98 protein-coding genes and 1 riboswitch (1 of these 99 running past the window's edge) are annotated in these 115,343 nt (G+C 75.0%); of the genes, 68 read left to right on the forward strand and 30 right to left on the reverse strand.

All coding sequences use genetic code 11. The annotated features are described in order from the left end of the window. Positions 1-15: 15 nt before the first annotated feature. On the reverse strand, positions 16-5,103 hold the full coding sequence (locus Cph01nite_RS01345) for an Lhr family ATP-dependent helicase (RefSeq protein WP_203670544.1): 5,088 nt from the start codon (positions 5,101-5,103) through the stop codon (positions 16-18). Positions 5,104-5,168: 65 nt separating this feature from the next. On the opposite strand from Cph01nite_RS01345, the gene Cph01nite_RS01350 reads away from it, so the two are divergent. The 6 genes from Cph01nite_RS01350 (at position 5,169) to rny (ending at position 11,904) form a co-directional block, all read left to right on the forward strand. Next, positions 5,169-5,411: a DUF3046 domain-containing protein gene (locus Cph01nite_RS01350; protein WP_203670545.1), complete on the forward strand. Its 243-nt coding sequence runs from the start codon at positions 5,169-5,171 to the stop codon at positions 5,409-5,411. Between the two features lies 1 nt (position 5,412). Next, positions 5,413-7,614: an alkaline phosphatase family protein gene (locus Cph01nite_RS01355; protein WP_203670546.1), complete on the forward strand. Its 2,202-nt coding sequence runs from the start codon at positions 5,413-5,415 to the stop codon at positions 7,612-7,614. Then, positions 7,611-8,411: an MBL fold metallo-hydrolase gene (locus Cph01nite_RS01360; protein ID WP_203670547.1), complete on the forward strand. Its 801-nt coding sequence runs from the start codon at positions 7,611-7,613 to the stop codon at positions 8,409-8,411. Before Cph01nite_RS01355 ends, Cph01nite_RS01360 begins: the two co-directional genes overlap by 4 nt. A gap of 216 nt (positions 8,412-8,627) precedes the next feature. Beyond that, the gene (recA, locus tag Cph01nite_RS01365) at positions 8,628-9,665 is read left to right on the forward strand and encodes a recombinase RecA (RefSeq protein ID WP_203670548.1); all 1,038 of its coding nucleotides are present in this window, start codon (positions 8,628-8,630) and stop codon (positions 9,663-9,665) included. A gap of 5 nt (positions 9,666-9,670) precedes the next feature. Beyond that, on the forward strand, positions 9,671-10,273 hold the full coding sequence (locus Cph01nite_RS01370; RefSeq protein ID WP_203670549.1) for a regulatory protein RecX: 603 nt from the start codon (positions 9,671-9,673) through the stop codon (positions 10,271-10,273). Positions 10,274-10,371: 98 nt separating this feature from the next. Then, positions 10,372-11,904 (forward strand): ribonuclease Y, encoded by a 1,533-nt coding sequence (gene rny, locus Cph01nite_RS01375; protein ID WP_203670550.1) that lies wholly within the window; start codon positions 10,372-10,374, stop codon positions 11,902-11,904. Positions 11,905-11,966: 62 nt separating this feature from the next. On the opposite strand, the gene Cph01nite_RS01380 is transcribed toward rny, so the two are convergent. From Cph01nite_RS01380 to Cph01nite_RS01395, 4 genes are all read right to left on the reverse strand, one after another. Then, positions 11,967-12,842: an amino acid ABC transporter permease gene (locus Cph01nite_RS01380; RefSeq protein ID WP_203670551.1), complete on the reverse strand. Its 876-nt coding sequence runs from the start codon at positions 12,840-12,842 to the stop codon at positions 11,967-11,969. Beyond that, complete coding sequence (locus tag Cph01nite_RS01385) at positions 12,839-13,486, reverse strand: amino acid ABC transporter permease (RefSeq protein ID WP_203670664.1); 648 nt, start codon at positions 13,484-13,486, stop codon at positions 12,839-12,841. Before Cph01nite_RS01385 ends, Cph01nite_RS01380 begins: the two co-directional genes overlap by 4 nt. An 89-nt stretch (positions 13,487-13,575) precedes the next feature. Further along, entirely contained in the window at positions 13,576-14,460 is an 885-nt protein-coding gene (locus Cph01nite_RS01390) for a glutamate ABC transporter substrate-binding protein (protein ID WP_203670552.1), read from the reverse strand. Positions 14,461-14,556: 96 nt separating this feature from the next. Next, the gene (locus tag Cph01nite_RS01395; RefSeq protein WP_275407376.1) at positions 14,557-15,351 is read right to left on the reverse strand and encodes an amino acid ABC transporter ATP-binding protein; all 795 of its coding nucleotides are present in this window, start codon (positions 15,349-15,351) and stop codon (positions 14,557-14,559) included. Positions 15,352-15,484: 133 nt separating this feature from the next. On the opposite strand from Cph01nite_RS01395, the gene miaB reads away from it, so the two are divergent. Together miaB and Cph01nite_RS01405 are read left to right on the forward strand one after the other, a co-directional pair. Continuing rightward, positions 15,485-17,095: a tRNA (N6-isopentenyl adenosine(37)-C2)-methylthiotransferase MiaB gene (gene miaB / locus Cph01nite_RS01400; protein WP_203670553.1), complete on the forward strand. Its 1,611-nt coding sequence runs from the start codon at positions 15,485-15,487 to the stop codon at positions 17,093-17,095. A 134-nt stretch (positions 17,096-17,229) separates the two neighbouring features. Next, a complete protein-coding gene (locus tag Cph01nite_RS01405) occupies positions 17,230-18,819 on the forward strand; it encodes an aspartate:alanine exchanger family transporter (protein WP_203670554.1) in 1,590 nt (529 codons plus the stop codon). A 4-nt stretch (positions 18,820-18,823) separates the two neighbouring features. On the opposite strand, the gene Cph01nite_RS01410 is transcribed toward Cph01nite_RS01405, so the two are convergent. Further along, positions 18,824-19,345 (reverse strand): type III secretion system chaperone family protein, encoded by a 522-nt coding sequence (locus Cph01nite_RS01410; protein ID WP_203670555.1) that lies wholly within the window; start codon positions 19,343-19,345, stop codon positions 18,824-18,826. Continuing rightward, the gene (locus tag Cph01nite_RS01415; protein ID WP_203670556.1) at positions 19,342-19,926 is read right to left on the reverse strand and encodes a type III secretion system chaperone family protein; all 585 of its coding nucleotides are present in this window, start codon (positions 19,924-19,926) and stop codon (positions 19,342-19,344) included. Before Cph01nite_RS01415 ends, Cph01nite_RS01410 begins: the two co-directional genes overlap by 4 nt. 89 nt (positions 19,927-20,015) lie before the next feature. Here Cph01nite_RS01415 and Cph01nite_RS01420 point away from each other — a divergent pair, with 89 nt between their 5' ends. The 4 genes from Cph01nite_RS01420 to Cph01nite_RS01435 are packed head-to-tail and all read left to right on the forward strand — an operon-like array spanning position 20,016 to position 23,039. Then, positions 20,016-20,783, forward strand: a complete 768-nt coding sequence (locus Cph01nite_RS01420) for a class III extradiol ring-cleavage dioxygenase family protein (RefSeq protein ID WP_203670557.1) — start codon at positions 20,016-20,018, stop codon at positions 20,781-20,783. Continuing rightward, entirely contained in the window at positions 20,780-21,736 is a 957-nt protein-coding gene (gene miaA / locus Cph01nite_RS01425) for a tRNA (adenosine(37)-N6)-dimethylallyltransferase MiaA (RefSeq protein ID WP_203670558.1), read from the forward strand. Before Cph01nite_RS01420 ends, miaA begins: the two co-directional genes overlap by 4 nt. After that, positions 21,733-22,710: a diaminopimelate epimerase gene (dapF, locus tag Cph01nite_RS01430; protein ID WP_203670559.1), complete on the forward strand. Its 978-nt coding sequence runs from the start codon at positions 21,733-21,735 to the stop codon at positions 22,708-22,710. Before miaA ends, dapF begins: the two co-directional genes overlap by 4 nt. Further along, positions 22,707-23,039, forward strand: a complete 333-nt coding sequence (locus Cph01nite_RS01435; protein ID WP_203670560.1) for a TlpA family protein disulfide reductase — start codon at positions 22,707-22,709, stop codon at positions 23,037-23,039. The genes dapF and Cph01nite_RS01435 overlap by 4 nt, the downstream gene beginning before the upstream one ends. On the opposite strand, the gene Cph01nite_RS01440 is transcribed toward Cph01nite_RS01435, so the two are convergent. Both Cph01nite_RS01440 and Cph01nite_RS01445 read right to left on the reverse strand, forming a co-directional pair. After that, on the reverse strand, positions 22,985-24,409 hold the full coding sequence (locus tag Cph01nite_RS01440) for an MFS transporter (RefSeq protein ID WP_203670666.1): 1,425 nt from the start codon (positions 24,407-24,409) through the stop codon (positions 22,985-22,987). The two genes, Cph01nite_RS01435 and Cph01nite_RS01440, sit on opposite strands and share 55 nt — an antisense overlap. A 35-nt stretch (positions 24,410-24,444) precedes the next feature. Then, positions 24,445-25,062 (reverse strand): class I SAM-dependent methyltransferase, encoded by a 618-nt coding sequence (locus Cph01nite_RS01445; protein WP_203670561.1) that lies wholly within the window; start codon positions 25,060-25,062, stop codon positions 24,445-24,447. 111 nt (positions 25,063-25,173) lie between these two features. On the opposite strand from Cph01nite_RS01445, the gene hflX reads away from it, so the two are divergent. From hflX to Cph01nite_RS01465, 4 genes are all read left to right on the forward strand, one after another. Next, positions 25,174-26,694 (forward strand): GTPase HflX, encoded by a 1,521-nt coding sequence (gene hflX / locus Cph01nite_RS01450; RefSeq protein ID WP_203670562.1) that lies wholly within the window; start codon positions 25,174-25,176, stop codon positions 26,692-26,694. 9 nt (positions 26,695-26,703) lie between these two features. Beyond that, a complete protein-coding gene (locus tag Cph01nite_RS01455; protein ID WP_203670563.1) occupies positions 26,704-28,740 on the forward strand; it encodes a S9 family peptidase in 2,037 nt (678 codons plus the stop codon). A 57-nt stretch (positions 28,741-28,797) separates the two neighbouring features. Continuing rightward, positions 28,798-30,972: an ATP-dependent DNA helicase gene (locus Cph01nite_RS01460; protein ID WP_203670564.1), complete on the forward strand. Its 2,175-nt coding sequence runs from the start codon at positions 28,798-28,800 to the stop codon at positions 30,970-30,972. 75 nt (positions 30,973-31,047) lie between these two features. Then, on the forward strand, positions 31,048-32,052 hold the full coding sequence (locus Cph01nite_RS01465; RefSeq protein ID WP_203670667.1) for an L-lactate dehydrogenase: 1,005 nt from the start codon (positions 31,048-31,050) through the stop codon (positions 32,050-32,052). Between the two features lie 99 nt (positions 32,053-32,151). Here Cph01nite_RS01465 and lexA read toward each other — a convergent pair whose 3' ends face one another. Continuing rightward, positions 32,152-32,904, reverse strand: a complete 753-nt coding sequence (gene lexA, locus Cph01nite_RS01470) for a transcriptional repressor LexA (protein ID WP_203670565.1) — start codon at positions 32,902-32,904, stop codon at positions 32,152-32,154. 414 nt (positions 32,905-33,318) lie between these two features. On the opposite strand from lexA, the gene Cph01nite_RS01475 reads away from it, so the two are divergent. From Cph01nite_RS01475 to Cph01nite_RS01485, 3 genes are all read left to right on the forward strand, one after another. Beyond that, positions 33,319-33,711: a LysM peptidoglycan-binding domain-containing protein gene (locus Cph01nite_RS01475; RefSeq protein WP_239068956.1), complete on the forward strand. Its 393-nt coding sequence runs from the start codon at positions 33,319-33,321 to the stop codon at positions 33,709-33,711. 120 nt (positions 33,712-33,831) lie between these two features. Beyond that, positions 33,832-34,332 carry a transcriptional regulator NrdR gene (gene nrdR / locus Cph01nite_RS01480; protein ID WP_203670566.1) on the forward strand — a complete coding sequence of 167 codons (501 nt, stop codon included), beginning with the start codon at positions 33,832-33,834 and terminating at the stop codon, positions 34,330-34,332. Between the two features lie 99 nt (positions 34,333-34,431). Next, the gene (locus Cph01nite_RS01485) at positions 34,432-34,620 is read left to right on the forward strand and encodes a DUF5302 domain-containing protein (protein WP_203670567.1); all 189 of its coding nucleotides are present in this window, start codon (positions 34,432-34,434) and stop codon (positions 34,618-34,620) included. 65 nt (positions 34,621-34,685) lie between these two features. On the opposite strand, the gene serA is transcribed toward Cph01nite_RS01485, so the two are convergent. The 5 genes from serA to Cph01nite_RS01510 form a co-directional block, all read right to left on the reverse strand. Further along, positions 34,686-35,885 carry a phosphoglycerate dehydrogenase gene (gene serA / locus Cph01nite_RS01490; RefSeq protein ID WP_203670568.1) on the reverse strand — a complete coding sequence of 400 codons (1,200 nt, stop codon included), beginning with the start codon at positions 35,883-35,885 and terminating at the stop codon, positions 34,686-34,688. Positions 35,886-35,994: 109 nt separating this feature from the next. Continuing rightward, positions 35,995-38,064 carry a CotH kinase family protein gene (locus Cph01nite_RS01495; RefSeq protein WP_203670569.1) on the reverse strand — a complete coding sequence of 690 codons (2,070 nt, stop codon included), beginning with the start codon at positions 38,062-38,064 and terminating at the stop codon, positions 35,995-35,997. Between the two features lie 27 nt (positions 38,065-38,091). Further along, a complete protein-coding gene (locus Cph01nite_RS01500) occupies positions 38,092-38,895 on the reverse strand; it encodes a polyphosphate polymerase domain-containing protein (protein ID WP_239068957.1) in 804 nt (267 codons plus the stop codon). Then, on the reverse strand, positions 38,892-39,506 hold the full coding sequence (locus Cph01nite_RS01505) for a DUF4956 domain-containing protein (RefSeq protein WP_203670570.1): 615 nt from the start codon (positions 39,504-39,506) through the stop codon (positions 38,892-38,894). The genes Cph01nite_RS01500 and Cph01nite_RS01505 overlap by 4 nt, the downstream gene beginning before the upstream one ends. 185 nt (positions 39,507-39,691) lie before the next feature. Beyond that, positions 39,692-41,944: a HelD family protein gene (locus Cph01nite_RS01510; RefSeq protein WP_239068958.1), complete on the reverse strand. Its 2,253-nt coding sequence runs from the start codon at positions 41,942-41,944 to the stop codon at positions 39,692-39,694. A 210-nt stretch (positions 41,945-42,154) separates the two neighbouring features. On the opposite strand from Cph01nite_RS01510, the gene Cph01nite_RS01515 reads away from it, so the two are divergent. From Cph01nite_RS01515 to Cph01nite_RS01535, 5 genes are all read left to right on the forward strand, one after another. Then, entirely contained in the window at positions 42,155-43,372 is a 1,218-nt protein-coding gene (locus tag Cph01nite_RS01515) for a PP2C family protein-serine/threonine phosphatase (RefSeq protein ID WP_203670572.1), read from the forward strand. 14 nt (positions 43,373-43,386) lie between these two features. Then, positions 43,387-45,024, forward strand: a complete 1,638-nt coding sequence (locus Cph01nite_RS01520; protein WP_203670573.1) for a sensor histidine kinase — start codon at positions 43,387-43,389, stop codon at positions 45,022-45,024. 1 nt (position 45,025) lies between these two features. After that, positions 45,026-45,463: a response regulator gene (locus Cph01nite_RS01525; protein ID WP_203670574.1), complete on the forward strand. Its 438-nt coding sequence runs from the start codon at positions 45,026-45,028 to the stop codon at positions 45,461-45,463. A gap of 71 nt (positions 45,464-45,534) precedes the next feature. Further along, positions 45,535-46,479, forward strand: coding sequence for a proteasome assembly chaperone family protein (locus Cph01nite_RS01530; RefSeq protein ID WP_203670670.1), 945 nt, complete (start codon positions 45,535-45,537; stop codon positions 46,477-46,479). Between the two features lie 292 nt (positions 46,480-46,771). Then, positions 46,772-46,975, forward strand: a complete 204-nt coding sequence (locus Cph01nite_RS01535) for a cold-shock protein (protein ID WP_013116812.1) — start codon at positions 46,772-46,774, stop codon at positions 46,973-46,975. An 81-nt stretch (positions 46,976-47,056) separates the two neighbouring features. Here Cph01nite_RS01535 and Cph01nite_RS01540 read toward each other — a convergent pair whose 3' ends face one another. Next, a complete protein-coding gene (locus tag Cph01nite_RS01540; RefSeq protein ID WP_203670575.1) occupies positions 47,057-47,950 on the reverse strand; it encodes a spermidine synthase in 894 nt (297 codons plus the stop codon). A 121-nt stretch (positions 47,951-48,071) separates the two neighbouring features. On the opposite strand from Cph01nite_RS01540, the gene Cph01nite_RS01545 reads away from it, so the two are divergent. Further along, positions 48,072-48,512, forward strand: coding sequence for an SAV_6107 family HEPN domain-containing protein (locus Cph01nite_RS01545; RefSeq protein ID WP_203670576.1), 441 nt, complete (start codon positions 48,072-48,074; stop codon positions 48,510-48,512). Between the two features lie 150 nt (positions 48,513-48,662). Continuing rightward, the gene (locus Cph01nite_RS01550; RefSeq protein ID WP_203670577.1) at positions 48,663-49,058 is read left to right on the forward strand and encodes an SCO2097 family morphological protein; all 396 of its coding nucleotides are present in this window, start codon (positions 48,663-48,665) and stop codon (positions 49,056-49,058) included. 194 nt (positions 49,059-49,252) lie between these two features. Here the strand turns inward: Cph01nite_RS01550 and Cph01nite_RS01555 are convergent, their stop codons facing one another. The 3 genes from Cph01nite_RS01555 to Cph01nite_RS01565 are packed head-to-tail and all read right to left on the reverse strand — an operon-like array spanning position 49,253 to position 53,843. Further along, complete coding sequence (locus Cph01nite_RS01555; RefSeq protein ID WP_203670578.1) at positions 49,253-51,583, reverse strand: transglutaminase TgpA family protein; 2,331 nt, start codon at positions 51,581-51,583, stop codon at positions 49,253-49,255. Continuing rightward, positions 51,580-52,845 carry a DUF58 domain-containing protein gene (locus Cph01nite_RS01560; protein WP_203670579.1) on the reverse strand — a complete coding sequence of 422 codons (1,266 nt, stop codon included), beginning with the start codon at positions 52,843-52,845 and terminating at the stop codon, positions 51,580-51,582. The genes Cph01nite_RS01555 and Cph01nite_RS01560 overlap by 4 nt, the downstream gene beginning before the upstream one ends. Before the next feature lie 2 nt (positions 52,846-52,847). Continuing rightward, positions 52,848-53,843, reverse strand: a complete 996-nt coding sequence (locus tag Cph01nite_RS01565) for an AAA family ATPase (RefSeq protein WP_203670580.1) — start codon at positions 53,841-53,843, stop codon at positions 52,848-52,850. Between the two features lie 504 nt (positions 53,844-54,347). Between Cph01nite_RS01565 and mraZ the strand changes: the two genes are divergently transcribed. The 20 genes from mraZ to dnaE all read left to right on the forward strand — a co-directional run bounded on the left by mraZ (position 54,348) and on the right by dnaE (position 79,196). Further along, the gene (gene mraZ / locus Cph01nite_RS01570) at positions 54,348-54,821 is read left to right on the forward strand and encodes a division/cell wall cluster transcriptional repressor MraZ (protein ID WP_203670581.1); all 474 of its coding nucleotides are present in this window, start codon (positions 54,348-54,350) and stop codon (positions 54,819-54,821) included. A 303-nt stretch (positions 54,822-55,124) separates the two neighbouring features. Next, positions 55,125-56,129 (forward strand): 16S rRNA (cytosine(1402)-N(4))-methyltransferase RsmH, encoded by a 1,005-nt coding sequence (rsmH, locus tag Cph01nite_RS01575; protein WP_203670582.1) that lies wholly within the window; start codon positions 55,125-55,127, stop codon positions 56,127-56,129. Next, positions 56,126-56,545 (forward strand): cell division protein FtsL, encoded by a 420-nt coding sequence (ftsL, locus tag Cph01nite_RS01580; protein WP_203670583.1) that lies wholly within the window; start codon positions 56,126-56,128, stop codon positions 56,543-56,545. Before rsmH ends, ftsL begins: the two co-directional genes overlap by 4 nt. Positions 56,546-56,685: 140 nt before the next feature. Next, a complete protein-coding gene (locus Cph01nite_RS01585) occupies positions 56,686-58,554 on the forward strand; it encodes a peptidoglycan D,D-transpeptidase FtsI family protein (RefSeq protein ID WP_239068959.1) in 1,869 nt (622 codons plus the stop codon). 23 nt (positions 58,555-58,577) lie between these two features. Beyond that, positions 58,578-60,140 carry a UDP-N-acetylmuramoyl-L-alanyl-D-glutamate--2,6-diaminopimelate ligase gene (locus Cph01nite_RS01590; protein ID WP_203670585.1) on the forward strand — a complete coding sequence of 521 codons (1,563 nt, stop codon included), beginning with the start codon at positions 58,578-58,580 and terminating at the stop codon, positions 60,138-60,140. Next, the gene (locus Cph01nite_RS01595) at positions 60,137-61,567 is read left to right on the forward strand and encodes a UDP-N-acetylmuramoyl-tripeptide--D-alanyl-D-alanine ligase (protein ID WP_203670586.1); all 1,431 of its coding nucleotides are present in this window, start codon (positions 60,137-60,139) and stop codon (positions 61,565-61,567) included. Before Cph01nite_RS01590 ends, Cph01nite_RS01595 begins: the two co-directional genes overlap by 4 nt. Further along, positions 61,564-62,646 (forward strand): phospho-N-acetylmuramoyl-pentapeptide-transferase, encoded by a 1,083-nt coding sequence (gene mraY / locus Cph01nite_RS01600; RefSeq protein ID WP_203670587.1) that lies wholly within the window; start codon positions 61,564-61,566, stop codon positions 62,644-62,646. Before Cph01nite_RS01595 ends, mraY begins: the two co-directional genes overlap by 4 nt. Next, complete coding sequence (gene murD / locus Cph01nite_RS01605; RefSeq protein ID WP_203670588.1) at positions 62,647-64,116, forward strand: UDP-N-acetylmuramoyl-L-alanine--D-glutamate ligase; 1,470 nt, start codon at positions 62,647-62,649, stop codon at positions 64,114-64,116. Continuing rightward, the gene (gene ftsW, locus Cph01nite_RS01610; protein ID WP_373307530.1) at positions 64,113-65,381 is read left to right on the forward strand and encodes a putative lipid II flippase FtsW; all 1,269 of its coding nucleotides are present in this window, start codon (positions 64,113-64,115) and stop codon (positions 65,379-65,381) included. The genes murD and ftsW overlap by 4 nt, the downstream gene beginning before the upstream one ends. Continuing rightward, a complete protein-coding gene (murC, locus tag Cph01nite_RS19295) occupies positions 65,374-68,070 on the forward strand; it encodes a UDP-N-acetylmuramate--L-alanine ligase (protein ID WP_203670589.1) in 2,697 nt (898 codons plus the stop codon). The genes ftsW and murC overlap by 8 nt, the downstream gene beginning before the upstream one ends. A 377-nt stretch (positions 68,071-68,447) precedes the next feature. After that, a complete protein-coding gene (locus tag Cph01nite_RS01620) occupies positions 68,448-69,191 on the forward strand; it encodes a cell division protein FtsQ/DivIB (RefSeq protein WP_239068960.1) in 744 nt (247 codons plus the stop codon). 244 nt (positions 69,192-69,435) lie between these two features. After that, positions 69,436-70,710, forward strand: a complete 1,275-nt coding sequence (ftsZ, locus tag Cph01nite_RS01625; RefSeq protein ID WP_203670591.1) for a cell division protein FtsZ — start codon at positions 69,436-69,438, stop codon at positions 70,708-70,710. A 5-nt stretch (positions 70,711-70,715) separates the two neighbouring features. Next, positions 70,716-71,501 (forward strand): peptidoglycan editing factor PgeF, encoded by a 786-nt coding sequence (gene pgeF / locus Cph01nite_RS01630; protein ID WP_239068961.1) that lies wholly within the window; start codon positions 70,716-70,718, stop codon positions 71,499-71,501. A 189-nt stretch (positions 71,502-71,690) separates the two neighbouring features. Continuing rightward, positions 71,691-72,170, forward strand: a complete 480-nt coding sequence (locus Cph01nite_RS01635) for a cell division protein SepF (protein WP_203670673.1) — start codon at positions 71,691-71,693, stop codon at positions 72,168-72,170. Positions 72,171-72,173: 3 nt separating this feature from the next. Continuing rightward, positions 72,174-72,458 carry a YggT family protein gene (locus Cph01nite_RS01640; protein ID WP_203670592.1) on the forward strand — a complete coding sequence of 95 codons (285 nt, stop codon included), beginning with the start codon at positions 72,174-72,176 and terminating at the stop codon, positions 72,456-72,458. 169 nt (positions 72,459-72,627) lie between these two features. Next, a complete protein-coding gene (locus Cph01nite_RS01645) occupies positions 72,628-73,314 on the forward strand; it encodes a DivIVA domain-containing protein (protein ID WP_203670593.1) in 687 nt (228 codons plus the stop codon). 241 nt (positions 73,315-73,555) lie between these two features. After that, on the forward strand, positions 73,556-74,008 hold the full coding sequence (locus tag Cph01nite_RS01650) for a TraR/DksA family transcriptional regulator (protein WP_203670594.1): 453 nt from the start codon (positions 73,556-73,558) through the stop codon (positions 74,006-74,008). Positions 74,009-74,028: 20 nt separating this feature from the next. After that, entirely contained in the window at positions 74,029-74,670 is a 642-nt protein-coding gene (lspA, locus tag Cph01nite_RS01655; RefSeq protein ID WP_203670595.1) for a signal peptidase II, read from the forward strand. Then, on the forward strand, positions 74,667-75,602 hold the full coding sequence (locus Cph01nite_RS01660) for an RluA family pseudouridine synthase (protein WP_203670596.1): 936 nt from the start codon (positions 74,667-74,669) through the stop codon (positions 75,600-75,602). The genes lspA and Cph01nite_RS01660 overlap by 4 nt, the downstream gene beginning before the upstream one ends. A 30-nt stretch (positions 75,603-75,632) precedes the next feature. Next, the gene (dnaE, locus tag Cph01nite_RS01665) at positions 75,633-79,196 is read left to right on the forward strand and encodes a DNA polymerase III subunit alpha (RefSeq protein ID WP_203670597.1); all 3,564 of its coding nucleotides are present in this window, start codon (positions 75,633-75,635) and stop codon (positions 79,194-79,196) included. 8 nt (positions 79,197-79,204) lie between these two features. On the opposite strand, the gene Cph01nite_RS01670 is transcribed toward dnaE, so the two are convergent. Continuing rightward, positions 79,205-79,417, reverse strand: coding sequence for an RNA-binding S4 domain-containing protein (locus Cph01nite_RS01670; RefSeq protein WP_203670598.1), 213 nt, complete (start codon positions 79,415-79,417; stop codon positions 79,205-79,207). A 125-nt stretch (positions 79,418-79,542) separates the two neighbouring features. Here Cph01nite_RS01670 and hisD point away from each other — a divergent pair, with 125 nt between their 5' ends. Next, positions 79,543-80,865 carry a histidinol dehydrogenase gene (gene hisD / locus Cph01nite_RS01675; protein ID WP_203670599.1) on the forward strand — a complete coding sequence of 441 codons (1,323 nt, stop codon included), beginning with the start codon at positions 79,543-79,545 and terminating at the stop codon, positions 80,863-80,865. A 7-nt stretch (positions 80,866-80,872) separates the two neighbouring features. Here the strand turns inward: hisD and Cph01nite_RS01680 are convergent, their stop codons facing one another. Further along, positions 80,873-83,032, reverse strand: coding sequence for a RecQ family ATP-dependent DNA helicase (locus Cph01nite_RS01680; RefSeq protein WP_203670600.1), 2,160 nt, complete (start codon positions 83,030-83,032; stop codon positions 80,873-80,875). A gap of 88 nt (positions 83,033-83,120) precedes the next feature. On the opposite strand from Cph01nite_RS01680, the gene Cph01nite_RS01685 reads away from it, so the two are divergent. From Cph01nite_RS01685 to Cph01nite_RS01710, 6 genes are all read left to right on the forward strand, one after another. Then, positions 83,121-84,242, forward strand: coding sequence for a histidinol-phosphate transaminase (locus Cph01nite_RS01685; RefSeq protein WP_203670601.1), 1,122 nt, complete (start codon positions 83,121-83,123; stop codon positions 84,240-84,242). Then, positions 84,239-84,862 carry an imidazoleglycerol-phosphate dehydratase HisB gene (gene hisB, locus Cph01nite_RS01690; protein ID WP_203670602.1) on the forward strand — a complete coding sequence of 208 codons (624 nt, stop codon included), beginning with the start codon at positions 84,239-84,241 and terminating at the stop codon, positions 84,860-84,862. The genes Cph01nite_RS01685 and hisB overlap by 4 nt, the downstream gene beginning before the upstream one ends. Then, a complete protein-coding gene (locus Cph01nite_RS01695; RefSeq protein WP_203670603.1) occupies positions 84,859-85,335 on the forward strand; it encodes a hypothetical protein in 477 nt (158 codons plus the stop codon). The genes hisB and Cph01nite_RS01695 overlap by 4 nt, the downstream gene beginning before the upstream one ends. Positions 85,336-85,413: 78 nt before the next feature. Next, positions 85,414-86,061: an imidazole glycerol phosphate synthase subunit HisH gene (gene hisH / locus Cph01nite_RS01700; protein ID WP_203670604.1), complete on the forward strand. Its 648-nt coding sequence runs from the start codon at positions 85,414-85,416 to the stop codon at positions 86,059-86,061. 57 nt (positions 86,062-86,118) lie between these two features. Further along, positions 86,119-86,871, forward strand: a complete 753-nt coding sequence (priA, locus tag Cph01nite_RS01705) for a bifunctional 1-(5-phosphoribosyl)-5-((5-phosphoribosylamino)methylideneamino)imidazole-4-carboxamide isomerase/phosphoribosylanthranilate isomerase PriA (protein WP_203670605.1) — start codon at positions 86,119-86,121, stop codon at positions 86,869-86,871. Then, positions 86,868-87,596 carry an SseB family protein gene (locus Cph01nite_RS01710; RefSeq protein WP_203670606.1) on the forward strand — a complete coding sequence of 243 codons (729 nt, stop codon included), beginning with the start codon at positions 86,868-86,870 and terminating at the stop codon, positions 87,594-87,596. Before priA ends, Cph01nite_RS01710 begins: the two co-directional genes overlap by 4 nt. 71 nt (positions 87,597-87,667) lie before the next feature. Here the strand turns inward: Cph01nite_RS01710 and Cph01nite_RS01715 are convergent, their stop codons facing one another. From Cph01nite_RS01715 to Cph01nite_RS01740, 6 genes are all read right to left on the reverse strand, one after another. Then, a complete protein-coding gene (locus Cph01nite_RS01715) occupies positions 87,668-88,417 on the reverse strand; it encodes a S1C family serine protease (protein ID WP_203670607.1) in 750 nt (249 codons plus the stop codon). Then, positions 88,414-89,088: a hypothetical protein gene (locus Cph01nite_RS01720; protein ID WP_203670608.1), complete on the reverse strand. Its 675-nt coding sequence runs from the start codon at positions 89,086-89,088 to the stop codon at positions 88,414-88,416. The genes Cph01nite_RS01715 and Cph01nite_RS01720 overlap by 4 nt, the downstream gene beginning before the upstream one ends. An 86-nt stretch (positions 89,089-89,174) precedes the next feature. Continuing rightward, positions 89,175-89,678, reverse strand: a complete 504-nt coding sequence (locus Cph01nite_RS01725) for an FBP domain-containing protein (protein ID WP_203670609.1) — start codon at positions 89,676-89,678, stop codon at positions 89,175-89,177. A 338-nt stretch (positions 89,679-90,016) separates the two neighbouring features. Beyond that, positions 90,017-90,394 carry a DUF1844 domain-containing protein gene (locus tag Cph01nite_RS01730; protein WP_203670610.1) on the reverse strand — a complete coding sequence of 126 codons (378 nt, stop codon included), beginning with the start codon at positions 90,392-90,394 and terminating at the stop codon, positions 90,017-90,019. A gap of 108 nt (positions 90,395-90,502) precedes the next feature. Then, the gene (locus Cph01nite_RS01735; protein WP_203670611.1) at positions 90,503-92,005 is read right to left on the reverse strand and encodes a catalase; all 1,503 of its coding nucleotides are present in this window, start codon (positions 92,003-92,005) and stop codon (positions 90,503-90,505) included. A 76-nt stretch (positions 92,006-92,081) separates the two neighbouring features. Next, positions 92,082-92,495, reverse strand: coding sequence for a Fur family transcriptional regulator (locus Cph01nite_RS01740; RefSeq protein ID WP_203670612.1), 414 nt, complete (start codon positions 92,493-92,495; stop codon positions 92,082-92,084). Positions 92,496-92,940: 445 nt separating this feature from the next. Between Cph01nite_RS01740 and infC the strand changes: the two genes are divergently transcribed. From infC to Cph01nite_RS01780, 8 genes are all read left to right on the forward strand, one after another. After that, the gene (gene infC / locus Cph01nite_RS01745; protein ID WP_239068977.1) at positions 92,941-93,978 is read left to right on the forward strand and encodes a translation initiation factor IF-3; all 1,038 of its coding nucleotides are present in this window, start codon (positions 92,941-92,943) and stop codon (positions 93,976-93,978) included. Between the two features lie 89 nt (positions 93,979-94,067). After that, positions 94,068-94,262: a 50S ribosomal protein L35 gene (gene rpmI, locus Cph01nite_RS01750; protein ID WP_046528208.1), complete on the forward strand. Its 195-nt coding sequence runs from the start codon at positions 94,068-94,070 to the stop codon at positions 94,260-94,262. Positions 94,263-94,325: 63 nt separating this feature from the next. Then, the gene (gene rplT, locus Cph01nite_RS01755) at positions 94,326-94,709 is read left to right on the forward strand and encodes a 50S ribosomal protein L20 (RefSeq protein ID WP_203670613.1); all 384 of its coding nucleotides are present in this window, start codon (positions 94,326-94,328) and stop codon (positions 94,707-94,709) included. A 97-nt stretch (positions 94,710-94,806) separates the two neighbouring features. Further along, positions 94,807-95,637 carry a TrmH family RNA methyltransferase gene (locus Cph01nite_RS01760; RefSeq protein WP_239068962.1) on the forward strand — a complete coding sequence of 277 codons (831 nt, stop codon included), beginning with the start codon at positions 94,807-94,809 and terminating at the stop codon, positions 95,635-95,637. A 28-nt stretch (positions 95,638-95,665) separates the two neighbouring features. Further along, on the forward strand, positions 95,666-96,322 hold the full coding sequence (gene thpR, locus Cph01nite_RS01765) for an RNA 2',3'-cyclic phosphodiesterase (protein WP_203670614.1): 657 nt from the start codon (positions 95,666-95,668) through the stop codon (positions 96,320-96,322). 256 nt (positions 96,323-96,578) lie between these two features. After that, positions 96,579-97,649, forward strand: coding sequence for a phenylalanine--tRNA ligase subunit alpha (gene pheS / locus Cph01nite_RS01770; RefSeq protein WP_203670615.1), 1,071 nt, complete (start codon positions 96,579-96,581; stop codon positions 97,647-97,649). 1 nt (position 97,650) lies between these two features. Then, positions 97,651-100,230 (forward strand): phenylalanine--tRNA ligase subunit beta, encoded by a 2,580-nt coding sequence (gene pheT, locus Cph01nite_RS01775; protein WP_203670616.1) that lies wholly within the window; start codon positions 97,651-97,653, stop codon positions 100,228-100,230. A 236-nt stretch (positions 100,231-100,466) separates the two neighbouring features. Beyond that, a complete protein-coding gene (locus Cph01nite_RS01780; RefSeq protein ID WP_203670676.1) occupies positions 100,467-105,443 on the forward strand; it encodes an ExeM/NucH family extracellular endonuclease in 4,977 nt (1,658 codons plus the stop codon). Positions 105,444-105,508: 65 nt separating this feature from the next. Here Cph01nite_RS01780 and Cph01nite_RS01785 read toward each other — a convergent pair whose 3' ends face one another. Next, positions 105,509-106,819: a TrpB-like pyridoxal phosphate-dependent enzyme gene (locus Cph01nite_RS01785; RefSeq protein ID WP_203670617.1), complete on the reverse strand. Its 1,311-nt coding sequence runs from the start codon at positions 106,817-106,819 to the stop codon at positions 105,509-105,511. A gap of 154 nt (positions 106,820-106,973) precedes the next feature. Further along, positions 106,974-107,072, forward strand: a riboswitch (TPP riboswitch). Here Cph01nite_RS01785 and thiM point away from each other — a divergent pair. From thiM to Cph01nite_RS01805, 4 genes are all read left to right on the forward strand, one after another. Beyond that, positions 107,064-107,900, forward strand: coding sequence for a hydroxyethylthiazole kinase (gene thiM, locus Cph01nite_RS01790; protein WP_203670618.1), 837 nt, complete (start codon positions 107,064-107,066; stop codon positions 107,898-107,900). Its footprint overlaps the riboswitch before it by 9 nt. Next, positions 107,897-108,574 (forward strand): thiamine phosphate synthase, encoded by a 678-nt coding sequence (locus tag Cph01nite_RS01795; protein ID WP_203670619.1) that lies wholly within the window; start codon positions 107,897-107,899, stop codon positions 108,572-108,574. The genes thiM and Cph01nite_RS01795 overlap by 4 nt, the downstream gene beginning before the upstream one ends. Further along, entirely contained in the window at positions 108,571-110,064 is a 1,494-nt protein-coding gene (locus Cph01nite_RS01800) for a bifunctional hydroxymethylpyrimidine kinase/phosphomethylpyrimidine kinase (protein WP_239068963.1), read from the forward strand. Before Cph01nite_RS01795 ends, Cph01nite_RS01800 begins: the two co-directional genes overlap by 4 nt. Positions 110,065-110,119: 55 nt before the next feature. Then, positions 110,120-110,794 (forward strand): HAD family hydrolase, encoded by a 675-nt coding sequence (locus Cph01nite_RS01805; RefSeq protein ID WP_203670620.1) that lies wholly within the window; start codon positions 110,120-110,122, stop codon positions 110,792-110,794. Between the two features lie 22 nt (positions 110,795-110,816). Here the strand turns inward: Cph01nite_RS01805 and Cph01nite_RS01810 are convergent, their stop codons facing one another. Continuing rightward, on the reverse strand, positions 110,817-111,569 hold the full coding sequence (locus Cph01nite_RS01810; protein WP_203670621.1) for a DsbA family oxidoreductase: 753 nt from the start codon (positions 111,567-111,569) through the stop codon (positions 110,817-110,819). Then, positions 111,566-112,549: a quinone oxidoreductase family protein gene (locus Cph01nite_RS01815; RefSeq protein WP_203670622.1), complete on the reverse strand. Its 984-nt coding sequence runs from the start codon at positions 112,547-112,549 to the stop codon at positions 111,566-111,568. The genes Cph01nite_RS01810 and Cph01nite_RS01815 overlap by 4 nt, the downstream gene beginning before the upstream one ends. An 83-nt stretch (positions 112,550-112,632) precedes the next feature. Between Cph01nite_RS01815 and argC the strand changes: the two genes are divergently transcribed. The 3 genes in view from argC to argB are tightly spaced (each overlapping or abutting the next) and all read left to right on the forward strand, a layout consistent with a single transcriptional unit that may run on beyond the window. Beyond that, positions 112,633-113,697 carry an N-acetyl-gamma-glutamyl-phosphate reductase gene (gene argC / locus Cph01nite_RS01820; protein WP_203670623.1) on the forward strand — a complete coding sequence of 355 codons (1,065 nt, stop codon included), beginning with the start codon at positions 112,633-112,635 and terminating at the stop codon, positions 113,695-113,697. Then, a complete protein-coding gene (argJ, locus tag Cph01nite_RS01825) occupies positions 113,694-114,920 on the forward strand; it encodes a bifunctional glutamate N-acetyltransferase/amino-acid acetyltransferase ArgJ (RefSeq protein WP_203670624.1) in 1,227 nt (408 codons plus the stop codon). The genes argC and argJ overlap by 4 nt, the downstream gene beginning before the upstream one ends. After that, positions 114,917-115,343, forward strand: the 5' end (the start) of a protein-coding gene (gene argB, locus Cph01nite_RS01830) for an acetylglutamate kinase (RefSeq protein WP_203670625.1). Its footprint extends 605 nt past the window's final position; the window shows 427 of its 1,032 coding nt (coding positions 1-427); its start codon is at positions 114,917-114,919; its stop codon lies beyond the right edge, outside the window. Before argJ ends, argB begins: the two co-directional genes overlap by 4 nt.

The following is a 115,343-nucleotide window of genomic DNA, read 5'->3' on the forward strand; positions in this document are numbered from 1 at the left end:
GGGCTCCGGACGTCGTCACGAGGCCTGCAGCCGCAGGCCGCGCGGGGTGGTGAGGAACCCGGCCCCGGCCAGCGCCGTCGCGGCGGCCGCGGCGAGCACCTCGGACGACAGGACCGGGACGCCGTCGATCCGCTCGACCGTCAGCCGGCCCACCCGCCGGTCGCGAGCCGTGGACGCGAGCGCGTCGGCCGCGGCGGCGAGGGGTGCGGGGTCGTCGGTGAACGTCAGCAGCGTGCGGCCGCCGCGTTCCAGGTACATCACCAGGGCCCCGTCGACGAGCGTGACCAGGGCACCGGCCTTGCGGCCGGGGCGGTGGCGGGCGCCGTCGCGCCCCTCGGGCGGGTCGGGCCAGGCCAGCGCCGCTCCGAAGGGGTTGGCCGGGTCGGTCGCGGCCAGCACGATGGCCCACGGCGTGTCCCGCGCCGTGGTCGCCTCGCTCGGGCCGCCCCACGCCGCGGGCCCGGACGGGGCCCCCCACGCCGGTCGGGGGACGTCCTGCCAGGGCAGCGTCGGTCCGGCCGGCGCCGCGTCACGCCGGTCGGCCGCGCGCTCGCGGGCCTGCTCGACGACCTCCGCGTCGGTCCGCAGGCGGTCGACCGCACCGGGGAGCGCGAACTGCGACCCGCCCAGCCGCTCCACGAAGTAGCCGCGCCGCACCTGACCCTGCTGCTCGAGCGCGGCGAGCACGCGGTACACGGCGGCGAACCGCCCACCGATGCCCTCGGCGGGTGCCACCGCTCGGGTCAGCACGCCGTGGCGGTCGAGCAGCTGGGCGGCGAGCGCGTGCGCGCGCACCGTGACGTCGGGCTCCCGAGGGGGCAGCAACGACCAGCGGCCCGCGCCCGGTCCCGTGCCCGATCCCGTGGACCGGGGGGACGTCCCGTCGCGCGGCGTCGGTGGCAGCCCGAGCCGCCCGCCGGCCCGCAGCCCCAGCCGCGGTCGCATCGGGCGGCCGCGGGCCGGCGCGGCGCGCGTGCGGTGCGCGGTCGGGCCGCCCGCGAGCCACGCACGTAGGGGTCCGAGCCCGTCGTTGGTCACCCGGCCCGCCCAGACCAGGTCCCACAGCGCCGCGAGGACCGCCGGTGCGTCGGGCGGCGCGTCCTCGTCGAGCCAGACGGCGCCCACCCGGTCGACGAGCGCACCGAGGAACCACGCGCCCCCACCCTCGAGGGCCGTGAGGACGGCGCGGTGCGTGCGCGTGGTGGCGGGGGCCTCAGGTTCCTCGAGGTCCGGGACGGGTGCCAGCGTCAGGTCCGCGACCGCCGCGGGGTGCAGGGACACCAGGCCGTCGTGACCTGCGAGCGGCGCGTGCCCCGCCCACAGCACCTCGCCGGCGGACGTCAGCTCGTCGAGCATCGCCGGGACGTAGTCGGGGACCCGCGCGGGCAGGACGTGGGACTCGAGCGCCGAGGCCGGCACGGCGAACCCGGCGAGCTGCTCCACCGCGCGGGCCACCGCGTCGACCCCCCGCAGGCCGCTCGGGCGGCGCCCCGCGACCTGGACCCCCTGCCACTGGGGCAGGAACACGCCCAGCGCCTGCGGGTCCACGGGCTCGACCTGGGCCCGCAGCGCGGCGAGCGAGCGCTGCCGCAGCCGACGCAGCACGTCCGCGTCGCAGAACTCGTCACCGGTGCCGCCGAGCACGTCGGGTCGCAGCCGCCCCTGGACGAGCACGCGCGACGCCTCGAGCCGGCGCAGCACCTCGGTGACGACAGCGACACCGAGACCGAACCGTGCGGCGACCTGCGCGGCGGGGAACGGCCCCCGGGTGCGGGCGTGCCGGCGCAGCAGGTCCGCGAGCGGGTCCGGCAGCACCTCCGTGAACACCTCGGGCACCCCCACGGGCAGCGCGACCCCCAGCGCGTCGCGCAGGCGTCCGGCGTCCTCCACCGCGGCCCACTGCTCGGTGCGGTCGGCCGGCACGCCGCCGAGGCGGACGCGGATGGCCCGGCGCGCGGACGCGAGCTCGTCGAGCCACCCGGGCACGTCGTCGCGCACGTCCGGGCGGGTGCGGGCGGCGACCTCCGCGGCCGTCAACGGCCCGTGCCGCCGCAGCACGTCCGCGACCTGCTCGAGGGTCCCGGCCTGCCGGTCGGGGGCGGTGCCGGCGAGCTCCGCCTCGGTGCGCTCGACGGCCTCGGGGTCGAGCAGGTCCGCGAGCTGCGACTCCCCACCCGTCCCCAGCAGCTCGGCGAGGAGCGTCGGGTCGAGCGTGAGGGCGGCCGCGCGGCGCTCCGCGAGCGGGGCGTCGCCCTCGTAGAGGAACTGCGCCGTGTAGCCGAAGAGCAGGGACTGGGCGAAGGGCGAGGGGTGGGCGGTGGTCACCTCGACGACGCGGACCCGACCTGCGGCGACGTCCCGCATGAGGCCGATGAGCGCCTCGGTGTCGAAGTCGTCCTGCAGGCACTCCCGCACGGCCTCCAGGAGGATCGGGAAGTCGGGGTACCGGGCGGCCACCTCCAGCAGCTGGGCGGCGCGCTGGCGCTGCTGCCACAGCGGCTGGCGGCGGTCCGGGCGTCGCCGGGGGAGCAGGAGCGCACGGCCCGCGGCCTCCCGGAAGCGGGCGGCGAACATCGCGGACGCGCCGAGCTCGTCCCGGACGGACGCCAGCACCTCGTCCGGGTCGAGGAGCAGGTCCTCCAGCGTCAGCCGCGGACCGGCGTCCGCCTCGGTGGCGTCGTCCCCCCACGCCGCGTCCGCGGCGCCGTCGAGCACGTCGGGCAGGCGCAGGACGATCCCGTCGTCCGCGTGCATGGCGGCGGCGTCGACCCCGTACCGCTCGCGCAGCCGGGCCGCGAGGACCAGCGCCCAGGGTGCGTGGACCCGCGCGCCGTAGGGGGAGTGCACCACGATGCGCCAGTCGCCCAGCTCGTCGCGGAACCGCTCGACCACGACGACCGTGTCGCTCGGCAGCTGTCCGGTCGCGGCCTGCTGGTCGCGCAGGTACGCGAGCAGGTTGTCCGCCGCCCACGGATCGAGGCCGGCGCCCTCGACGCGCGCCCGCGCGCCCGCGTCCGGCAGTGCCGCCACCTCGCGGACCCAGGCGCCGACGGCCCGGCCGAGCTCGGCCGGGCGCCCCGGGGCGTCGCCCTTCCAGAACGGGAGCCGGCCCGGGACGCCGGGGGCCGGTGAGACGAGCACACGGTCCGGCGTGATGTCCTCGATGCGCCACGTGCTGGAGCCCAGCGTGAACGTGTCGCCGACGCGCGACTCGTAGACCATCTCCTCGTCGAGCTCGCCCACCCGCTTGCCGCCGCGGACCCGACCGCCGGACCGCTCGGCGTCGGCGGGCACGTCGGCGGTCTCGCCGCCACCCGCGAGGAACACCCCGAACAGGCCGCGGTCGGGGATCGTGCCGCCGCTCGTCACGGCCAGGCGCAGCGCCCCCGGGCGGCCCGAGAGCACGTCCGCGACCCGGTCCCACACCACGCGGGGGCGCAGCTCGGCGAAGTCCTCGGACGGGTACCGCCCCGCCAGCATGTCGAGGACCGCGTGCAGCGTGCCGTCGCCCAGGCCCGCGAACGGCGCGGCGCGGCGCACGACGCGTGCCAGGTCCTCCACCGACCAGTCGTCGACGGCCACCATCGCGACGACCTGCTGGGCGAGCACGTCCAGCGGGTTGGCCGGGACGGTCAGCGCCTCGAGCTCGCCGGTGCGCATGCGCTGGGCGGTCACTGCGGCCGGCACCAGCTCGCCGCGGTACGTCGGGAAGACCACGCCGCGGGAGACCGCACCGACCTGGTGGCCCGCACGCCCCACCCGCTGCAGCCCGCTGGCGACCGACGGCGGGGCCCCGACCTGCACCACCAGGTCGAGCGCGCCCATGTCGATGCCCAGCTCGAGCGAGCTGGTCGCCACGACGGCGGGCAGCCGTCCCGCCTTGAGCTCGGTCTCCGTGCGGGTCCGCTCGGCCCGGCTCATCGAGCCGTGGTGCGCGCGCGCCACGATCGTCGAGGCGTCGCGCGTGTCGACGCCCGCCGCGGTACCCGACTGGCCGGGCACCGCGGCCGCGCGCACGGCCCCCGGGTCCGGCACGTCCTCACCCCGGCGCTCGGCCCAGACCTCGTTGATGCGAGCCGTGAGCCGCTCGGCTCCCCGCCGGGAGTTCGTGAACACCAGCGTCGACCGGTGGCTGGCGACGAGGTCGACGACGCGCTCCTCGACGTGCGGCCAGATCGACGCGCGCGGCTGCTGCCCGGCGTCGGGCTCGACCGGCGCCGCCCCGGGGGCGGGGGCACCGAAGCCTGCCAGGTCGGGGTCGATCCCGGGGCCGCCGTAGCGGTCGACGACGCCGGCGACGGACCCGCCCGCGCGGGGGCGTGCCGCGGCCGCGAGGTCGCCCAGGTCGGGGACCGGGACGACCACCTCGACCTCGATGACCTTCTGCGACGGAGGCTGCACGACGACCACGGGCCGGCCGCCGTCGGCCGGGGCCCGCGCCCCGCCCAGGAACGCCGCGACCGCGTCGACGGGTCGCACGGTCGCCGAGAGCCCGACCCGCTGCGCCGGGCCCGGGCCGCCGTCGGTCTCGAGCAGCGCGTCGAGACGCTCGAGGCTCACCGCGAGGTGGGCGCCGCGCTTGGTGCCCGCCACCGCGTGGATCTCGTCGACGATGACCGTGCGCACCCCGGCCAGCCCGCGGCGTGCCCCCGACGTCAGCACCAGGTACAGGGACTCGGGCGTCGTGATGAGGACGTCCGGCGGTGTCGTGGCGAAGGCGCGCCGCTCGGCGGGCGGCGTGTCACCCGTGCGGATCCCGACCGCGACCTCCGGCAGGGACCTGCCGAGCCGCGTCGCCGCCTGCCGGATCCCGACGAGTGGCGAGCGCAGGTTGCGCTCGACGTCGGTGGCCAGCGCCTTCAGGGGGGAGACGTAGACGACCCGGCAGCGCTGCGCCGGCTCCGCCGGCACGTCGCCGGTCAGGAGCCCGTCCAGGGCCCACAGGAACGCCGCGAGCGTCTTGCCCGAGCCGGTCGGCGCGACGACCAGGGCGTGGTCGCCGCCCGAGACCGCCTCCCACGCGCCCACCTGCGCCGCCGTGGGCGCGTCGAACGCCCCCGTGAACCAGCTGCGGGTCGGGGCGGAGAAGCGGTCGAGCACCACCGGGACATTGTGTCGGCAGGGACCGACACGCGCGCGCCACCGGCTGCCGGTGGCAGGCTGGTGGGGTGAGGAACCGCGAGCTTGCCGAGCTGGTCGCCGACGTGCTGGGTCCCGTCGAGGGACGTCTGCTGATGGAGGAGCTCGTGCTCGGCGACCTCGGGGGTCGCACGGGTGCGGCGGCGCTGGCCGAGGGCGTCGAGCCGCGGGTGGTGTGGCACGCGCTGTGCGACGCGGTCGGCGTGCCCGAGTCCGCACGCTGGGGCACCGACCACCGTCGGCAGGCGCCGCCGCGGCACGCCGGGCGCTGACGTGGGCCGCGCGGGGGCGCCGGGCGACGACGCGGACGGTCCGGCCGGTGGTGCGCCCCCGGTCGCCCGCCCGCCGCGCGCGCGGTGGCTGCCGCGGGCGTCCGACGCGGCGGACGCCGCGCTCTCGCTGGTCGTGACCGCGCTCGGGCTGGGCGCCGCCGTCGCCGTCGTGGACGGCGTCGGCGCGAGCGCACCGTGGGGGGTGCTGCTGGCGGCGCTCGCGGTCGCCGTCGGCGACCTCGTGCTGCGGGCGCCGCTGCGGCTGCTGGCGGCGGTCGGGGGCGCGGCCGGCGCGCTCGTCGCGGGCCTGACCGCGCAGCTGCTCGTCGCCTGGGGCGCCCTGCTCGTGGCACCGGGCCTCGAGGTGACGTCGGGCTGGGCCGTCCTGTGGGTGCTGCTGCTCACCGGGGTGGTGATGGCGACCGGACGGTGGCTGTGGGGCGCGAGCGACAACGCCTACGTCGTCGACGACGTCGTGCGGCGCGCGCGACGGCGGGCCCGCGCGGCGGGCGCCACGGGCGCGGCGGCGCGGCCGCCCGGTCTGCTCGTGGTCCAGCTCGACGGGGTCAGCGCACCGGTGCTCGACCAGGCCGTCGACGCCGGGCTCGTGCCGACGGTGCAGCGCTGGGTCGAGGCGGGCACCCACCGCCTCGAGGCGTGGTGGGCAGGTGTGCCGTGCACCACGCCGGCGGCCCACGCCGGCCTCCTGCACGGCGCGGCCGACCGGATCCCCGCCTTCCGGTGGTGGGACCGCGACCTCGGCCGGCTCGTGGTGACGAACCACCCGGACGACGCGGCGCTCGTGGAGGCGCGGCTGAGCGACGGCACCGGCCTGCTGGCGCACGGCGGCACCGCGGTCGCGACCATGTTCTCGGGGGACGCGCGCGCCACCTACCTGGTGATGAGCCGCGGACGTCGGCACGGGCTGGGCCCCGGCCCCGGCTACGTGCGGGTGTTCGCCCGGCCGTTCGTCCTGGCGCGTGCCGTGACGCTGACGGTCGGGGAGGTGGTCAAGGAGCTCTACCAGGCGCGCCGGCAGGCCGTGCACGACGTGCGCCCCCGCGTGCCGCGCGGCGGGTGGTACGTGCTGCTGCGCGCCGTGAGCAACGTGCTGCTGCGCGACCTGGCGACGTCGCTCGTGGCCGACGCGCTCGTGCGCGGCGACCCGACGGTGTTCGTCGACCTCGTCGACTACGACGAGGTCGCGCACCACGCAGGACCGACCCGACCCGAGTCGCTGCGGTCGCTCGAGGGGCTGGACCAGGTGCTGCGGGTGCTCGAGGGCGTCGTCCGCGTGGCGCCGCGCGCGTACGACCTGGTGGTGCTGTCCGACCACGGCCAGACGCTCGGCGCGACCTTCGAGCAGGTCGAGGGCCGCACGCTGCTGGACACGGTGCGCGCCCTCATGGCCGACCCGGGTGCACGCGGGTTGCAGAGCGCGGACGGCGAGGACTGGGGGCCGCTGAACGCCCTGCTCACCGGTGTGCTGGGCAGGCCGGGGGACCGTGTCGTGCTCGGCCCGGACGCCGGACCCGACCGGCGTCGGGGGCACGCCGGGCGGGACGACGGCGCGCCGCGCGTCCGCGAGCACGGCCGCGCGCGGGCGGCGCAGCCCGGCGAGGTCCCGGACGTCGTGGTCGTCGGGTCGGGCAACCTCGGCCTCGTGTGGTTCCCCGACGGGCCGCGCCGGCTGCGGCTGGAGGACGTGCAGGAGCGGTGGCCCGGTCTCGTCGCCGGCCTGGCGGGCAGGCCCGCCGTCGGCGTGGTCGTCGTGGACTCGCGGACCCGCGGGCTCGTCGCCGTCGGCGCGCGGGGGCTGCGGCTCCTCGAGGCCGAGGGCGAGGTGGTGCAGGGCGAGGACCCGCTCGCGCCGTACCCGGGCCGGGCGCGGGCCGACCTCGTGCGCGCCGCGCGCCTGCCGGACACGGGCGACCTCCTCGTGGTGTCCGCCGTGGGTCCACGCGGCCAGGTGCACGCGTTCGAGGGGCAGGTCGGCTCGCACGGCGGCCTCGGTGGTGCGCAGAACCTCGCGTTCCTGCTCCACCCGGTCGGCCTCGTCGTCGACGACGCGCGCCGCGAGGACGTCGACGGGCGTCGGATGCTCGTCGGGCCGGACGCGGTCCACGCCCAGCTCGTCACGTGGCAGGTGGAGCGCGGGCTGCGGCCTGCACCCGTGACGGCGCCGGGGCGGGCGGCCCCGTGAGCGTGCAGGTGCGCTGGCTGGGGCACGCGACGGTCGTGCTCGACGTCGGCGGCGTCCGGATCGTGACGGACCCGTTGCTGCAGCGCCACGCGGGCGTGCTGCGGCGCCGGGGCGGGCGCGCGCCCCGGGCCTCCGACTGGGCGGGGGCGGACGCGGCGGTGGTCTCGCACCTGCACCACGACCACGCCGAGCTCGGGTCGCTGCGCATGCTCGGCCCCGTCCCGGTCCTCGCGGCACCGTCGAGCGCGCACTGGCTCGCGTCGCACGGGGTGCGCGGCGTGGGCGTCGCACCCGGGCGGTGGTGCACGCTGACGGGGCGCGTCGGCGGCAGCGCCCGGGTGCGGACGGTGCCGGCCGAGCACGGCCACCGTCCGATGCCGCACCGTCCCAACGCCGCGACCGGCTTCGTCATGCGCGGTGGCGGTCTGACCGTGTGGTTCGCGGGTGACACCGGGCCGTTCCCCGGCCTCGCGCACGTCCCGGACCTGGCCGGCGCGCCGGTCGATCTCGCGCTGGTACCGGTCGGCGGGTGGGGACCGAGGTTGTCGGGGGGTCACCTGGACCCGCTCGAGGCCGCGCGGGTGTGCGCGCTGGTGGGTGCCCGGGTCGCGGTGCCCGTGCACTGGGGGACGCTGCACGCACCGGCCTCGCGGCGGCTGCCGCCGGGCTGGATGGACCGGGCGGGCCGGGCGTTCGAGGCGGCCGTGCACCGCGTCGCCCCCGACGTGCGGCCGTGCGTGCTGCAGCCCGGGGACACCACCACGGTGGAGCGGGCGCCGGGCGTGGCCGGGGGGTGACGACACGCGCGTGTCGCCGCACCGCGTCGAACAGGTGTTCGGGTACGGTGGTCCTCGGTGACACGGTCGAACCGACCACAACCCCGCCCGGCCGCGTGCCGGTCCACGGGTCGACGGTCGGTCCGGACGGGATGTCGGTGGTCGGGCATAGCGTCACCGCGACACGACCAGCCCCCGCAGGAGCAGCAGACGCTGCACGAGACGACGAGGTGGACCATGCCCGCTCCGGACCGCGCGAAGGCCCTCGAGGCCGCACTCAGCCAGATCGACCGCCAGTTCGGCAAGGGGTCGGTCATGCGCCTCGGGGACGAGGGCCGTGCCCCCGTCGAGGTGATCCCCACGGGCTCCATCGCCCTCGACGTCGCGCTCGGCATCGGCGGCCTGCCGCGCGGGCGCGTCGTGGAGGTGTACGGCCCGGAGTCCTCCGGCAAGACGACGGTCGCGCTGCACGCGGTGGCCAACGCCCAGAAGCTGGGCGGGATCGCGGCGTTCATCGACGCCGAGCACGCGCTCGACCCCGAGTACGCCAAGAAGCTGGGTGTCGACACCGACGCGCTGCTCGTCTCGCAGCCCGACAACGGCGAGCAGGCGCTCGAGATCATGGACACGCTGATCCGCTCGGGCGCGATCGACATCATCGTCATCGACTCCGTCGCCGCGCTCGTGCCCAAGGCGGAGATCGAGGGGGAGATGGGCGACTCCCACGTCGGTCTGCAGGCGCGGCTCATGTCGCAGGCGCTGCGCAAGATCACCGGTGCGCTCAACGCCTCCGGGACGACCGCCATCTTCATCAACCAGCTGCGCGAGAAGATCGGGGTGTTCTTCGGCAGCCCGGAGACCACCACCGGCGGCAAGGCGCTCAAGTTCTACGCGTCGGTGCGCATGGACATCCGCCGCATCGAGACCCTCAAGGAGGGGACCGAGGCCGTGGGCAACCGCACCCGCGTCAAGGTCGTGAAGAACAAGATGGCCCCGCCGTTCAAGCAGGCGGAGTTCGACATCCTCTACGGCGTCGGCATCTCCCGCGAGGGCTCGCTCATCGACATGGGCGTGGAGCACGGCTTCGTGCGCAAGTCGGGTGCGTGGTTCACCTACGAGGGGGACCAGCTCGGTCAGGGCAAGGAGAACGCCCGCAAGTTCCTGCGCGACAACCCCGACCTGGCCAACGAGCTGGACAAGAAGATCCTCGAGAAGCTCGGCATCGGGGCCAAGGTCGACGCCCCTGCCGACGCCCCGGTCGCGGTCGACTTCTGACCGGCGTGGGGGATCTCACCGGCCGGTCCGCGGCGCGACGCCGCGGCCGGCCGGCCGTCGAGCCGCCCGACGCGGGCAGCGCGGCGCACGACCCGGAGCCGGACCCGGAGTCAGTGGCGCGCGCCATCGTCCTGCGCCGCCTGACCGGGGCGGCGCAGTCGCGTGGCCAGCTCGAGGACGCGCTCGCTCGACGCGACGTGCCCGCGGACGTCGCGGCACGGGTCCTCGACCGCTTCACCGAGGTCGGCCTCATCGACGACCAGGAGTACGCGCGGATGTTCGTCCGGTCGCGTCACAGCGAGCGAGGGCTCTCGCGCCGGGCGCTGGCGATGGAGCTGCGACGCAAGGGGATCGACGACGAGACCGCCGCCGTGGCCCTCGAGGACGTCGACGACGCCGACGAGGAGCACGCGGCACGCGAGCTCGTGCGGCGACGGCTCCGCACCACCGCCGGGCTCGAGACACCCGTGCGGGTCCGGCGCATCTGCGCCGCGCTGGGGCGCAAGGGCTACCCGCCCGGGCTCGTAGGGCGCCTCGTCCGCGAGGAGCTCGCTGCCGAGGGGGTCGAGGACGCCGCCGTCGAGGACGGTCTCGCGGCGGGTGACTGAGCGGCCGCGGCCGGGCGCGGCGACGCGATCCCGCCCGGGTCACCGGTGACAATGGGGGGTCAGGCGCCCGGCCACGGGCGCCACGTCAGGAGGTCCTCGTGGAGCCGGGTGCGATCGCCACCATCGTGGGGCTGCTCGGTGCATGCCTCGTCGCGCTCATCCTCGTGCTCACCGCCCGCCGCGAGGCGGACCAGCAGCGGCGGCGCGCCACCGAGGACGTGGCGCAGATCCGCGACGACGCCCGCGCGATGCTTGCCGACGCCGAGCGGCGCGAGCGACGGGTCGCCGACCGTGAGCGGGCGCTCGCGAGCGAGCGCACCGAGCTCTCCGACCTGGAGCGCAGGACACGCGCCGAGGCCGAGGCGCTCGCCGAGGCCCGCCGCGCCGGCGCGCGTGAGCTCGACAAGGCCGAACGTGCCGCCGCCCGCACCCTGGCCGACGCCGACCGCGCCGCCAACGAACGGCTCGCGGACGCGCGCACGCAGGCGCGCGCCGAGCTCGAGTCCGTCAGCGGCCTGACGCATGACGAGGCGCTGGCCGAGCTGACCCGACGCATCACCGACGAGGCGACCGACGCCGCCGCCGCGCAGGTCCGTCGGATCGAGGCGCAGGCACGCCGGACCGCGGACGCGCGGGCCCGGCGCATCGTCACGACGGCGGTGCAGCGCGTGGCCGTGCCGACGAGCGCGCAGCCCGTCGTGACGATCCTCCCGCTGCCGTCCGACGAGATGAAGGGCCGGATCATCGGCAAGGAGGGCCGCAACATCCGGCACTTCGAGGCCCTCACCGGCGTCAACGTCCTCGTCGACGAGACCCCGGACACCGTGGTGCTGTCGTGCTTCGACGCCGAGCGCCGCGAGGTCGCCCAGGTCGCGCTCGAGGCGCTCATGGCCGACGGGCGGATCCACCCGCAACGCATCGAGGCGGCCTACGCGGAGGCTCTCGCCGGAGCCGACGACCGGCACGACGCGGCAGGGCACGACGCCGCGGAGCGCGCGGGGATCGACCGCCTGCACACCGACCTCGTCCGGACGATGGGCCGCCTGCGGCTGCGGTCCTCGTACGGGCAGAACGTGCTCGAGCACCTCGTCGAGAGCGCCCAGATCGCCGCCGCCATCGCCGCCGAGGTCGGGGCGGACGTCGCCGTGGCCCGGCGCGGAGCCTTCCTGCACGACGTGGGCAAGGCGCTGACCGGCGAGGTGCCGGGGACGCACGCGACGGTGGGGGCGGACCTCGCGCGGCGCTGCGGGGAGTCCGAGGCGGTGGTCAACGCGATCGCCGCGCACCACGACGAGGTGCCGGCCACCACCGTCGAGGCGGTCCTCGTGCAGGCGGCCGACGCGATCTCCGCGTCGAGGCCGGGTGCGCGACGTCAGGAGATCGACCAGTACGTCGAGCGCATGGGGGCGCTCGAGGCGCTGGTCGCGGCGCACGACGGCGTGCGCCGGGTGCTGGCCATGGCCGCCGGGCGCGAGGTGCGCGTCGTCGTCGAGCCGGACGAGGTGGACGACCACGCGCTGCCGCAGCTCGCGTCCGCGATCGCCAAGCACATCGAGGCCGACCTGACGTACCCCGGCGAGATCAGGGTCACGGTGGTCCGCGAGCTGCGGGCGAGCGCGACCGCCGGCTGAGCCGCGACCGCGGACGATCTCGTCGTCACCCCCGCGGCGGGGTCGCCGGCACGCGTCGGGCGTCAGGCGGCCGTGCCGCCCGTCGGGGTGACCGCGGCCGTGAGGTCCACGGCGGGTGCGGCGGTGCGCCGTGCTCGGCCCCGCAGGCGCAGCGCCAGGCGCGAGAGCGTGATGTTGACGACGAGGTAGATGCCCGCGCCCACGGCGAACAGCGCCACCAGGTAGGTGTTGCCGAAGAACTGGCCGTTGTTCGTGATGGCCTTGAGCAGCTCGGGGTACCCGACGATGAAGCCCAGCGAGGAGTCCTTCAGCAGCACGACGAGCTGCGCGACGAGGCTCGGGGCCATCGTCCGCAGCGCCTGCGGGAGCAGGACCAGCCGCAGCGTCTGGCCGCGCGACAACCCCACGGCGTACGCGGCCTCAGACTGGCCCTTGGGCAGCGAGGCGAGGCCGGCGCGCACGATCTCCGCGATGATCGCCATGTTGTAGACCGTCAGACCGAACAGGACCGCCGCGAACGCGCTCCAGCCGAAGCCGAGCAGCGCGAAGAACATCATGAGCAGCACGGGCAGGCCGCGGAAGAGCTCGATGACGACCGTCGCGCCGATGCGCACGGGAGCGAGACGGGCGGTGCGGCACACCGCGAGCACCAGGCCGAGGACGAAGGCGAGGGGCGCGGCGACGACGGCGGCCTTCAGGGTGGCCCCCAGGCCGACGACCAGCAGCGAGCGCCACACGTCGGCGGCGGTCTGGCCCCGCGGCGGGTCCCACAGCACGTCCCACCGCTCGAGGGCGAACACGTCGCGGCCGGCGGCGTACCAGACGGCCAGGCCGAGCAGGGCGAGCACCACGAGTGCGGCGACCGTGGAACCGATGCGCTCGCGCCGCCGGGCGAGCGGCCCGGGTGCGTCGTACAGGATCGAGATGGGGGAGCTCATCGCGCGAACGCCACCTTCCGCTCGAGCAGGTTCGCGAGCTGGCCCGCGGGGATCGTGAACAGCAGGTAGAACACCGCGACGCCGACGAGCAGGAGCATGACGTCACCGGGGTTCTGCTGCGCCAGGCGACGGCCGGTCGCGACGAGCTCGACCACCGCGAACCCGGCGGCGACCGACGTGTTCTTGGCGAGCGCGATGATGACGTTGATGAGGGGCGGGATCACCGAGCGGACCGCCTGCGGCAGGATCACGCTGGTCAGGGACTGGCCGAAGGTCAGGCCGATCGCCCGGGCCGCCTCGGCCTGGCCGATCCCGACGGCGTTGATGCCCGAGCGCACCGCCTCGGCGACGAAGGCCGACGTGTAGGCGGTCAGGCAGATGATGGCGGTCCAGTACCCGAAGGGCAGGACGACGCCGAACTGCGGCAGGACCAGGACGGCGAAGAAGAAGATGAGCGTGAGCGGCATGTTGCGCAGGAGCTCGGTGTACACGGCGCCGAACGCCCGCAACGAGCCCAGCGGGGACACGCGCATGGCCGCGACGGCCAGGCCGATGACCAGCGCGCCCGCCCCGGACACGAGGGTCAGCTGTGCGGTCAGGCGGAAGCCCGCCAGGTAGGCCGGCATGTTGTCGGCGATGACCATGAGGTCCACGCGTGTCCTCCGGGACGTGCGGCAGTCGGTCGGCACGGCACCGGGCCGCCCCTCGCGGGGGCGGCCCGGTGCCGGTGAGGTCAGTAGCGGTCGACCGTCGGGGGCTCCGGGGTCGGCAGCACGGTGCCGGCGGTGGACTCCCACGCCTCGGTCCAGGTGCCGTCCTCGAACGCCTCCTCGAGCACGTCGTTGATCCACATCCGGAAGTCGGTGTCGTCGAGCGCCAGGCCGATGCCGTACGGCTCCTCGGTGAACGGGTCGCCGCGCACCTCCAGGTCGTCGTACTGGTCGGCGAAGCCCGCGAGGATGACGTTGTCGGTGCTGATCGCGTCGACCTGCCCGTTGCGCAGCGGCTCGATGCAGTCCGAGTACGCCCCGAGCGCCTGGACGTTCGCCTCGGGGTAGTTCTCGAGGAGGTTCGCCTCGGGCGTGGAGCCCGACGCGGTGCAGACGTTCTTCCCCGCGAGGTCCTCCGGGCCCTGGATGTCGGTGTTCGACGCCAGCGTGAGGATCGACTGACCCGCCAGGTAGTACGGCCCGGCGAACGAGATGACCTCCTTGCGCGTGTCGTTGATCGTGTACGTGGCCACGACCATGTCGACCTGGCCGTTCTGGATGAACGCCTCGCGGTTCGAGGAGATCGTCTCGACCCACTCGATGTCCTCGGCCGCGATGCCGAGCTTCTCGGCGATGAGCGTGCCGATCTCGACGTCGAAGCCCACGGGCACGCCGTTGGGCCCCACGAGACCGAACAGGGGCTGGTCGAACTTGGTGCCGATCGTGATCGACCCGGCCTCGGCCAGGCGCGCCATCGTCGAGCCCTCGGGGAACTCGGCCGTCTCCTCGACCATGCCGTCGTCGGTCGGCGCGGCGGTCTCCGCCGGGTCGGCGTCGCCGGCACAGGCGGCGAGCGCGAGCACGGTGGCGGACATCAGGGCGATGAGCCCGGTACGGACGGGTCGCATGGTGCGTCTCCTTCGATGGCGTCGGCGCGGGTGGCGCCTGGGTGAGGCTCGGAGGTTCGGGAGCGGTCGGGTCGTGCGGTCGGGGTGGACTGCCGGTCAGTGGGTGAGGATCTTCGACAGGAAGTCCTGGGCGCGCTCGCTGCGCGGCGCGGTGAAGAACGTCTCGGGATCGGCCTCCTCGACGACCTGTCCCGCGTCCATGAAGACCACGCGGTGCGCGGCGCGGCGCGCGAAGCCCATCTCGTGGGTGACGACGACCATCGTCATGCCGTCACGGGCCAGGCCGACCATGACGTCGAGGACCTCGTTGATCATCTCGGGGTCGAGCGCGGACGTGGGCTCGTCGAAGAGCATCGCCTTGGGGCGCATCGCCAGTGCCCGCGCGATGGCGACGCGCTGCTGCTGCCCGCCCGAGAGCTGCGCGGGCAGCTTGTCCGCCTGGTTGGCCACACCGACCCGCTCGAGGATCTCCATCGCGGTGGTGCGCGCCTCGGACGGCTTGACCCGCTTGGCCTTGATCTGGCCGAGCGTGACGTTCTCCAGCACGGTCTTGTGCGCGAACAGGTTGAACGACTGGAAGACCATGCCGACGTCGGCACGCAGGCGAGCGAGCTCGCGGCCCTCGGCCGGCAGCGGCTTGCCGTCCAGCGTGATGGTCCCCGAGTCGATCGTCTCGAGCCGGTTGATCGTGCGGCACAGCGTCGACTTCCCGGAGCCCGACGGCCCGATCACGACGACGACCTCGCCCCGGTGGACCGTGAGGTTGACGTCCTGGAGGACGTGCAGCGCACCGAAGTGCTTGTCGACGTGGTCGAGGACGATCAGGGGCTCTCCGGTCGGACGTCCGTCCACGACGACGGGGGCGGGATCCACCGCGGTGCTGTCGGCCATGTGCCGAACCTACGGGTGAGATGTTGCGAATGCCACGGATGCGCGTCACGGACCGGTAACAGCCGGTTCACACGCAAAGGGCCCTGCCGGTGGCGTCCGGGCCGGTGACAGGCCCGTCGTACCCTGGGAGGCGATGTCCACGACCCTGCCCGTCCCCGTCGCCGTCCCCGTCGCTGCGCCCGCGCCCCCGCCGGCCGACGGGCGTGCCCGCACGTACCTCGTGCGCACGCTCGGCTGCCAGATGAACGTGCACGACTCCGAGCACATGGCCGGGATGCTCGAGCAGGCGGGGTACGTCCCGGCCGCGCCGGCGGACGCGGCGGCGGAGGACGTCGACGTCCTGGTCATCAACACGTGCGCCGTCCGTGAGAACGCGGCGGACAAGCTCTACGGCAACCTGGGCAGGCTCGCCGGCACCAAGCGATCCCGGCCGGGTGGCATGCAGATCGCGGTCGGCGGCTGCCTCGCGCAGAAGGACCGCGCCGGCATCGTCGAGCGGGCGCCCTGGGTCGACGTCGTCTTCGGCACGCACAACCTCGACGTGCTGCCGGCGCTCCTCGAGCGGTCGCGGCACAACGCGCAGGCGCAGGTCGAGATCGCCGAGTCGCTGCAGGTCTTCCCCAGCACGCTGCCCACCCGCCGGGAGTCCGTGTACGCGGGGTGGGTGTCGATCAGCGTCGGCTGCAACAACACGTGCACGTTCTGCATCGTCCCGCACCTGCGCGGCAAGGAGCGCGACCGGCGGCCCGGGGAGATCCTCGCGGAGGTCGAGGCGCTGGTGGCCACCGGTGCGATCGAGGTCACGCTGCTGGGGCAGAACGTCAACTCCTACGGCGTCGGCTTCGGTGACCGGCACGCGTTCGGCAAGCTGCTGCGCGCGGTCGGGGCCGTCCCCGGTCTCGAGCGCGTGCGCTTCACCTCGCCCCACCCGGCGGCCTTCACCGACGACGTGATCGACGCGATGGCGAGCACCCCGACCGTGATGCCTCAGCTCCACATGCCGCTGCAGTCCGGGTCGGACCGCGTGCTGCGCGCGATGCGGCGGTCGTACCGGGCGGAGCGGTTCCTCGGCATCCTCGACCGCGTGCGTGCCGCGATCCCCGACGCGGCGATCACCAGCGACGTCATCGTCGGGTTCCCCGGGGAGACGGACGAGGACTTCGAGGACACCCTGCGCGTCGTCGAGGCGGCCCGGTTCTGCTCGGCCTTCACCTTCCAGTACTCGCAGCGGCCCGGGACGCCCGCGGCGGACCTGCCCGACCAGCTGCCCAAGGCCGTCGTGCAGGAGCGGTACGAGCGGCTCGTCGCGCTGCAGGAGCGGATCTCGGCCGAGGACAACGCGGCACAGGTGGGACGGACGGTCGACGTGCTGGTGGCGCAGGGGGAGGGGCGCAAGGACGGCGCGACCGCCCGCATCTCCGGCCGCGCCCGCGACAACCGCCTCGTGCACCTCGCGCTGCCCGCCGGTCTCGACCCCGCCGACGCGCCACGCCCCGGCGACCTCGTCACCGTCGAGGTGACCCGCAGCGCGCCGCACCACCTGGTCGCGGACTCGGCGCTCACGCCCGGCGGCCGGTTCCGCGTCCGTCGGACGCGTGCGGGCGACGCGTGGCAGGCGCGCACCGAAGGCCGCGACGAGCACGCGCACGGTGGCCAGGGCGGTGGCTGCGGCCCCGTGGCGGGCGCGACCCCCGGTGGCCCGGTGGTGCTGGGACTGCCGGGGCTCGGTCGCCCGACCGGCTGACGGCGGACGCGGGGACGCACGCCGCTGCGGCGGCACCCGGGCCCTTGGGACCACGCCCCGGCAGGCGCCGCGGGCTTCAATGAGGTCGGCAACGCCGCCGTCCCGCGGCGCCCGCAGCACCCGTGGAGCCCGTCATGTCCGAGGTCTTCCTCTTCCTCGCCCAGCAGCCCGTCCTGCTGCTCTTCGTCGTCATCGGGGTCGGGTCGGCCGTCGGCCACGTCAAGGTCCGGGGCGTCGGGCTCAGCGCGGCGGCCGTGCTGTTCCTCGCGATCGGGCTGTCGGCCTGGGCGGCGTCCTACGGCATCGACCTCGAGATCACCGAGGTGCTCGGCACGCTCGGCCTCACGCTGTTCACGTTCTGCGTCGGCCTGGTGTCGGGCGCGACGTTCTTCTCGTCCCTGCGGCGCAGCCTGGCCCCGATCCTCGCCGTGGCCGGCGTGCTCGTGGCGAGTGCCGTCGTCGCGGTGGTGACGGGCGGGCTGCTCGGCCTGGAACGCGCCGTCGTCGCGGGCGCGTGGGCGGGCGCGGTGACGAACACCCCCGCGCTGGCGGCCGCCCGCGAGGCCGCGGGCGACGCCACCGGACCCACCATCGGGTACGCCGTGACCTACCTCTTCGGCGTCGTCGGGATGCTCGTCGCCGTGTCCGCGGCGCTGCGGCAGCGCGGCCACGACACCGACGTCCCACCGACGCTGGTCAGCCGGACGGTCCGGGTCGAGGTGACGGGGCAGCCGCGGATCCAGGACCTCGAGGAGCAGCACGGCGACCGCATCAAGTTCTCCCGCGTGCGGCGCGGCGAGCAGTCGCCCATCCGCACGGCCGAGGCCGCGGACCTGCTCCTGCTCGACGACCTCGTGACGGTCGTCGGGCCGTCCGACGAGGTCGACGCCGTCACGCGCGAGCTCGGCCACGCGTCCTCGCACCGCCTCGAGGCCGACCGGCTGTACCTCGACATGCGTCGGGTGACCGTCTCGGCCGAGCGCGCGGCGGGTCACACGATCGCCGAGCTGGACCTGCTGCACCGCTTCGGGGCCACGATCTCGCGGGTGCGACGCGGTGACGTCGACGTCGTCGCGACCGACGACTTCCAGCTCCAGCTCGGCGACCGGGTCCGCGTCATCGCGCCGCGCGAGCGCATGGCCGAGGTGTCGACGTGGTTCGGCGACTCCTCGCGCGGCCTGTCCGACATCACCCCGGTCGTCCTGGGGGTCGGCATGGCGGCCGGCATCGTGATCGGCACGACGGCGTTCCCCGTCCCGGGCGGTGTGTTCACGATCGGGTCGGCGGCCGGCACGCTGCTGGTCGGTCTGGTGCTCGGCCGGCTCGGGCGGATCGGCCCGGTGGTCACCGCGATGCCCTACACGGCGGCGCAGGCGATCGCCGAGCTCGGCCTGCTGATCTTCCTCGCGCAGGCGGGGACGCGGGCCGGTGCGCAGATCGGCGCCGCGTTCACCTCGGGCGACTGGCTGCGCATCCTGCTGCTCGGCGTCGTCGTCACCGGGTTCGTCGCCACCGGCCTGTACGTGGTGATGCGGCGGGTGCTCCGGGTCGGCGGGACGCGGTTGTCCGGGATCATGGGCGGCGCGCAGACGCAGCCCGCCGTGCTGGCGTTCAGCAACGCCCGCACGGGGTACGACGCGCGCGTCGCGCTCGGCTACGCGCTGGTCTACCCGGCGGCGATGATCACCAAGATCGTCGTCGGACGGATCCTCGGAGGGCTGTGACCCCTCAGTTGTCCGGCACGTCCGGGGGAGGCGCGCCGTCGGCGGGGACCACCGGGTCGAGGGCGGCGAACAGCTGCACGCCGGTGCCCAGCCCGCACGCGAGCAGCTGGGCGAGCTGCACGTCGGTCACCCCCGGCTCGAGGTCCGCCGAGACCTCGGCGTACACCGCGAGCATGCCCTCCTCCTCGCGGACGTAGGCCTTGGGCCAGATGCGCTCGCGGTTCCAGTCGTTGAGCGCCAGGGCGAGCGCGCGTCGCTGCTCCAGCGGAAGCGAGCGGTGCCAGCGGCCCCGGACCTGCAGGATCTCCTGCTGCTCGCCGAGCAGGAGGAACCAGAAGCGGCTGCCGTCCCACGTGCCGGTCAGGTCCCCGTCGTCGTCCACGACGAACCGGTACCCGCGGGCCAGGAGGTAGTCGGCGACGCGGTCACGGGTCAGCGGTCGCGGCGGCTCGTCGCCGACCGTCGGCCCCTTGGTGGGCTTGGGCAGACCGCCGAGCACGCGCAGCAGCCACCCGGGGGTGCTCACGGGGCCGCTCCCGCAGGGTCGGGGTAGCGCTCGTCCAGGGCGTCGAACAGCATGCTCCCGGTCGACAGCCCGCAGAACAGGATCTGGCTCAGCTGGGCGTCGGTCGCACCGTGCTCGAGGTCGGTCGCGACCTCCGCGACGACGTGCACGCGGCCGTTGTCACGCACGCGGACGTACGCCTTGGGCCAGATGCGCTCGGCGTTCCACTCGTTGCACAGGTCGAGCACCTCCTCGAGCCGTTCGATCGCGAGCTCGCGGTGCCACTGCCCGCGCACCTGCAGGATCTCCGCCTGCTCGCCGAACAGGAAGAAGTAGAACAGGCGGCCGCGCCACAGGCCACCGAGGTCGCCGTCGTTGTCGATGAAGTAGGAGAACTGGTTGTCCGACATCCACGACGCGATGCGCGCGGGCGACACCGAGGTGGGGAACGCGGTCGCGTGCTCGGCCGAGCCGAGCTCACGCACGAGCAGCTCGGCGACCCGGTCGTGCAGCTCCACGTCGTCGAGCGGCGGCTGCGACGGGTCCGTCACCGGGCGCGCCCCGGACCACCACCGACGGGCGAGCTGACGGAACCACCCCATGCGCCGACCCTACCTGGCGCTGCCGACGGCCCGCGGAGCCGACCGGGCTCGGCGTCGGGCCACGCCCGTCGGGGCTATACGGTCGGACCGTGCTCGTCGTCGCCGCCCTGGTCCCGGACACCGTCCTGCTGCTGGCCGGTGCGGCCGGGCGCGGCCCCGACGACGCGACTCTCGTCGCGCTGCGCACGTCGGCCCTCGCCGCGGTGGCGCGCGCGGTCGCCGGGGCCACCCGCACGGTGGTGGTGGCGCCCGGTGCCGTCACGCGGTCGGTCGCCGGCCCGGTGCGGGCGGGGGCCGCTGCGGCGGGCGTCCCGGACCACCTGCTCGTGGGCGGGGCGACCGACGTCCTGCTCGTGCCGGCGGCCGGTGCCGCGCCGGCGCTGCCCGGGGCGCCCGGCTCGGGCACGGTGGTCGGGCTGCGGCTGGCGCTCGCTGCGGGCGCCGCCCCGGCGGGCCTGCACCTGCTCGAGGTCGCGCCCGGGGAACCGGCCGAGCTGCGCGCCCTCGGGGCGGCGACCACCTCGTCCGGGCCGACGGCCCTGGTGGTGGTCGGTTCCGGGTCGGCACGCCACGGTGACGGCGCCCCGCTGCCGGCGGACGACGAGGCCACGACCGTGGACGGCGCGCTGCTGGCGGCGTGCACGTCGGGCGGTCGCGCCGCACGTGACGCGCTCGCCGACCTCGACGCGGGCGTCGCCCGGCGGCTCGCGGCGACGGGCTGGGCCCCCTGGCAGGTCCTGGTCGGGGCGCTCGACGCCACGGGTCAGGGCGCTGACCTGGCGGGTCCCGAGCTCCTGCACGCGAGCGTGCTCCGCGGGGCGGCGCACGCTGCAGTGGTCTGGGCGGTCGCGCCGTGAGCCTCGTCGTGGCCGTCGTCGGCCCCACCGCGACCGGCAAGTCGGACCTGGCCCTCGACCTCGCGGTGGCGCTCGGGGCGGAGGTGGTCAACACGGACGCGATGCAGCTCTACCGCGGCATGGACGTCGGTACCGCCAAGCTCGCGGCCCACGAGCGACGCGGCGTCCCTCACCACCTGCTCGACGTGCTCGACCCCGACCAGGAGGCCTCCGTCGCCGACTACCAGCTCCTCGCCCGCGCGACGCTCACGGAGCTCGCGTCGCGCGACGTGCGCGCGGTGGCCGTCGGCGGGTCCGGACTGTACGTGCGCGCCCTGCTGGACCGCATGGAGTTCCCCGGCACCGACCCCCACCTCCGGGCCGCGCTGGAGGCCCGCGCCGAGGCCGAGGGGGCGCGTGCGCTGCACGCCGAGCTCGCGGCCGTCGACCCCGTCGCGGCCGCGGGCATCGGGCCGCGCAACGCGCGTCGCGTCGTGCGGGCCCTCGAGGTGATCGCGCTGACGGGCCGGCCCTACTCCGCGAGCCTGCCGACGCACGAGTACGAGGTGCCGGCGCTGCAGATCGGGCTGGACTGCGACCGCGCGCTGCTCGACGCGCGCATCGAGCAGCGGGTGGCCCGGATGTGGGACGGCGGCCTGCTGGACGAGGTGCGCCGGCTCGCGGCGCGCGGGCTGGGCCGCACGGCGTCGCGCGCCGTCGGCTACGCCCAGGCGCTCGCGGAGCTGGCCGGGGAGCTCGACAGCGCGTCGGCGCGCGCCGCCACGGCCGCGGGGACGCGGCGCCTCGCCCGCAAGCAGATGGGCTGGTTCGGGCGCGACCCCCGGGTGCACTGGCTGGACGCGCAGGACCCGGACCTCGTCGCCCGGGCGCTCGACCTGGTCGAGGCGGCCGACGCCGGCCGGCTCCGCTCGCCGGACCCGCACGCCCCCGTGCGCCGTACGCTGGGGTCGTGACCGCCCCGACCCCCGTCGCCCCGCACGTCGAGCCCGCCGTGGGCCGTCCGGACGTCACCCCGCTCGCGGTCACCAAGGGCCACGGGACCCAGAACGACTTCGTGCTCGTGGACGACCGGTCGGGTGCGCTGGACCTCACCCCGGCGCTCGTCCGCGGGCTGTGCGACCGGCACGCAGGGCTGGGTGCCGACGGCGTGATCCGGCTGGTCGCCACGGCACGGGTCCCCGACGCCCCGGACGCGGCCCGCGGCACGACGTGGTTCATGGACTACCGCAACGCCGACGGCTCGCTCGCGCAGATGTGCGGCAACGGCGTGCGCGTGTTCGCCCGGTACGCGCACCGCCTCGGCCTGTGGGACCCCGCGGACGGGGCGCTGGCGGTGGGCACCCGCGCCGGCGTGCGCTCCGTGGTCACCGCACCCGCCCTGGACGGCGACGAGCCGTGGTTCACGGTCGGGATGGGCGCGGTCACGCTGCCGGCCGGCCCGGGCGCGATCGCCACGGGCGGTGACGTCCAGGTCCAGGTGGCCGGGCTGTCGGTCACCCGCCCCGGCCTGTCCGTCGACGTCGGCAACCCGCACACGGTCGTGGTGCTCGCCCAGGAGGCGGACCTCGACCGGGTCGACCTGGTCGTCGCACCCGTCGTGGAGCCCGTCCCCGCGGACGGCACCAACGTCGAGCTCGTCGTCCCGCTCGGCGAGCTCGCCGCCGCCGACGGCACGCTGGTCGGACGCGTCCGCATGCGCGTGCACGAGCGGGGCGTGGGCGAGACGCGGTCGTGCGGCACCGGCGCGGTCGCCGCGGCGGCGGCGGTCCGTGCCTGGGGCGGCCCGCAGGCGCCCGACGTGTGGCTGGTCGACGTCCCGGGTGGCACCGTGCGCGTCACGCTGCACGCCGACGGGCAGGCCGACCTGGCAGGCCCCGCGGTGCTCGTCGCCGACGCCCAGGTCGACCTGCGGGCGCTGGCGACGTGACCGACGCCCTCACGGCCCACCAGATCGGTGCGCCGCTGGGCGAGCGCGCGACCCTGGTCCAGGTGTCGACCGCGTTCTGCGCGCCCTGCCGGGCGGCGCACCGCGTGCTGGCCCGCGTCGCCGACGCCGTCCCCGGGGTCGCTCACGTCGACGTCGACGTGGCCGACGCCCCCGAGCTGGCCGCGGCGCTCGGGGTCACCGCGACCCCGACCGTCGTGGTGCTGGACGCCGCCGGGACGGTCGTCGTCCGGGCCGAGGGGGTGCCGACGCCGCGTCAGGTGGTCGGCGCGCTCGCCGCGGCCGTCCCGGGGACCGACCCGCTGACCTGACGCTCGGCCGGGGGGACGCCGACGCGCGGTGCCACGAGCACGGCGCCCAGGGCGAGCACGGCGGTGAGGGCGAACGCACCCACGAACGGGCCGGGGCCGGTGTAGCCCGCGGCGCCGCCGGTGGCGACGACGACGACGCCCGTCAGCGCGAGCGCGAGCGCCGCGCCCACGGAGTCGGCGATGGAGTTCGCGGCGCTGTTGCGACCCTGGTCCTGCGGAGCGGACCATCCCAGGAGCAGCACGTTCAGGCGCGACGAGCCGAACCCCATGCCGGCACCCGCCAGCGCCCACACGGCCACGACGACCCCACCGGGCAGCTCGAGGACGGTCGCGCCCGCGGCGCCCGCCACGCCGGCCAGGACCAGCGCGGTCCCGATCCGCACGGCCGTCCGGCTGCGCAGCCGGACGCCCAGCCGGCCCTGTGCCACCGAGGCCGCCGACCACGCCAGCGCGGCGGCGGACAGGCCCAGGCCGCTCGCGGTCGTGCCCCACCCGTCGCGCTCGACCAGGAGGTACGGGACGTAGACCTGGGCGCCGAAGAAGGCGCCGGGCAGCAGCAGCCGCGTCAGGATGACGCTCGGCAGGCCGGGCCGGCCGCGCAGCGCACCGGGCGGGAGCAGCGGACGGGACGCCGCGACGGCCGTGACCGCGGCGCCGCCCGCGAGGACGAGCGCCCACGGCGCCGGCAGCGGAGCCGCCAGGTTGAGGGCCAGGACCGCGACGGCGACGAGCAGGGCCCACCCGACGCGTCGTGCGGCGGCGTCGTCCTGCGCCGGGTGGTCGGTGCCGCGGACGTCCGCGTCCTGGCCGGCCCGCCCGAGCCCGCGCACCGCGCCGAGCAGCGGGACCGCCGCCGGGACGACCAGCACGGCGACCCCCAGGAACACCCAGCGCCACCCGGCGAGGTCGGCCACGAGCCCGGCGAGCGCGGGGCCGACGATCGACGGCAGCACCCACGCGGTGGAGAACCACGCGAACACGCGGGGGTGCAGCACGGCGGGGTAGGCGCGTGCCACGGCCACCAGGAGCGTCACGTTGACGACGCCGCCGCCCAAGCCCTGCGCGAGGCGCCCGACCACGAGCAGGGGCATGGTCGAGGCGGCGCCCGCGACCAGCAGACCGACCACGAACAGCGCGACGCCGGCCGTGAACGGTGCGGCGGGACCCCGCCGGTCCGCCCAGGTGCCGGCGACGACCATGCCGACGACGCCGGTCGCGAGCGGACCGGCGAACGCGAAGGCGTACAGCGAGCGGCCGTCGAGCACGTCCGCCACCTGCGGCATCACGGTCGTCACGGCGAACGACTCGAACGCCACGAGCACGACGAGGGCGAACATCGCGTACGCGGTCGTGCGTCGCGCGCGCCACATCGCCTCGGGCGACGCGGCGTCGCCGGCACGCTGCGTCACGGCGCGTACCGCAGGACCCGGAAGCCCTTCGCGCTCGCCTCCCGCGTCGTGGGCAGGCCGGCCTCGTCCGTGAGCCAGCGCCGCAGCGGGTCGGCGCCGAGGTGGCGCCCGACGACGAGCCAGGCGTCACCGCCGGCCGCCACGCGCGGCAGCCAGCGCGTCAGCAGCGCGCGCAGGGCCGGCTTGCCGATGCGGACCGGCGGGTTGGACCACAGGGTCGCGAACCGCACGGCCTCGGGGACGTCCTCGGGGGTCGCGGCCACCACGTTGCCCAGGCCGAGACGCGCGGCGTTGCGCCGGACGAGGTCGAGCGCGCGCTCGTTGACGTCGACCGCCCACACGCGGGCGTCCGGGGAGCTCAGCGCGAGCGTCAGCGCCACGGGCCCCCAGCCGCAGCCGAGGTCGAGCAGATCGCCCGTCGGGGGCGGGGACGGGACGGTGCGCAGCAGCACCTGCGTGCCGAGGTCGACGTGGTCGGGCGAGAACACCCCGCCGGCCGTCTCGACCTGCACGTCGCGACCGGCCAGCCGGACGTGCAGCGACCGGCGCTGCTCGGCCGACGCCGGTCGGGCCGTGAAGTAGTGGTCGCCCTGCGGGTCGTCGGTGCCGCTCACCGGACCGAGGCTAGCGGTGCGCGCGCCCTGTGCCCGCAGCGAAATCCCGTCGCGGGTGTCGTACGTGCGTGCGATCCTGGACACAGCCGACCCGCCGACGAGAGGAACCGCGTGGACGACCGAGAGCTCACCACCGACGAGGCGCCCGAGGCACCGGCGCGCAGCGCGCAGGAGGTGGCCGACGACGTCGTCGCGCGTGTGCTCGCCCGGGCGGGCACCGCCGTCCAGGCCGGGGGGACCGCGCACACCACGTTCGACGGGGACCAGCTCGACCTCGAGGAGCGCACGTCGCTGCGCCGCGTGGTCGGGCTGTCGACGGAGCTCCAGGACGTCTCCGAGGTCGAGTACCGCCAGCTGCGTCTCGAGCGGGTCGTGCTCGTCGGTCTGTGGGGGGCCGGCACCGCGGAGGAGGCCGAGATCTCCCTGCGGGAGCTCGCCGCGCTCGCGGAGACGGCCGGGTCGCAGGTCCTCGACGGTCTGCTGCAGCGCCGGCGCACCCCCGACCCCGGCACGTTCCTCGGGTCGGGCAAGGCCGTCGAGCTCGCGAGCCTGGTGGCGGCGGTCGGCGCCGACACCGTCGTGGTCGACGGTGAGCTCGCGCCGTCCCAGCGGCGCGCGCTCGAGGACATCGTCAAGGTCAAGGTCGTCGACCGGACGGCGCTGATCCTCGACATCTTCGCCCAGCACGCCAAGTCGCGGGAGGGCAAGGCGCAGGTCGAGCTCGCGCAGCTCGAGTACCTGCTGCCACGTCTGCGCGGGTGGGGCGAGTCGATGAGCCGCCAGGCCGGTGGCCAGGTGGGCGGCGCCGGCGCCGGCATGGGGTCGCGCGGACCGGGTGAGACCAAGATCGAGCTCGACCGGCGGCGGATCCGCAACCGCATGGCCAAGCTGCGGCGGGAGATCGCGGCGATGGCGCCGGCGCGCGCGACCAAGCGGGCCTCGCGGGAGCGCAACGCGATCCCGTCGGTGGCCATCGCGGGCTACACGAACGCCGGCAAGTCGTCGCTGCTCAACCGCCTGACGCACGCCGGGGTCCTGGTCGAGAACGCGCTGTTCGCGACGCTGGACCCCACGGTGCGTCGCGCCGAGGCCGCCGACGGGCGCGTGTACACCCTCGCCGACACCGTGGGCTTCGTGCGGCAGCTGCCGCACCAGCTGGTGGAGGCGTTCCGCTCGACCCTCGAGGAGGTCGCGGCCGCCGACCTCATCCTGCACGTGGTGGACGCGGCGCACCCCGACCCCGAGGGGCAGATCGCCGCGGTGCGCCACGTGTTCGCCGACATCCCCGGTGCGATGGACGTGCCCGAGATCATCGTCCTCAACAAGGCCGACCTCGCGTCGCCCGAGGCGGTCGCGCGACTGCGCTCGCGCGAGGTGCACTCGATCGTCGTGTCGGCGCACACGGGTGAGGGCATCGCGGAGCTGGGCGAGCTCATCGCCGACCAGCTGCCGCGTCCGGGTGTCGAGGTCGAGGTGGTCGTGCCCTACACGCGCGGCGACCTCGTCAGCCGCGTGCACGAGCACGGCGACATCGACGTGGAGGAGCACACCGCGTCCGGCACGCTGCTGCGGGCCCGCGTCGACGCCACGCTGGCCGCCGAGCTCGAGGCGGCGGCGGTCCCGGCGACCTAGGGTCGACCCGTGCTGCCCTCCGACCTCGACCTGCTGTGCACGCTCGGCCCGCCGGCGCCGCTGCCCGACGGCACCGCGGTCGTCGTCGCGGTCACTCGACCCGACCTCGCGGCCGACGCGTACCGCGGTGAGCTGTGGCTCGTCCCGCTGGGTGACGACGACCCGGGGAGCGCCCGCCGGCTGACCCACGGCCACCGCGACGGCGCGCCCGAGGTCTCGCCCGACGGGCGGCTCGTCGCCTTCACCCGCGCCCCGCTGACCGGCGAGCCCGCGCAGGTGCACGTGATGCCGCTGGGCGGCGGTGAGCCGGTGCGCCTGACGGCGGCGCCGCTGGGGACCAACGGACCGCGCTGGTCACCCGACGGCTCGCGGCTGGCCTACGTCGCCCGGGTCCCCCAGGAGGGGCGGTACGTGCCGGGCGGCGACCCGGCGGCCGAGGCGCCGCGTCGCATCACGACGTTCGCCTACCGGACGGACGGCGTCGGGTACGTGCACGACCGGCCCCAGCACGTGCACGTGCTCGAGGTCCCCGCGGACCCCGGGGCCGGCGGCGACCCGCCGGTGCCGGTCGCCCTGACCTCGGGTCCGGCCGAGGTGACCGGCCCGCGGTGGACGGTCGACGGCACGGCGCTGGTCGCGGTGAGCACCCGGCACGTCCTGCGGGAGCACGACGTGCGGCGCGACGCCGTCCTCGTCCCCGCCGGACCTGACGCGGCCGGACCGCAGGCCGTCGTCCTGCTCACCGACGCGGACGCGGGCAGCCCCTTGCGCGTCGAGGCCGTCCTGCCGGCGTCGGACGGCGTGTGGCTGCTCGCCGCCGACCTCGGGTCCGACGGCACCGACACGGTCGGTTCCCTGACCGGCCTGTTCCGGGTCCCGACGGCCGGATCCGGCGCCGCGACGCGTCCGACGGGCGCGCCACGACGCCTCACCGACGCCGACCACGTCGGTCTGGGCGACGTGCTCGTGCCCGCGATGGACGACGTGCTGGTCACGGTCGAGGACCACGGTGCGGTCCGGCTCGTCCGGGTGGACCGCGAGGGGACGGCGACCGAGCTCGTGGGCGCGCCGCACGTCGTGCTGGGCGCCGGCGCCGCCGTGACGCGCACCGGCCCGGTCCGTGCGGTCGCGACCGCCGCCACACCCACCAGCGCCGGCGTCCTGCTGCTCGTCGACGGCTCGGGGTCGACGGGCACCGTGTCGACGGTCGCCGACTGGTCGGAGCCGCTGCGGGCGACCGGGCGCACCGTGGTGCCGACGGCTCTGACGGCGTCGGCGCCCGACGGCTACCGGGTGCACGGGTGGCTCGCGCTGCCGGATCCCCGGCGCCACGGCAGCGGCCCGCACCCCACGCTCCTGATGATCCACGGCGGGCCGTTCGCGCAGTACACGCACGGCCTCTTCGACGAGGTCCAGGTCCTGACGGGGGCGGGGTACGCGGTCGTCCTGGGGAACCCGCGCGGCTCGTCGGGCGCCGGCCGGGCGCACGGCAGGGCGATCCGCCGGGCGATGGGGACGGTCGACGCCGAGGACGTCCTCGCGCTGCTGGACGCGGCGCTGGCCGGGCACGGCGACGTGCTGGACGCCGGGCGGGTGGGCGTCCTGGGCGGCTCGTACGGCGGGTACCTCACGGCGTGGCTCACGACCCGGACCGACCGGTTCGCGGCCGCCGTGGTCGAGCGGGCGTTCCTCGACCCGGTGAGCTTCACCGGGTCGAGCGACATCGGCTGGTGGTTCGGGCTGGAGTACGTCGGCGACCACGGGGTGGACCCCCGGGGCGTCGCCGCCCAGTCGCCCATGGCGCACGTGGACCGGGTGAGCACGCCGACGCTCGTCGTGCACTCCGAGCAGGACTGGCGGTGCCCGCTCGAGCAGGGCCAGCGCTGGTTCGTGGAGCTGCGGCGCCGCGGTGTGCCGACGGAGCTGCTGCTCTTCCCGGGGGAGGGGCACGAGCTGTCCCGCACAGGTCGTCCCGCGCACCGCCGTGCCCGCTTCGAGCACCTGCTCGAGTGGTGGGAGCGGCACCTGCCGACCGGCACCCGATGACGACACGCTCCGTGCCCGGCGCGCCCCGGCGTCCGTGGGCGCGACTACGCTGACGCGGTGCCCGAGCCAGAACCGTCGTCCAGCGCGGACGCCGACGACGACGCGCGGGCGGTGCACGCGCTGGCCGAGGTCGACGAGCTGCTCGACCTCGCGGTCGGAGCCCTCGGCGGCGGACGGCGCGACGGGCAGCACACCATGGCGCAGGCCGTCGCCGACGCGCTGCGCACCGGCGAGCACCTGCTCGTCCAGGCGGGCACGGGGACGGGCAAGTCCCTCGGCTACCTCGTGCCGGCCGTCCGGCACGCGGTGCAGACCGACGAGCGCGTCGTCGTCTCGACGGCCACCCTGGCGCTGCAGCGGCAGGTCCTCACGCGCGACCTGCCGCTGGTGACCACGGCGCTCGGGTCGCGCCTGCCGCGCCAGGCGCAGGTGGCGCTCCTCAAGGGCTGGCACAACTACCTGTGCGTGCACAAGGTCGCCGGCGGCTACCCGTCCGACGAGCAGGGCACGCTGTTCGACGTCCCCGAGCGCCCCGGCGCCGCCGACCACCCGCCGGTCGCGGAGGACGGCGAGAACGTCCGCGAGAGCCTCGGCGAGCAGGTCCTGCGGGTCCGCGAGTGGGCGGACGGCACGCCCACGGGCGACCGCGACGACCTGGTGCCGGGTGTCTCGGACCGGGCGTGGCGGCAGGTGTCGGTGACGTCCATGGAGTGCCTCGGGGGCGTGTGCCCCCTGCTCGCCGAGTGCTTCCCCGAGGCCGCGCGGGCGCGCTCGCGGGAGGCCGACGTCGTGGTGACCAACCACGCGATGCTCGGCATCGCCGCGTCCGGGTCGCCCGGTGTGCTGCCCGAGCACCAGGTGCTGGTCGTCGACGAGGCGCACGAGCTGGCGGACCGCGTCACGGCGCAGGCGACGGCCGAGCTGTCCCTGCCGACGATCGAGCAGGCCGCGCGCCTGGCACGGCGGCACGGCGGCGTCCCGACCACGGATCTCGACACCGCCGGCCAGCACCTCGCGAGCGTGATCGTGCCGCTGCCGGAGGGGCGGTTCCCCCGGGGCCTGCCCGACGACGTGCGGCTCGCCGTCGCGGCCGTGCGGGACGCCTCGAGGACGCTGCTCACCGCGCTCAAGCCCGAGGCCGGCTCGCGTGACGCGGGGGACGGCGGCCGCAAGATGGCCGCGTCGGCGATGCTGGCGCTCTTCGAGGTCGCCGAACGCATGGCCGCCGACCCGGAGCAGAACGCGTCGACCGTCCTGTGGTGCGCGCGCGGCGAGGACCGCCGTGGCCTGACGACGACCCGGCTGCACGCCGCACCCCTGGCCGTCGCGGGGCTGGTGCGCACCCACCTGCTCACCGGGCGGACGGCCGTGCTGACGTCCGCGACGCTGACCCTGGGCGGGTCGTTCGATCCTGCGGCGCGCGCCGTCGGGCTCGCGGCTCGCCCGGACGCCGCGCCGGTCGGCCCGCCCGTGCTCGGCGCACGCGCTGCTGCGGACGGCGACACCCCAGGGCAGCTGCCGGTCGCCGCGCCCGCCACGGGCGCGGGTGCGGAGCAGGTGCCGCGCTGGCGGGGGCTCGACGTGGGGAGCCCGTTCGACTACCGCCGCCAGGGGATCTGCTACGTCGCGCGCCGGCTCCCGCCGCCGGGCCGCGAGCCGGCGACGGACGCCCAGCTGGACGAGATCGCGACCCTCGTCGAGGCGGCGGGCGGCCGCACGCTCGGGCTCTTCACCTCACGGCGCGCCGCGACGGTGGCGGCCGAGGCGATGCGGGAGCGGCTCGACGTCCCGGTCCTGCTTCAGGGTGAGGACCAGCTGCCGACGCTCGTCGCGCGGTTCGCCGCGGACGAGCCGACGTGCCTGTTCGGCACGCTGTCGCTCTGGCAGGGGGTCGACGTGCCCGGGCCGGCCTGCCGGCTCGTGCTGATCGACCGGATCCCGTTCCCGCGGCCCGACGACCCGGTGCGCTCGGCACGTGCGGACGCCGTGGCCGCCGCGGGGGGCAACGGGTTCATGTCCGTCTCGGCGACGCACGCGGCCCTGCTCCTCGCGCAGGGGGCGGGGCGCCTGGTGCGGTCGGGCGCCGACCAGGGGGTCGTGGCCGTGCTGGACCCGCGACTGGCCACCGCTCGCTACGGCGAGTACCTGCAGCGGTCCATGCCCCCGTTCTGGCGCACCACCGACCGCGACGTGGTGGTGGCGGCGCTGCGCCGGCTGGCGGGTTCGCACTAGCCTCGTGACGGGGCGCGCCGGGTCGGGCGGGCGCGTCCCGGTTCCACGCTCGCGCCCGTGACGAGGGGAAAGACCATGGTCGACATCACCGAGGGCGACGAGCTCGCCCTGCGCCCAGCGCCCTCCGTGCCGCGCCGCACGTCGAAGCTGGGGATCGTCGGCGCCGGGGCGGTGGGCTCGACGATGGCCTACGCCGCGCTGATGCGGGGCGCCGCGCGCACCGTCGCCCTGCTCGACGTCAACCGGGCCAAGGTCGACGCGGAGGTCCTCGACCTGTCGCACGGGATCCAGTTCATGTCGATGGCCGAGGTGATGGGCTCCGACGACGCGTCGGTCATGGCGGACTGCGACGTCGTGATGTTCACCGCGGGCGCCAAGCAGAAGCCCGGGCAGTCGCGGCTCGACCTGGCCGAGGCGACGATCTCGCTCGTGCGCAAGGTCCTGCCCGGGATCGTCGAGGTGGCACCGAACGCGGTGTACGTGATGGTGACCAACCCGGTGGACGTGGTGACCTACGCGGCGCTGAAGATCTCCGGCCTGCCGCCCGCCCAGCTGTTCGGCTCCGGGACCGTGCTCGACTCGTCCCGCCTGCGCTACCTCATCGCCCGGCACACCGGTGTCGCCGTCCAGAACGTGCACGCCTACGTCGCCGGCGAGCACGGTGACACCGAGCTGCCGCTGTGGAGCTCGGCGAGCATCGGCGCGGTGCCGCTCCTCGACTGGGCGGGGCCGGGCGGCCAGGGCGCGCTGACGCGCGAGGTGCGCGACGCCATCGCCCGGGAGGTCGTGGAGTCCGCCTACCGCATCATCGAGGGCAAGGGCGCGACCAACTACGCCATCGCCCTGGCGGGGTCACGGATCATCGAGGCCGTGCTGAAGGACGAGCGGCGCATCCTGCCGGTCTCGTCGCTGCTCGACGGCTACCTGGGCATGTCGGACGTGTGCCTGAGCGTGCCGTCGATCGTCGGCTCGTCGGGCGTGCTTGAGCGTCTCGAGGTGCCGATGTCGTCCGACGAGGTCCTCGGGATGCGTCGCTCGGCGGAGGCCGTGCGCTCCGTCGCTCGCCGCTTCGGCTTCTGACCCGGCAGGGGTCGACGAGGGTCGTGACGCGGCCCCGGGCGGGGAGGAGTGTCCTTCCCGCCCGGGGCCGCGGTGCGCGTGCTCGCGACGCCGTGCGCGCTACAGGCTCCGCAGGACGCTGACGACGCGGCCGAGGACGGTCGCGCCGTCGCCGTCGATCGGTGCGTAGGCCGGGTTGTGGGGCAGCAGCCAGACGTGTCCGTCGATCCGCTTCAGGGTCTTGACGGTGGCCTCCCCGTCGATCATCGCGGCCACGATCTGCCCGTTCTCCGCCACCGGCTGGCGGCGGACCACCACCCAGTCGCCGTCGCAGATCGCCGCGTCGATCATCGAGTCGCCGGCCACCTTGAGCAGGAACAGCTCGCCCTCGCCGACGAGCTGGCGCGGCAGGGGGAAGACGTCCTCGACGACCTGCTCGGCGAGGATCGGACCGCCTGCCGCGATGCGGCCCACCACCGGCACGTAGGAGGGGGCGGGCGCGTGGTCGCGCTCGGGGGTGTCAGGATCGGACGGCGGTGCGTCGGACCGGGCGCCCCACGGTCCCACGGTGCGCGCGTCGTCGGGCTGCACCACCTCGATCGCGCGTGGCCGGTGCGGGTCGCGCCGCAGGTAGCCCTTGCGCTCGAGCGCGGTGAGCTGGTGCTTGACGCTCGACGGGCTCGTGAGGCCGACCGCGTCGCCGATCTCCCGCATGCTCGGCGGGTAGCCCCGCTGCTCGACGGACGCCCGGACGGTCTCCAGGACGAGCCGCTGCCGCGTCGTGAGCCCGTCGCCGGGGACCTCGTCGGCCTCGACGGCCGCGGCCGTGCGCGGGCCCCGCTCCTGCGTCGTCGTGCCGTCGTGCCCGTCCACTGCATCTCCCGCCGTCGGTCCGCACAGGCCCGGGTCGGGCTCCGCGTGCGCGGGGCACCGCGACGCCTGACGTCGGGCCGACGCGCATCCGGCCTGGTCGGGCCCGTGCGCGCCGCACCCGGCCGGTCCCCGCGGCACCTGCGCCCGCGGCGATGTCAGAGGTCGGTGGTGCACTCGTCGCAGTGCTCACCCTAGGGGTGAGGGCCTGCCCGATCAAACATCTGTTCGAGCGTGTCTCGACGGATGTCGGTGGCATCTGGTAGACATCGTACAGACGTTCGACGAACAGGTGTTCGAGCGAGCGGGTGTCAGCGAGGTCGTGCCGGCCGGCGAGGCCGGGTCGGCGGGACGAGCGAGGAGAGGACCGACATGAGCGCGATGGCGATCGCACCGGCAGGCCGGAGCCTGCGCGGCGTGCGCACGGCACCTTCGGCGACGGCCTCGCGTGCCCCGGGTCCGCAGCTCCGTGCCGCGCGGGTGCCGGACCGGGTCGGGGTCGGGCCCGAGGGTGCTGCGGGACGCCTGCGGCTGACCCGTCGCGGACGCGTCGTCGTGTGGCTGCTCGCCCTGTCGCTCGCCGCGGGCGTCGGGGGTGCGGCGGCGTCCGCCCAGGCCGACGGCCCGGCGGCCGGCACCGAGGTGCGTCGCGTGCTGGTGGCCCCGGGCGACACCCTGTGGGGGATCGCCGCCGACGCCGCGGCGCCGGGCGAGGACGTCCGGGACGTGGTGCTGGAGCTGATGGCGCTGAACGAGCTGTCCTCCGGTGGCCTGCAGGCGGGCCAGACCGTCGTGGTGCCGGCCGGATGACGTCGGCTGTGCGCTGCGCGGGGAGGCGTGTTGCGACGGAGTGGCGGACGCCCTAGCGTCACGTGGGTCCGCACCGCCTCGCCGGCGCGCACGCCCACCCGTCACGCCGAGAGGTCCGCTGTGCACTGTCCCTTCTGCCGGCACCCCGACTCGCGCGTCGTGGACTCCCGCACGTCGGACGACGGCTCGTCCATCCGACGGCGTCGGCAGTGCCCGAGCTGTCACCGCCGGTTCACGACGCTGGAGACGGCCAGTCTCTCGGTCGTCAAGCGGTCGGGCGTCACGGAGCCGTTCAGCCGCGAGAAGATCGCCAACGGTGTGCGGAAGGCGTGCCAGGGCCGGCCGGTCAGCGAGGACCATCTCGCGCTCCTGGCTCAGAAGGTGGAGGAGAACCTGCGGACCTCCGGCTCAGCGGAGATCGACGCCTACGAGATCGGGTTGGCCATCCTCGGGCCTCTGCGCGACCTCGACGAGGTCGCCTACCTGCGCTTCGCGAGCGTGTACCAGGCGTTCGACTCGCTCGAGGACTTCGAGTCGGCGATCTCCGGCCTGCGTGCCGAGCACGCCGTCGACCCGGGCGTCGACGGGGCCGCTGACGAGGAACCACCCGCGTCGGGCTGACGTCCCGCGACGCGCCGTCGAGGTATGGGCTGGCGTCCGGGCGCCGCGTCGACCACGCTGGGGTCGCCGACGACCCTGTCGGCGGGCGGAGGACATGACATGACGCAGGACGATCGACCCTCGGCAGTGAGCGACGAGGCCAAGGAGAAGTTCCGGGCCGCGCTCGAGCGCAAGAAGGCCCAGGGGCACCCGACCGCGGACGGGAGCCGGAACACCGGTGCCGTGCACGGGGCGGAGACGGCCGGCCCCACGCAGCGCCGGTTCCAGCGCAAGTCCGGATCGGCCTGACGCAGGCAGCGACGGGTCGGACGGGGCGGTGCCCCTCCGACCCGTCGGCGTCGGACCGGCCGGACTCAGTCCAGCAGCCGCAGCCGCAGTGACTCCGGGCGGCCGGCGAGGACGTCGACGACGCCGGTGGTGACGGGCGACGCGACGTCGGTCACCACGTAGCCCAGCTCGCCCCGGGTGGCCAGGAGCTGACCCTCGATGTTCACGCCGTGGTCGGCGAGGGTCGCGTTGATGGTCGCGAGGACGCCCGGCACGTTGCGGTGCAGGTAGGCGATCCGGTGTGCGTCGGGTCGCTGGTCGAGGGCGAGGTTCGGCAGGTTGACCGACAGGTTCGTCGACCCGGTCGACAGGTAGTCCCGGACCTTGTTCGCGACGAACTGGCCGATGGCCTCCTGCGCCTCCTCGGTCGAGCCGCCCGTGTGGGGCGTGAGGATGACGTTCGGCAGCCCGCGCAGCTCGGACTCGAACGGGTCGCCCTTGCGCTTGGGCTCGACGGGGAAGACGTCGACCGCGGCGCCGGCGACGTGCCCCGAGAGCACCGCGTCGCGCAGCGCCGCGTAGTCGACGACGAACCCACGGGACAGGTTGAGGAAGATCGAGCCGGGGCGCATGCGGGCGATCTGCTTGGCGCCGAACATGCCGGCGTTGCCGGCGCGCCCGTCGACGTGCAGGGTCACGACGTCGGCGGTCTCGAGGAGCTCGTCGAGCGTGTTCATGCGGCGCGCGTTGCCGAGTGCGAGCTTCTCGCTCGAGTCGTAGAAGACGACGGACATGCCGAGGTTCTCGGCCAGGACCGACAGCTGGGTGCCGATGTTGCCGTAGCCGATGATGCCCAGCGTCCGCCCCCGGACCTCGTGGGCGCCCGTCGCGGACTTGTTCCAGACGCCGGCGTGCATCTCCTCGTTGAACACCGTCAGGCGGCGAGTCAGCGAGATGATGTCGGCGATCGCGATCTCGACGACCGAGCGGGTGTTGGAGAACGGCGCGTTGAACACCGCGATGCCGCGGTTGGCGGCCGCGTGCAGGTCGATCTGGTTGGTGCCGATGCAGAACGCGCCGACGACCTCGAGGTCGGTGGCAGCGTCGAGGACCTCCGCCGGGACGGAGGTCTTGGAGCGGATCCCCAGCACCTGGACCCCGGCGAGGGCCTCGACGAGCTCGGACTCGTCGAGCGCGCCGGTGCGGGTCACGACGTCGAAGCCGGCGGTCTCGAGGATCGTCCGGGCGTGCGGGTGCAGGTTCTCGAGGAGCAGGGCGGTGGGCACGCCCCATGGTGCTCTCGTCCCGCGCCGTGGACCAAAGCCGTCCCGAGGGGCGGAACGGGGCCGCCCGAGGCGGTGCGTCCCGCGCCCCGGGCGGCCCTGTCCTGCCGCGTCAGCCGGCAGCGCACCCGACCGTCGGGGTGCCGAGCGACCCCGAGGACGAGCCGATGAAGCCGAAGGACGTGCTCGCGCCGGCACCGAGCGCCCCGTTCCACGCGACGTTGCGCGCGACCGGTGCCGAGGTGCTCCCGGTCAGCGTGGCGTTCCACACCTGGCTGACCCCGGTGCCGGCCGGCATCCCGAGCGTCACGCTCCACCCGGCGATCGCCGCGGGCCCGGCCGTGACCGTGACCTCGCCCTGGAACCCGCCCGGCCACGTGGAGACCGCACGGAAGGTCGCGGTGCAGCCCTGCGGACCCGGTCCGGTCGTGGGGCTCGGTGTCGGTGTCACGGTCGGTGTCGGTGTCGCGCTGGGTGCGGGGGTCGCGCTCGGGGTCGCCGTCGGTGTGGGTGCGACGGAGGGCGACGGGACCGGGTCGGTCGGACCGCCCCACGCCGCAGGCGTGTCCAACCACGCGGCACGGCGCAGCATCCAGTCCTGCAGGTGGCCCACCTGGCCGCTCCACGTCCCGTTGGTCGGGGTGACGAACGGTCCGACATTGCGGGTCGTGAGGTTGGGCCAGCGCTGGAAGTTGCGCGCGGCCGCGGCGGGCAGGGGCGCCGTCAGGGCGGAGACCCGGGACCGCAGCGCGGCGTCGGCCAGCGCACCGCGTCGCAGCTCCTGCCACCGGACCTTCACACGGTTGACGAACGACGGGTCGTTCATCAGCACGGTGAACCAGTCGGTGGGCGGGTTCTGCCGTGTCTGCTGGTACTGCCATCCGGAGACCTGGTCGTTCTGGAAGAACCCGCCGACGCCGAAGGTCAGGTCGAAGTCCCACAGCGGACCTGCGGTGAGCAGGCCCCCGCGGTCCTTGAAGAAGTACTGGCTGCGGTAGTAGGCGTCCATGTCACGGCTCAGCTCGTTGACGATCACGAGGTCGACGAACGAGTCGACGTCGATCAGGGACGGGTAGCCCGTCGTCGGGTCGGCGCGCCCGGGGGAGTGGATGGCGTCGTTGACGCGGCCGACGTAGGTGGCGATGTAGTCGAGCTGCGCGGGGACCAGGTCGTCGGGGTCGTGGACCTCGAGGTCGGACCAGCACCGCGTCGTCCCCCGGCACGGGATCAGCGGCTGCTCGGCGGCCAGCCACTCGAACTTGACGATGTAACCGCCCTCCACCCGGGGGGAGGTCACGTCCGCGGGGTTGAGCTTCTTCAGGTCGAGCCGGTTCTTCTGGTTCTTGATGGTCTCCTCGAGCATGTACACGCCGCGGTAGTCGTCGGCCGCCACGGGCCGCGCGTCGTCGTTCACGTAGACCTCGACCAGCCGGTAGCGCGGCGTGTGCAGGCCCAGCTCGCGACCGAGGTCGAGGACCAGCGCCTCGCGCACCAGGGACTTGTCGGCGAACGGTCCGCGCAGCACCCAGTCGGACTCGGCCGGCATGCCGAAGAACGGCAGGTCGTTGTCGTCGTCGTCGTTGTCCCACAGCTCGAGCCGGTACGGCTTCTTGTCGAACATGCGGCTCGACTGCCCCCGCAGGCGGTAGCCGGCGCGGGTCACGAGCGTCGGGTCGGCGGTCAGCGTCGTCGAGCCGCCGGTCGGCTGCAGCTCGACCACCGCTGCCGGGTGGTAGTCGTCACCGACGGCACCCCTGCCGAACGAGTCGAGGACCAGCACGGGCAGGTCGTGGCTCGTCGTCACGGCCGACGCGACGTACTGCGCGGAGCCGGGAGCACCGCTCGCCGTCCCGGCGACGAACGTCTGGGCGCGCACCTCGGTGCTGCGGGTCAGGGTGAGCGGTCCTGTGGCCACCGGCGAGGAGGCCGTGGGGGGCGAGCCGTCGGTCGTGTACCTCACCTGGGCGCCGGCCAGGGCCGTCCCGAGCGTGACCTGCAACGTGCCCGTGAAGACGCGTCCGGGCACCGAGAACGTCACGTCCCCCGTCAGGCCGGCGTCGGTGGCGGTCACCGCCGCCGCGGGTTCCGATGCGCTCGCTGCGGACGTGGGGGCGAGCAGGGTGGCGGTCAGCGCGCAGGCGGCCGCTGCGGCCGCGAGCGTACGAGTGGTCCGTCGTGACATCGTCGTCTCCTCGGGTGTGCGTGCGTGTCAGTGCGCGGACGCCTCGACGGCGCTCACGCTGTGCGGCACGAGGTGGCGGCGCAGCGTGCGCCGCCACCGGGTCGCGGGCAGCTCGGGCTGGAGCGCGGCCAGACCGGTCGCGTACTTCGAGATGCGCAGGGGACGGTGCCCGAGGGCCCACAGCAGCCGGTCGGCGGCCGACGCGGTCGAGCCGGTCTTGGTCTCGACGACGGCGAGGTCACGCAGGTGCAGGGGGCGGCGACGGTCGTGCCAGGCGAGCTCGAGGTCGACGGTGAGGCGGCTGCCGGCTTCGGGGAGCAGGATCGTGGCGCGCCGGTACCGGGTCACGAGCGTCGGCGACCAGCGCAGGTCGGCGGCGCCGGTGATGCCGTGCGCACCGAGAGTCGCGGTGACGAAGGGCAGTGCAGGGGCGACGTCGGCGCGGTCGTCGAGCCGGTGGGGGACGCGGTCCTTGATCGTGGTTCCCCGGGTCCCGCGGGTCTTCACCTCGATCCAGCACTGCGCGGAGTCCACGTAGGTGCGCGTCCGCACCTTGAACCGCCTGCGACGGCGGTGGGCGGCGAGGTGGTAGGCGAGCAGGTCCGGCGTGTCGAAGTACACCGACTCGTAGTCGAACAGCCGACGCGTGCCGATCTGGAGGACCTGCGCGTCCCGGGGCAGGCCGCGGACGAGCGCTCCCACGTCCGCCACGGGCACCAGGTACTTGCGGTCGACGCGGGTCAGCAGGCCGGCCCGCTCGACGAGCTCCTCGAGGCCCACGGGGACGAGGTGCGCCACCGGGCCCTCGAGCAGGTCCGTCGCCTCGGTCACGAGGCGGCGCCCGTGGCCGAGGACCGGGCGGTCTCGCGGGCCGGCTGGGCGTGGCCGCGTCGCCGCGCCGGGGGCACCGCCTCGAATCGCACGTCGACCCACGTGGTGTCGTTCACGAGGTCGACGCGCTGGACCGCGACCTGGTGCACCCTCGCGCCGAGCATGCCCTCGAGCCGTGCGACCAGGGCGATCCGGTCTAGCACGGCGCCGTCGAGGACGAGCTCCTGGCGCTGGTGGCGCCGCAGGACGCCGGGGTGGTCGCCGAGGAGCACGGCGACCAGCAGGAGCGCCATGAAGGCGACCGAGTGCCACAGGACCGGTCCGGGAAGCGCACCCAGGATGCCGAGCGCGAGCGAGGCGAAGTAGTAGGCGACCTCCCGCTGGTCGATCTCCGTCGAGCGCAACCGGATGATCGACAGGACCCCGAAGAGCCCCAGGCCCAGCCCGGCACCGATCGACGCCGAACCGAGCGTCGAGGCGACGGCGAGCACGCCGACGTTCACGCCGAGGAAGGCGACGACCAGGTCGCGTCGGCGATGGCGGCGGAAGTACGTCCACGTGAGCAGCCCGATGCCGACGAGGTCGGCGCCGATGAGCACGATCTGGTCCATGCGCGGTGTTCCCCCTGGTGTCCTCCTGCGCTGCCGGATGACGCCCCGGTGAACACGTGGTGAACACGTGGGGCAGGGCAGGACCATGGGGGCGCCGTCGGGGGCCCGTCAACGGTGCTAAACGTTTGCCGTGACGTTGTGACGATACGCCGTGACTGCGCGTCGAATCGCTCCCGGCCAGTCGCTCAGATCTCTTCGCCGAAGCCCGCCGGCAGGTCCCGGGCGTGCACCACGTGCAGGGCGTGGGTCGGCCGCGTCATCGCGACGTAGAGGTCGCCGGGGGAGGCGGACTGCACCTCAGTCGGCTCGACGAGGACGACGACGTCGAACTCGAGGCCCTTGGCCTGAGCGGGGGTGAGGACCACGACGGGGGCGTGCAGGTCGACGGCGTCGCCGGCCGGGACGCTCCGGCCGGCGGCGGCCAGCGCCGCGCGCACCTCGGCCGCGCGGCCGAGGGCCGCCACCACGGCGACGCGCCCCGCGCCTGCGGCGTCCTCGACCTGCGCCGCCAGCTTGTCGGCGGTCGAAGCTGCGACCGGGGCCAGCAACGCGTCGTCCGCCACGCGCTCGAGCGTCAGTGCGTCCGCGACGTCGCGCGCGGACGTCTGCGGACTCACGGGCAGTCCGGCGGCGACCGCCACCCGGCGGGCGGCCTGCGCGACCGTCGCCGGGGTGCGGTAGTTGACGGTCAGCTCGGCGAGGCGCCATGAACCCCGCAGCAGGGGGTCGAGCATCGCGGCCCAGTCGTGGGTCCCGCCCGCCGCGGACGTCTGCGCGACGTCGCCCACGACCGTCAGCGACCGGGTCGGGACGCGTCGCAGCAGCGCGCGCCACGCCATCGCGGACAGCTCCTGCGCCTCGTCGACGACGACGTGGCCGTACGTCCACGACCGGTCCGCCGCAGCACGCTCGGCGGTCGTGAGGCGCGGACCGCTGCTCGCGAACCGGCCGGCCAGCGCCTCGGCCGACACCATGTCGCCCGCCCCGGTGCTGCGCAGCACCTGGCGCGCGTACTCGATCTCGGCCTCCCGCTGCTGCGCGTCGGCGCGGGCCTGGGCCCGGGCGGCCTGGTCGTCCTCGCCGAGCAGCTCGGCCGCCTCGTCCAGGAGCGGCACGTCGGCGGGCGTCCACGGGTGGTCCGCCGGCCTGACCAGGAGCGCACGCTCGCGCGCCGACAGCTCCGGCGCGGCGGACTCGAGCCGGTGCGGCTTGGTCCACAGGTCGGTGAGCAGCCCCTGCGGGGTGAGCGGCATCCAGGCGAGGTTGAGGGCGATGCGGATCTCCCGCGTCGTGCGCAGGTCCTCGACGATCTCCGCCCGGTCCTCCGGGGGGACGTCCCACCCGAGCTGCTGGACGTACTGCTCCGCGAGGCGGGCGAGCATGTCGCGCACGAACGTGACACGCGCCTGGTTGTGCGGCCGGTTCTGGCGGCGCGCGCGTCCGATCGCCGCGGCCACGTCCTGCGGTCGCACGACGACCGTGCGGCCGTCGACCCGGACGCGCGTCGCCTGCTGGGGCACGCGCTGCCGCTGGCGTACGGCACGGCGCACGACGCGCGCCATCACGGCGTCCCCCTTGAGGCGCGCGACGTCGTCGGACTCCGTGCCCCGTGCCTCCACGCCGGGGTACAGGTCGGCGAGCGTCGCCGTGACGACGCCGGTCTCGCCCAGCGAGGGCAGGACCTGGTCGATGTAGCGCAGGAACGTGCGCGAGGGACCGACCAGGAGCACGCCCGAGCGCTCGAGGAGCCGGCGGTGGGCGTAGAGCAGGTACGCGGCACGGTGCAGCGCCACGGCGGTCTTGCCGGTGCCCGGGCCGCCCTGCACCACCAGCGTGCCGTTCAGCGGGGAGCGGATGACGGCGTCCTGCTCGGCCTGGATCGTCGCGACGATGTCACCCATGCGGCCCGTGCGGGCTGCCCCGAGGGCGGCGAGCAGGGCACCCTCCCCGGAGACGCCGGCCAGGGTCGCGGGGTCCACACCCGCCGCGACGAGGGCCTCGAGGTCGAGGACGTCGTCCTCCAGGCCGGTCACGCGTCGTCCGGCGGTGACGAGGTGGCGGCGCCGCACCACCCCGTCGGGCTGCGCCGCGGTCGCGCGGTAGAACGCCTGGGCCGCCGGGGCCCGCCAGTCGGTGAGCAGCGGGGTCTGGTCCTCGTCGGTGAGCCCGATGCGTCCGATGTACCTGCGCTCGCCGTCGCGCAGGTCGAGGCGACCGAACGCGAGGCGGTCCTCCACCGACTCCAGCTGGGCGACGCGGTCCTCGTACAGCGTCGCGAAGGCGTCGCGCTCGGAGCGGTTCTGCGGCGAGCCCGACGGACCTGCCCGTCGCACCGCCGCGAGGCGCCGGCGGGACTGCGCGCGCAGCTCGTCGAGGCGCTGGTACAGCACGTCGACGACATGCTGCTCGCCCACGAGCTCGCTGTCGATCGCTGCCACCCGCCCGTCCACCCCCCCGGCGCCCGGGTCGCACGCCCGGTCGCGACGCTCCGCACGACTTGCGGGCGCCCCGCCCCACGGGCGGCCGTCCATTATCCGCCGACGGGGGCGGTGCGGCGCACGCGCGACGCGCCCGCCGCGGGACGGTCATCTGTGCGCGCGCGTGCCCGTCCTGGCTTACAGTGCGTCGACACCGACGGAAGGACGCCCGTGCACGACACTGCCCCGCGCGACGAGGACGTGGCGTCCCGCGCACCCGGGGACGACGGTGCACCCCTGCGCATCCTCGTGGTGGAGGACGACGAGGGCGACGCGGTCCTCGTCCGCGAGCACCTGCAGGACGGTGGCCTCGTGCACGAGACGGTGTGGGTGCGGACCGTCGACGAGGCGCTCGCGCACCTCGACGTCGACTGCGTCCTGCTCGACCTCGGGCTCCCGGACGCGATGGGTCTCGCCGCGCTGCAGCGCGTGCTCGCCGCGGGTGCGCCGCCGGTGGTCGTCCTGACGGGCCTGACCGGGACCGACGCCGGGGTCGAGGCGGTCGCCGCCGGCGCGCAGGACTTCCTCGTCAAGGGCGACGTGGACGCCGACCTCCTCGCACGGGCCGTGCGCTACGCCGTGCAGCGCCGCCGCCTCGAGGACACCGACCGTGCCCTCTACCAGAGCCTCGTACGGGCGGCGGAGACGACGCGCCTCGAGCGCGCGCTGCTCCCCACACCGGTGGTCTCGGACACCGGGATGGAGGTCCGTGTGGCCTACCGCGCGGGTCGTGACGGGCTGCTCGGCGGCGACTTCTACGACGTCGTGGAGCGCGCAGACGGCACGGTCCTGGCCATGATCGGTGACGTGTGCGGTCACGGGCCGGACGAGGCGGCGCTCGGCGCGACGCTGCGCACCGCCTGGCGGACGCTGGTGCTCGCCGAGATCCCCGCGGGCGAGATCCTCGGGCTCATGGAACGCGTCCTGGTGGCGGAGCGCGCCCGTCCGGAGATCTTCACGACGGCCTCCATGCTCGCCGTCCAGCCGGACCGGCGCACCGCCGACCTCTACCTGGCCGGGCACCCCGTGCCGCTGCTCCTGGGCCCGCCGGCCGTGCTGCTGCCGCCGGACGGACGCGGCCGGGCCCTCGGCATCCCCGTGGGCGGGGGGTGGCCCGCTCAGCGCCTCGACCTCGGTGCGTCCTGGCGCCTCCTGCTGTACACCGACGGACTGCTCGAGGCGACGGTCGCGGGCGGGGCGCAGCGGCTCGGCAAGGCCGGGCTGCTGGACGTCGTCGACGCCACGGTCCGGGGCACGGCGACGACCGACGGCGACGTGCGTCCCGACGAGGACCCCCTGCTGGGACGGATGCTGTCCGGTGTGCGCGCGCTGCACGGTGGCGACCTCGTCGACGACGCCGCGGTCGTGCTGGTCGGGTGGGACGGGTGAGCGGCGCGGCCCGGATGGCGTCCACCACCCTGCGCCGACGCCTCACGGTCCTGCTCGTGGCGGCGGGCGCCCTGCTCGGCGTGGTGCTGGTCCTGGCGGGGTTCGTGCTCGCGCGCGCACTCGCCGCCCAGGAGGCCGTCACCGGCGTGTACTTCGAGGCGGTCACCAGTGCCGACGCCGCCTACGTCGGGCTGGTCGACGCGGAGACCGCCGTCCGGGGGTTCGCGCTCACGGGTGACGAGGTCACCCTGGAGCCCTACCTCCGCTCGCTCGACGCCGACGTGTCGTTCGCCGCCCTGGCCGACGGCCTGGTCACGGACGTCCCCGACTCGGACCTCAGCGCCAAGGCAGAGGCGGCAGCGCGGGCCGCGGCCCGCTGGCACGAGGAGTTCGCCCTGCCCCTCGTCGCACAGGTACGTGCCGAGGGCACCGCGTCCGTCAGCCCCGAGGAGGTCGAGGCGGGACGCGTCCTGTTCGACGACGCCCGGACCGCGGTCGACGAGTACGTCGACGAGGTGCGGGACGGCCGCGCGGCAGCCGTCCGCGACCTCGCACGGTGGACCTCCGCGACGGGCGGCCTGGTGCTGCTCCTGGTGCTCGCGGCGATCGGCACGGGCGTCGCGCTGTGGATCGCCCTGCGGCGCTGGGTCCTGACCCCGATGACGCAGCTCTCGCTGGCGACACGTGCGGTGACCCGGGGTGATCTGAGCCATGTCGTCAGCGTCGAGGGTCCGGGCGAGGTCGAGGAGCTCGCGTCCGACGTCGAGCGGATGCGGCTGGGTCTCGTCACGCAGCTGGCCGAGCTGCGGACCTCGCGCGAGGAGATCGCCCAGGCGCACGACCGGCTGACCGAGCAGGCCGAGGAGCTGCGCCGCTCGAACCGGGACCTCGAGCAGTTCGCGTACGTCGCGTCGCACGACCTCCAGGAGCCGCTGCGCAAGGTCGCGAGCTTCACCCAGCTCCTGCAGAAGCGGTACGGCGGGCAGCTGGACGAGCGCGCCGACCAGTACATCGACTTCGCGGTGGACGGTGCCAAGCGCATGCAGCGCCTGATCCAGGACCTGCTCGGGTTCTCCCGGGTGGGGAGGGTCGGCGGCGAGGTCGTGGACGTCGACCTCGCGCAGGCCCTCGCGCGCGCGCAGGACCAGCTCTCCGAGCGCATCGAGGAGTCGGGTGCCGTCGTCACCCACGACGACCTGCCGGTCGTCCGCGGCGAGGAGCCGCTCCTCGTCCAGCTCTTCCAGAACCTCGTCGGCAACGCCGTGAAGTTCCGGCACCCCGACCGGGTTCCCCAGGTGCACGTCTCGGCGCGGCGGGTCGACGGCGCCTGGGAGCTCGAGGCCCGCGACAACGGCATCGGGATCGACCCGCAGTACGTCGACCGGGTCTTCGTGATCTTCCAGCGCCTGCACGCCAAGGACCTGTACGAGGGCACCGGGATCGGCCTGGCGCTGTGCAAGAAGATCGTCGAGTTCCACGGCGGTCGCATCTGGATCCCGCCGACCGAGGGGGAGGGGACCGCGATCCGCTGGACCCTCCCCGCGGACGCGGACGAGACCCCCGCCGAGGCGGACACGACCCCCGCTGAGGCGGACACGACCCCCGCTGACGCGGGCGAGAACCCCGGTCACGGGGACGGGAGACGGAGCTGACATGCCGGAGCAGAAGGTGATCGACGTCCTGCTGGTCGAGGACGACCCGGGCGACGTCCTCATGACACGGGAGGCGTTCGAGCACAACAAGGTGCGCAACCGGCTCTCCGTCGTGGCGGACGGCGTGAGCGCGCTGGAGTTCCTGCGCAAGCAGGGCGAGCACGCGGACGCCCCCACCCCCGACCTCGTCCTGCTCGACCTCAACCTGCCCCGCATGGACGGGCGCGAGGTGCTCGAGGCCATGAAGTCCGACGAGCGGATGCGCGCGATCCCGGTGGTCGTGCTCACGACGTCGGAGGCCGAGGAGGACGTCGTGCGCAGCTACTCGCTGCACGCGAACGCCTACGTCACCAAGCCCGTGGACTTCGACCGGTTCATCGACGTGGTCCGGCAGATCGACGAGTTCTTCGTCGAGGTCGTGCGGCTGCCCGGTCGCTGACGGCCCGGGAAGAGACCACGACCTCCCGGCGTTGCAGCACTCGACTGCACGACGAGAGGCGAGTGGAATCGATGCTGGATCCCCGGGACATCTACGACGTCGACGTCGACGCTGCCGCGCGCGTGGACGACGCGGCACGCCGAGGCGTCGGACCGATCCTGCTGCACGCCCTGCACGGCTTCGTCGACGCGGGTCAGGCCGGGCAGATCGCGGTGGACCACCTCGCCGGCGCGGGCGGCGGACAGCGCCTGGTGACCTTCGACGTCGACCAGCTGGTCGACTACCGGTCGCGCCGCCCGGTCATGACGTTCGACTCGGGGTGGACGCACTACGACGCGCCCCAGCTGGTCGTCGACCTGCTCGAGGACGCCCAGGGCGTGCCGTACCTGCTGCTGCACGGCGTCGAGCCGGACGCGCAGTGGGAGCGGTGGGTCGCGGCCGTGCGGCAGGTCGTCGAGCGGTTCGACGTCCCGCTGGTGGTCGGGGTCCACGGGATCCCCATGGGCGTGCCGCACACCCGCCCGGTGTCGGTCACGGCGCACGCGACGCGGAGCGACCTCGTGGCCGACCACACGTCCTTCTTCGGCAACGTGCAGGTGCCCGGGAGCGCGTCGGCGCTGCTGGAGCTGCGCCTGGGGGAGTCCGGGCACGACGCGATGGGCTTCGCGGTGCACGTGCCGCACTACCTCGCACAGTCGCCGTTCCCCGCCGCGGGGCTCGCCGGGCTGCGGCACGTGGAGCGCGCGACCGGGCTCGACCTGGGGCTGGGAGCGCTGGAGCCGGCGGCGGCGGAGTCGCTGCGCGAGATCGAGCGGCAGGTCGAGGGGTCCACGGAGGTCGCGGCGGTCGTGCAGGCGCTCGAGGAGCAGTACGACGCCTTCACCCGCAGCGTGGGGCGCACCAGCCTGCTGGCCCAGGCGACGGACCTGCCCACGGCGGAGGAGATCGGCGCGGAGCTCGAGCGGTTCCTCGCGGAGCAGACCGACCCGCTCGACGGGGGTGGCCCGACGGGCTGACCTGCGACGCTCGCCCGGCGTCGTGACCGGATCGTTGCCGAGCAGACCGGGACGACCGTCCACTTTTCGTGGCGTACGCCACAGACGTCGTGCAAAGATGCAGCCGTTGCAGTGACGTACGGACGCTCGACCGGTCCGCTCCTGCCGCCCCCCGGGGCAGGCGGGGTGCGAGGATCCGTCGGGTCCTCGGAGCAGCGGGGACCGGACCACCGGGTGCAGGACGTGAGGCATTGCGGCGCGCCGCGGGCACCGGCCCGCGGTGGTCACCTGGTGGGACAGAAGGATGCGGGACATGGCACAGGGCGCGGTCAAGTGGTTCAACGCCGAGAAGGGCTTCGGGTTCATCGCCCAGGACGACGGCGGCGCCGACGTCTTCGTCCACTACTCGGCCATCGACACGCAGGGCTACCGCTCGCTCGACGAGGGTCAGCGTGTGGAGTTCGAGATCACGCAGGGTCAGAAGGGTCCGCAGGCGGAGCACGTCCGCCCGCTGTGACCTGACCGGCTCCGGCCGGGCACCTGCGACGCACAGGGCCGCACCCGACCAGGGTGCGGCCCTGTGCTGCGTCCGACCGGGTCAGCGGTCGGGGAGGGCGTCTGCCGGGGGAGTCGCAGCCGGCGGGTCCCGCAGGGGGCGCGCCGCGCCGGCCAGCGACCGGACCTCGAGGCCCGTCAGCAGCCGCGCGGGCACCGGCAGGGTCCGCAGGGTCCTGGCCAGCCCGGGGTCGTCCAGGAGCTCCTGGTCGTCGGTCCCGACCAGCAGGAGGTTGCCGTAGCGACGCCCGCGCAGCTGTGACGGCTCGGCGACCACGCCCACGTGGGAGAACACGGCTGCGAGCGTCGCGAGCTCGGCCCTGGCCAGGGCGAGCGGTGGCCGGTCCGCGCAGTTGGCGACGTAGACGCCGCCGGGGCGCAGGACGCGACGCACGTCCTCGGCGAACTCCAGGGTCGTGAGGTGCTCCGGGGTGCGGTCGCCGGCGAACACGTCGCGCGCGACGACGTCGTACGTCGCGTCCGGCAGCCGGCCCAGCTCCGCGCGGGCCTCGCCGGCGCGCAGGCGCAGCCGCGGTGCACGTGGCAGGTCGAACCACTCGCGGGCGAGCCGCGCGAGCTCGGTGTCGAGCTCGACCGCGAGCTGGCGCGCGTCGGGGTGACGGTGCGCGAGAGCGCGGGCGAGCGCGCAGCCCCCGGCGCCGAGGTGCAGCACCGTCAGGTCCGGCCGGCCGTGGGCGACCACCTCGACGACCGCGGCCGCCTGCTGCATGTACTCGAAGTCGAGGAGGCCGGGGTCGTCGAGGTCGACGAACGAGCTGGGGACGCCGTTGACGAGGAGCGTGCCGGCGCGCGGCCGTCCCGGCTCGGGCACGACCTGCGCGGTCCCGGTGGAGACGGTGACCGGGCCCTCGGGCCACGCGGGCGCCGCCGATGTCGGTGGTCGGCGGGACGATGGGTCGCGACGTCGGGCAGCCACCTGGTCACCGTACGCGGTGCGACCGGCCACGGGGCGATCAGGGAGGTGGGCATTGACGAGTTCGAACACATGTTCGAAGATGGTGTCGGCGGGCGGGCCGCCGCGACGGGAGGTGGCAGCGATGACCGGTCACGTGGACACGCGGGACGCCGTCTCGGTGCCGCCGCAGTCGGCCGAGCTGCTGGGCAGGGCGGATGCCGAGCTCCTGGCGGCGCAGTTCTCGGGCGAGCCGTGGGAGATGTTCTCCCACGCGCACCTGGCGGCTCTGCGCGCCGGGGCGGCGCTCGTCGCAGCCCGCGGTCGCCCGTCGGGGCGGGGCGCGCCGCGCACCGTCTGGGGGATGCTCGATGCCGTCGCTCCCGAGCTGCACCACCTGTCGGCGCTGTTCGCGCACGCCGCCACGCTGCGGTCCGCGGTCGACGCAGGTCGCTTCGAGCTCGTCTCCGCGCTGCGTGCCGAGCGAGCGCTGTGCGCCGCGGAGGACCTGGTCGACGCCGTGCGGGACGCGCTGCTGGCCGACGATCGGGCCCTCACCGCCCTGCCGGCTGCCGCGAGCAGGTGAATCCTCGGGGGAACTCGCGCGCGCCGGTGGCGGATCCACAGGTCCGTGCCGCATGATGATCGCCCTGCCGACGGTCGTTCGACTACCACCTTGGTGCCAGTCGAACTATCCTGAGGCCACATAGTCCACCGGAGTTCGACGGGGGTCGGGATGCCACTCTCCGAGTACGAGCAGCGCGTGCTCGAGCAGATGGAGCGTCAGCTGACGTCTGACGACCCGCGGCTCGCCAACACGCTCACGCGACGGGGCGGTCATCGACCCGTCACGCGCTACGTCGTCGCGGGTGTGGGCGCCGCAGTCGGCCTCCTGCTGCTCGTCATCGGCGCCGCGACGTCGCAGCCCTGGCTCGGCGCGATCGGCTTCGTCGTGATGTTCGCGGCGGTCGCCTTCGCGTTCGCCACGCCACGGACGGAGCGGACCGGCCCGCAGGGCACGGTGGCGGCGGACGGCTCGGTGCGCCCCGCCGCGACATCGACCAAGAAGCACGGGTTCATGTCGAAGCTCGAGGAGCGGTGGGACCGCCGTCGCGACGGCGACGGTCGCTGAGCCTCCTCCTCCGGTCGACGATCCCTCGCCTGCGGGCGCGATGACCCGGTCGGGCCTCCGAACCTTGGCGTGATCTGGCGTGGCTTCACGCGAGTCGAGCCGGGCGTCATCGAGCCGCGCATCGTCGAGCCGCGCGTGGTCGAGGCGCGCGTCGTCGAGCCGGGCGTCGACCCGGGCGGCGCGAACCGGGAATCTCAGCCTGCCGTGACCGGGGCTCGGTCGGCGCCCCGCGCGAGCGCCTCACGCACGCCGTCGCGCACCTCCTGGACCCACGCGTCCAGCTCGTCGGCCGGATGCTCCGCGGGGGTCGGGGCGTAGCGTGACTGCTCCACCACCCGAGCGAGCCGGTCGAGGGTCTGGCGTGCCGACCCGTCGAGCTCGGCGCCCGTCCGGGCGAGCAGGGTCCGGTGCACCTGCCGGACGGCACCGCGCGGGCTCGTCGCGTCCGACCACCGCACGTCGGCACGTGCCAGGTCGCGGCGCAGCACGGTCCACGCGTCCTCCGGCGTCGTGACGCGTCGACGACGCCGGCGGACCAGCAGCAGGACGACCAGCGCACCGCCCACGACGACCAGCACGAGTCCTGAGGTGACCGCGGCCGTCACCCACGGGCTCTGCTCGTCGGGGACGACCGCCGGGCCGACGGCGGGCGCCGTCGGCACGCTGCTCGGCAGGGCCGCCGGCGGGTTGGCGCCGATCTCGTCGGGGATCGAGCCGGGAGCGCTGATCCCGGTGAAGGGGTCGGCCCAGGCCGGCGGGGGGCCGCTCTGGGACGCGGGAGTGGGCTCGAACCGCACCCACCCCAGGCCGTCGAAGTAGAGCTCGGGCCAGGCGTGCGCGAGACGCCCGGTAACGACGTAGGTGCCGTCCTGCGCCCGCTCGCCGGGCAGGAAGCCGACACCGATGCGGGACGGGATGTCGAGGGTGCGCGCCATCATCGCCATGGCCGTGGCGAACTGCACGCAGTAGCCGCGGCGGTCCTCGAGGAAGTCCCACACGGCGTCGGAGCTGCGGGCCGGCGGCACGCGCGTGTCGTAGGTGAAGTTCGCGACCGACCGCAGCCAGGTCTGCAGCTCGAGCGCCTGGTCGTACGGTCCGGCGGCGTCCGCCGTCACCTCCGCGGCGAGCTCCGCGATCCGGTCGCGGTGCTCCGTGTCGGGGACCGCCGTGTACAGCTCGGCGTCGGCGGGCGTGCCGACTCCGGTGTCCTCGAGGTCCTCGGACGTCAGTGCCGGCACCTGGACGAGCATCGAGTAGGTGAGCCCGTCACCGGTGGAGCGCTGGCCGACGACCTCGTCGCGCAGCGGGTCGTACCCCCACTCGCCGTCCACGACGACGGTGCGCGGGAACGTGCTGACCGGCAGGCGTCGCTCACGCAGGGCCGCGACCTCGATGTCGACCTGCGCGAGCGTCCCGGCGGCCGGGTCGGGCGGGGTGCCGAGCAGGCGGGGGTCCGAGGCCAGGAGCGTCGCCGGCTCCCAGAGCTCGAGCTCGTCGTTCTCGGCCCGCTCCCACAGGCGCCCGTCGAAGGTCGCCATCGTGAACGCGCGCAACGGTCCCACGAGCCGGGCGTCCACGGCCGGCGTCGGGTCCGGGGTCGGGGTCGCGGCGGCGAGGTCCGCCTCCGTACCGGCCGCGGTGTCGACCGGGTCGTCCTCGGCGCCCTCCTCGGTGTCCGTCGCGGACTCCTCCGGCTGGTTCGGGTCGGTCACGCGGTACCGCAGCACGACCTGCGCCGACCGTGTGCCCAGGCTCTCGCGCAGGTCGAGGTCGTCGCTGAGCTCCAGCGGGCCGACGGGTCCGTCACCGAACGTCGGCAGGGCGACGCTCGCCCAGCCGGGCGCGTCCATGAGGGGCGGCCCGGCGAGCAGGCTCGTCCCGGCCAGCGCGGCTGCGGCCACGGCGGCGGCGACCACGCGCTGCAGGCGGCCCGCGTGGGCGTGCAGGGGTGCGGCACCGTAGGCGAGGATCGCGAGGTACGCCGCGGCCGTCCAGAACACCGGTGCCGCACCTGCCGGGAAGCCCAGCACGATCGCGGGCACCCACAGCGCCAGCAGGGGGATCCCGCCCAGCGCGGGGAAGCGCAGCGCGAGCACGGCGGCGTCGAGCAGCAGGTAGACCGCCACCGCGCCCACCACGAGCAGCATCTCGCCGGGACGCACGTCCGGCATGGGCACGAACGAGTCGTTGACGACCGCCACGCCCTGCCGCGCCGTCGCCCAGGCGCGCCCGAGCGCGTCGAGGTCGGGAAGGAACTGGGGGCGGCCCGGAGGGGCCCCGTACCGCAGGACCAGGCCGACGAGCGCGACGGCACCCCCGACGGCGGTCGGGGCCCACCAGCGGCGGGTGGCAGCACGGGCCAGGCCGGTCGCGGCGGCGACGACCAGCACCGCCACCGCGGCGACCGCGAACCACCGGGCGCCCGCGACCAGCCCGGTGAGCGCCAGGAGGCTCGCCCACGTCGCCAGGACGCACAGCACGGAACCCAGGACGGCGCGCGCACCCTGCTCCGGCGCGGCGGTCACCGGGCGCTCCCGAGCAGGCGCAGCCAGCAGTCGACCAGGTCCTCGCCGGTGGTCACCTGCGCGACGCGCCAGCCCGAGCGCCGCAGCACCGTCGCGGTGTGGTGGGTGTCGCGCAGGTCGCCCGCGTGGCGGCCGTCGGCGCGCACGAACGCCCATCCCTGCGCCACGTCGCCCAGGTGCGCCAGGGTGACGCACCCGGCGGCGGACAGCGGTCCGACGACCGCCAGCACGATCTGCCCGGCGGCCCGCGAGGTGTCGAGCACGCGCGTGGTGTCGAGCAGGGCGGCCTCGGCCTCGGCCGGTGTGCGGGCGGGCTGCAGGTCGAGCGTGAGGTCCAGCAGGGCGGCGCGCGACTCCGGGCCCTGCCGCCCGTGGACGTAGGGCGACGGTCCGTGGGCGGTGCCGTCGCGGCCGGGGGCGAGCCCGGGTCCGGCGAGCCGGACCGGGTGCCCGCTGTCGAGCATCGCCAGCGCCATGGACGCCGCGAGCGAGATGGTCCACTCCGTCGCGCTCGGACGCACCGGCAGGTCGAGCAGCACGGACACCGGACGCATGCCGGCGCGCTCGTCGGACCGCACCAGCATCGCGCCGCGGCGTGCGCTCGAGCGCCAGTGGACGCGGCGCAGGTCGTCGCCCTCGCGGTAGTCGCGCAGGTTCGCGTCGTCGGTCGACGGGGTCCGCGCACCGAGCGCGACCCGGTCGGGCTCCCCGACGAGCACGTCGGAGGGTGCCGGCAGCGCGACGACGGTCGGCCAGACCGCGACCTGGGACTCGGGGCCGAGCGTCGTGCGCGACCGCACGACACCGAAGGTGTCGGTCCGGGTGACGACCAGCGGGCCGAGCGGCCAGCGGCCGCGCTGCGTGGCGCGCACGGGGTAGCGGACGGTCGCGTGGTCGGCGCGTCGCGTGACGCGCGCCCGCAGGGCTCGACCGCCGGACAGCTCGACCGCGGCCTGCTCGGAGAAGCGCAGTCCTGCGAGGCGGGCGCGGCCGGCGCGGTCGGTCGCGCGGATGTCGACGCGGACCTCCGCCTCCTGCCCGGCGTGCACGGGGTCGGGGCGCACGTCGCGGTGCACCTCGAGCCCGCGTCGTCCGCGCACGGCGTCGAGCACGACGGCGGCGACGAACGCCGCGACGGGGAGCGCGACGAGCAGGAAGCCGATCCTGACGAGGTCGAGCGACCCGAGCCCGATCCCGGTCTGGAGCGCGACGACGCCCAGCGCGGCCAGCGCCCAGCCGCGGGCCGTCGGGCGCCGACGCACCACTACACCGCGCGCCGGGCCCGGGCGAGGGGCTCGGCGGCCGGCAGCGGGGTGCGGGCGACGATGTCGGTCACGACGTCCTGCGTCGTGCGCCCCGACAGCCGCGACTCGGTGCTCGGCAGCAGCCGGTGGGCCAGCACCGGCACGGCGAGCTCCTGGACGTCGTCCGGCAGGACGTGGTCACGGCCGGACATCGCGGCCAGCGACTTGGCGGCCCGCAGCAGCTGGATGGACGCCCGCGGCGAGGCGCCGAGGCGCAGGCCGGAGTCCTCGCGCGAGGCGGTCACCAGGGCGACGATGTAGCGCTTGACGGACGGGGCGGCGTACAGGCGACGCGCGATGTCGATGAACCTCTGGACCTGGGCGGCGTCCGTGACGGGGCGCATCCGCGCGAACGGGTCGGAGTCCTCCTGCAGGTCGAGCATGTCGAGCTCGGACTCCACGCTCGGGTAGCCGACCGTGAGGCGGGCCATGAACCTGTCGCGCTGCGCCTCCGGCAGGGGGTACGTGCCCTCCATCTCCACCGGGTTCTGCGTCGCGACGACGAGGAACGGCCGGGGCAGGGGATAGGTGCGACCGTCGACCGTCGCCTGGGCCTCCTGCATGCACTCCAGCAGGGCGGACTGCGTCTTGGGCGAGGCGCGGTTGATCTCGTCGCCGATGACGACGTGGGCGAAGACCGGTCCGGGGCGGAACTCGAACTCGTGGGTCTGCGCGCGGAAGATGTTGACACCCGTGAGGTCGCTGGGCAGCAGGTCGGGCGTGAACTGGATCCGCCCGACCTGGGCGTCGATGCTGCGCGCGATCGCCTTGGCGAGCGTGGTCTTGCCGACGCCCGGGACGTCCTCGAGCAGCAGGTGCCCCTCGGCCAGCAGGACGGCCAACGAGGTCCGGATCAGGTCGGGGCGCCCGGTGACGACGGACTCGATGCCGGCGCGCAGGCGGGTGGTGGTGTCGACGAGCCGGTCGAGCTCGTCCGGTGACGGCAGTGACTGCATGGGTGCGACTCCCTCGGCGGACTGGGACGAGAGTACGCACGCCGGGCCTCTCACGCGTGCAGGTTCACCCGCGACCCCGACCGGGCGTCGCGTCGGAGGGGCCGTGCACCCGGACGGCCCAGCGCGCGTCACCCGTTCCGTCGACGACGGCTGGTCCTCCACTTCCCTCCCTCGGGGGCGCGCCCGGCGGCCGCTGGGCCTCTGGCGGGCGTCGGATTGCCGTGTTGGGACCGGTTCGTCCGGGGATCCGACGAGCGTCGGCCGGAGCGGGCGCGAAGTGACGCGCCGGGCCCTCCACTTCGCACCACCGCGCTGACCTGCAAGGACGCGCATCAGATGGGTGAACTTGGCCCCTTGACAAGATGCGGGTGGAGCGAAGTGGAGTACCGTGGAGGCACGTGGAGAGACCGGGAACCATCTCGTTCCCGGGGTCGTCCGCGACGCCGGTCGGCCCGTTCATCGGGCGGTCCCGGCGGACGTGACGGGGACCAGGAGGGGAGTGAGGTGTCGTATGACTCGTCAGGCGCCTACGGCTCCTTCGCGCCCTTCCTCGGGACGTACACGCCGCGCCTGGACGACAAGGGCCGGCTCATCCTCCCGGCGAAGTTCCGGCCGCAGCTGGCCGGGGGGCTCGTCATGACGCGCGGGCAGGAACGGTGCCTGTTCGTCCTGCCGATGGACGAGTTCCGTCGGATGCACGACCAGCTGCGCACCGCACCGGTCACGAGCAAGCAGGCGCGGGACTACCTGCGCGTGTTCCTGTCCGGGGCCAGCGACGAGCAGCCCGACAAGCAGGGACGCATCTCCATCCCGCCGATGCTGCGCACGTACGCCGGCCTCGACCGGGACGTCGCCGTCATCGGCACCGGGACCCGCGTCGAGATCTGGGATCTCGCGGCGTGGGAGACCTACCTGTCCGAGCAGGAGGCGGGATACGCCGACACGACCGAGGAGGTCTTCCCGAACGGCCCGTTCTGAGCCGTCGGCCGGCCCCCGGGCCACCGCGTCGTCCCACGCCCGACCGCTGCGCCTCCGTCCGGCCCACGGACGCCGGGCGCCGCTCCACCCCGACCCACCCCTCGCTCCGCCCGACGAGACCTCCCCCCGTCCGTTCTGACGCCACTTCCCCGGCGGCAGAGGGTCGGTGGGGGATCTGGCCGGACGGTGGAGGGACCGTTCGGCCATCCACATGTATCACCAGCCCCACCAGCACCATCTGTCACACCAGTACCACCAGCACCACCAGCACCAGGCAGCACCGACCAGGCGAGGGGAGGACCGATGAGCGAGCAGCCCGAGGCGGGTGCGGCAGCACGCCACACCCCGGTCCTCCTGCAGCGGTGCGTCGACCTCCTGACTCCCGCGCTGCAGGAGCCCGGTGCCGTCATGGTCGACTGCACGCTCGGCATGGGCGGCCACACCGAGGGCGTCCTGCGCGCCTTCGAGCACGTGCGCGTGGTGGGGATCGACCGCGACCCGCAGGCGCTCGCGCTCGCCGGGCAGCGGCTGGCCGCGTTCGGCGACCGCTTCACCGGTGTGCACGCGGTGTACGACGAGATCGGGGACGTCCTGGACCGCCTCGGCCTGCCCGCCGTGCAGGGCGTGCTCATGGACCTCGGCGTGTCCTCCCTGCAGCTGGACGAGACCGAGCGCGGGTTCGCCTACGCGCACGACGCGCCGCTCGACATGCGGATGGACCCCACGACGGGCCCGACCGCCGCCGACGTGCTCAACACCTACGACGAGCGCGACATCGCCCGGGTGCTGCGCGTGTACGGCGAGGAGCGGTTCGCGGCCAGGATCGCGCGCGGCATCGTGCGTCGCCGGGAGCGGACGCCCCTGACGCGGACCTCCGAGCTCGTCGACCTCGTCCGTGCCGGGGTCCCCGCGGCCACCCGGCACACCGGTGGGCACCCGGCCAAGCGCACGTTCCAGGCGCTGCGGATCGAGGTGAACGGCGAGCTCGCCGCACTCGAGCGTGCCCTGCCGGCGGCGATCGAGGCGCTCGCGGTCGGTGGTCGCATCGTCGTCGAGGCGTACCAGTCGCTCGAGGACCGCCTCGTCAAGCGGGCGCTCGCCGTGGGCGCGACCTCGAGCGCACCGCCCGACCTGCCCGTCGAGCCCGTCACGCACACCCCGTACCTGCGGTTGCTGACCCGTGGCGCGGAGGAGGCCGACGAGGCCGAGCTCGCCCGCAACCCCCGCGCCCAGTCCGTCCGCCTGCGTGCGGCCGAGCGGCTGCGACCCACCCCCGACCACCTGCGCACCCCGAGGAGAGCCGCATGAGCGCACTGCCCCAGGCCGCCGCCCGTACCGGGGCGGCGCGTGCGTACCCGCTGCCCGCGCGCCCGGCCGTCGCCCCACCGCCGCGTCTGCGCGTGGTGCGAGCGCCCGACCAGGCGCGCTCCCGCGCGCCGTTCGTCCTGGCGTGCATGGCGGTGCTCGGCGGGGCCCTGCTGGCGGCGCTGCTCCTCAACACCCAGATGGCCTCCCTCGCGTTCGAGCGCTACGAGCTGTCCAACGAGCTCGGGCGCCTGCAGCAGGACCGCATGGACCTCGTCGCGCAGCACGACGCCCGCTCGTCCCCGACGCAGCTGGCCGCCGAGGCGCGTCGCCTGGGCATGGTCGAGGCCAACGGCACCGGCTGGCTGCGGCTCGCGGACGGCAGCGTCCAGGGAGCCCCGGCCCCCGCCGGCGGATGAGCACGCGGACGACGACGGGCGGCGCGCCTGCCGCGCGCCGCCAGCCCACCCCTCGGCGCCAGGCCGCACCCCGGCGCCGACCGACCGACGCGCCGCGCGTCGACCCGGTGCGCACGACGGCGCGTGGCACGGTGGGCGGCGTGAGCGAGCGCACCGGCACCGTGCCGCGCCGGCGGCCCCCGCAGGGGTCGCCGGCACGCGCGGTCGTGCCGCCGCGCCGTGCCTCGGGTGCGCCGGCCCGGGCACGCAGCGGGTCGGGTCCCACGCCGCCCCGCCCGCGTGCCGCCGTCGCGTCGCGTCCCCGCATGATCGCCCTCGTCACGGTCATGTCGCTCGTGCTGGTGACCTTCGCCGCGCGGCTCGTGTACGTGCAGGGCATCACCGGCCCGGAGGTCGCCCTGGAGGCACGCGCCAACCGGATGACCACCGCGCAGGTGCTGGGCGCCCGCGGTGAGATCACCGACGCCAACGGCGTGGTGCTCGCGACCTCCGTCGAGCGCTACCACGTCACCATCAACCAGCGTCAGGTCGCGAACTACCGCGCGCGCGGGTCGTCCGACGGGCTCGGCGGGGCCGCGGGCGTCGCGTCGCGGCTGGCACCCGTCCTCGGGATGAACGCCGCGGAGCTGGGCGGCCGCCTCGTGGGCGACCGCGGGTACGTCGTCGTCGCGCGCAACGTCCTGCCGGACGTCGCCCGCGAGGTCCGGGCGCTGCGGCTCGACGGCGTCGGCGTCGAGCGGGTGGCGAGCCGGGTCTACCCCAAGGGCACGGTCGCGGGCAACATCGTCGGCTTCGTCAACTCCAAGGGCGAGGGGCTGCAGGGCCTGGAGTACGCGCTGCACGAGCAGCTCAAGGGCACGGCGGGCGAGGAACGGTACGAGCGCGGCAAGGGCGGCCAGCAGATCCCCGGCGGGGAGTCCGCGCTCACGCCGGCGCAGGACGGCAGCTCCGCGCGCCTGACGATCGACTCCGACCTGCAGTGGAAGGCCGAGGAGCAGCTGCGCGCCAAGGTCGCCGAGACCGGTGCCGACGGGGGCGCGATCGTCGTCATGCGGCCCGACGGCGAGGTCCTCGCGCTGGCGGAGTCCACCGCCTTCGACCCGAACGCCCCGGGGGACCAGGCCACGACCGCGCTGTCCAAGAGCGTGTCCGAGATCTTCGAGCCCGGTTCGACCAGCAAGGTCGTCACGATGGCCGCGGCGCTCGAGACCGGGGTGGTCGGCCCCACGGACCGGTTCGAGGTCGCCGACCGCTGGACGACCCCGCACGGCGAGACGATCAAGGACTCGCACGACCACCCGGTGGAGAAGCTGACGGCGACCGGCATCTTCGCGGAGTCGTCGAACGTCGGCACGGTGCTGATCGGCGAGCGGCTGTCCAAGGACCAGCGGTACCAGTACCTGTCGGCCTTTGGGTTCGGCACCCGCACGGGCATCGAGATGCCCGGGGAGTCCGCCGGTCAGCTGCGCACGCCGGACGACTGGCACGGCCGCGACGAGTACGCCGTGCTGTTCGGGCAGGCGGTGGCCGTCAACGCCCTGCAGGCGGCGAGCGTGTTCGCGACCATCGCCAACGACGGTCTCCGGGTCGAGCCGCGCCTCATCGCCGGCTGGACGTCGCCCGACGGTCAGTACACGCCCTCGACGCGCGAGCCCGGCACCCAGGTCGTGTCCCCGCAGACCGCGCAGACGGTCCTGTCGATGATGGAGAGCGCGGTCGACGAGGGCACCGGCGGCAACGCCGCCATCCCGGGCTACCGCGTCGCCGGCAAGACCGGGACCGCCCAGCGGTTCAACCCCAGCGGCTACACGGCGTCCTTCATCGGCGTCGCGCCGGCCGACGACCCCCAGGTGGTGACCGCGGTCATCCTGCACAACCCGCGGTCCTCGATCTTCGGCGGGACGGTGGCGGCGCCCGTCTTCTCGAACGTCACCGGGTACGCGCTGCAGCAGCTCGGCATCGCGCCGTCGGGTGCGCCCGCGACGCTCTACCCGGCGACGTGGGAGTGAGCGGGCGGGGTAGATTCCTCCCCATGACGTCCCCCCTGGGCCGGCTCCGTCCCGAGCACCCGCCGGTCCGCAGGGTCGACGACCTCGCTGCGGCCTTCGACCTCGAGGTCGCCGGGGCCGCTGCCCCCGGGCGGACGTTCACCGGCGTGACGATGTCCAGCACCGACGTCGAGCCGGGCGACCTCTTCGTGGCGGTGCCCGGCCTGAAGGTGCACGGCGCCCGGTTCGCCGCGGACGCGGCGGCGCGTGGCGCGGTGGCGGTCCTCACCGACGCCGACGGGGCCGACCTGGTCCCCGCCGACGTGCCGGTGCTCCTCACCCCCGACCCCCGTGCCCTGGCCGGTCCCGTCGCCGCGTGGGCGCTCGACGACCCCGGGGCCCGGCTCGTCACGCTCGGCGTGACCGGGACCAACGGCAAGACGACCACGACGTACTTCGTCGACGCGGCCCTGCGCGCCCACCACGCCCGCACGGCGGTGCTCGGCACCGTGGAGCTGCGCATCGGCGACGACGCCGTCGAGAGCCCGCGCACGACCGTCGAGGCGCCCGTCCTGCAGTCGCTGCTCGCGCTCGCCCACCAGCGGGGCGCGGGCGCGCTGACGACCGAGGTGTCGTCGCACGCGCTGGCGCTGGGCCGCGTGCGCGGACTGCGGTTCGACGTCGTCGGGTTCACGAACCTGCAGCGCGACCACCTCGACTTCCACGGTGACATGGAGGGGTACTTCCGCGACAAGGCCCGGCTGTTCGCCCCCGAGCAGGCCCGTCGTGGCGTGGTCGTCGTGGACGACGACTGGGGCCGCCGGCTGGCCGACGAGTCGCCGATCCCCGTCGAGACCGTGAGCACGCACGTCGGCGCACCGCAGGCGGCGGACGCGACGTGGGCCGTGACGGAGGCCGACATCGGGCTGGACGGCGTCGGGTCGCGCTTCGTGCTGCGCGGCCCGGACGGTGCCCGCCACGAGGCGCACAGTCCGCTGCCGGGTCTGGTCAACGTGTCGAACGCCGCCCTGGCGGTCGTGCTCGCGCGCGCGGCAGGTGTCCCGCTGGACACGGCGATCGACGCGGTCGCGGGCGCCCGCGCCATCCCGGGCCGCATGGAGCGCGTCGTCGAGCGCGGCGACGGCTGGCCGCTGTGCCTCGTCGACTACGCCCACACCCCGGACGCCCTGGTGCTCGCGCTGGAGGCCGTGCGTCCCATCACCCCGGGCCGGCTCGTCCTCGTGTTCGGCTCGGACGGCGACCGTGACCGCGGCAAGCGCCCGATCATGGGGCAGGTCGGCGCCCGCCTGGCGGACGTGCTGGTCGTCACCGACGAGAACCCCCGCTCGGAGGACCCCGCGTCCATCCGGGCCGCCATCCTCGCGGGCGTGCGCGACGTGCGCCCCGACCTGGCCGACGTGCACGAGGCGACGAGCCGCGCACAGGCCATCCGCGACGCCCTTCGTCTGGCAGGTCCGGACGACACCGTGATCGTCACGGGCAAGGGCCACGAACCGACCCAGGAGATCGCCGGGGTGTTCCACCGCTACAACGACCGTGACGTGTACCTCGCCGCCCGCACCGAGGGCCGGGAGCAGCTCGCGTGATCGCCCTGACCGCGGCCGAGATCGCGGCCGCCACCGGCGGCACGCTGAGCGCGACCACCCCCGAGCACGTCGTGACGGGGCCCGTCGTCACCGACTCCCGCGAGGTGCAGCCCGGCGGGCTGTTCGTCGCCCTGCCCGGCGAGCACGTCGACGGGCACGACTTCGCTGCCGGCGCCGTCGCGGCCGGTGCCGCGCTCGTGCTGGCCGCCCGTGCCCTGCCGGGTGTGCCGTGCGTCGTCGTCCCCGACGTCGAGAGAGCGCTCGGGGACCTCGCGCGCGACGTCCTCGTGCGCCTGCGTGACGCCGCGGCCGTGCCCGGCGGCAGCGGCCTGCGGGTCATCGGGGTGACCGGGTCCGTCGGCAAGACGACGACCAAGGACGTGCTCGCCCAGGTGTGCGGCGCGGTGGGTCCCACGATCGCCCCGGTGCGGTCGTTCAACAACGAGATCGGGCTGCCCCTGACGGTGCTGCGCGCCGACGAGCAGACCCGGTTCCTCGTCCTCGAGATGGGCGCCAGCGGCCCCGGGCACCTGACCTACCTCACGGACGTCGCGCCTCCCGACGTGGCGGTCGTCCTCGTCGTCGGCCAGGCGCACCTGGGCGGCTTCGGCGGCGGCGTCGACGGGGTCGCGCGGGCCAAGGCGGAGATCGTGCAGGGCCTGCTGCCCGGGGGGACCGCCGTGCTGAACGGCGACGACCCGCGGGTCCGGGCCATGTCCGCGGTCGCGCCGGGACCCGTCGTGCTGTTCGGCGCCGCACCGGACGCCGAGGTCCGGGTCGAGGACGTGCGGCTCGACGCCCTCGGACGCGCGACCTTCCGCCTCGTGCACGTCGTGGCGGGCGAGCGTCGTGAGCGGGACGTCGCGCTGCGGCTGATCGGCGAGCACCACGTGCACAACGCGCTCGCCGCGGCGGCCGCCGCCCTCAGCGTCGGGCTGGACCTCGACGACGTCGCGACGGGACTGTGCGCCGCGACCGCGTTGTCGCCGCACCGCATGCACGTGGTCGACCGCGCCGACGGCGTGACGGTGGTCGACGACTCGTACAACGCCAACCCGGACTCGATGCGTGCCGCCCTCAAGGCGCTCGCGGTCATCGCGGGCCGGGAGCGGCGGTCCGTGGCCGTGCTCGGCGAGATGCTCGAGCTGGGGGACGAGCACCGGACCGCGCACGACGCGATCGGGCGGCTCGTCGTCCGCCTCAACATCGGCCTGACCGTGGTCGTCGGCGACGGCGCACGCGCGATCCGCGACGGCGCGAACCACGAGGGCTCCTGGGGCGACGAGGTCGTGCTCGTCGACGACGTCGAGGCCGCGGCGGCGTTCCTCGCCGACGAGCTGCGCGCGGGCGACGTCGTGCTGGTCAAGTCCTCGTACGGTGCCGGTCTGTGGCAGCTGGGCGACCGGCTCGTGGCGGGCGACGCATGAGGGCCGTCCTCATCTCGGGCGGCATCTCGATGCTCGTCGCGCTGCTCGGCACCCCCCTGTTCATCCGCTTCCTCGTCCGGCGCCAGTACGGGCAGTTCATCCGCCAGGACGGGCCGACGGCGCACTTCACCAAGCGCGGCACGCCCACGATGGGCGGCGTCGTCATCATCGGGGCGACCCTCATCGGCTGGGCGTTCGGCCTGCTCCTGACGGGGACCCGCCCGAGCGCGTCGGCGCTGCTCGCGCTGTTCCTCATGACGGGCCTGGGGGTCGTCGGCTTCCTCGACGACTTCATCAAGATCTCCCGGCAGCGATCGCTCGGGCTGAGCCCGCTGTGGAAGATCGTCGGCCAGGGCGTGGTCGGCGTCGTGTTCTCCGTGCTGGCCCTGCAGTTCCCGAACCAGCAGTTCCGCACGCCCGCGTCGACCCGCATCTCCTTCATCCGGGACACCAACCTCGACCTGGCCTTCGCCGGCGTGACGGTCGGGCTGGTGCTGTTCGTCATCTGGGCGAACTTCCTCATCACCGCCTGGTCCAACGCGGTCAACCTGACGGACGGCCTCGACGGGCTCGCGACGGGCGTCTCGCTCATCGTGTTCGGGGCGTACGTGCTGGTCGGCGTGTGGCAGTTCAACCAGACGTGCCAGTCGATGCTCTCCGCGGGCCCGCGCTGCTACGAGACCCGGGACCCCCTGGACCTCGCGGTGGTGGCAGCGGCGATCACCGGGGCGCTCTTCGGGTTCCTGTGGTGGAACGCCAGCCCGGCGAAGATCTTCATGGGTGACACGGGCTCGCTCGCGCTCGGCGGCGCACTGGCGGCCCTGACCATCCTCACGCGCACCGAGATCCTCGGGGCCATCATCGGCGGCCTGTTCGTGGTGATCGTCCTGTCGGACGTCATCCAGATCGGCTTCTTCAAGATGACGGGGAAACGGGTCTTCAAGATGGCGCCGCTGCACCACCACTTCGAGCTGTCGGGGTGGGGCGAGGTGACGATCGTCATCAGGTTCTGGATCATCGCCGGCCTCTTCGTGGCGCTCGGGGTCGGCATCTTCTACGCGGAGTGGGTGGCGCAGTAGGTGGACGCACGGTTCGACGGTCGCACGGTGCTGGTGACCGGGCTCGGGGTCTCCGGACGCGCCGCCGCGCAGGTCCTTGCCGACCGCGGGGCCCGTGTCGTGACGTTCGACGAGCGCGCGGCCGAGGCGGACGTGGCCGACGCGACGGCCCTGGTCGCCGACGGCCTGGCCGGCGCCGACCTCGTCGTCACGTCGCCCGGCCTGCAGCCGGCGCACCCGGTGCTGGCAGCGGCGCGGGAGCGCGGCGTGCCCGTGTGGAGCGAGGTCGAGCTCGCGTGGCAGGTCCGGGTGCCGCGCGACGGCGGGGACGGCGCCCCGGCGCCGTGGCTCACCGTGACGGGCACCAACGGCAAGACCACCACGGTCGGCATGCTCGAGTCGGTCCTGCGGGCAGCCGGGCGTCGGACCCTCGCGGTCGGCAACGTCGGCACCCCCGTGGTCCTGGCCGCGGTCGACCCGACGCTCGAGGTGCTGGCGGTCGAGCTGTCGAGCTTCCAGCTCCACCACACGCACTCGATGTCGCCGCAGGCCGCGGCCGTGCTCAACGTCGCACCCGACCACCTCGACTGGCACGGGTCGCTGGCGGCCTACGCGGCTGACAAGGGACGCGTCTACGAGCGCACGCAGGTCGCGTGCGTCTACGACGCGAGCGACCCGGTGACCGAGCACCTCGTGCGCGAGGCCGACGTCGAGGACGGCTGCGTGGCGGTCGGCTTCACGCTCGGCTCGCCCGGGGTGGGCCAGGTCGGGCTCGTCGACGACGTGCTCGTCGACCGCGGGTTCGCCCGCCTGCGCCACACGCACGCCGCCGAGCTCGGGACGCTCGCCGACCTCGCGCAGCTCGCCGGCCCGGCCGGGGTCGTCCCGCCCCACGTGGTGCGCAACGCCCTGGCCGCCGCGGCGCTCGCGCTCGCGCACGGTGTCGAGCCCGCCCACGTGCGCGACGGGCTGCGGGAGTTCGCGCCCGGAGCCCACCGGATCGTCACCGTCGGGCGCCTCGACGACGTCGCGTACGTCGACGACTCCAAGGCGACCAACGCGCACGCCGCGTCGGCGTCCCTGGCGGCGTTCGAGCCCGGCTCGGTGGTCTGGATCGCCGGCGGGCTGGCCAAGGGGGCGCAGTTCGACGACCTCGTGCGGGCCCGGCGCGACCGCCTGCGTGGCGTCGTCCTCATCGGCGTCGACCGGGCACCGCTGCGCGACGCCCTCGCCCGACACGCTCCGGATGTCCCGGTGATCGAGGTGGACGCCGGTGAGACTGAGCCGGTGATGACGCGCGCCGTGGACCGCGCGCGCCGGCTCGCGGCCGGCGCGCCCGAGGGCGTGCCCGTGACGGTGCTGCTCGCACCCGCGTCCGCGTCGATGGACCAGTTCACGTCGTACGCCGCGCGCGGCGACGCGTTCGCCGCCGCCGTGCGCGTCCTGGGCGGCGCCGCCGGCCGGGAGCGGCCGCAGGCGGGGTTCGCGTGAGTGCCGCGTCGCCCCCGCGTCCCCGCACGGCGCCCACCCGGGCGGTGACGCCGGCCGGTGGCACCCCGGAGGTCCGTGACCCGTCGGTCCTGGGGACGTGGAACTCGGCGGTGACGAGCTACTACGTCCTGCTCGGGGCGACGCTGCTGCTGGTGGCCATCGGCCTGGTGATGGTGCTGTCGAGCTCGAGCATCGAGTCGCTCGCCGACGGCGACTCGCCGTACGCGGTGTTCCTGGGCCAGGCGCGGTTCGCGCTGATCGGGCTCGTCGCGCTGCTGGTCGCCTCACGGCTGCCGGTGCGGGCGGTGCGGCTCGCCGCGTGGCCGATGCTCCTGGCGGCCGTCGTCTTCCAGCTGCTGGTGTTCACCCCGCTCGGCCGGGGCGAGGGCGGCAACCGCAACTGGGTGGCGCTGCCCGGGTTCATGGCGCAGCCCTCGGAGGTCCTCAAGGTCGCCCTCGCGATCTGGATCGGCGCGGTGCTGACCCGCAAGCTGGCCCTGCTGCACGAGTGGAAGCACGCGCTGGTGCCCGTGGTCCCCGTCGCCGCGATCGCGATCGGGGTCGTGCTGCTCGGGCACGACCTGGGGACCGCCATGGTGATGGTCCTGCTCGTCGCGGGCGCGATGTTCGTGGCGGGGGTGCCGCTGCGCATCTTCGGGTTCGCCGGCCTCATCGCCGCGGGGGGAGTGGCGCTGCTGACCATCGGCAGCCCCAACCGCGTCAACCGGATCATGTCCTGGCTGTCCGACGAGTGCGACGTGACCAACGAGTGCTACCAGAGCCTGCACGCCGGCTACGGCCTGGCCACGGGCGGCTGGAGCGGCGTCGGCCTGGGGCAGAGCGCCGAGAAGTGGTCCTACCTGCCGGCCGCCCACAACGACTTCATCTACGCGATCCTGGGGGAGGAGCTCGGCCTCGTGGGGACCCTGCTGGTGCTGGGGCTGTTCGCGCTCCTCGCGTTCGCCATGGTCCGGATCGTGCGCCGGCACCCCGACCCGTTCGTCAAGATCACGACCGCCGCGATCTTCGCGTGGATCATCGGCCAGGCCATGGTCAACATCGCCGTCGTCATCGGCCTGGCCCCGGTGATCGGCGTGCCGCTGCCGCTGGTCTCGGCCGGCGGCTCGGCGCTGATCATGACGATGGCCGCGCTCGGGATCCTGCTGTCGTTCGCCCGCACCGAGCCCGGCGCCGCCGAGGCGCTCGCCGCCCGTGCGTCGGTCGTCCGCCGCTCGCTCGCCGTGATCGGACGCACCCGTGGCTGACGCGCCGGCCGTCCTGCTCGCCGGCGGCGGCACGGCCGGTCACGTCAACCCGCTGCTCGCCGTCGCCGACGAGCTGCGGCGGCGTCACCCGCGCGGCCGGTTCGCCGTCCTCGGGACCGCCGAGGGGCTCGAGGCGCGTCTCGTGCCGGAGCACGGGTACGACCTGGCGGTGGTCCCGCGCGTGCCCCTGCCGCGCCGTCCCACGCCCGACTGGCTGCGCCTGCCCGGCCGGCTGCGCGCCGCGGTGCGCGCCGCCGAGGACGCGATCGACGCGATCGACGCGCAGGTGGTCGTCGGGTTCGGCGGCTACGTCGCGACGCCCGCCTACCTGGCGGCGCGCCGCCGGGGCATCCCCGTGGTCGTGCACGAGCAGAACGCGCGCCCCGGTCTGGCGAACCGCCTCGGGGCGCGGCGCGCCGCCGCCGTCGCCGTGACGTTCGAGGGCACGGCCCTGCCCGGGGCGCAGGTCACGGGCCTGCCGCTGCGGACCGCGGTCCAGGACCTCCTCACGGCGCGGGCGTCCGACCCGGCGGCCACGCGCGTCGCGGGTGCGCAGGCACTGGGCCTGGACCCGGACCTGCCGACCCTGCTGGTCACCGGCGGCTCCCTGGGCGCGGTCAGCGTGAACCGGGCCGTCGTGGGCGCCGCGGACGCGCTGCTCGCGACGGGTGCGCAGGTGCTGCACCTCACGGGCCGGGGGAAGTCCGCCGACGTGCACGCCGCCCTCGTCGGTGTCCCGGGCGCCGAGCGCTACCACGTGGTCGAGTACCTGACGGCGATGGACCGCGCGCTCGCCGTGGCGGACGTCGTCGTCGGGCGCTCGGGCGCGGGCACGGTGTGCGAGCTGGCGGCCCTGGGGATCCCGGCCGTCTACGTGCCGCTGCCGATCGGCAACGGCGAGCAGCGACTCAACGCGGCCGGCGTCGTCGCCGCGGGTGGCGGCGTCCTCGTCGAGGACCGTGACCTCACGCCCGACTGGGTGCGCGCGCACGTCCCGGTCCTGCTCGGGGCGGGCGACGCGGCGCAGGCCCGCGCGCGCATGGGCGAGGCGGCGGCCCGGGTGGGGGTGCGCGACGGTGCGGCCCGGGTGGCGCGGCTCGTCGAGGAGCAGCTGCCCGCGCACGTGCGGGCCACGGCGCCGAGCGCGCCGCCGGTCGCGCCGCACAGCCCCGCCGTCGCCGACCCCGGCGAGCGCGGGCCCGTCGCGCTGTCCGACCTGGGTCGTGTGCACCTCGTCGGCGTCGGCGGTGCCGGCATGTCGGCGGTCGCCCCGCTGCTGGCGGCGCGCGGTCTGCACGTCAGCGGGTCGGACGCCCACGACGGGCCGGCCCTGGTCGGGCTGCGTGCGGCGGGGGTCGACGTCCACGTGGGGCACGCAGCCGGCCACGTCGAGGAGGTGGACAGCCTCGTCGTGTCGTCCGCGGTGCGTGCCTCCAACCCGGAGGTCGTTCGCGCGCGCGAGCGCGGCATCCCCGTCCTGCACCGCTCGGAGGCACTGGCGGCGCTCATGGCCGACCGGGACGCCGTCGCGGTCGCCGGTGCGCACGGCAAGACCACGACGTCGGGGATGGTCGCCGCCGCGCTCGTCCACGCCGGTACGGACCCCTCGTTCGCGATCGGCGGGGTCGTCCGGGCGACGGCGGGCACCCTGGGCGGTGCGCGGCACGGCGACGGCCCGTTCGTCGCCGAGGCCGACGAGTCGGACGGCTCGTTCCTCGCGTACGAGCCGCTGGTGGCCGTGGTGACGAACGTCGAGCCGGACCACCTCGACCACTACGGCACGCGGGAGCGGTTCGAGGCCGCGTTCGAGCGCTTCGCCGACCGCGTGCGCGACGGCGGTCTGCTCGTCGCGTGCGCGGACGACCCCGGCGCGGTGCGCCTCGTCGACGCGGTGCGCGACCGGCTGGCCGTGCGGGGCGTCGACGTGCGGACCTACGGTGCGGCGTCGCGCGCCGACGTGCGGGTGGGGGAGAGCGGTCGCACCCCCGACGGCCGCTGGCAGGTGGTCCTGACGCCGCGCGACGAGCCGTCGGTCACCCTGCGCCTGCAGGTCGCAGGGGCGCACAACGCCCTGGACGCCGCCGCCGCGTGGTGCGCGCTGCGGCGGCTCGGCGTGGGGTCCTCGGAGGCGGCCGCCGGGCTCGACGACTTCGTCGGCACCGGGCGGCGGTTCGAGGACCGCGGGACGGCCGCCGGCGTGCGGGTGGTCGACGACTACGCGCACCACCCGACCGAGGTCGCGGCGCTGCTGCGCGCCGCGCGGCAGGTCGTCGACGGCGGTCGCGTCCTCGCCCTGTTCCAGCCCCACCTGTACTCCCGCACGCGCACCTTCGCCCAGGAGTTCGGCGAGGCGTTCGACCTCGCGGACGCCGTGGTGGTGACCGACGTGTACGCCGCGCGCGAGGACCCGGACCCGGCGGTCACCGGGGCCCTGGTCGCCGACCGGGTCCCGACCGCGGGCAAGGCGACGTTCGTGCCGGACCGGGTGGCGGCGGCGCGCGCGGTGGCCGCGCTGGCCCGGCCCGGCGACCTGCTGCTGACCGTCGGCGCGGGCGACGTGACCGAGCTGGCTGACGTGGTGCTGGCGGCGCTCGCCCCGTCGGGGAGCGTGCCCCCCGCGTCCCCGGGCGCGTCGACGTCCGACGAGGCGCCGCCCGTGCCGGAGCACCCGGGCGGTGCCCTGCCGTGAGCCCGGAGCGTCCGCCGGCCCCCCGCCCGGGACGCCCGTCGGCCGTGGCGCGTCCGGCTGCTCCGCGCCGACCCGGTGGTCGCCGTCCCGCGCGACCCGACGAGCCGGGACCCGCGGCCGCCCCGGGCGACAGCCAGGATCCCGTGGTCCCGCCGGGCCCGAGGCGGCCTGACCGTCCGGCCCGCACCGGGCCCGTTCCCCAGGTGCCCGCGCGGGGTGCTGCGGGACGTCGCGGATCGCCGTCGGCCGGCGCGTCGTCCGGTGGCTCGTCGCCGGGCGGGCCACCTGCCGCCGCGCCGGCCCCGGCGACGGGCCCGACCCGCACGGTCACGACGTACACGGTCGGCAGGTTCTCGGGGCCGGTGCGTCCCGAGGTGGTGTCGACGACCTCGCGCGAGCGCTTCGCGGAGCGGGCGCGCGCACGCCGCAACCTCGCACGGCGCCAGGTGCTCGGGGCGGCCGGAGCCCTGCTCGGGGCGGGGGGACTGGGGTGGCTCCTGCTGGTGTCGCCCGTGCTGGCGCTGGACCCGGCGCAGGTGGAGGTCACGGGCGCCGGCACGGTGGTGGCCGTCGACCAGGTGCTCGCCGTGGTCTCCGAGCGGGCCGGCACCCCGTTGCCCCGGCTCGACACTGTCGGCCTGCGGGACCGCGTGCTCGAGGTCCCCGGGGTGCGCGAGGCGCGCGTCGTACGCGACTGGCCGCACGGCCTGGCGGTCCAGCTCGTGTCACGGGAGCCCGTGGCCGCGGTGCCCGAGGCGGCCCCGTCGACCGGGCTCGTCCTGCTGGACGAGCAGGGAGTCCAGGTGGGCCGTGCGGACGCCGCACCGGCCGGCCTGCCCGTCGTCGACGTCCCGGTGGGGGACGAGCGCACGCTCGCGGCCGTGCTGGGCGTCCTGGAGCAGCTGCCGGCCGACCTGCTGGCGCAGGTGGAGTCGGTCTCGGCCCGTACGCAGGACACCGTGACGATGCAGCTGCGGGACGGCGGCCCGCGGATCGACTGGGGGAGCGCGGACGAGACGCCCCTGAAGATCGCGGTGCTCGCCGCGCTGCGTGCGGCGCCGGCCGCGGCGGGCGCGACGGTCTTCGACGTCTCGGCCCCCCGCATGCCGATCACCCGGTGAGAGCGCCGTCGGGGCACTCGGAGCCGTCGGGCACCGCGCCCGGGCAGCATGAACCGCCGACACGCGCACGGCGGTCGTTGATCCTGCGGGGGACGCGACCTAGCGTCACGACTCGACAGGACATCTGACATAACTGTAACCCTCAACCTGAGGGTGAAGGTTCACCAGCACGACCCGCGTCCCGCGTGTCGGGACGAGCACGAGCGGCCGGCACGCCGCGACCCGCGAACGAGAGGCACCCACCGTGGCAGCTCCGCAGAACTACCTGGCGGTCATCAAGGTCGTCGGCATCGGCGGAGGCGGCGTCAACGCCGTGAACCGCATGATCGAGGTCGGCCTCAAGGGTGTCGAGTTCATCGCCGTCAACACCGACGCCCAGGCCCTGCTCATGTCCGACGCGGACGTCAAGCTGGACGTGGGTCGCGAGCTCACGCGCGGCCTCGGTGCCGGCGCCGACCCCGAGGTCGGCAAGAAGGCGGCCGAGGACCACGCCGAGGAGATCGAGGACGTCCTGCGCGGCGCCGACATGGTGTTCGTCACCGCCGGCGAGGGCGGCGGCACCGGCACGGGCGGCGCGCCCGTCGTCGCCCGGATCGCCCGCTCGCTGGGCGCCCTGACCATCGGTGTCGTGACGCGCCCGTTCACCTTCGAGGGGCGCCGTCGCTCTGTGCAGGCCGACGCGGGCATCGACGCGCTGCGCGCCGAGGTCGACACGCTGATCGTCATCCCCAACGACCGCCTGCTGTCGATCTCCGACCGGTCGGTCTCCGTCCTGGACGCGTTCCACTCGGCCGACCAGGTGCTGCTGTCCGGCGTCCAGGGCATCACCGACCTGATCACGACGCCGGGTCTCATCAACCTCGACTTCGCCGACGTCAAGTCCGTCATGCAGGGCGCCGGGTCCGCGCTCATGGGCATCGGGTTCGCCCGGGGCGAGGACCGTGCGGTCCAGGCCGCCGAGATGGCGATCTCCTCCCCGCTGCTCGAGGCGAGCATCGACGGAGCCCACGGCGTCCTGCTGTCGATCCAGGGCGGCTCCGACCTGGGCCTGTTCGAGATCAACGAGGCGGCACGCCTCGTGCAGGAGGCGGCGCACGCTGAGGCGAACATCATCTTCGGTGCCGTCATCGACGACGCCCTCGGCGACGAGGTCCGGGTCACGGTCATCGCCGCAGGCTTCGACAACGGGGGCCCCGTGGTCCGCCGGGACGCACGTGCGCTCGGCCAGGTGAGCGGGTCGACGCCGCGCCAGGTCCCGGCCGTCGCCCCGGTGACGAGCCTGCCCGGCGCGTCCTCGGTGCCCACGCCCCGCCCCGTCCAGGTGCCCGACGAGGACCTCGTCCCGGTCGGTCGCGGTGCGGGACGCCCGGCGGAGCCGGCGCGGCCCGAGGTGCCCGCCTTCATGTCCTCGCAGGGCGAGCCGGCGCCCGTCACCGGCTCGCTGGAGGTGCCCCGCGTCCTCGCCGACGACGTGCGGCGCGAGCGCGACGAGCTCGACGTGCCCGACTTCCTCAAGTAGGCCCGGTGGTCGACCACCCGGGGCCGGCGGGCGACGAGCTGCTCGACGTCGTGCCGCTCGGCCCCGGTGTGCTCGCCGGCTTCACGTCCCGTGCGGGCGGAGCGTCGAGCGGGCCGTGGGCCGGGCTGAACCTCGGGCTGCACGTCGGCGACGACCCCGAGGTGGTCGCCGCGAACCGCCGTGCCCTCGCCCGGCGCGTCGGGGTGCCCGTCGAGTACGCGACGCAGGTGCACGGCGCCGACGTCGTCCTCGTGCCGGACGGCCGGGACGGTGACCGCCGTGCGGACGCGCTGGTGACGGTCTCCCCGGACGTGGCCGTCGCGGTCTACGTGGCCGACTGCGCCCCGGTGCTGCTCGCGGACCCGGTGGCCCGCGTGGTCGCCGCCGTCCACGCCGGACGGCCCGGGCTGGTCGCCGGCGTGCTGCAGGCGGCGGTCGCCGCGATGGTGCGCGCCGGGGCCGACCCGGCGCGCACGGTGGCGGCCGTCGGCCCGTGCATCGCCGGGCGGTCCTACGAGGTCCCCGACGCCATGAGGGACGACGTCGCCGCGGTGGTGCCGGAGGCGGCCTCCCGCACCGAGGCCGGCACGGCCGCCGTCGACCTCGCCGCGGGCGTCCACGCCGTGCTGCGGCGCTGCGGCGTCACCGCGGTGCACGTGGACGGACGCGACACCTACGCCGACCCGGCGCTGTACTCCCACCGGCGCGCGACGCACGAGCGGGCGACCACGACCGGCCGGTTCGCGGGCGTCGTGCGGCTGCTCGGCCCGGGAGGTCCTCCCGGGGGGTGACGTCCGCGGACCCGTCGCGACACGCCCGCGTGTCGACGAGCCGCTCGAACCACCCGTTGCTAGCGTGACCGGCGCAGGGACGTTCGACACCGCACCCGCACCGCACCGGCACCGGCCGGGCCCGCGGTCCAGGTGCGGCCAGGCGGGGCCGCAGGAGTCGGGGAGGCCCGGCGGATGGGAGACGACGCGATGGCCGGAGCGCTGCGCAAGACGATGCTGTACCTCGGCCTGGCCGACGACCGGTCCGACCACGAGGAGTACCTCGAGGAGTACGAGGAGGCGGAGGTCGCCGTGCCGGAGGACACCTACGAGGCGCAGGTGATGCCGCTGCACCGCACGCCGCGCGTGCAGGCCGCTCCCGCACCGCGCGAGGCGGGTGACCTACGTCGCATCACGACCATCCACCCGAGGTCGTACAACGACGCGCGCAAGATCGGCGAGGCGTTCCGCGAGGGGACGCCCGTCATCATGAACCTCACCGACATGGACGACGCGGACGCCAAGCGGCTCGTGGACTTCTCGGCGGGGCTGATCTTCGGCCTGCACGGTGCGATCGAGCGTGTGACGAGCAAGGTGTTCCTGCTCTCGCCCGCGCACGTCGAGCTCGCGGGTGACGCCACGAACGCACCGGAGCCCTCGACACGCTCCGGCTTCTACAACCAGAGTTGACGCGTGCGCCTCATCGCCAGCCTGCTCTACCTGGTCGTCCTCGTCTTCTTCCTCCTGCTGCTCGTGCGCCTCGTGCTGGACTGGGTCCAGTTCTTCGCGCGCGAGTGGCGCCCGTCCGGGGTCGCCCTCGTGGTGGCGGAGGTCACGTACTCGGTGACCGATCCACCGCTGCGCTTCCTGCGCCGGATCCTGCCGCCCGTGGGCATCGGGTCGGTGCGCCTGGACCTGGCCTTCCTCGTCCTGGCACTGAGCTGTTCGCTGCTGCTGTCGGTGCTCGCGAGGGTCTGAGCGACGACGCGGCACGCCGCAGCGTGCGCCCGGACACGCCGGGTCCGGCACGCTGCACCGGAGTGTCGGGAGGCGTGCGCCGCCCGGATTCTCCGCTACCGTGGCCCGAGGCGGTCGGTGGACTGACTGCCGCCGGCCAGAGCCAGTACGACCGACAGAGGTGACGACGATGGCACTGCTCACCGCAGACGACGTCCTGAACAAGAAGTTCCAGGCGACGAAGTTCCGGGAAGGCTACGACCAGGACGAGGTCGACGACTTCCTGGACGAGGTCGTCAACACCCTGCGGGACGTCCAGGGCGAGAACGACGACCTGAAGACGAAGCTGGCCGCCGCCGAGCGCCGCATCGCCGAGCTCAGCCGCGCAGGTGCGCAGCAGGCGGCTCCCGCCCCGAAGCCCGAGCCCGTCCCGGAGCCGACGCCGGCCCCGGCGCCCGTCCAGCCCGCCCCCGTGCCGGCGCTGGCCCAGCCGCCCGTCGCGGCGGCCTCCGCCCCGGTGCGTGGCAACGAGCCCGAGTCGGCGACCGGCATGCTCGCCCTGGCGCAGAAGCTGCACGACGACTACGTGCGCAGCGGCCAGGAGGAGTCGGACCGGCTCATCAACGAGGCGAAGACCCGCGCCAACCGCATCGTGCGGGAGGCGGAGGAGACGTCGCAGCGCACGCTCGGGCAGCTCGAGCAGGAGCGCTCGCTCCTGGAGCGCAAGATCGACGAGCTGCGGGTCTTCGAGCGGGACTACCGCACGCGCCTGAAGAGCTACCTCGAGAACCTCCTCGGCGACCTCGAGAACCGGGGCAACGCGCTGCCGCCGCGTTCCGGTCAGGGGCAGCCGGTACCGGAGAGCCAGAGCATCTGATCACCACGACGCCGCCGGGGACCTGTGCCCGTCCCCGGCGGCGTCGGCGTGCCGTGAGTCGTCGGCACGTCCGAACGGGCAGCCGCCGCACGGTGCCCGGCCCGCTCGTCGGCCCCGAGGGGCCGGGTGTGCTGGTCGTCGCGGCGTGTCGCCCCCCTCGACGCCGTCGTCCGTGCTGTTGTGCGCGGACGCAGACGCGCATACAGTCGCGGCACTCGAGACGGGGGGAACGTCCGTGACCATGAACGACGCAGTGAGCACACTGACGGTGGGGTCCGACGAGGGGCGGGACGCGCTGGTGGGCGCCCTGCCCGTGCGCGACGGCGAGGAGCGGTGGACCCGCGCCGAGATCGACGAGGTGGCCGGCGAGCTGGCGGCCGACCGTGAACGGCTCGCGGCCGAGCTCGTCGCGGCTGACGCCGAGCTGTCCGACCTGCTGCGCAACTCCGGCGACGGTGCCGGGGACGACCAGGCGGACTCGGGCTCGTCCGCACTCGAGCGGGAGCACGAGCTCACGCTCGTCAACAACACCCGCGACCTGCTCGACCAGACCGTGCACGCCCTCGACCGGCTGGCGGCCGGCACGTTCGGCGTCTGCGAGTCCTGCGGGCAGGCCATCGGCAAGGCGCGCCTCCAGGCGTTCCCGCGCGCGATGCTCTGCGTCGCGTGCAAGCAGCGCGAGGAGCGTCGCTGAGCCGCCCGTAGACTCCACCGGTGCCCACGACGGACGACGCGACGCCCCTGCCCGACGACAGCGCACCGCCCACCGCGGCGGTGACGGCGGTCGAGGGCGACCCCGGGCGGCCCGGGCGGCGGCGACGTCTGCTGCGTGGGCTCGTCGGTATCACGGCCCTCGTGCTCGTCGTGGACCAGCTCACGAAGGTGTGGGCGGTGCACGCCCTCGAGCCGCGGGAGCGCACGCCTCTCCTCGGTGACCTGCTCGGCCTGCAGCTGGTGCGCAACCCCGGCGCGGCGCTCTCGATCGCGACGGGCATGACGTGGGTGCTGACGATCATCGCCGTGGTCGTCGTCGTGGTGATCGTGCGGGCGTCGCGGCGCATCGGCTCCGGCTGGTGGGCGGTCGCCCTCGGTCTGCTGCTCGGCGGGGCTTTGGGCAACCTCGTCGACCGCATGGTGCGCGAGCCCGGTCCGCTGCGTGGGCACGTCATCGACTTCCTCGCCTACGGCAGGCTCTTCGTCGGCAACGTCGCCGACATCGCGATCGTCGTGGCCGCGGCGCTCATCGTGTGGCTGACGGCCCGTGGCGTCCACGTCGACGGCACCCGCGAGGGCAGGGGCGACGACGTCTCCACGGAGCACGCCGCCCCGAGCCGGACCCCGGGTGGTGACGCGTGAGCGGCACGCGGGCGCTGCCGGTGCCCGACGGGCTGGCGGGGGAGCGCGTCGACGCCGCGCTGTCGCGCCTGCTCGGACTGTCCCGCACCCGGGCGGCCGAGCTGGCCACCGAGGGGGCCGTCCGCGTGGACGGGCGGCCCGTGGGCAAGTCGGACCGGCTCGTCGCCGGGGCGTACCTGGAGGTCGACCTGACGACCCCCGAGCCCGCCGCGCCGGTGGTGGTGCCCGAGCCCGTGCCGGGCATGCGGATCGTGCACGACGACGACGACCTCGTCGTGATCGACAAGCCCGTCGGGGTCGCGGCCCACCCGTCCCCGGGCTGGACGGGCCCCACGGTCGTCGGGGCGCTCGCCGGCACGGGCTACCGGATCTCGACGTCGGGATCGGCCGAGCGCCAGGGCATCGTGCACCGCCTCGACGCCGGCACGTCCGGGCTGATGGTCGTCGCCAAGAGCGAGCACGCGTACACCGTCCTCAAGCGCGCCTTCAAGGAGCGCACGGTCGAGAAGGTCTACCACGCGCTCGCGCAGGGGCACCCGTCGCCGACCACGGGCACGATCGACGCGCCCATCGGACGCCACCCCTCGTCGGACTGGAAGTTCGCGGTCGTCGCGGACGGCAAGCCCTCGGTCACGCACTACGAGGTCCTGGAGATGCTGCCGGGCGCGTCGCTCGTCGAGGTGCACCTGGAGACGGGGCGCACGCACCAGATCCGTGTGCACTTCGCGGCGCTGCGGCACAGCCTCGTCGGGGACCTCACGTACGGGGCGGACCCGGCGCTGGCCGCGCGCCTGGGCGTGTCGCGCCAGTGGCTGCATGCGATGCGGCTCGGCTTCGAGCACCCCGGGACCGGCGAGTGGTTCGAGGCCACGAGCGAGTACCCCGACGACCTCGTCGCGGGCCTCGAGACGCTCCGGGGCGCGTACTCCTGACTGTCGCCGGGGCGACGTAGGATCGCCCGCATGGCTGCTGGAGGATCCCCGGACCCGTCCTTCGTCCACCTCCACGCCCACTCCGAGTACTCGATGCTCGACGGTGCCGCGCGGATCGGCGAGATGCTCGACGAGGCGGCGCGCCTGGGCCAGACGGCGATGGCGATCACCGACCACGGGTACCTGTTCGGAGCCTTCGAGTTCTGGCAGAAGGCGACCGAGCGCGGCATCAAGCCGATCATCGGCGTCGAGGCCTACGTCACACCGGGGACCAGCCGGTTCGACCAGAACCGGGTCCGGTGGGGCGAGGCGCACCAGGCCGCCGACGACGTCTCGGCGCGCGGCGCGTACACCCACCTGACGCTCCTGAGCCGCACCACCGAGGGCATGCACAACCTGTTCCGGATGGGGTCGCTGGCCTCGCTCGAGGGGCAGATGGGCAAGTGGCCCCGCATGGACCGCGAGCTGCTCTCGCGGTACGCGGACGGCCTCATCGCCTCCACCGGCTGCCCGTCGGGCGAGGTCCAGACGCGGCTGCGCCTGGGGCACTTCGACGAGGCGCTGCGCGCGGCCGGTGAGCTGCAGGACATCTTCGGCAAGGAGTACTTCTACGTCGAGCTGATGGACCACGGGCTCGACATCGAGCGGCGCGTGCTCAAGGACCTGCTGCGGATCGCGGAGGCGATCGACGCCCCGCTGATCGCGACCAACGACCTGCACTACACGCGCGAGGAGGACGCCCACGCGCACGAGGTGCTGCTCGCGGTGCAGTCGGGCTCGACCCTCGACGAGCCGACGAGCGACAACGGCGGCTCGCGCTTCGCCTTCGGGGGCACCGGCTACTACGTGCAGTCGGCCGCCGAGATGCGCCGCACATGGTCCGAGCTCCCGGAGGCGTGCGACAACACGCTGCTCGTGGCGGAGCAGTGCGACGTGACCTTCAACGTCGGGGCCAACTACATGCCGCGGTTCCCCGTCCCGGCGGGGGAGGACGAGAACTCCTGGTTCATCAAGGAGGTCCAGAACGGGCTGCTGCGGCGCTACCGGGGGACCATCCCGGACGCCGTGCGCAAGCAGGCGGACTACGAGACGGGCGTGATCACGCAGCTCGGGTTCTCGGGCTACTTCCTCGTCGTCGCCGACTTCATCAACTGGGCCAAGAAGCAGGGCATCCGGGTCGGTCCCGGTCGTGGATCGGCAGCCGGGTCGATGGCCTCGTACGCGATGGGCATCACCGAGCTCGACCCCCTCGAGCACGGCCTGATCTTCGAGCGCTTCCTCAACCCCGAGCGCGTGTCCTGGCCCGACGTCGACGTCGACTTCGACGAGCGCCGGCGCGGCGAGGTCATCCGGTACGTCAGCGACAAGTACGGCGACGACCGGGTGTGCCAGATCGTCACGTACGGCACCATCAAGGCCAAGCAGGCGCTCAAGGACGCCTCGCGCGTGCTGGGCTTCCCGTTCGCGATGGGGGAGAAGCTCACCAAGGCCATGCCGCCGGCGGTGATGGGCAAGGACATCCCGCTGTCGGGCATGTACGACCCGGAGCACCCGCGCTACGCCGAGGCCGACGAGTTCCGGCAGGTCGTCGCGGCCGACCCCGAGGCCCAGCGGGTGCTGGAGACGGCGCGCGGGCTGGAGAACCTCAAGCGGCAGTGGGGCGTGCACGCCGCCGGCGTCATCATGTCGAGCGAGCCGCTGCTCGACATCATCCCGATCATGAAGCGCCCGCAGGACGGCGCGGTCATCACGCAGTTCGACCAGCCCGCGTCCGAGGCCCTCGGGCTGATCAAGATGGACTTCCTGGGTCTGCGCAACCTCACGATCCTCGACGACGCGCTCGAGAACATCGTGATGAACGGCAAGCCGGCCATCCTCATCGAGGAGGTCCCGCTCGACGACCCGCCGACGTACGAGCTGCTCGGGCGGGGGGACACGCTCGGGGTGTTCCAGCTCGACGGCGGGCCGATGCGCTCGCTGCTGCGGCAGATGCGGCCCGACAACTTCGAGGACATCTCCGCCGTCATCGCGCTGTACCGCCCGGGCCCGATGGGCATGAACTCGCACGTCAACTACGCGCTGCGCAAGAACGGCCTGCAGGAGATCGAGCCGATCCACCCGGACCTGGTCGCTCCGCTGGAGGACGTGGTCGGCGTCACGCACGGCCTGATCGTCTACCAGGAGCAGGTGCAGAAGGCCGCGCAGGTCCTCGCCGGGTACTCGCTGGGACAGGCCGACCTGCTGCGGCGCGCGATGGGCAAGAAGAAGAAGGAGGTGCTCGACAAGGAGTTCGTGCCCTTCCAGGCGGGCATGCGCGAGCGCGGCTACGCCGACGGTGCGATCCAGGCCGTGTGGGACGTGCTCGTGCCGTTCGCCGGGTACGCCTTCAACAAGGCGCACTCGGCCGCCTACGGCGTGGTGTCGTACTGGACGGCGTACCTCAAGGCGAACTTCCCGACCGAGTACATGGCCGCGCTCCTGACCAGCGTGCGCGACGACAAGGACAAGTCGGCGCTGTACCTGGGCGAGTGCCGCCATATGGGCATCACGGTCCTGCCGCCCGACGTGAACTCGTCGTCGGCGAACTTCACGGCCGTCGGCGCGGATATCCGCTTCGGCCTGACCGCCGTGCGGAACGTCGGCGCGAACGTCGTCGACGCGATCGTGGCGGCGCGCGAGCAGAAGGGCGCCTTCACGTCCTTCACCGACTTCCTCGACAAGGTGCCGGCCGTGGTCTGCAACAAGCGGACCATCGAGTCGCTCGTCAAGGCGGGGGCGTTCGACTCGCTCGGCCACCCCCGGCGGGCGCTGCTGCTGATCCACGAGCAGGCCGTCGACGCGGTCATCGACGTCAAGCGCAAGGAGGCGACCGGCCAGTTCGACCTGTTCGCCGACCTCGCGGGCGACGACGAGACCGGCACGGGGATCGCGGTGACGATCCCGGACCTGCCCGACTGGGACAAGAAGCAGCGGCTCGCCTTCGAGCGCGAGATGCTCGGGCTGTACGTCTCGGACCACCCGCTGTCCGGGCTCGAGCACGTGCTGTCGGCGCAGGCCGACGTGTCGATCGCGACCCTCAACGCCGACGAGGCGCGGCCCGACGGCTCGACGGTCGTGGTCGCCGGGCTCGTGACGAGCCTGCAGCGCAAGATGTCCAAGCAGGGCAACCCGTGGGCCGCGGTCACGCTGGAGGACATGGAGGGCTCGGTCGAGATCATGTTCTTCGGCGAGACGTACCTCGCCTACTCGACCGTCCTCGCGGAGGACGCGGTCCTGGTGGTCCGGGGGCGGGTGCGCCGCCGGGACGACCAGATGCAGCTCCAGGCCATGGAGGTGTCGATCCCGGACACCTCGCAGGCCGCCGACTCACCCGTCGTGGTCTCGCTGTCCGAGGGGCGCTGCACGCCGCCGGTCGTGGAGCGGCTGCGCGAGGTCCTGTCGACGCACCCCGGCGTCACCGAGGTGCACCTGCGCCTGACGAGCCCGGGCCGCGCCGTGGTGATGCGCCTGGACGACGGCCTGCGCGTCGAGCGTTCGCCGTCCCTGTTCGGTGACCTCAAGGCGCTGCTCGGGCCGAGCTGCCTCGCGTCCTGAGGCGGGGCTCAGGCCCGGACGGTGGCCTGCCGGACGCCGGTCGGCAGGTTCACCTCGACGACGTCGCCGGGTACCAGCTGCCGGCCGCGGCGCGTCTCGACCTCGCCGTTGACGGTGACGGCGCCGTCGTCGAGCAGCGCCCGAGCCTGGCCGCCGGTCTCCGCGATGCCCCCGAGCTTGAGGAACTGGCCGAGGCGGATGGGCTCGTCTGCGCGCGTCACGGGACCAGTCTCGCAGGCAGCGGCACGCCGGCGAGGACGGGGACCGGGCAGCCCCGCCCCCGACCGGCGTCGCGGCCGCGATATGGCAGCGCCCCCGGCGCCGGCACCGCCCTAGACTCGGGGCCGTGATCTCCCGCATCGACCTCCGTGGCCGCCGCCCGTCACGTCGCGACCTGCTCGCCGAGCTGCCCCGTGCCGAGCTCGACGTCGAGCACGCCGCGGCCGTGGTCGCGCCGATCCTCGAGGACGTGCGGACCCGGGGTGCGGCCGCGCTGCGCGACCTGGCCGAGCGGTTCGACGGCGTGCGTCCCGTGCACCTGCGCGTCCCGGCCGACGTGGTGGCGAGCGCGGCCGACGAGCTCGACCCGCAGGTGCGCGCCGCGCTGGAGGAGACGATCGTCCGGGTCCGCCGCGTGCACGCCGCCCAGCGGCCGCAGGACTTCACGGTCGAGGTCGCGCCCGGAGCGCAGGTGCGCCAGCGTTGGCTCCCCGTGCGCCGTGTCGGGCTGTACGTCCCCGGCGGGCTCGCCGTGTACCCGTCGTCGGTGGTGATGAACGTCGTCGCCGCGCAGGAGGCCGGGGTCACGTCGCTCGCCGTCGTCTCGCCGCCGCAGCAGGACCGCGACGGCCTGCCCGACCCCGTCGTGCTCGCCACGTGCGCGCTGCTGGGCGTCGACGAGGTGTACGCCGCCGGCGGCGCCCAGGCCGTCGCGATGCTCGCGTACGGCGCGGACGGCAGCGACGACGTCGACGGTGCCACGCTGTGCGAGCCGGTCGACGTCATCACCGGCCCCGGGAACGTGTACGTCGCGGCCGCCAAGCGGCTGGTGCGCGGGCTCGTCGGCATCGACTCCGAGGCCGGGCCGACCGAGATCGCGATCCTCGCGGACGCGACCGCGGACCCGGTGCACGTCGCCGCCGACCTCGTCTCGCAGGCCGAGCACGACCCGCTGGCAGCGGCCGTCCTGGTCACCACGTCCGTCGAGCTCGCGGCGGCCGTGGAGACCGCGCTGGTCGAGCGCGTCGACGCCACCGCGAACCGTGACCGGGTCCTGACCGCGCTGCGCGGCTCCCAGTCGGCGATCGTCCTGGTGGACGACCTGGACGCCGGGCTGGACGTGGTCAACGCGTACGGGGCGGAGCACCTCGAGATCCAGACCGTCGACGCCTCCGCCTGGGCGGACCGCGTGACGAGCGCCGGCGCGATCTTCGTCGGGCCGTGGTCGCCCGTCTCGCTCGGTGACTACATGGCGGGCTCGAACCACGTCCTGCCGACCGGTGGCTGCGCGCACTTCGCGAGCGGGCTGGGCGTGCACTCGTTCGTGCGCGCGGTCCAGGTCATCGAGTACGACGCGGACGCGCTCGCCGAGGTCGCCGACCGTGTCGTGGCGCTCGCCGACGCCGAGGGCCTGCCCGCGCACGGCGAGGCGGTCCGGGCGCGCTTCTGACGCGCCGTCAGCCCACGCCCAGGACGAACGGCAGCACGCCGCTCGCGCCGGCGCGTCGCAGCAGGCGGCCCGCGACGGTCAGCGTCCAGCCGGTGTCCGTGCGGTCGTCGACGAGCAGCACCCGCAGCCCGGCGACTTGCTCGGCGACCTCGGGTGGCAGGTCGAGGTGCCGCAGCACGTCGGCGAGGCGCTGTGCGGAGTTCACGTCGTGCCGTGAGGGGGACCCGGTGGGGGCGAGCGCGCCGACCAGGGGGACGCCCAACAGCCGCGCGGTGCCGGCAGCGAGGTGCTCCACCAGGGCGCCGCGGCTCTGCGACGCGATGCCGACCGCCACGTCGACCTGCGGCTCCCACGCCTCCAGGACCGTGCGGACCGCCGGTCGCAGACCGGGCGGCAGCTCGGTCGGCACCTGCTCGCGCAGCGCCTCGCGCAGCGGCCCGCCCCAGCCGAGGGCGTCGAGCCGTCCGACCGCACGGCCCTCGCCGACCTGCTCGTCGGCGGGGATCCGGCCCTTGAGGTCCAGGCCGAGCGTGCCGAGCCCCGAGGGCCACTGGCGCCGGGCGGTCACGGGCTCGCCCGGCACGGCCAGCAGCTCGCGGGCGTGGTCCACGGCCGAGGCGTCGGGCACGGCCCCGACCGACGTGCCCGTGCACCGGTCGCAGCGGTCGCAGCGCCAGCCGTCGGGCAGGTCGGGGTCGTCGAGCGCCGAGCGCAGGAACGCCATGCGGCAGCCGTCGGTCGCCTGGTAGTCGAGCATCGTGCGCTGCTCGGCCCGGCGGGCGGCGGTGACGCGGGCGTACCGCTCGCCGTCGTACGCCCAGGGCTGCCCGGTGGACTGCCAGCCGCCGCGGACGCGCCGTACGGCGCCGTCGACGTCGAGCACCTTGAGCATCCCCTCGAGCCGGCTGCGGCGCAGGCTGACGAACGTCTCGAGCGCGGCCGTCGACAGCGTGCCCTGCGCGTCGAGCGCGGCGAGCGTCGCACGGACCTGGTCCTCCGGCGGGAAGGCGGTCGACGCGAACCACTCCCAGATCGCCTGGTCGTCGTGACCGGGCAGCAGCACGACGTCGGCGCGCGCGGTCGCTCGCCCGGCGCGTCCCACCTGCTGGTAGTAGGCGATCGGCGAGGAGGGTGCGCCCATGTGCACGACGAACCCCAGGTCCGGCTTGTCGTAGCCCATGCCGAGCGCCGACGTGGCGACCAGCGCCTTGACACGGTTCGCGAGCAGGTCGGCCTCGATCTGCTCGCGCTCGGTCGGGTCGGTCTGACCCGTGTACGCGCGCACGTCGAGCCCGGCGGCGCGCAGGTGCTCGGTCACCTGGTCGACGGCCGCGATGGTCAGGCAGTACACGATGCCCGAGCCCTCGAGCGCCGGCAGCGTCGCGGCGAGCCACGCCAGCCGGGTCGCGACGTCCGGGAGCGGGGTCACCTGCAGCCGCAGGCTCGGCCGGTCGAGGGTGCCGCGCAGCACGAGGGTGCCGTCCGCCGCACCCTCGCCGGAGTCGGTGACGGCGAGCTGCTCGGCCACGTCGGCCGTCACGCGGGCGTTGGCCGTGGCGGTCGTCGCGAGCACGGGCACGCCCGCCGGCAGGTCCGCCAGCAGCGTCCCGATGCGCCGGTAGTCGGGCCGGAAGTCGTGCCCCCAGTCCGACACGCAGTGTGCCTCGTCGACCACGACCAGACCGGCGTCCGCCGCGAGCCGGGGCAGCACCTCGTCCCGGAAGCCGGGGTTGTTGAGCCGCTCGGGGGAGACGAGCAGCACGTCGACCTCGCCGGCGGCGATCCGGGCGTGCACGTCGTCCCAGTCCTGCTGGTTGGCGGAGTTCAGCGTCTCGGCAGCGATGCCGGCCCGCCGTGCCGCGTCCACCTGGTTGCGCATGAGGGCCAGGAGCGGCGACACGATGATCGTCGCGCCCCGCGGCGGTCCCGCGGCACCGCGACGCAGCAGCGCGGTCGCGACGAAGTACACGGCGGACTTGCCCCACCCCGTGCGCTGCACGACGAGCACCCGGCGCCGGTCGGCGACGAGGGCCTCCACGGCCTGCCACTGGTCGTCGTGCAGGCGGGCGTCGTCCCGGCCGACGAGCGCGCGCAGCACCTCCTCGGCCTGCGCGCGCAGCGCGACCCGGTCGACGTCGGTCGTGGGCGCTGCGGGGTGCGGGGGCATGTCCGGCAGCGTACGTGCGGACGCCGACACGCGGCCGTCAGGCGGACGCGACGCCGGGCGGGCGGGCGGCGAACCTAGACTCGGGGTCGTGACCGCCGCCCCCGACCTGTCGCCCGGCACCCTGCCGCTGCGCCCCGAGCTCGTCGGCCTCGAGCCGTACGGTGCGCCGCAGCTCGACGTCCCGGTGCTGCTCAACGTCAACGAGAACCCGTACGCGCCGTCCGAGCAGGTCGTCGCCGACGTGGCGGCCGCCGTGGCCGAGGCCACGCGGGGGCTCAACCGCTACCCGGACCGTGACTTCGTCGGTCTGCGCGCGGACCTCGCGGCGTACCTCGAGGTCGAGTCCGGCGTGCACCGCGGGCCCGAGCAGATGTGGGCCGCGAACGGCTCCAACGAGATCATGCTGCACGTCCTGCAGGCGTTCGGTGGCCCCGGGCGCACGGCCCTGTCGTTCGCCCCGACCTACTCGATGTACCCCGAGTACGCGCGGGACACGTCGACCGCCTGGGTCGTGGGGCGGCGCGCGGAGGACTTCACGCTCGACCCGGAGCACGCGCGCGCGACGATCGCGGCCCACGCACCGAGCGTCGTGCTGCTGGCGAGCCCCAACAACCCGACGGGCACGGCGCTGCCGCTGGACACGGTGCGCGCCGTCCTCGACGCGGCGGCCCGGGTGCCCGGGGGCTGCGTCGTCGTGGTCGACGAGGCGTACGGCGAGTTCCGCCGCGCCGGGACGCCGTCGGCGCTCGAGCTGCTCGCCGACCACCCGCACCTGGCCGTGAGCCGGACGATGTCGAAGGCCTTCGGGCTCGCCGGCGCACGCGTGGGGTACCTGTCGGCGTCCCGCGAGCTCGTCGACGCGCTGCGCGTCGTCCGGCTGCCCTACCACCTGTCGGCGGTCACGCAGGCCGTCGCCCGGGCGGCGCTGCGGCACGCACCCGAGCTGATGGCGCAGGTCGGGTCCCTGCGGGCCGAGCGCGACGCGCTGGTCACGTGGTTGCGCACGCGAGGTCTGCAGGCGGCGGACTCGGACGCCAACTTCGTGCTGTTCGGCAGGTTCGACGACAGGCAGGCGGTCTGGCAGGGTCTGCTCGACCGTGGCGTGCTCGTGCGCGTCACGGGCCCCGAGGGGTGGCTCCGGGTGTCGGTCGGCACCCCGGCGGAGACGGCGGCGTTCCAGGACGCCCTGGTGGAGGTGACGGGACGATGAGCCCACAGGACCCGGCGGGCGCCCGCCGCACCGCGCGCATCGAGCGCAGCACGAGCGAGTCGAGCGTGCTCGTCGAGCTCGACCTCGACGGCACGGGCCGCACGCAGATCGACACGAGCGTCCCGTTCTACGACCACATGCTCACCGCCCTGGGCAAGCACTCGCTCATCGACCTCACGGTCCAGGCGCAGGGCGACACCCACATCGACGCGCACCACACCGTGGAGGACACCGCGATCGTCCTCGGCCAGGCGCTGCGCCAGGCGCTCGGCGACAAGCGGGGGATCGTGCGCTACGGCGACGCGACCGTCCCGCTCGACGAGGCCCTCGCGCACGCGGTCGTCGACGTGTCCGGGCGCCCGTACTTCGTGCACTCGGGCGAGCCCGCAGGCCAGGAGTACCACCTCATCGGCGGTCACTTCACGGGGTCGCTCACGGCGCACGTGCTCGAGTCCATCGCGCACCACGCCGCGTTCACCGTGCACGTGCGCGTGCTCGCGGGGCGCGACCCGCACCACATCGTCGAGGCGCAGTTCAAGGCCCTCGCGCGCGCCCTGCGCACGGCCGTGGCGCTCGACCCGCGCGTCGACGGCGTCCCCTCGACCAAGGGCGCCCTGTGAGCGGGGACGACCTCGACGGTCTGCAGGTCCCCGACGACCTGTCGGCCCTGACGACCCCGCAGCCGCCCACCGTCGCCGTCGTGGTCACGCAGGTCGCGGTGGCCGACGCGCTGGCCGCCGCCTGCTCGCTGGCGGCCGTCGACGTGGACGCCGTCCCGTCGCCCGTGGGCGCGCTCGCCGTCCTGCGCGACCCCGCGAGCGGGACGGTGGCGGCAGGAGCCGTCTCGAAGCTGCTGCGCCAGGTGCCCGTCGTCCTGCTCGAGCGGCGGGAGGGCAAGGTGTCCGCGTCCCAGTGGATCGGCGGCGAGCACCAGAAGGACCTCCCCGCGGGGCTGGTCCTGTCCGGCGCGCCCCCGGTCCTGGAGGACCTGCTCCTCGGGGACGTCCCGGCGGCCGAGATCGAGGGCGCGGTGTCCTCCGTGGGGCTGTCGCGCTGGAAGGCGATGCGGCTCCTGGCGGCGCACCGCCGCTGAGCCGGGCGCGGTGCGGGTGGGCGTCCCGGCGGCCGGACGGCCGACCGGTGCCCCGCGGCCCGCGGGTACCCTGTCCGGGTGTCTCCCCGTGTCGTCGTACTGGACTACGGCTTCGGCAACGTGCGTTCCGCGGTCCGCGCGCTCGCCCGGGTCGGTGCCGACGTCGAGCTGACCGCCGACAAGCAGGCGGCCCTCGACGCCGACGGTCTCGTCGTCCCCGGTGTCGGCGCGTTCGCCGCGTGCATGGCCGGCCTGCGGGCGGTGGGGGGCGACCAGATCGTCGACCGTCGTCTGGCCGGCGGGCGGCCCGTGCTCGGCATCTGCGTCGGCATGCAGGTGATGTTCTCCGAGGGCGTCGAGCACGGCGTGCGCACCGACGGCCTGGGCGAGTGGCCCGGCGTGGTGGACCGCCTCGAGGCCGACGTCGTCCCCCACATGGGATGGGCGCAGGTCGAGCCGCCGGCGGGGTCCGTGCTGCTCGACGGGCTCGCCGACGAGCGCTTCTACTTCGTGCACTCCTACGCCGCCCGCACGTTCCCCCTGGCCGACGTCCCCACGGCGGGGGAGCACCCGCTCCCGGCGCCCCTGGTCACGTGGTCCGACCACGGTGGCCGGTTCGTCGCCGCGGTGGAGAACGGCCCGCTCGCCGCCACCCAGTTCCACCCCGAGAAGTCCGGCGACGCCGGCGCGCAGCTGCTGTCCCAGTGGGTCAGCTCGCTGCGCTGAGCACCGCACGGCACCGTCCCGCCCGGGGACAGGTGCGGCACCACCCGGAGAGGACCCATGACATCCACGCGTGAGCCCCGGCTCGAGCTGCTGCCCGCCGTCGACGTCGCCGGCGGCCAGGCCGTCCGGCTCGTGCAGGGCGAGGCCGGGTCCGAGACGTCGTACGGCGACCCGTTGTCCGCCGCGCTCGACTGGTACGCGGGAGGAGCCGAGTGGATCCACCTCGTCGACCTCGACGCGGCCTTCGGGCGCGGGAGCAACGCGGTGCTGCTCGGCAAGGTCGCCGCCGAGCTGGCGGCCAAGGGCGTCAAGGTGGAGATCTCGGGCGGCGTCCGCGACGACGCGTCCCTCGAGCGGGCGCTCGCCACGGGTGCCACCCGGGTCAACCTCGGCACGGCGGCGCTGGAGGACCCCGAGTGGACGGCACGGGTCATCGCGTCGCACGGGGAGCAGATCGCCGTCGGTCTCGACGTGCGGGGCACGACGCTCGCGGCCCGCGGCTGGACCCAGGAGGGTGGCGACCTGTGGGAGGTCCTGGCGCGCCTCGACGACGCCGGGTGCGCCCGGTACGTCGTGACCGACGTGACCAAGGACGGCACGCTGCGCGGGCCCAACCTCGACCTGCTGCGCGAGGTGTGCGCCCGGACCTCGGCGCCCGTCGTCGCGTCGGGCGGCGTGTCCAGCCTGGACGACGTGCGCGCGCTGCGCTCCCTCGTCGGCGCCGGCGTCGAGGGCGCGATCGTCGGCAAGGCGCTGTACGCGGGTGCCTTCACGCTGCCGCAGGCCCTGGACGTCGCCGGACGCCCGTGAGGGGCCGCGAGCTGCCGCCGTCGTCGCCGTTCGCCGGCGACGACGGCTCGGCGGACCCCGCCCTAACCGGTGTCCTCGCGCGCTACGCGGGAGGTGACGCCGCGCTCGCCGAGGTCGTGGCCGCCCTCGCACCCACGCGGGTGCTGGTCCCGGTGCTGGCGGAGCTCGAGGCCGCGGACGTCGTCGAGCACGACGGCCAGGCGCACACCGTGGACAAGGAGGCCTCGGCGGGCATCGTGGCGCTGCGCACCCCTGACGGGCGGACCGCCCTGCCGGTGTTCACCGGCGTCGACGCCATGACGCGGTGGCGTGCCGACGCCCGGCCGGTGCCCACGGCCGTGCCCCGGGCCGCGCTCTCGGCGGTGGCCGAGGGGTGGGAGGTGCTCGTGCTCGACCCCGCGGGCCCGGTGACGGTCGCGCTGCCCCGCACGGCGGTGTACGCCCTCGCGCAGGGACTGGCCTGGGAGCCGGCCGTGCGCGACGGCGAGGTGGCCGACGACGTGCGCGCGGCGGTCGCCGGGGCGCTCGCCGGCGTGCACCTCGTGGTGCACGCCGAGGCGGTCCCCGGTACGCGGGCCGAGGTGGCGGTGCGGCTCGCCCTGCCCGCCGGGCTCGACCGCGCCGGGCTCGACCGGGTCCTCGCGCAGGTCAACGACGCGCTCGCGCACGACCCCGTCGTCGCCGCACGCGTCGACTCCCTCGAGCTGCGGGTGCGGTCGGCCTGAGGTCCGGCGCACCCGGGTCGCAGATCCCCGGCCCGGTCGTGCCGTCCTGCCGTCGGGGGTGAGGCGGTGGCTCAGCCGCAGCTCGGCGCGGGGGCGAACGACGTGTCGTCGGCCAGCAGGCTGCGCAGGGTGCTGACGGGCACCAGGAAGCTCAGACCGTCCGAGTTCTTGGCGTACACCACGCCGATCACGCGCCCCTGCGCGTCGAGCGCAGCAGAGCCCGAGCTGCCGGGCTCGACCGGCGCGTCGGTGACCAGCACCTCACCCAGGTTGGCGTTCAGCGGGTCCGTGACCGCGCCGACCACGGTCCCGTCGGTCACGGTCAGCCGGCGACCGAGCGGGTAGCCGACGACCGTCACGGGGTCGCCGACCTGCGGGTCCGCGTCGGCCAGCACCGGGGTGGCCGGCAGCGCGTCGACGGTCCGGACGACGGCCAGGTCGGCGAGCCCGGCGGTGCTCGCTGCCTCGGCGGTCACGTCCCGGCCGTCGTAGGTGCTGAGCTGCAGCTCGGCGGAGTCGGCGACGACGTGCCGGTTGGTGATCAGCGTGTGCGCGTCGAGCGCGAAGCCGGACCCCGTGGACAGGGCGCCGCAGCCGATGTTGCGGATGCGGACGGCCATGCGCTGCGCGGCGTCGAACCCGTCCGGGGAGAGCTGGCTGCCGTCCGCGGCCGCCGTCGGCACCGCCACCGTGGACGGGACGACGCTCGTGGGCACCGGCGGGGGCGGGGCGGGCAGGTACGCGCACCCGGCGAGCGCGACGAGCAGGGCGGTCGCTCCGAGCGTCGTCGTCCCGCGCGGCGCGCGTCCGGCGGGCGTCACGGGGCCAGCTCGTCCTGCAGCTGGGCGTTCGCGTCGGTCGCGGCGCCGCACACCCGGTCGACGTCGGCGCGGAAGCGTGCGATGTCCGCAGCCTCGTAGCGCGCCGCCTCCTCCAGGTACCCGATGAGCCGCTCCTGGCCGTCGATGCAGGTGGCCAGCGCCGTCGCGACCCTGCCCGCGGCCTGCGAGACCCGCTCCTGGTAGTCCGCGAGCTGCTGCTGGGCCGCCGTCGTGTCGCCCAGCTGGGCCTTCTCGTCGGCCAGCTCGGTGATGCGCGCAGTCGCCGTCGCGAGCTGCGTGCGGGTGGCGTCGAGCTCACCGGTCGTCGCCTCGAGCTCGGCGAGGGTCTGCCCCAGCTGCTCGCCGTGCGCCCGCGCCAGCTCCTCCCAGCCGGCGGCCGACTCCTGCCACTCGCGCGTCGTCGACCACAGCCGCCAGCCGATGAGGCCGCCGGCCACGAGCACCACGACGAGGACCACGGCCAGCACGACCGTGAGGCGGCTGTGCCGCGACCCCGTCGCGGGCGGTTCGCCCGCGAACGACGGGGGGTACGACGCCGGGGTGCCCACGGCGCCCGACCACCCCGCCGGCAGCGGGGCGGTCGGTGAGGACGCCGCCGACGCGTGCGGGGGGTGCCCGGGGTCGGGGAAGGGGCCGCTCGGTCCGGTCATCGCCCCAGGATAGGGCGGCGTCCTGGGCGTCCCGGGCCCCACCCGCACCGTGTCACGTCCGGCGCGGCGCGCCGCGGGTCGCACCGTCAGCGGGTGCTGGCGATCTCCGCCACGAAGCGGGCCGAGCGCTCCCGCAGCCCGGCGACACGCCGCGCGACGATCTGCTCGCGCAGCGACTCGGCATCCGAGCCCGCCTCCGTCCGGGTGGGGACGCGGCGCACGTTGCGCGAGCACGTGAACTCGGTGCAGATCAGCGTGCCGATCGTGTTGCCGCGCTTGCCCGAGGCGCCGCCGCGGCGCGCGACGTACATCGTGACGTCGTCCGTCACCACCACGTCCTCGCACCAGGCGCAGACCGTGCGACGCCGGACGCGGGGCGCGTCCGCCGCGCGCAGGAGCACCCCCGTGGGCGTGCCGGCGAGGTCGAGGACGGCGTAGGCCGACAGCGGGGCGCGCCGGTCGCGCCAGCCGAGGTAGTCGAGGCGGTCCCAGTCGAGCGACGCGAGGTCGGGGAGGGTGGCCTCGTTCGCCTCGCGGCGCGAGGCGTTGACGAAGGCGGCGCGGATCTGCTTCTCGGTCAGGGGGATCATGGTCGGGTCCGGTTTCCGTGAGGTCGAGCCCGTCGCCGCGACGACGTGCGCGGGCACGACGGCGCGTCCGGCCCGAGCACGGGCACGGTCGACGGGAGGGGGGCGGCGTGTGCCGCGACCTGCCGTGGGGCGCCGAGGGGAGACGAGACCCCGAGGACGCTCAGCCGACGGCGGTGCGGCGGCCGGGGTCGCCCGAGCAGGCCGTGCCGGCCACCTCGGTTCCCGCGGGCTCGCGCCGCATGCTCTCTCCTCGTTCCGTCCGGTGCTCTGGTGGCGTCACGGTGGTCGTCACCGTCCGTGTCGCCGCGTCGAGGGTACGCCCGTGCGCCGACCGCGTGTCAGGACACCGGGCCGGTGAACTTCTCCCCGGGTCCCTCGCCGGGTGCGTCGGGGAACGCCGACGCCTCCCGGAACGCGAGCTGCAGCGAGCGCAGGCCGTCGCGCAGCGAGCGCGCGTGCTGGGAGCCGATGTCCGGCGCCGACGTGGTGACGAGCGCCGCGAGCGCCGTGATCAGCTTGCGGGCCTCGTCGAGGTCCCGGTGCCGTGAGCCGGGGCCGTCCGCGTCGTCCTCGGCGAGTCCGCACTTGACCGCCGCTGCGCTCATGAGGTGCACCGCCGCGGCGGTGATGACCTCGACCGCGGCGACGTCCGCGATGTCGCGGACCGCCTGCGTCGTCGGGTCCGCGGCGTCGTCGGGCAGGGCGGTGTCGGTCATGGGTCGATCCTCTCACCGCCCCGGCGCCCGGCACGGCGCCGGACGCGCCGACGGCTCCGCACCGGGGTGCGGAGCCGTCGGGACGAGGACCGCGTGCGGTCCCGGGGGTCAGGCGACCGGCACGCTCGCGGTGCCGGGCTCGCCGGTCTCGACCGGTGCGGCGACGGCGGCGAGGCGTGCGCGCAGCGCGGCCCCGAGCCCGGCGTCCACGTGGGTCCAGTACTGGATCGCGCGCTCACGGATGTCCGCGCTGCGCACGCCGCCGACGTGGCCCGTGATCGTCTCGAGGAACCGGTCCCGTGCCGCGTCGTCGAAGACCTCCCGGTACAGCGTCCCGGCCTGGCCGAAGTCGTCGTCCTGCGGGTGCAGCGTCGAGGCGCTGCGCACGAGCGCGCCGTCGGACTCCCAGCCGCCCTCGCCGGCGCGTGCCGGGTCGGCCGCCGGCCCGCCCAGCGAGTTCGGCGCGTAGACCGGGGTCGCGGCCGACTCGAAGTGGTAGCGCGCGGCGCCGTCCTTCGAGTATGAGTGCACCGGCGACTGCGGCGCGTTGACCGGGAGCTGCGCGTGGTTGGTGCCCACGCGGTACCGGTGCGCGTCGGCGTAGGAGAAGATCCGCGCGAGCAGCATCTTGTCGGGGCTCGTGGCGATGCCGGGCACGAAGTTGCTGGGCGCGAAGGTCGCCTGCTCGATCTGCGCGAAGTAGTTCTCCGGGTTGCGGTTGAGCTCCATGACGCCCACCTCGACGAGCGGGTAGTCCCCGTGCGGCCACACCTTGGTGAGGTCGAACGGGTTGAACCGGTACTCCGCCGCGTCGGCGTACGGCATGACCTGGACGCTCAGCGTCCAGCGCGGGAAGTCGCCGGCCTCGATGTGCTCGTGCAGGTCGCGGATGTGGTGGTCGGCGTCGGAGCCGGCGAGCTGCGCCGCGACGTCGGCCGGCATGTTCTCGACGCCCTGCTGGGTCCTGAAGTGGTACTTGACCCAGAAGCGCTCGCCGGCGGCGTTGATCCACTGGTAGGTGTGGGAGCCGAAGCCGTCCATGTGCCGCCACGTCGCCGGGATGCCGCGGTCGCCCATGAGCCAGGTCACCTGGTGCGCCGACTCCGGTGAGAGCGTCCAGAAGTCCCACTGCATGTCGTTGTCGCGCAGGTGCGAGCCCGGCAGGCGCTTCTGGGAGCGGATGAAGTCCGGGAACTTGATGCCGTCGCGGATGAAGAACACCGGGGTGTTGTTGCCGACGAGGTCGTAGTTGCCCTCGGACGTGTAGAACTTCAGCGCGAAGCCGCGCGGGTCCCGCCAGGTGTCGGGGGAGCCCTGCTCACCGGCGACGGTGGAGAACCGGGCGAGCATCTCGGTCACGGCACCCGGCTGGAACAGCGCGGCGCGGGTGTACGCCGACACGTCGTTGGTCACGGTGAACGTGCCGAAGGCCCCTCCGCCCTTGGCGTGCACGACCCGCTCCGGCACGCGCTCGCGGTTGAACTGCGCCAGCTTCTCGACCAGGTAGTGGTCGTGCAGCGCGATCGGTCCGTCGCTGCCGACGGACAGGGAGTGGGCGTCGGAGGCGACGGGTGCGCCGGAGTTCGTGGTGGTGGCGGGGACGTGGGACAAGGGTGCGTTCCTCTCGTCGACCGGGCGGACGGCCCGGTGGGGGTCAGGGGGCGCCGGTGCTCGGCGCGGGTGCTGGTCAGGCGGTGGTGCGGCAGGCGGGGCACAGGCCCCAGAAGGTCACCTCGGCCGCCTCGACGGCGAACCCCGAGGTGGAGCTCGGCACGAGGCAGGGTGCGTGGCCGACGGCGCAGTCGACGTCGTCGACGGCGCCGCAGCCCCGGCACACCACGTGGTGGTGGTTGTCGCCCGTGCGCCGCTCGTAGCGCGCGGGGTGGCCCGCAGGCTCGATCCGGCGGAGCAGGCCGGCGTCCGCGAGGGCGTGCAGGACGTCGTACACGGCCTGCACGGAGACGCTCGGCAGCGTGGTGCGCACCCGCCGGAGCACCTCGTCGGCGCCGAGGTGCGCGTGGCTCTCGAGCGCCTCGAGCACGGCGAGCCGGGGACCGGTGACCCGCAGCCCGTGCCGGCGCAGCAGGTCGGTGTCGGTCATGTGTCCACCTGACCACGTATTCTGGAATCATTCAAGTAACCGTCCACGGAGTGGCGCCCCGGGCTCTCGTGTGCGGACATGCCGTCTGTCATCTGGTAACGTCGTGCCGACTGATCCGCGCTATCGCGCGCCCTGGTCCTGTCGCACGGCCCTCCCGGAGCACTCCGGGGCGCCCGTGCCGGCGTCGGGGGCACGCGTCGGAGCGGATGCACAAGTGGAGCTTCTCCCACCTGGCCCCGACCGCTCGGCTCGTCCGACGACAGGGAACCGGGTCACGGTCCGCAGGTCGACGGGTTTCCCGGCGACCGCTCGACGGTCGCCATGCGCTCGTCGGGAACCGGACGAGGCCTCCTCCTGTGCTCAGGACGGGGGCCTTCCTCGTTCCTGGGGTCATCACGACGAACCCGAGGAGCACCACATCAGCGAGCCCCGCATCAACGATCGGATCCGCGTCGCCGAGGTCCGACTCGTCGGACCCAACGGTGAGCAGGTCGGCATCGTGCGCCTGGAGGACGCTCTGCGTCTGGCCCAGGACGCGGACCTCGACCTGGTCGAGGTGGCCCCGACCGCACGTCCTCCCGTGTGCAAGATCATGGACTTCGGCAAGTTCAAGTACGAGGCCGACATGAAGGCGCGTGAGGCCCGGCGCAACCAGGCCAACACGATCCTCAAGGAGATCCGGTTCCGGCTCAAGATCGACCCGCACGACTACGGCACCAAGAAGGGCCACGTCGAGCGGTTCCTCAAGGCCGGCGACAAGGTCAAGGTCATGATCATGTTCCGTGGACGCGAGCAGTCGCGCCCGGAGATGGGCGTGCGCCTGCTGCAGCGGCTGGCGGCCGACGTCGCCGAGCTCGGCTTCATCGAGAGCATGCCGAAGCAGGACGGCCGCAACATGATCATGGTGCTCGGCCCGACCAAGAAGAAGGCCGAGCAGCGCAACGAGCAGCGTCGCGCCGCGGCTCAGACGGACGACGGCGAGCCGTCGACCGAGCCGACCGAGTCGCACGTCGAGCACATCCCGTGGCCCCCGGTCGCGCGCGAGCAGCGCCCCGCACCCGCCCCGGCGGCCGAGGCGTCGTCCGCGCCGGCCCCGGCCGAGCGCGCAGAGGCACCCGCGCCTGCGTCGTCCGCCCCGCGGTCGGCAGCTCCGCGCACGTCGTCGCCGCGACCGGCGTCGTCGGCCCCGCGGACGTCGTCCCCGGCTCCGCGCTCGTCCTCTCCGCGTCCGGCCTCGTCCTCTCCGCGTCCGGCCTCGTCCGCGCCGCGGTCGCCGTCGGCCGCGCCGCGCTCGCCCGCCCCGGCATCGCGTCCGGCTCCCTCGCCGGCCCCTGCGGCAGGTGCGTCGGCTCCGCGTCCTGCGGTGCCGCGTCCGACGACGCCCAACCCGGCGGCCCGTCCCGGTCCTCCGGCCGGGGGGACGCCGAAGCCTGCCCCGCGGCCCGGTCCGCGCAGCACGACCGACGGCGAGCAGCCGGGCTGACACCCGCACGGGCGCGCCCACCCCGCGTCCCGACGACACCCACGAGTCGCACGACCGTGCGATGCGAACGACAAGGAGACACGGCAGCCATGCCGAAGAACAAGACGCACTCCGGTGCCAAGAAGCGGTTCCGGGTCACCGGCACCGGCAAGGTCATGCGCGAGCAGGCGGGCGGACGTCACCTCCTCGAGCACAAGTCGAGCCGCCGGACCCGCCGCATCGCCGGCGACGTCGTCGTCTCGCCCGCAGACACCCCCAAGATCAAGAAGCTGCTCGGTCGCTGACCCGCCCGGCGCGTCAGCGCCGTCGGTGGGGGCACGAGCCCCGGACAAGGCAAGGAGCATCACGTGGCACGCGTGAAGCGGGCGGTCAACGCCCAGAAGAAGCGCCGGACGACCCTCGAGCGGGCGAGCGGCTACCGCGGGCAGCGCTCGCGGCTGTACCGCAAGGCCAAGGAGCAGGTCACCCACTCCCTGGTCTACGCCTACCGCGACCGCAAGGCGCGCAAGGGCGACTTCCGCAAGCTGTGGATCCAGCGGATCAACGCGGCTGCGCGTGAGAACGGCATGACCTACAACCGTCTCATCCAGGGCCTCAAGGCTGCCGGTGTCGAGGTGGACCGTCGCGTCCTCGCCGACCTGGCCGTCAACGACGCCGCGGCGTTCGCCGCGCTCGTGCAGATCGCGAAGGCGGCCCTCCCCGAGGACGTCAACGCGCCCCGCGCGGCCTGAGCCGACGCGACCGGCCGCGCAGCGCCGGCTCGACGCCCCCGCCGTCCACGTGACGGCGGGGGCGTCGTCGTCCGCCCCGGGCGGGGATGATGGGGGCGTGCACGACGAGCTGCTGACCAATCCGCGCGCCGACCGGGTCAGGGCGGTGCGCTCCCTGACGGGCCGTGCCGTACGACGACGGGCGGGCACCTTCCTCGTCGAGGGGCCGCAGGCCGTGCGCGAGGCCGTCGCACCCGGTGGGCCGCGCGTGCACGACCTGTACCTGACCCCCGAGGCAGCCGACCGGTACCCCGAGATCGTCGCGGCCGCGCGCAGCAGGGGCGTGCCCGTGCGGCCCGGCTCGCCCGACGTGCTCGACGCGATGAGTCCCGACGCGCAGGGCCTGGTCGCCGTCGTCGACCAGGTCCACGCCGACCTCGGCGACGTCCTGACGTCCCGGCCCCGGCTCGTCGCCGTCCTCGCCCACGTGCGCGACCCCGGCAACGCCGGCACCGTCCTGCGGGCCGCGGACGCCGCCGGTGCCGGTGCGGTGGTGCTGACCGCGAGCAGCGTCGACGTCCACAACCCCAAGGCGGTGCGCTCGACCGCCGGGTCCCTGTTCCACCTGCCGGTCGTCACCGGTCACGAGCTGCCCGAGGTCGTCGTGGCCCTGCGTGCCGCCGGGCTGCAGGTCCTCGCCGCCGACGGCGGAGGTGTGCACGACCTCGACGACCTGCTCGACGTCGCGGGAGCCGCCCCGCCGGGCGTCCCGGACCTGGCGGTCCCCACCGCCTGGGTCTTCGGCAACGAGGCCTGGGGCCTGCGCGACGAGGATCTCGCGCTCGTCGACGCCGCGGTCCGGGTCCCGCTGCGCGGACGTGCCGAGTCCCTCAACCTGGCGACCGCCGCCGCCGTGTGCCTGTACGCCTCCGGCCGCGCGCAGCGCTGACGCCCCCCGACCTGGCAGGCTGGATGCCATGCGACTGTTCGCGGCGGTGTGGCCCCCCGAGGACGTCCTCGACCACCTCGACCTCGCGCTCGCCGTCGTGCGGCGCGGCTCGCCGTCGCAGGACGACGGCGTGCGCTGGGCCGCGCGCGAGACCTGGCACCTGACGGCGGCCTTCTACGGCACCGTGCCCGACGCGGTCACCGACGCGGTGGGCGCCGACCTGGAGCGCGCGGCGGCGGCGGCGGCGCCGTTCGAGCTGCAGCTGCGGGGGGCCGGCGTCTTCGCCCACCGCACGCTGTGGGTGGGCGCGGGGGGCGACGTCGCGGCGATGGGGGACCTGGCGGCGGCGGCGCGAGCGGTGGGCGAGGAGCACGACGCCCCGCCCGACCCCCGCGTGCGGCACCGACCGCACCTGACCGTGGGGCGCGCACGTCCGGGCGCGCGCCCGCCCCGGCGCGGGTCCCGGGCGGCGGCGGCCGGCGGGCGCGGCAGCGGGCCCGGGCGGACGGCTGGCACCGACCGTCGCGAGCTCGACCCCGCCGAGGTGTTCGAGCAGGCGCTCGCCGTGTACGAGGGCCCGCGGTGGCGCGTCGACACCCTCACGCTCGTCGCGTCGCGTCCCGGCGAGGGTCGTGGCGGCGGGCCGCTCTACTCGACGGTCGGGTCGTATGCGCTCGATGGCTGAGGCCCGGCTGTGGCAGCATGGCCGCATGCGCGTCGACCCCACCCTCCCGGCGGGTGGTCACCGATTTCGTCGGCCCGTCCCGGGCCGCGCGGACCGCGCACGCGCACGCTGAGCAGCGTGCCCACGTCGACGTCCTGCGGGACGACCCGACGGCCCCGGGACGGGCGCCACTAGACTGCCCAGCCGGCCGCCGTGCACCACGTGAGCTGTCCGTGGGGTGCGACCGGCCGACGCCGACCCGCCCTGGAAGGTCCTGATGACCAGCGCCACACCGCTGTCCCCGCTCGACGCCGCCGGCGTCGCCGCAGCCGTCGACGCCGCGCTCGCCGCGGTCGGCGCGGCCGGCGACCTCGACGCCCTGAAGTCCGCCCGACTCGCCCACACCGGTGACGCCAGCGCGCTCGCGCTGGCCAACCGTGCGATCGGTGCCCTGCCCGGACCCGACAAGGCGGTGGCCGGCAAGCTCGTCGGCCAGGCGCGCGGGCGGGTCAACGCCGCCGTCGCGGCACGCACCGCCCAGCTCGAGGCGGAGCGCGACGCGCGTGTGCTCGTCGAGGAGTCCGTCGACGTCACGCTGCCGGCCGACGGTCTGCCGCTGGGCGCCCGGCACCCCCTGTCGACTCTGTCCGAGCGCATCGCCGACGTGTTCGTCGCGATGGGCTGGGAGATCGCCGAGGGCCCCGAGCTCGAGGCCGAGTGGTTCAACTTCGACGCGCTGAACTTCGGTGTCGACCACCCGGCGCGGCAGATGCAGGACACGTTCTTCGTCGCACCGCAGGACGCGACCGTGCCGGACGACGCGTCCGGCCTCGTCCTGCGCACCCACACGTCGCCCGTGCAGGCCCGCACGCTGCTCGAGCGCGGCGTGCCGGTCTACATCGCCTGCCCGGGCAAGGTCTTCCGCACCGACGCGCTCGACGCGACGCACACCCCGGTGTTCCACCAGGTCGAGGGCCTCGCGATCGACGAGGGCCTGACGATGGCCCACCTCAAGGGCACCCTCGACCACTTCGCCCGGGCGATGTTCGGTCCCGAGGCGCGCACGCGGCTGCGCCCGTCGTTCTTCCCGTTCACCGAGCCGTCGGCGGAGATGGACCTGTGGTTCCCGCAGAAGAAGGGCGGACCCGGGTGGATCGAGTGGGGAGGCTGCGGCATGGTCAACCCCCACGTGCTGCGCGCGTGCGGCGTGGACCCCGACGTGTACTCGGGGTACGCGTTCGGCATGGGCATCGAGCGCACGCTCATGCTCCGGCACGGCATCGCCGACATGCGCGACATGGTCGAGGGCGACGTGCGCTTCTCCCAGCAGTTCCGGACGGTGATCTGACATGCCTCGTGTCCCGCTGACCTGGCTCGCCGAGCACGTCGAGCTCCCCGCCGACCTCACGGCCGAGCAGCTGGCCGCCGACCTCGTGCGCGTCGGCCTCGAGGAGGAGGCGATCCACACCTCGGGCGTCACCGGTCCGCTCGTCGTCGGACAGGTGCTCGAGCTGACGCCCGAGCCGCAGAAGAACGGCAAGACGATCAACTGGTGCCGCGTCGACGTGGGCGCGCACAACGACCTCGACGAGGCCGGCGACCCGACGGTGCCGCGGGGCATCGTGTGCGGCGCGCACAACTTCGGCGTGGGCGACCGGGTGGTCGTGGCGCTGCCGGGCGCCGTGCTCCCGGGGCCGTTCCCCATCGCCGCGCGCAAGACGTACGGGCACGTGTCCGACGGCATGATCTGCTCGGCGCGCGAGCTCGGCCTCGGCGAGGACCACGCGGGCATCATCGTGCTCGCGCGCCTCGGCTACGGCGAGGACGTCACCGCGCCCGGGACGGACGCGCTGCGGCTGCTCGGCCTGGCGGACGAGGTGCTCGAGATCAACGTGACCCCCGACCGCGGGTACTGCTTCTCGATGCGGGGGGTCGCGCGCGAGTACGCGCACTCGACCGGTGCGCGGTTCACGGACGCGGGCCTGCCGTCGGACGACCAGCTGCGCGAGCAGCCCGCCGGGTTCGCCGTCGAGATCGACGACGACGGCGGCATCCACGGCGTCCCGGGCTGCGACCGCTTCGTCGCGCAGGTCGTGCGCGGCGTGGCCGCGTCCGGGCCGTCGCCCGCGTGGATGCAGCGGCGCCTCACGCAGGCGGGCATGCGTCCGATCAGCCTGGCGGTCGACGTCACCAACTACGTGATGCTCGACCTCGGTCAGCCCATGCACGCCTACGACCTGGGGTCGCTCACCGCACCGGTCGTCGTGCGGCGGGCGCGGCCGGGGGAGCGGGCGACGACGCTGGACGACGTCGAGCGGGCGCTGGACCCCCAGGACCTGCTGGTCACGGACTCCTCGGGCGGCCGGGCGGCACGCGTCCTGGGCATCGCGGGGGTCATGGGGGGTGCCGACTCCGAGGTGGGCGGCACCACGACCGACCTGCTCCTGGAGGCCGCGCACTTCGACCCGGTGACCGTCGCGCGCTCGTCGCGACGGCACCGGCTGACGTCGGAGGCGTCCAAGCGCTTCGAGCGCGGCGTCGATCCGCTCCTGCCGCGCGTCGCGGTCGCGCGGGCGGCCGCGCTGCTGGTCGAGCACGGCGGTGGCACGGTCGACGACACGCTCACGGACGTCGACCGCACGTCCGTGCGCGCGCCCGTCGCGTTCGACCCGGCCCAGCCGGCCCGGCTCGTCGGTGTGCCGTACACGCACGACGAGGTCCGCGCCACGCTCACCGAGATCGGGTGCCGCGTCGACGACTCGGCCGGTACGTGGCAGGTGCACGTCCCGAGCTGGCGACCGGACCTCGCGGCAGGTGTCGACCTGGTGGAGGAGGTCGCCCGCCTGCGCGGGTACGACGCGATCCCCTCGATCGTCCCGCCGGCGCCCGTGGGGCGTGGGCTGACGCGCGGCCAGCGGGTGCGGCGCGCGGTCGCGGACACCCTGGCCTCGGGTGGTCTCGTCGAGGTCCTCAGCTACCCGTTCGTCGGGACCGACCAGCTCGACGCCCTCGGGCTGCCCGCCGACGACCCGCGGCGCCACGCCGTGCGCCTGGTCAACCCGCTCACCGACGGCCAGCCGCTCATGCGCACGGACCTGCTGGTGACGCTGCTGGACACCGTGCGACGCAACGTCGCCCGCGGCACCGTCGACGTGGGGCTGTACGAGCTCGGCCTGGTCACCCTGCCCGACCCGGCGGCCGCTCCGGCGCCGCGGCTGCCGGGAGGGGCGCGCCCCGGCGACGAGCAGCTCGCCGCGCTGGAGCGCGCGGTCCCCGCGCAGCCGCTGCACGTGGCGGGGGTGGTCGCCGGCCTCGTCGAGCCTGCGGGCCGGGGGCGTCCCGGCCGCCGGGCCGACGTGGAGGACGCGCTCGCACACGTGCGCCGCGTCCTGCAGGTCGTCGGGGTGCAGGCGTCGGTCACCGCCGACCGCGAGCGGGCGCCGTTCCACCCGGGACGGTGCGCACGCCTGACGGCTCCGTCGGGTGCGCTCCTGGGCCACGCGGGCGAGCTGCACCCCCAGGTCGTCGCCGCGCTCGACCTGCCGGCCCGCACGGTGGCGTTCGAGCTCGACCTCACCGCGGTGCTGTCGGCCGCTCCGCTCGACCCGGTGACCGCGGTCCCGGTCTCGACGTTCCCGGTCGCGAAGGAGGACGTCGCACTGGTCGTCGCCGACGACGTGCCGGCCGCCGACGTCCTCGCGGCCGTCCGGGCGGGTGCCGCCGCCGGTCCGGCCGGTGACGTCCTGGAGGACGTGCGTCTGTTCGACGTCTACACAGGAGACCAGGTCGGGCCCGGCCGCAAGTCGCTGGCGTTCGCGCTGCGGCTGCGGGCGGGCGACCGGACGCTGACGGCCGCCGACACGGCGGCCGTGCGCGACGCGGTCGTCGCCGAGGCGCACGCGCGGGTCGGCGCCACCCTGCGCGCCTGACCTCGCCCGCGCCGGCCCCGGGGGAGCGGCCTCCCCCGGGGCCGCGTCGTCCTGCCCGGGGCGAATCGGGACGAACCGGTGCGTCGTCGGATGAGTTCACCAGATAGTTACTGTCGGGTAGTTGCGGCGAATCGGGTGAACCACGCAAGGTGAGGACGTCCGTCCAGGTGACGGCCGACTGCTCGCGCGCCGGGGCACCCGCACCCCTCCCGCCGCGCCCGACGGAGGGGACCCCCGTGCACGCACGACGACGAACGGCCACCGGAGCGCTCACCGCGCTCGCCCTGCTCCTCACCGGTGGCGTCGCCACCGCCGGGGCGGCGCACGGCGCGGTCTCCACGGACGCACCGCTGCTGGTCAACGAGGTGTACGGCGGGGGAGGCAACTCCGGGGCGCCGTTCGACCGGGACTTCGTCGAGCTGCACAACCCCGGCGACGCCCCCGTGGACCTCGCCGGGTACTCGCTGCAGTACGCGTCGGTGGCGGGCGCGTCGTGGCAGGTCACGCCGCTGTCCGGCAGCGTGCCGGCGGGCTCGACCTTCGTCGTCGGGCAGGCGTACGGCAGCAACACCGCGGCGGCCGACGTCCCCGTCGACCTCGAGGGCACCGGGGTGCCGATGAGCGCGACCAACGGCAAGGTCGCGCTCGTCGCGGGCGTCACGGCCCTGACCTGCAGCGTCGGGTGCGCCGACGTCGACGTCGTCGTCGACCTGGTCGGGTGGGGGCCGACGGCCTCGTCGTTCGCGGGCTCGGGTCCCGCGCCGGCCACGACCAACGCCACCTCCGTCGCGCGCGACGCGGCCCACACGCACACGGCCGACAACGCCGCCGACTTCACCGTCGGCGCACCGACGCCGACACCGGCCGGGACCGACCCGCAGGAGCCGGGCGACCCGCAGGCCGTGACCATCGCCGAGATCCAGGGCACGGGCGCGGCCTCCCCCCTCGTCGGGGCGACGGTCACGACGTCGGGCGTCGTCACGGCGGCGTACCCCACCGGTGGGTACAACGGCTACGTCCTGCAGACGCCGGGCTCCGGCGGCGGTGACGTCGCCGCGCGCACGGGTTCCGACGCCGTCTTCGTCTACTCCCCGGCCACGGTCGGCCAGGTCACCGTCGGTCAGCACCTGCGCGTCACCGGCGAGGTCGCCGAGTTCAACGGGCTGACGCAGGTCGTGGTCGCGGCGGGCAGCGTCGAGGTCCTGCCCGCGGCGGACGCCCCGACCCCGGTCGCCGCGCCCTGGCCCGCCGACGCGGCGGCGCGCGAGACGCTCGAGTCGATGCTCTTCGAGCCGACGGGCGAGCTGACGGTCACGAACACCTACAGCACCAACCAGTACGGCGAGGTGGGGCTCGCGACCGGCACGACGCCGCTGCTGCAGCCCACGGAGGTCGGGCGACCGGGCTCGGCCGAGGCGGCGGCGGTCGTCGCGGACAACGCCGCCCGCGGCGTCGTCCTGGACGACGGCGCGTCGACCAACTTCCTCGGTGCCGGCAACGGCGGGCTGACGCCGCCGTACGTGTCGCTCGAGAACCCCGTGCGCGTGGGTGCGGCCGTGCAGTTCGTCGAGCCCGTGGTGGTCGACTACCGCAACAACGCGTGGAAGCTGAGCCCGACGGCCCCCGTGGTCGCCGGAGGGCCGGCACCGGTGACCTTCGAGGACGACCGCACCGCCGCCCCCGAGCCTGTCGGTGGCGACCTGTCCATCGCGTCGTTCAACGTCCTCAACTACTTCACGACGCTGGGTGACGCGACACCGTCGTGCGTCGCCTACCGCGATCCCTCCGGCGAGCCGGTGACGGTCCGCGAGGGCTGCGACCAGCGCGGCGCGTGGGACGCGGCCGACCTGGAGCGGCAGCAGACCAAGATCGTCGCGGCCATCGCGGCGCTGGACGCCGACGTGGTCGGTCTGATGGAGATCGAGAACTCGGCGCGGGTCGACGGTGTCGCCGACGAGGCGGTCGCAACGCTGGTCGAGGCCCTCAACGAGGCCGCGGGCGCCGAGACGTGGGCGTTCGTGCCGTCGTCCGCGGAGCTGCCGCCGGCCGCGCAGCAGGACGTCATCACCAACGCGATCATCTACCGTCCGGAGGCCGTGACCCCGGCAGGGGCGTCGCGTGCGCTGGGTGACCAGAGCGGGAGCGGCCAGGCGTTCGTGAACGCCCGCGAGCCGATCGGCCAGGTGTTCACCCCCACCGACGGCGGCGAGCCGTTCCTCGTGGTCGTCAACCACTTCAAGTCGAAGGGCTCGGCCGGTCCGTGGCCCGGGGACGCCGACGCGGGCGACGGGCAGGGCGCGTCGAACGAGTCCCGCGTGCGCCAGGCGACGGCGCTGCGCGACTGGGTGCCCGGCATCCAGGGTGACGCCGAGGCCGTCGCGCTGCTCGGCGACTTCAACTCCTACACGCGGGAGGACCCGCTGCAGGTGCTGTACGACGCGGGCTACGTCAACGCGGTCGCGGCGCTCGCGCCGGGGCAGCACAGCTACTCGTTCAGCGGCCTGTCCGGCTCGCTCGACCACGTCCTGCTCAACGAGGCCGCCTCGGCGCGTGCCACCGGTGCGGACGTGTGGGAGATCAACGCGCCCGAGTCGATCGCGCTGGAGTACAGCCGGTACGGCTACCACGGCACGACGTTCTGGGCGCCCGACCCGTACCGCTCGTCGGACCACGACCCGGTCGTCGTCGGGATGCGCGCGGGCGACGCGAACGACGGGCCCGTCGACCTCACGTTCCTCAACATCAACGACTTCCACGGCCGCATCGACGGCAACACGGTGAAGTTCGCGGGCACGGTCGAGCAGCAGCGTGCGGCCGCCGACGGGCCCGTCGCGTTCCTGTCGGCCGGCGACAACATCGGGGCGTCGGTCTTCGCGTCGGCCGTGCAGGGCGACCAGCCGACGATCGACGTGCTCAACGCGCTCGACCTGGCGGCCACGGCCGTCGGCAACCACGAGTTCGACGGGGGGTACGACGACCTGGTCGACCGCGTGATCGCCGGAGGCGAGAACGCCCGGTTCCCGCACCTCGGCGCCAACGTGTACCTGGCGGGCACCTCGACGCCGGCGCTCGACGAGTACGCGCTCCTCGACATGGGCGGGGTGACGGTCGGCGTCATCGGCGCGGTCACGCAGGAGACACCGTCGCTCGTCACGCCCGGTGGCATCGCGGCGCTCGACTTCGGCGACCCCGTCGAGGCGGTCAACCGCGTCGCGGCGCAGCTCACCGACGGCGACCCGTCCAACGGCGAGGCCGACGTGATCGTCGCCGAGTACCACGAGGGCGCGGGGGCGGGGACGCCCGACGGCGCCACCCTGGAGGAGGAGATCGCCGCGGGCGGCGCGTTCGCGGACATCGCCACCGGGACGGCCGACGTCGTGGACGTGATCTTCACGGGCCACACGCACAAGCAGTACGCGTGGTTCGGGCCGGTGGGTGACGGTGACGCGACGCGTCCGATCGTCCAGACGGGCTCGTACGGGGAGTTCCTCGGCAAGGTCGTCCTGACGTATGACCCGGCGACCGACGAGGTCCTCGCGGCGACCGCTCAGAACGTCGCCCGCACGACGGTGCCGGACGCCGAGCTGGTCGCGACGTACCCGCGCGTGGCCGAGGTGAGCGCGATCGTGTCGGCGGCGCTCGCGTACGCCGACGAGGTCGGGTCGCAGCCGGTCGGGTCGGTCACCGCCGACGTGACGACCGCGTTCAGCGGCGGGTCGTACGTCGACGGCGTCTACGTCGGATCGGCCCCGGGCACCACGACGGGGCGCGACGACCGCAGCCGTGAGTCGACCCTCGGGTCGCTCGTGGCCGACGCCCTGGTCGACACGCTGTCGGCCCCGGAGCGTGGTGGGGCGCAGATCGGCGTGGTGAACCCCGGAGGGATGCGCGCCGAGCTGCTGTACGCACCGGACGGGACGATCACGTACGCCGAGGCCAACGCCGTGCTGCCGTTCGTCAACAACCTCTGGACGACGACGCTCACCGGCGCCCAGGTGGTCACGATGCTCGAGCAGCAGTGGCAGACCAACGCGGACGGCACGATCCCGAGCCGGCCGTACCTGCAGCTCGGGCTCTCCGACAACGTGGCGTACACCTACGACGTGTCGCGTGAGCTCGGTGACCGGATCACCTCGGTCACGGTCGACGGCGAGCCCATCGACCTCGACGCGCCGTACCGCATCGGCACGTTCTCGTTCCTCGCCCAGGGCGGTGACAACTTCCGGGTCTTCACGCAGGGCACGGGGACGGCCGACTCGGGCCTCATCGACCGGGACGCGTGGATCGCGTACCTGCAGGCGAACCCCGGGATCTCGCCGGACTTCGCCGAGCGGGCGGTCGCGGTGCCGGCACTGACCGACCCCGTCGCACCGGGCTCCGAGCTGACCTTCACGGTCGGCGGGATCAACCTCACGAGCCTGGGTGCTCCGTCGAACACCGAGGTCGAGGTGCGCCTCGGCGACACCGTCCTCGGCACCTTCCCGCTGGTGCGGGGCGACGGCCCGGACGCGTCGGCGCAGGTCACGGTCACGGTGCCCGAGGGGCTCGCGGCCGGTGGTCACACCCTGACCGTCGTGGCGGCGCCCAGCGGGACCACCGCGAGCGTGCCGTTCACGGTCGACGCGGGTCTGGCCACGTCGGCCACGTCCCTCTCGGCGTCGCCGGCCACGCAGGTGTTCGGCACGCGCGGGACCCGGGTGCGCCTCACGGCGGTCGTGACCTCGCAGGGTCCGGTCACGGGGCCGGTGCAGTTCGTCGCCGGCGAGGACGTGCTCGGCACGTCGACGCTGCGCGACGGGCGTGCCGTCCTGACCCTGCCGGCCGACACCCCGGCGGGCACCTACGACGTCGTGGCCCGGTACGCCGGGACCGCCGCGGTCGCCGGGTCGCAGTCGGCACCGGTGAACGTCACGGTCACGCGGGCGGCGAGCAGCACCTCGCTGAGCGTCGTCCAGTCCCCGTTGCCGCGGCTCGTCCCCTCGGTGTGGGTCGCGACCGTCGGGCTCGAGACGGCCCGTCTGCCGCAGGGACGCGTCGAGCTGCGCGAGGGTGACCGCGTCGTCGCGCGGGCGGACGTCGTGCTGGGGATCGCGATCGGCACGGTGCCGCGCACGATCGGGGCCGGGACGCACCGCCTCACGGCCGTGTTCGTCCCGGACGACGCGGCGAACGTCGCGGGCAGCGCGAGCCGCACGGTCTCCGTGCGCGGCTGACGCACCACGACGGGCCCGGCCGGATCGCTCCGGCCGGGCCCGTCGTCGTCGGTGGCCCGGGAGGGTCAGACGTAGTCGTGGTACGCCGGCAGGTCCAGCACGCCGTTGCCCGACAGCCCGATGAGGATCGTCTCGTCGGTCGTCGCCGCGCGGGCGTGCGCCAGCGCGCCGGCCACCGCGTGCGTGGACTCCGGCGCGGGGATGATGCCCTCGGCGCGCGCGAACTCGACGCCGGCCGCGAACGCGTCCTCCTGCTCGACCGCGACGGCCTCCATCAGGCCCAGCGCGTACGCGTGCGACACCATCGGCGCCATGCCGTGGTACCGCAGCCCGCCGGCGTGGATCGGCGGGGGGACGAAGTCCTGCCCGAGCGTGTGCATCTTCAGCAGGGGCGTCAGCCCGGCCACGTCACCGAAGTCGTACCGGTACTCGCCCTGCGTCATCGACGGGCACGCCGCCGGCTCGCACGCCACGACGCGGGTCGTGGCGCCGTCCCGCAGGTTGCGTCCGAGGAACGGGAAGCTCAGGCCGGCGAGGTTGGACCCGCCGCCCGCGCACCCGAAGACCACGTCGGCCGTCTCACCCAGCTCGTCGAGCTGCGCGAGCGCCTCCTGCCCGATGACGCTCTGGTGCAGCAGCACGTGGTTGAGCACCGAGCCCAGCGCGTAGTGCGCCTGCGGGTCCTGCGCCGCGACCTCGACGGCCTCGCTGATCGCCATGCCGAGCGACCCCGTGGTCGTGGGGTCGGCCGCGAGCATCGCGCGCCCGGCGGCCGTGAGGTCCGACGGCGACGGGTGGCACGTCGCGCCGTACGTCTCCATCTGCATGCGCCGGTACGGCTTGGCGTCGTAGGACGCCCGCACCTGCCACACCTCGCACCCCAGGCCCAGCAGGGAGCACGCCATGGACAGGGACGCGCCCCACTGCCCGGCGCCCGTCTCGGTCGTGAGCCGGGTGGTGCCCTCGATCGCGTTGTAGTACGCCTGCGCGACGGCCGTGTTCGGCTTGTGCGACCCCGCGGGGGAGCCGCCCTCGTACTTGTAGTAGATCTTCGCGGGCGTTCCCAGCGCCCGCTCCAGGCGCCGGGCGCGCAGCAGCGGCGCGGGCCGCCACAGGGCGTAGATCTCCCGGACGGTCTGCGGGATCTCCACCCACCGCTCGGTCGACACCTCCTGCGCGATCAGCGCCATGGGGAACAGCGGCGCCAGGTCGTCGGGCGTCAGCGGCTCGCGCGTCCCCGGGTGCAGCGCGGGTGGGCAGGGCTCCGGCAGGTCCGCCGCGAGGTTGTACCAGTGCGTCGGCACGGCGGACGGCACGACGGTGCCGACCGGGTCGGTCAGCGGGGAGCGGGGTGTCGTGTCGGGGGAGGTGGTCATGTCGCCTCGCAGGTTCGGGCGCGTGGGCGCGCGGGATCGGTGCCGGACCGCCTGCGTAGGTCCCGCCGTCGACGACCCGCCACGGGAGCCTATCCGCGGCCCCCGCCGGGTCCCGGCGCCGTTGGTCCCAGGACGGCCCGACGGTCTAGGGTCGGACCGAGACACGGGGTGCCCTGTACCGAGCAGGGCTGAGATCACACCCGTCGAACCTGATCTCGTTCGTACGAGCGAAGGGATGTCCCTGATGACGTCTGCCGTCCTGCCACCGCACGACCTCGCCGCCGCGTGCGGCGCGGCGCTCGACGACCTGCGGGCGCGCACGCCTCTGGTGCAGTGCCTGACCAACGAGGTGACGACCAACCTCGTCGCCAACGCGCTGCTCGCGATCGGCGCGTCGCCCGCGATGGCGAGCGTCCCCGGGGAGGCCGAGGAGCTCGCCGGCGCGGCGGGCGCCGTCCTCGTCAACCTGGGGACGCCCGGTCCGGACCAGCGGTCGTGCGTCGGACCGACCGTCGCGGCCGCAGCCGGCGCCGGGGTGCCGTGGGTCCTCGACCCCGTCGCTGTCGGTGCGCTGTCGGTGCGCACGCGCATCGCCCGGCACCTGCTGACCGAGCGACCGGCGGTCGTGCGCGGCAACGCCAGCGAGGTCCGCGCGCTCGCGGGCTTCGCCTCCGCGGGCCGTGGTGTCGACGCGCTCGACGGTGTCGACGCGGCCGTGCCGGCGGCCGAGGCCCTCGCATGGCTGACCGGTGGCGTGGTCGCCGTGTCCGGACCGGTCGACCTTGTGACGGACGGCACCACGGCCGTGCGCCTCGCGGTCGGTGACAGGCTGCTCACGGTCGTCACGGGCGCGGGCTGCGCGCTGGGCGGCCTCGTCGCGGCGTTCACCGCGGTCACGGCTCCGTTCACGGCGGCCGTGGCGGCCTCGACCGCTCTCGGCCTGGCCGCGGAGCGCGCGGCACCGCACGCCCGCGGGCCGGCGTCGTTCCAGGTGGCGCTCCTCGACGAGCTGTACCTCCTGACGGGCGACGACCTGGCCGCGCGCGTCGCCTCGGCGCAGCGGGTCGAGGTGCCGGCATGAGCGCGCCCGCGCTGCCGTCCGGCGTCTACCTCGTGCTCGACGCCGACGTGTGCCGGCACGCCGGCCACCGTCCCGCGGACGTCGCCGGCGCGGCGGTGCGCGCCGGCGTCGGCACCGTCCAGGTGCGGGCCAAGCACGCCACCGCGCGTGACCTCGTCGCGCTGACGGTCGCCGTGGCCGACGCGCTGCGCCTCGTGGGGCCTGCGGTCCTGGTCGTCGACGACCGTGTCGACGTCGTGCTCGCGGCCCGGGCGCGGGGTGCGCACGTCGACGGCGTGCACGTGGGGCAGCGCGACCTGGAGGTGGCCGACGCCCGTGCGCTGCTCGGTGCCGGGTCCCTCGTCGGTGCGTCGGCCGCCGCGCCGGAGCACGTGCGTGCCGCGTCGGGCGCCGACTACCTCGGCAGCGGTCCCGTGCGGCTGACGGCGACCAAGCCGGAGGCGGGCCCGGCGATCGGGGTGGACGGCGCGGCGGCGGCGGTCCGGGCGGCCGCCGGCCGGCCCGTCGTCGCGATCGGCGGGCTCGACGCCGCGGACGCTCCGGCGCTGCGCGCCGGCGGCGTGCACGCGATGGCCGTGGTCGGCGCGGTGTGCGCCGCACCCGACCCCGGGGGTGCGGCGGCGCGCCTCGTCGCGGCGTGGGACCTCGCCGGCGTCGCGGCGGTGACGCGGTGAACGCCGCCGGCAGCCGGGTGCGGGTGCTGTCCGTCGCCGGCACCGACCCGACGGGCGGCGCGGGCGTCCAGGCCGACCTGAAGTCGTTCGCCGCGCACGGTGCCTACGGCATGGCCGTGGTCACGGCGCTCGTCGCGCAGAACACCCACGGCGTGCGGGCCGTGCACGTGCCGGACGTCGAGTTCCTGCGCGCCCAGCTCGAGGCCGTCAGCGACGACGTCACGGTCGACGCGGTCAAGATCGGCATGCTCGGCACGCGAACCGTCGCCGACGAGGTCGCGGCCTGGCTGACGCGGACGCGACCGCCCGTCGTGGTGCTGGACCCCGTCATGGTCGCGACGAGCGGGGACCGCCTGCTCGACGCCGACGCCGAGGACGCGGTGCGCCGGCTCGTCCGGCACGCGGACCTGGTGACGCCGAACCTCCCGGAGCTGGGCGTCCTGCTCGGTGAGCCGACGGCCACCACGTGGGCGCAGGCGCTGGCGCAGGCGCGCCGGCTCGCCACGGCGTCGCAGGTCACGGTGCTGCTCAAGGGCGGCCACCTGGCCGGCGACGCGAGCCCGGACGCGGTCGTCGACGCCACCACCGTGACCGAGCTCGACGCGGTCCGCGTGAGCACGACGAGCACGCACGGCACGGGGTGCTCGCTCTCGGCGGCGGTCGCCGCGCTGCGCCCGCGGCGCCCCGACTGGGTGACGGCGGTCCGCGAGGCCAAGGAGTGGCTGACCGGCGCGATCGCGGCCGGGGAGGCGCTCGCCGTCGGGTCGGGCCGCGGGCCCGTCGACCACCTCCACCACGCCCCGACGCTGGGAGCACGCCCGTTCTCGGCCGACGCCTGGGGCCGCGTCGTCGACCTGCGGGCCGCGTGCGACGACCTCCCGTTCGTCCGGGGCCTGGCCGACGGGACGCTGCCCGTCGAGGAGTTCGAGCAGTACCTCCACCAGGACGCCCTGTACCTCGCGCAGTACTCGCGCGTCCTCGCGCGGGCCAGCCAGCTGGCACCCGACGCCGCCGCGCAGGTCTTCTTCGCGCGGGGCGCGGCGCGCTGCCTCGAGGTGGAGTCCCTCCTGCACGCGGACCGGCTGGCCCGAGCGGGGACCCGCTGGTCCGGTCCCGCGAGCCCGGCGACGACCGCGTACGTCGACCACCTCCTCGCGGTGGCCGCGACGGGCTCCTACGCCGAGGTCGTCGCCGCCGTGCTGCCGTGCTACTGGCTGTACGCCGACATCGGTGCGCGCATCCTCGCCCGCGCCGGTGACCTGGCCGCGCACCCCTACGGGGACTGGGTCGGCACGTACGGCGACCCGGAGTTCGCGGCTGCCGCAGCCCGGGCGTGCGAGCTCGCGGACGTCGCCGCCCGGGACGTGGGCGGCGCGGGACGCGCCCGCATGCTCGCGGCGTTCGTCACGTCGTGCGCGCACGAGGTCGCGTTCTTCGACCAGGTCCGGGTGCGGCCGCTCGCCACGCCCGTCGCCGTCCCGACGGGGTGACGCCCCACCGGCACGGGGTGACGCCGGTGCTGCGGTCCGTGGCAGGGTGGCCGTCGTGGACACCCGGTCGCCCCGTGCCGCGCCCCCCGGGCCGAGCCCGTCGCCCCGGTCGTGGCGCGACGTGCGCGCCGTCGTGTTCGACGTGGGGGAGACCCTGGTCGACGAGACGCGGCAGTGGACGCAGGTCGCGCACGAGGTCGGCGTCACGCCGCTCGTCCTCATGGCGATGCTCGGTGTGGTGACCGAGCGTGCCGAGCCGCACCACCACGTCTGGCAGGCGCTCGGCACGGACCCGCCCCGGACGCCCGTGGACATCCTCCCGGAGGACCTGTACCCCGACGCGCTGCCGACTCTCGACGCCCTGCGGGCGGCGGGCTACGTCGTCGCCGTGGCCGGCAACCAGCCGGCACGGGCCGAGCACCAGCTGCGCGCCGCCGGCGTCGAGGTCGACCTGATGGCGACGTCCGCACGCTGGGGGGTCGCCAAGCCGTCACCCGCGTTCTTCGCGCGCGTCGTCACGGACCTCGGCGTGCCGGCCCGCGACGTCCTGTACGTGGGGGACCGGATCGACAACGACGTCCTCCCGGCACGCGCAGCGGGCATGCGCACGGCGTTCGTGCGACGTGGCCCCTGGGGTCACGTGCACGCCCAGCGGCCCGACGCGGCGCTCGCGGACGTCCGCGTCGACTCGCTGCGGGAGCTGACGGCGCTGCTGCTCGGCGTGCGCTGAGGCCACCGCGCCCGGCCGGTGGTCAGCAGGACTCGTCGCTGCAGGCGTCCGCGGCCGGCGCGGCGGTCAGCGGGTTCGCCTCGCGCCACCCGGCCTCGAGCAGCTGGGCGAACACCTCGGCAGGCTGGGCACCGGACACGGCGTACCTGCGGTCCACGACGAAGAACGGCACCCCCGTGACGCCGAGCGCCCGCGCGGTCGCGAGGTCCTCGCGCACGGCGTCGGCGGCCTCGTCACCGGCGAGCGCGGCGGCGACGCGGGTGTCGTCCCAGCCGTGCGCGGCGAACCCGGCCCGCGCGGCGAGGGTGACCAGCGCGCCGTCGGCACCCAGGTCGGCGCCCCGCTCGAAGTGCGCGGAGAACAGCGCCTCCATCGTCGTCTCGACGAGTGCGGGCCCGCCGGCCTCGCGGGCGAGGTGCAGCAGCCGGTGGGCGTCGAAGGTGTTGAACGCGAGGGTCCGCGCGAAGTCGTACTGCAGGCCGTCGCCGGCGGCCACCTCGGTGACGTGCGCGAACATCTGCTCGACGCGGTCGCGCGGCAGGCCCTTCATGGCGACGAGGGCGTCGACCTCGGGCCGCCCCGGACCGGTCGGGGTGTCGGGCGAGAGCTGGTACGAGCGCCACACGACGTCGACGTGGTCGCGGTGGACGAAGTCGCGCAGTGCGGCGGCAAACCGACGCTTGCCGATGTAGCACCAGGGGCACGCGACATCGGACCAGACCTCGACGGTGACGGTGCGTGGCGGGGCGGCGAAGGTGGGGGTGTCGAGGCTCACGGGAGCAGCAGGACCTTTCCGGTGGTGGTGCGCCCCTCGAGGGCGCGGTGGGCGTCGGCGGCGTCGGCCAGGGGGAACGTCGCACCGACGTGGACGTCGAGGGTGCCCGCGGTCACGGCGCCGAACAGCTCGCCCGCGCGCCAGGTGAGCTCGTCGCGCGTCGCCACGTGGTCGGCGAGCGTGGGTCGGGTGACGTACAGGGAGCCGGCGGCGTTGAGGCGCTGCAGGTCGACCGGCGGCACCTGCCCGGACGACCCGCCGAACAGCACGAGCGTCCCGCGGCGCGCCAGCGACGCGAGGGACGCGTCGAACGTGTCCTTGCCGACGCCGTCGTACACGACGTCCACGCCGCGGCCGTCCGTCAGGTCGCGGACCAGCGCAGGCAGCTCGGACGTCAGGTCGCCGAGTTCCCGGTAGCGCACGACGTCGCTCGCGCCGGCCGCCCGCGCGAGGCGCTCCTTCGCGGGGGATCCGACCGTGGCGATGACGCGTGCGCCCCGTGACACCGCGAGCTGGGTGAGCAGCAGCCCGACGCCGCCGGCGCCGGCGTGCAGCAGGACGTCGTGGCCCGCGGCGAGCGGGAACGTCGAGGCGACGAGGTAGTGCGCGGTCAGGCCCTGCAGGGGCAGCGCGGCGGCGGTGCCGTCCTCGACGCCGGACGGCACGGGCAGGACCGCCGACCCGGGGACCGCGACGAGCTCGGCGTACGAGCCCGCCGCCGACGCCCACGCCACCCGGTCGCCGGGGGCGACCAGCGTCACGTCGTCGCCGACGGCGACCACCTCGCCCGCGCCCTCGGACCCCACGACGTGCGGGAACGGCATACGGTAGACCCCGCCGCGACGGTAGGTGTCGATGAAGTTGACGCCGGCCGCCGCGACGCGCACGAGCACCTCGTCGGGTGCCGGCACGGGGTCGGGCACGTCGGTGACCCGGAGGACCTCGGGCCCGCCGGCACGGGTCGCGATCACGGCACGCACGCCTCCCGCAACCGTGCAGCGGGGTGGGCGTGTTCCCGCGAGAACGTTGGTATTTGTCTGCACCCGAATGTATGTTCATGCACATGACATTCACGGTGGCCGTGGCCGGCGCCAGCGGGTACGCCGGCGGGGAGATCCTGCGACTGCTGCTCGACCACCCGCAGGCCCGCATCGGGACGCTCACGGCGCACTCGAGCGCCGGGACGGCCCTGGGGGTGCACCACCCCCACCTGCGGGACCTGGCGGAGCGCGTGCTGGAGCCGACGACGGCGCAGGCGCTCGCGGGCCACGACGTCGTCGTGCTCGCCCTCCCGCACGGGGCCAGCGGCCGGGTCGCCGCCGAGCTCGAGGCGCTGGGGGAGGACCCCGTCGTCCTCGACCTCGGTGCCGACCACCGGCTCGTCGACGCGGCGGACTGGGAGGCCTACTACGGCAGCCCGCACGCCGGCACCTGGACGTACGGCCTGCCCGAGCTCGTGGTGGCCGAGACGCTCACCCGCCAGCGCGACCGGCTCGCCGGGGCCCGGCGGATCGCTGTGCCGGGGTGCAACGTCACGGCCGTCACCCTCGGGCTGCAGCCCGGCGTCGCGGCCGGGCTGCTCGACACCACCGACCTCGTGGCCGTGCTCGCCGTCGGCTACTCGGGCGCCGGCAAGGCGCTCAAGCCCCACCTGCTCGCGTCCGAGGCGGTCGGCTCGGCGGTGCCCTACGCCGTCGGCGGGACGCACCGGCACGTCCCGGAGATGGCGCAGAACCTGCGCAGCGCGGGCGCCGAGGAGGTGCGCACGTCCTTCACCCCGGTGCTGGTCCCGATGTCCCGGGGGATCCTCGCGACCGCGACGGCTCGCCTCGCCCCCGGCGTCACCCTCGACGAGGACGCCCTGCGCGAGGTGTGGCGCTCCGCGTACGCCGACGAGCCGTTCGTGCACGTCCTGCCCCCCGGGCAGTGGCCGACGAGCGCCTCGACGGCCGGCGCGAACACCGCGCTCGTCCAGGTCGCGTACGACGCGCGCGCCGGGCGGGTCGTGACCGTCACCGCCATCGACAACCTCGTCAAGGGCACCGCCGGCGGTGCCGTCCAGTCCCTCAACCTCGCGCTCGGGCTGCCGGAGACGCTCGGCCTGCCGCGGAACGGAGTCGCCCCGTGACCGACCACCTCGGACCTGCGCTCGCGGGGACGTCGCCCGGCACGTCGCCCGGTGTCACGGCCGCCGCGGGCTTCCGCGCGTCGGGCGTCACCGCCGGCCTCAAGGCGTCGGGCACGGCCGACCTGGCCCTCGTCGTCAACGACGGGCCGCTGCACGTCGGTGCGGCCGTGTTCACCACCAACAGGGTCGTCGGGGCGCCGGTGATCTGGTCGCGGCAGGTCGTCGCCGACGGCGTCGTGGCGGCCGTCGTCCTCAACTCGGGCGGCGCGAACGTCGGCACGGGTCCGCGCGGGTTCGCCGACGCCCACGCGACGGCGGAGAAGGTCGCCGCTGCGCTGGGCGTGTCCCCCGGGGACGTGGTCGTGTGCTCGACCGGGCTCATCGGCGTCCCGCTGGCCAGCGAGAAGCTGTTCGCGGGCATCGACCCCCTGGTCGCCGCCCTCGCTGACGGCGCCGGGCCGGACGCCGCGGCCGCGATCATGACGACGGACAGCGTCGCGAAGACCGCGCACGTGCGGGTCGAGACGCCCGACGGGTCGTTCGTCGTCGGCGGGATGGCCAAGGGCGCCGGCATGCTGGCGCCCGCCATGGCCACGATGCTGTCGGTCCTGACGACGGACGCCGTCGTGGACGCCACGACCGCGGACTCCGCGCTGCGGGCGGCGACGGGTGCCACGTTCGACCGCGTCGACTCCGACGGCTGCATGTCGACGTCCGACACGGTCACGCTGCTCGCCTCGGGGGCGAGCGGCGTGGCGCCCGCCACGGACGTGTTCGCCGACGCGGTGCTCCGGGTGTGCGCGTCGCTGGCGCGCCAGCTCGTCGCCGACGCGGAGGGTGCGTCGCACGACGTCGCGGTGCACGTGCGCGGAGCCACCACCGACGCGGCGGCCGTGGCCGTGGCGCGCGCGGTGACGCGGTCGAACCTGTTCAAGGCCGCGATGTTCGGCAACGACCCGAACTGGGGGCGCATCATCGCGCAGGTCGGGACCGTCCCGGAGGAGGTCGCGCCGTTCGACCCGACCCTGCTGGACGTCGCGATCAACGGCGTGCAGATCTGCCGGCAGGGTGGCGCGCACGAGGACCCGGCGACGCTGGACCTCGCGGCGGCCCGCGAGATCCACGTCGAGATCGAGCTGCACGCGGGGGACGCGTCCGCGACCGTGTGGACCAACGACCTCACCCACGACTACGTCCACGAGAACAGCGCGTACTCCACATGAGCGGAAGCGACGTGACCCCCACCGACGTGAGCACCACCGACGTCCCCGACGACTTCGTCTTCGACACCCGTACCGACCTGCGGGCCGACCAGAAGGCCGAGGTGCTCGTCGAGGCGCTGCCCTGGCTGCAGCAGTTCGCCGGTGCGCTGGTCGTCGTCAAGTACGGCGGCAACGCGATGATCGACGAGACGCTCAAGCGGGCGTTCGCCCAGGACATGGTGTTCCTGCGGCAGGTGGGCCTGCGGCCGGTCGTGGTCCACGGCGGCGGGCCGCAGATCAACGCGATGCTCGACCGCCTCGACATCGCCAGCGAGTTCCGCGGCGGCCTGCGGGTGACGACGCCCGAGGCGATGGACGTCGTGCGGATGGTGCTGACCGGGCAGGTGTCCCGCGAGCTCGTCGGGCTCCTCAACGCGCACGCGC

The organism is Cellulomonas phragmiteti (genome assembly GCF_016862775.1).
Taxonomy (GTDB): Bacteria; Actinomycetota; Actinomycetes; order Actinomycetales; family Cellulomonadaceae; genus Cellulomonas; species Cellulomonas phragmiteti.

Coding starts and splice junctions, on each gene's coding strand:
- rsmH (WP_203670582.1), top strand. CDS start 55,125: ATGAGCGAGCAGCCCGAGGCGGGTGCGGCAGCACGCCACACCCCGGTC.
- Cph01nite_RS01505 (WP_203670570.1), bottom strand. CDS start 39,506: ATGGACCAGATCGTGCTCATCGGCGCCGACCTCGTCGGCATCGGGCTG.
- Cph01nite_RS01535 (WP_013116812.1), top strand. CDS start 46,772: ATGGCACAGGGCGCGGTCAAGTGGTTCAACGCCGAGAAGGGCTTCGGG.
- argC (WP_203670623.1), top strand. CDS start 112,633: ATGACATTCACGGTGGCCGTGGCCGGCGCCAGCGGGTACGCCGGCGGG.
- Cph01nite_RS01395 (WP_275407376.1), bottom strand. CDS start 15,351: ATGGCCGACAGCACCGCGGTGGATCCCGCCCCCGTCGTCGTGGACGGA.
- Cph01nite_RS01590 (WP_203670585.1), top strand. CDS start 58,578: ATGACGTCCCCCCTGGGCCGGCTCCGTCCCGAGCACCCGCCGGTCCGC.
- Cph01nite_RS01520 (WP_203670573.1), top strand. CDS start 43,387: ATGGCGTCCACCACCCTGCGCCGACGCCTCACGGTCCTGCTCGTGGCG.
- Cph01nite_RS01645 (WP_203670593.1), top strand. CDS start 72,628: ATGGCACTGCTCACCGCAGACGACGTCCTGAACAAGAAGTTCCAGGCG.
- hisB (WP_203670602.1), top strand. CDS start 84,239: ATGAGCCCACAGGACCCGGCGGGCGCCCGCCGCACCGCGCGCATCGAG.
- Cph01nite_RS01680 (WP_203670600.1), bottom strand. CDS start 83,032: ATGCCCCCGCACCCCGCAGCGCCCACGACCGACGTCGACCGGGTCGCG.
- pheT (WP_203670616.1), top strand. CDS start 97,651: ATGCCTCGTGTCCCGCTGACCTGGCTCGCCGAGCACGTCGAGCTCCCC.
- dnaE (WP_203670597.1), top strand. CDS start 75,633: ATGGCTGCTGGAGGATCCCCGGACCCGTCCTTCGTCCACCTCCACGCC.
- Cph01nite_RS01720 (WP_203670608.1), bottom strand. CDS start 89,088: ATGACCGGACCGAGCGGCCCCTTCCCCGACCCCGGGCACCCCCCGCAC.
- Cph01nite_RS01550 (WP_203670577.1), top strand. CDS start 48,663: ATGCCACTCTCCGAGTACGAGCAGCGCGTGCTCGAGCAGATGGAGCGT.
- thiM (WP_203670618.1), top strand. CDS start 107,064: ATGACGTCTGCCGTCCTGCCACCGCACGACCTCGCCGCCGCGTGCGGC.
- rpmI (WP_046528208.1), top strand. CDS start 94,068: ATGCCGAAGAACAAGACGCACTCCGGTGCCAAGAAGCGGTTCCGGGTC.
- Cph01nite_RS01465 (WP_203670667.1), top strand. CDS start 31,048: ATGGTCGACATCACCGAGGGCGACGAGCTCGCCCTGCGCCCAGCGCCC.
- Cph01nite_RS01635 (WP_203670673.1), top strand. CDS start 71,691: ATGGCCGGAGCGCTGCGCAAGACGATGCTGTACCTCGGCCTGGCCGAC.
- Cph01nite_RS01415 (WP_203670556.1), bottom strand. CDS start 19,926: ATGGGGTGGTTCCGTCAGCTCGCCCGTCGGTGGTGGTCCGGGGCGCGC.
- miaB (WP_203670553.1), top strand. CDS start 15,485: ATGTCCACGACCCTGCCCGTCCCCGTCGCCGTCCCCGTCGCTGCGCCC.
- Cph01nite_RS01390 (WP_203670552.1), bottom strand. CDS start 14,460: ATGCGACCCGTCCGTACCGGGCTCATCGCCCTGATGTCCGCCACCGTG.
- Cph01nite_RS01725 (WP_203670609.1), bottom strand. CDS start 89,678: ATGATCCCCCTGACCGAGAAGCAGATCCGCGCCGCCTTCGTCAACGCC.
- thpR (WP_203670614.1), top strand. CDS start 95,666: ATGCGACTGTTCGCGGCGGTGTGGCCCCCCGAGGACGTCCTCGACCAC.
- Cph01nite_RS01380 (WP_203670551.1), bottom strand. CDS start 12,842: ATGAGCTCCCCCATCTCGATCCTGTACGACGCACCCGGGCCGCTCGCC.
- Cph01nite_RS01485 (WP_203670567.1), top strand. CDS start 34,432: ATGACGCAGGACGATCGACCCTCGGCAGTGAGCGACGAGGCCAAGGAG.
- Cph01nite_RS01405 (WP_203670554.1), top strand. CDS start 17,230: ATGTCCGAGGTCTTCCTCTTCCTCGCCCAGCAGCCCGTCCTGCTGCTC.
- Cph01nite_RS01495 (WP_203670569.1), bottom strand. CDS start 38,064: ATGTCACGACGGACCACTCGTACGCTCGCGGCCGCAGCGGCCGCCTGC.
- Cph01nite_RS01525 (WP_203670574.1), top strand. CDS start 45,026: ATGCCGGAGCAGAAGGTGATCGACGTCCTGCTGGTCGAGGACGACCCG.
- mraY (WP_203670587.1), top strand. CDS start 61,564: ATGAGGGCCGTCCTCATCTCGGGCGGCATCTCGATGCTCGTCGCGCTG.
- Cph01nite_RS01795 (WP_203670619.1), top strand. CDS start 107,897: ATGAGCGCGCCCGCGCTGCCGTCCGGCGTCTACCTCGTGCTCGACGCC.
- priA (WP_203670605.1), top strand. CDS start 86,119: ATGACATCCACGCGTGAGCCCCGGCTCGAGCTGCTGCCCGCCGTCGAC.
- Cph01nite_RS01740 (WP_203670612.1), bottom strand. CDS start 92,495: ATGACCGACACCGACCTGCTGCGCCGGCACGGGCTGCGGGTCACCGGT.
- Cph01nite_RS01385 (WP_203670664.1), bottom strand. CDS start 13,486: ATGGTCATCGCCGACAACATGCCGGCCTACCTGGCGGGCTTCCGCCTG.
- Cph01nite_RS01530 (WP_203670670.1), top strand. CDS start 45,535: ATGCTGGATCCCCGGGACATCTACGACGTCGACGTCGACGCTGCCGCG.
- Cph01nite_RS01650 (WP_203670594.1), top strand. CDS start 73,556: ATGAACGACGCAGTGAGCACACTGACGGTGGGGTCCGACGAGGGGCGG.
- Cph01nite_RS01730 (WP_203670610.1), bottom strand. CDS start 90,394: ATGACCGACACCGCCCTGCCCGACGACGCCGCGGACCCGACGACGCAG.
- recA (WP_203670548.1), top strand. CDS start 8,628: ATGCCCGCTCCGGACCGCGCGAAGGCCCTCGAGGCCGCACTCAGCCAG.
- ftsL (WP_203670583.1), top strand. CDS start 56,126: ATGAGCGCACTGCCCCAGGCCGCCGCCCGTACCGGGGCGGCGCGTGCG.
- pheS (WP_203670615.1), top strand. CDS start 96,579: ATGACCAGCGCCACACCGCTGTCCCCGCTCGACGCCGCCGGCGTCGCC.
- Cph01nite_RS01545 (WP_203670576.1), top strand. CDS start 48,072: ATGACCGGTCACGTGGACACGCGGGACGCCGTCTCGGTGCCGCCGCAG.
- Cph01nite_RS01565 (WP_203670580.1), bottom strand. CDS start 53,843: ATGCAGTCACTGCCGTCACCGGACGAGCTCGACCGGCTCGTCGACACC.
- Cph01nite_RS01785 (WP_203670617.1), bottom strand. CDS start 106,819: ATGACCACCTCCCCCGACACGACACCCCGCTCCCCGCTGACCGACCCG.
- Cph01nite_RS01440 (WP_203670666.1), bottom strand. CDS start 24,409: ATGTGGCGCGCGCGACGCACGACCGCGTACGCGATGTTCGCCCTCGTC.